This window comes from Bacillus sp. N6 (assembly GCF_052805735.1).
In genome coordinates, this window is record NZ_CM127843.1 from 4302333 (window position 1) to 4417675 (window position 115343).

The 115343-nt window shown below is 37.0% G+C and carries 112 protein-coding genes, 2 tRNA genes, 1 pseudogene and 3 other annotated features (2 of these 118 cut by a window edge); of the genes and pseudogenes, 18 read left to right on the forward strand and 97 right to left on the reverse strand.

The genetic code is table 11. The features are described from left to right. The 12 genes from aspS to ACUXVC_RS22220 all read right to left on the reverse strand — a co-directional run. On the reverse strand, window positions 1-1749 hold the 5' portion of the coding sequence (gene aspS, locus ACUXVC_RS22165; RefSeq protein WP_000840885.1) for an aspartate--tRNA ligase. The gene continues 27 nt to the left of window position 1, outside the view; only the first 1749 of its 1776 coding nucleotides appear in the window; it begins with the start codon at window positions 1747-1749; the stop codon falls past the left edge of the window. A gap of 12 nt (window positions 1750-1761) precedes the next feature. Next, window positions 1762-3033: a histidine--tRNA ligase gene (hisS, locus tag ACUXVC_RS22170; protein WP_071729599.1), complete on the reverse strand. Its 1272-nt coding sequence runs from the start codon at window positions 3031-3033 to the stop codon at window positions 1762-1764. 70 nt (window positions 3034-3103) lie between these two features. Continuing rightward, window positions 3104-3334 (reverse strand) — a binding site (T-box leader). A gap of 54 nt (window positions 3335-3388) precedes the next feature. Continuing rightward, a complete protein-coding gene (locus tag ACUXVC_RS22175) occupies window positions 3389-3565 on the reverse strand; it encodes a hypothetical protein (protein WP_001242605.1) in 177 nt (58 codons plus the stop codon). Between the two features lie 82 nt (window positions 3566-3647). Next, window positions 3648-3980, reverse strand: a complete 333-nt coding sequence (locus ACUXVC_RS22180; RefSeq protein WP_065485340.1) for a YrdB family protein — start codon at window positions 3978-3980, stop codon at window positions 3648-3650. Window positions 3981-4036: 56 nt separating this feature from the next. Next, entirely contained in the window at window positions 4037-4732 is a 696-nt protein-coding gene (locus ACUXVC_RS22185) for an alpha/beta fold hydrolase (RefSeq protein WP_065485342.1), read from the reverse strand. A 131-nt stretch (window positions 4733-4863) separates the two neighbouring features. Then, complete coding sequence (locus ACUXVC_RS22190; protein WP_098126816.1) at window positions 4864-5304, reverse strand: D-tyrosyl-tRNA(Tyr) deacylase; 441 nt, start codon at window positions 5302-5304, stop codon at window positions 4864-4866. 16 nt (window positions 5305-5320) lie between these two features. Further along, window positions 5321-7504, reverse strand: coding sequence for a GTP diphosphokinase (gene relA, locus ACUXVC_RS22195; RefSeq protein WP_001262795.1), 2184 nt, complete (start codon window positions 7502-7504; stop codon window positions 5321-5323). Between the two features lie 210 nt (window positions 7505-7714). Further along, window positions 7715-8227, reverse strand: a complete 513-nt coding sequence (locus ACUXVC_RS22200; RefSeq protein WP_000346215.1) for an adenine phosphoribosyltransferase — start codon at window positions 8225-8227, stop codon at window positions 7715-7717. A gap of 47 nt (window positions 8228-8274) precedes the next feature. Next, the gene (gene recJ, locus ACUXVC_RS22205) at window positions 8275-10614 is read right to left on the reverse strand and encodes a single-stranded-DNA-specific exonuclease RecJ (RefSeq protein WP_446025837.1); all 2340 of its coding nucleotides are present in this window, start codon (window positions 10612-10614) and stop codon (window positions 8275-8277) included. Between the two features lie 101 nt (window positions 10615-10715). Further along, window positions 10716-11609 (reverse strand): cation diffusion facilitator family transporter, encoded by an 894-nt coding sequence (locus ACUXVC_RS22210; RefSeq protein WP_000409746.1) that lies wholly within the window; start codon window positions 11607-11609, stop codon window positions 10716-10718. Between the two features lie 156 nt (window positions 11610-11765). After that, complete coding sequence (gene secDF, locus ACUXVC_RS22215; protein ID WP_053563616.1) at window positions 11766-14030, reverse strand: protein translocase subunit SecDF; 2265 nt, start codon at window positions 14028-14030, stop codon at window positions 11766-11768. Window positions 14031-14299: 269 nt separating this feature from the next. Then, on the reverse strand, window positions 14300-14584 hold the full coding sequence (locus tag ACUXVC_RS22220; protein ID WP_000886979.1) for a post-transcriptional regulator: 285 nt from the start codon (window positions 14582-14584) through the stop codon (window positions 14300-14302). A gap of 185 nt (window positions 14585-14769) precedes the next feature. Here ACUXVC_RS22220 and spoVB point away from each other — a divergent pair, with 185 nt between their 5' ends. Next, window positions 14770-16329 (forward strand): stage V sporulation protein B, encoded by a 1560-nt coding sequence (gene spoVB, locus ACUXVC_RS22225; protein WP_000198301.1) that lies wholly within the window; start codon window positions 14770-14772, stop codon window positions 16327-16329. Between the two features lie 80 nt (window positions 16330-16409). Here spoVB and ACUXVC_RS22230 read toward each other — a convergent pair whose 3' ends face one another. Then, a complete protein-coding gene (locus ACUXVC_RS22230; RefSeq protein WP_000454821.1) occupies window positions 16410-17057 on the reverse strand; it encodes a DUF421 domain-containing protein in 648 nt (215 codons plus the stop codon). 103 nt (window positions 17058-17160) lie between these two features. Between ACUXVC_RS22230 and ACUXVC_RS22235 the strand changes: the two genes are divergently transcribed. Then, window positions 17161-17544 carry a TIGR04086 family membrane protein gene (locus tag ACUXVC_RS22235; RefSeq protein WP_000349148.1) on the forward strand — a complete coding sequence of 128 codons (384 nt, stop codon included), beginning with the start codon at window positions 17161-17163 and terminating at the stop codon, window positions 17542-17544. Between the two features lie 36 nt (window positions 17545-17580). Here the strand turns inward: ACUXVC_RS22235 and yajC are convergent, their stop codons facing one another. Genes yajC through ruvA form a run of 6 tightly spaced genes read right to left on the reverse strand, consistent with a single transcriptional unit; the run spans window position 17581 to window position 21914 of the window. Further along, window positions 17581-17841, reverse strand: a complete 261-nt coding sequence (yajC, locus tag ACUXVC_RS22240; protein WP_000991115.1) for a preprotein translocase subunit YajC — start codon at window positions 17839-17841, stop codon at window positions 17581-17583. 27 nt (window positions 17842-17868) lie between these two features. Beyond that, window positions 17869-19008, reverse strand: a complete 1140-nt coding sequence (tgt, locus tag ACUXVC_RS22245) for a tRNA guanosine(34) transglycosylase Tgt (RefSeq protein ID WP_000125365.1) — start codon at window positions 19006-19008, stop codon at window positions 17869-17871. Window positions 19009-19020: 12 nt separating this feature from the next. Beyond that, window positions 19021-20073, reverse strand: coding sequence for a tRNA preQ1(34) S-adenosylmethionine ribosyltransferase-isomerase QueA (gene queA / locus ACUXVC_RS22250; RefSeq protein WP_000354014.1), 1053 nt, complete (start codon window positions 20071-20073; stop codon window positions 19021-19023). 19 nt (window positions 20074-20092) lie between these two features. Next, on the reverse strand, window positions 20093-20293 hold the full coding sequence (locus tag ACUXVC_RS22255; RefSeq protein ID WP_095690183.1) for a DUF2905 domain-containing protein: 201 nt from the start codon (window positions 20291-20293) through the stop codon (window positions 20093-20095). After that, window positions 20290-21291: a Holliday junction branch migration DNA helicase RuvB gene (ruvB, locus tag ACUXVC_RS22260; RefSeq protein ID WP_000344450.1), complete on the reverse strand. Its 1002-nt coding sequence runs from the start codon at window positions 21289-21291 to the stop codon at window positions 20290-20292. Before ruvB ends, ACUXVC_RS22255 begins: the two co-directional genes overlap by 4 nt. Window positions 21292-21296: 5 nt before the next feature. After that, window positions 21297-21914 carry a Holliday junction DNA helicase RuvA gene (ruvA, locus tag ACUXVC_RS22265; RefSeq protein WP_000464511.1) on the reverse strand — a complete coding sequence of 206 codons (618 nt, stop codon included), beginning with the start codon at window positions 21912-21914 and terminating at the stop codon, window positions 21297-21299. Window positions 21915-22102: 188 nt separating this feature from the next. Here ruvA and ACUXVC_RS22270 point away from each other — a divergent pair, with 188 nt between their 5' ends. Next, complete coding sequence (locus ACUXVC_RS22270; protein ID WP_000823606.1) at window positions 22103-23047, forward strand: iron-hydroxamate ABC transporter substrate-binding protein; 945 nt, start codon at window positions 22103-22105, stop codon at window positions 23045-23047. A gap of 14 nt (window positions 23048-23061) precedes the next feature. On the opposite strand, the gene ACUXVC_RS22275 is transcribed toward ACUXVC_RS22270, so the two are convergent. Then, window positions 23062-23592: a BofC C-terminal domain-containing protein gene (locus ACUXVC_RS22275; RefSeq protein WP_000871172.1), complete on the reverse strand. Its 531-nt coding sequence runs from the start codon at window positions 23590-23592 to the stop codon at window positions 23062-23064. Between the two features lie 430 nt (window positions 23593-24022). On the opposite strand from ACUXVC_RS22275, the gene ACUXVC_RS22280 reads away from it, so the two are divergent. Further along, on the forward strand, window positions 24023-24457 hold the full coding sequence (locus tag ACUXVC_RS22280; RefSeq protein WP_141240979.1) for a branched-chain amino acid ABC transporter substrate-binding protein: 435 nt from the start codon (window positions 24023-24025) through the stop codon (window positions 24455-24457). A gap of 33 nt (window positions 24458-24490) precedes the next feature. Here the strand turns inward: ACUXVC_RS22280 and ACUXVC_RS22285 are convergent, their stop codons facing one another. The 5 genes and pseudogenes from ACUXVC_RS22285 to nadB all read right to left on the reverse strand — a co-directional run bounded on the left by ACUXVC_RS22285 (window position 24491) and on the right by nadB (window position 30903). Then, entirely contained in the window at window positions 24491-25138 is a 648-nt protein-coding gene (locus ACUXVC_RS22285) for a YhcN/YlaJ family sporulation lipoprotein (protein WP_016080194.1), read from the reverse strand. Between the two features lie 1863 nt (window positions 25139-27001). Next, a pseudogene (gene safA / locus ACUXVC_RS22290) lies at window positions 27002-27158 on the reverse strand (SafA/ExsA family spore coat assembly protein); the annotation flags it as partial. A 225-nt stretch (window positions 27159-27383) separates the two neighbouring features. Next, window positions 27384-28490 carry a quinolinate synthase NadA gene (nadA, locus tag ACUXVC_RS22295; RefSeq protein WP_095690180.1) on the reverse strand — a complete coding sequence of 369 codons (1107 nt, stop codon included), beginning with the start codon at window positions 28488-28490 and terminating at the stop codon, window positions 27384-27386. A 30-nt stretch (window positions 28491-28520) separates the two neighbouring features. Further along, on the reverse strand, window positions 28521-29354 hold the full coding sequence (gene nadC, locus ACUXVC_RS22300) for a carboxylating nicotinate-nucleotide diphosphorylase (RefSeq protein ID WP_144465087.1): 834 nt from the start codon (window positions 29352-29354) through the stop codon (window positions 28521-28523). A 19-nt stretch (window positions 29355-29373) separates the two neighbouring features. Beyond that, on the reverse strand, window positions 29374-30903 hold the full coding sequence (gene nadB / locus ACUXVC_RS22305) for an L-aspartate oxidase (RefSeq protein WP_095690179.1): 1530 nt from the start codon (window positions 30901-30903) through the stop codon (window positions 29374-29376). A gap of 152 nt (window positions 30904-31055) precedes the next feature. Between nadB and ACUXVC_RS22310 the strand changes: the two genes are divergently transcribed. The 3 genes from ACUXVC_RS22310 (at window position 31056) to ACUXVC_RS22320 (ending at window position 33467) form a co-directional block, all read left to right on the forward strand. Further along, window positions 31056-32198 (forward strand): IscS subfamily cysteine desulfurase, encoded by a 1143-nt coding sequence (locus ACUXVC_RS22310; protein ID WP_053563611.1) that lies wholly within the window; start codon window positions 31056-31058, stop codon window positions 32196-32198. Further along, window positions 32198-32740: a transcription repressor NadR gene (locus tag ACUXVC_RS22315; protein WP_000812275.1), complete on the forward strand. Its 543-nt coding sequence runs from the start codon at window positions 32198-32200 to the stop codon at window positions 32738-32740. Before ACUXVC_RS22310 ends, ACUXVC_RS22315 begins: the two co-directional genes overlap by 1 nt. 79 nt (window positions 32741-32819) lie before the next feature. Beyond that, window positions 32820-33467, forward strand: a complete 648-nt coding sequence (locus tag ACUXVC_RS22320) for an MOSC domain-containing protein (protein WP_023523107.1) — start codon at window positions 32820-32822, stop codon at window positions 33465-33467. Window positions 33468-33627: 160 nt separating this feature from the next. Here the strand turns inward: ACUXVC_RS22320 and pheA are convergent, their stop codons facing one another. The 32 genes from pheA to hemA form a co-directional block, all read right to left on the reverse strand. Then, window positions 33628-34479, reverse strand: coding sequence for a prephenate dehydratase (gene pheA / locus ACUXVC_RS22325; protein WP_053563608.1), 852 nt, complete (start codon window positions 34477-34479; stop codon window positions 33628-33630). Between the two features lie 96 nt (window positions 34480-34575). Next, complete coding sequence (locus ACUXVC_RS22330; protein ID WP_072940472.1) at window positions 34576-36489, reverse strand: ABC transporter permease; 1914 nt, start codon at window positions 36487-36489, stop codon at window positions 34576-34578. Window positions 36490-36538: 49 nt separating this feature from the next. Further along, window positions 36539-38461 carry an ABC transporter permease gene (locus tag ACUXVC_RS22335; RefSeq protein WP_075718177.1) on the reverse strand — a complete coding sequence of 641 codons (1923 nt, stop codon included), beginning with the start codon at window positions 38459-38461 and terminating at the stop codon, window positions 36539-36541. Then, window positions 38436-39212, reverse strand: a complete 777-nt coding sequence (locus ACUXVC_RS22340) for an ABC transporter ATP-binding protein (protein WP_000114529.1) — start codon at window positions 39210-39212, stop codon at window positions 38436-38438. Before ACUXVC_RS22340 ends, ACUXVC_RS22335 begins: the two co-directional genes overlap by 26 nt. Before the next feature lie 93 nt (window positions 39213-39305). Next, window positions 39306-40388, reverse strand: a complete 1083-nt coding sequence (locus ACUXVC_RS22345; protein WP_000865403.1) for a HAMP domain-containing histidine kinase — start codon at window positions 40386-40388, stop codon at window positions 39306-39308. Next, entirely contained in the window at window positions 40378-41085 is a 708-nt protein-coding gene (locus ACUXVC_RS22350; protein WP_002082113.1) for a response regulator transcription factor, read from the reverse strand. Before ACUXVC_RS22350 ends, ACUXVC_RS22345 begins: the two co-directional genes overlap by 11 nt. A 140-nt stretch (window positions 41086-41225) precedes the next feature. Continuing rightward, window positions 41226-42512 carry a GTPase ObgE gene (gene obgE / locus ACUXVC_RS22355; RefSeq protein ID WP_000497127.1) on the reverse strand — a complete coding sequence of 429 codons (1287 nt, stop codon included), beginning with the start codon at window positions 42510-42512 and terminating at the stop codon, window positions 41226-41228. Beyond that, window positions 42512-43060 (reverse strand): sporulation initiation phosphotransferase B, encoded by a 549-nt coding sequence (locus ACUXVC_RS22360; protein WP_001003587.1) that lies wholly within the window; start codon window positions 43058-43060, stop codon window positions 42512-42514. Before ACUXVC_RS22360 ends, obgE begins: the two co-directional genes overlap by 1 nt. A 63-nt stretch (window positions 43061-43123) precedes the next feature. Continuing rightward, entirely contained in the window at window positions 43124-43414 is a 291-nt protein-coding gene (gene rpmA / locus ACUXVC_RS22365) for a 50S ribosomal protein L27 (RefSeq protein ID WP_000944957.1), read from the reverse strand. A 3-nt stretch (window positions 43415-43417) separates the two neighbouring features. Further along, complete coding sequence (locus ACUXVC_RS22370; RefSeq protein WP_001993153.1) at window positions 43418-43762, reverse strand: ribosomal-processing cysteine protease Prp; 345 nt, start codon at window positions 43760-43762, stop codon at window positions 43418-43420. Window positions 43763-43773: 11 nt separating this feature from the next. Then, window positions 43774-44082, reverse strand: coding sequence for a 50S ribosomal protein L21 (rplU, locus tag ACUXVC_RS22375; protein ID WP_000270907.1), 309 nt, complete (start codon window positions 44080-44082; stop codon window positions 43774-43776). Between the two features lie 14 nt (window positions 44083-44096). Next, window positions 44097-44174, reverse strand: a sequence feature (ribosomal protein L21 leader region). Between the two features lie 77 nt (window positions 44175-44251). Then, entirely contained in the window at window positions 44252-45640 is a 1389-nt protein-coding gene (locus ACUXVC_RS22380; protein WP_144465089.1) for an Rne/Rng family ribonuclease, read from the reverse strand. Between the two features lie 67 nt (window positions 45641-45707). Beyond that, window positions 45708-46568: a stage IV sporulation intramembrane metalloprotease SpoIVFB gene (gene spoIVFB / locus ACUXVC_RS22385; protein ID WP_000599064.1), complete on the reverse strand. Its 861-nt coding sequence runs from the start codon at window positions 46566-46568 to the stop codon at window positions 45708-45710. Continuing rightward, window positions 46561-47307 carry a stage IV sporulation protein SpoIVFA gene (spoIVFA, locus tag ACUXVC_RS22390; RefSeq protein WP_000797475.1) on the reverse strand — a complete coding sequence of 249 codons (747 nt, stop codon included), beginning with the start codon at window positions 47305-47307 and terminating at the stop codon, window positions 46561-46563. The genes spoIVFB and spoIVFA overlap by 8 nt, the downstream gene beginning before the upstream one ends. A 133-nt stretch (window positions 47308-47440) precedes the next feature. Beyond that, window positions 47441-48238 carry a septum site-determining protein MinD gene (minD, locus tag ACUXVC_RS22395; RefSeq protein ID WP_000503309.1) on the reverse strand — a complete coding sequence of 266 codons (798 nt, stop codon included), beginning with the start codon at window positions 48236-48238 and terminating at the stop codon, window positions 47441-47443. 2 nt (window positions 48239-48240) lie between these two features. Then, the gene (minC, locus tag ACUXVC_RS22400; protein WP_000391521.1) at window positions 48241-48927 is read right to left on the reverse strand and encodes a septum site-determining protein MinC; all 687 of its coding nucleotides are present in this window, start codon (window positions 48925-48927) and stop codon (window positions 48241-48243) included. A gap of 35 nt (window positions 48928-48962) precedes the next feature. Then, window positions 48963-49508 (reverse strand): rod shape-determining protein MreD, encoded by a 546-nt coding sequence (gene mreD / locus ACUXVC_RS22405; protein WP_000975765.1) that lies wholly within the window; start codon window positions 49506-49508, stop codon window positions 48963-48965. A 14-nt stretch (window positions 49509-49522) separates the two neighbouring features. Then, a complete protein-coding gene (gene mreC / locus ACUXVC_RS22410) occupies window positions 49523-50374 on the reverse strand; it encodes a rod shape-determining protein MreC (protein ID WP_001135487.1) in 852 nt (283 codons plus the stop codon). Between the two features lie 41 nt (window positions 50375-50415). Then, a complete protein-coding gene (mreB, locus tag ACUXVC_RS22415) occupies window positions 50416-51435 on the reverse strand; it encodes a cell shape-determining protein MreB (protein WP_000466736.1) in 1020 nt (339 codons plus the stop codon). A 157-nt stretch (window positions 51436-51592) separates the two neighbouring features. Continuing rightward, window positions 51593-52270, reverse strand: a complete 678-nt coding sequence (radC, locus tag ACUXVC_RS22420; protein WP_001013391.1) for a DNA repair protein RadC — start codon at window positions 52268-52270, stop codon at window positions 51593-51595. Window positions 52271-52316: 46 nt separating this feature from the next. Continuing rightward, window positions 52317-52892, reverse strand: coding sequence for a Maf family protein (locus ACUXVC_RS22425; RefSeq protein ID WP_029443367.1), 576 nt, complete (start codon window positions 52890-52892; stop codon window positions 52317-52319). A gap of 233 nt (window positions 52893-53125) precedes the next feature. Continuing rightward, window positions 53126-54076, reverse strand: coding sequence for a stage II sporulation protein B (locus ACUXVC_RS22430; protein ID WP_098976238.1), 951 nt, complete (start codon window positions 54074-54076; stop codon window positions 53126-53128). Window positions 54077-54240: 164 nt separating this feature from the next. Beyond that, window positions 54241-55542 (reverse strand): bifunctional folylpolyglutamate synthase/dihydrofolate synthase, encoded by a 1302-nt coding sequence (locus ACUXVC_RS22435; protein ID WP_000582037.1) that lies wholly within the window; start codon window positions 55540-55542, stop codon window positions 54241-54243. A 93-nt stretch (window positions 55543-55635) separates the two neighbouring features. Beyond that, complete coding sequence (locus ACUXVC_RS22440) at window positions 55636-58281, reverse strand: valine--tRNA ligase (protein ID WP_000072222.1); 2646 nt, start codon at window positions 58279-58281, stop codon at window positions 55636-55638. A 37-nt stretch (window positions 58282-58318) separates the two neighbouring features. Further along, window positions 58319-58550: a binding site (T-box leader), on the reverse strand. Window positions 58551-58714: 164 nt separating this feature from the next. Beyond that, window positions 58715-59740 carry a spore coat protein YsxE gene (gene ysxE, locus ACUXVC_RS22445; protein ID WP_095690175.1) on the reverse strand — a complete coding sequence of 342 codons (1026 nt, stop codon included), beginning with the start codon at window positions 59738-59740 and terminating at the stop codon, window positions 58715-58717. A 66-nt stretch (window positions 59741-59806) separates the two neighbouring features. Continuing rightward, window positions 59807-60817 (reverse strand): stage VI sporulation protein D, encoded by a 1011-nt coding sequence (gene spoVID, locus ACUXVC_RS22450; protein ID WP_003271973.1) that lies wholly within the window; start codon window positions 60815-60817, stop codon window positions 59807-59809. 80 nt (window positions 60818-60897) lie between these two features. Next, window positions 60898-62184 carry a glutamate-1-semialdehyde 2,1-aminomutase gene (gene hemL / locus ACUXVC_RS22455; protein WP_000712942.1) on the reverse strand — a complete coding sequence of 429 codons (1287 nt, stop codon included), beginning with the start codon at window positions 62182-62184 and terminating at the stop codon, window positions 60898-60900. Next, window positions 62184-63173, reverse strand: coding sequence for a porphobilinogen synthase (gene hemB / locus ACUXVC_RS22460; RefSeq protein WP_144465090.1), 990 nt, complete (start codon window positions 63171-63173; stop codon window positions 62184-62186). Before hemB ends, hemL begins: the two co-directional genes overlap by 1 nt. A 20-nt stretch (window positions 63174-63193) precedes the next feature. Further along, a complete protein-coding gene (gene hemD, locus ACUXVC_RS22465) occupies window positions 63194-63946 on the reverse strand; it encodes a uroporphyrinogen-III synthase (RefSeq protein WP_144465091.1) in 753 nt (250 codons plus the stop codon). 2 nt (window positions 63947-63948) lie between these two features. Continuing rightward, window positions 63949-64878 (reverse strand): hydroxymethylbilane synthase, encoded by a 930-nt coding sequence (gene hemC, locus ACUXVC_RS22470; protein WP_144465092.1) that lies wholly within the window; start codon window positions 64876-64878, stop codon window positions 63949-63951. Between the two features lie 15 nt (window positions 64879-64893). Continuing rightward, a complete protein-coding gene (locus tag ACUXVC_RS22475) occupies window positions 64894-65727 on the reverse strand; it encodes a cytochrome c biogenesis protein (RefSeq protein ID WP_000009005.1) in 834 nt (277 codons plus the stop codon). 17 nt (window positions 65728-65744) lie between these two features. Continuing rightward, on the reverse strand, window positions 65745-67079 hold the full coding sequence (gene hemA, locus ACUXVC_RS22480; RefSeq protein ID WP_000547865.1) for a glutamyl-tRNA reductase: 1335 nt from the start codon (window positions 67077-67079) through the stop codon (window positions 65745-65747). A 415-nt stretch (window positions 67080-67494) separates the two neighbouring features. Between hemA and ACUXVC_RS22485 the strand changes: the two genes are divergently transcribed. Beyond that, window positions 67495-67947 (forward strand): MarR family winged helix-turn-helix transcriptional regulator, encoded by a 453-nt coding sequence (locus tag ACUXVC_RS22485; RefSeq protein WP_016080166.1) that lies wholly within the window; start codon window positions 67495-67497, stop codon window positions 67945-67947. Window positions 67948-67949: 2 nt separating this feature from the next. Next, window positions 67950-68366: an organic hydroperoxide resistance protein gene (locus ACUXVC_RS22490; RefSeq protein ID WP_000359774.1), complete on the forward strand. Its 417-nt coding sequence runs from the start codon at window positions 67950-67952 to the stop codon at window positions 68364-68366. Between the two features lie 34 nt (window positions 68367-68400). Here ACUXVC_RS22490 and ysxC read toward each other — a convergent pair whose 3' ends face one another. The 7 genes from ysxC to ACUXVC_RS22525 all read right to left on the reverse strand — a co-directional run bounded on the left by ysxC (window position 68401) and on the right by ACUXVC_RS22525 (window position 77839). After that, window positions 68401-68997 carry a ribosome biogenesis GTP-binding protein YsxC gene (gene ysxC, locus ACUXVC_RS22495; RefSeq protein WP_000869118.1) on the reverse strand — a complete coding sequence of 199 codons (597 nt, stop codon included), beginning with the start codon at window positions 68995-68997 and terminating at the stop codon, window positions 68401-68403. Continuing rightward, window positions 68994-71324 carry an endopeptidase La gene (gene lon, locus ACUXVC_RS22500; protein ID WP_000097288.1) on the reverse strand — a complete coding sequence of 777 codons (2331 nt, stop codon included), beginning with the start codon at window positions 71322-71324 and terminating at the stop codon, window positions 68994-68996. The genes ysxC and lon overlap by 4 nt, the downstream gene beginning before the upstream one ends. A 182-nt stretch (window positions 71325-71506) precedes the next feature. After that, a complete protein-coding gene (gene lonB / locus ACUXVC_RS22505) occupies window positions 71507-73177 on the reverse strand; it encodes an ATP-dependent protease LonB (protein WP_000119173.1) in 1671 nt (556 codons plus the stop codon). A gap of 106 nt (window positions 73178-73283) precedes the next feature. Next, window positions 73284-74543: an ATP-dependent protease ATP-binding subunit ClpX gene (clpX, locus tag ACUXVC_RS22510; protein ID WP_000472289.1), complete on the reverse strand. Its 1260-nt coding sequence runs from the start codon at window positions 74541-74543 to the stop codon at window positions 73284-73286. Window positions 74544-74807: 264 nt separating this feature from the next. Continuing rightward, window positions 74808-76085 (reverse strand): trigger factor, encoded by a 1278-nt coding sequence (gene tig / locus ACUXVC_RS22515; protein WP_000105215.1) that lies wholly within the window; start codon window positions 76083-76085, stop codon window positions 74808-74810. A 309-nt stretch (window positions 76086-76394) separates the two neighbouring features. After that, window positions 76395-77393, reverse strand: a complete 999-nt coding sequence (locus tag ACUXVC_RS22520) for a hypothetical protein (RefSeq protein WP_000358255.1) — start codon at window positions 77391-77393, stop codon at window positions 76395-76397. A gap of 197 nt (window positions 77394-77590) precedes the next feature. Further along, a complete protein-coding gene (locus tag ACUXVC_RS22525; protein ID WP_001983650.1) occupies window positions 77591-77839 on the reverse strand; it encodes a hypothetical protein in 249 nt (82 codons plus the stop codon). A gap of 519 nt (window positions 77840-78358) precedes the next feature. On the opposite strand from ACUXVC_RS22525, the gene ACUXVC_RS22530 reads away from it, so the two are divergent. Further along, window positions 78359-78973, forward strand: coding sequence for a PH domain-containing protein (locus tag ACUXVC_RS22530; protein WP_000473868.1), 615 nt, complete (start codon window positions 78359-78361; stop codon window positions 78971-78973). A 94-nt stretch (window positions 78974-79067) separates the two neighbouring features. Here ACUXVC_RS22530 and ACUXVC_RS22535 read toward each other — a convergent pair whose 3' ends face one another. From ACUXVC_RS22535 to ACUXVC_RS22575, 9 genes are all read right to left on the reverse strand, one after another. After that, complete coding sequence (locus ACUXVC_RS22535) at window positions 79068-79268, reverse strand: cytoplasmic protein (protein ID WP_144465093.1); 201 nt, start codon at window positions 79266-79268, stop codon at window positions 79068-79070. A 409-nt stretch (window positions 79269-79677) separates the two neighbouring features. Beyond that, window positions 79678-79751, reverse strand: a tRNA-Arg gene (locus ACUXVC_RS22540). A 1-nt stretch (window position 79752) separates the two neighbouring features. Continuing rightward, window positions 79753-79826 (reverse strand) — tRNA-Gly (locus ACUXVC_RS22545). A 108-nt stretch (window positions 79827-79934) separates the two neighbouring features. Then, entirely contained in the window at window positions 79935-80438 is a 504-nt protein-coding gene (locus tag ACUXVC_RS22550; RefSeq protein WP_098127514.1) for a metallophosphoesterase, read from the reverse strand. A gap of 13 nt (window positions 80439-80451) precedes the next feature. Further along, window positions 80452-81063, reverse strand: a complete 612-nt coding sequence (locus ACUXVC_RS22555; RefSeq protein ID WP_141558552.1) for an XTP/dITP diphosphatase — start codon at window positions 81061-81063, stop codon at window positions 80452-80454. An 11-nt stretch (window positions 81064-81074) separates the two neighbouring features. Further along, entirely contained in the window at window positions 81075-81812 is a 738-nt protein-coding gene (rph, locus tag ACUXVC_RS22560) for a ribonuclease PH (RefSeq protein WP_001261762.1), read from the reverse strand. 131 nt (window positions 81813-81943) lie between these two features. Continuing rightward, complete coding sequence (gene gerM / locus ACUXVC_RS22565; protein ID WP_001126742.1) at window positions 81944-82993, reverse strand: spore germination protein GerM; 1050 nt, start codon at window positions 82991-82993, stop codon at window positions 81944-81946. Between the two features lie 182 nt (window positions 82994-83175). Continuing rightward, window positions 83176-83985, reverse strand: a complete 810-nt coding sequence (racE, locus tag ACUXVC_RS22570; RefSeq protein ID WP_095690173.1) for a glutamate racemase — start codon at window positions 83983-83985, stop codon at window positions 83176-83178. 213 nt (window positions 83986-84198) lie between these two features. Continuing rightward, window positions 84199-85524, reverse strand: a complete 1326-nt coding sequence (locus tag ACUXVC_RS22575; protein WP_095690172.1) for an MFS transporter — start codon at window positions 85522-85524, stop codon at window positions 84199-84201. 392 nt (window positions 85525-85916) lie between these two features. On the opposite strand from ACUXVC_RS22575, the gene ACUXVC_RS22580 reads away from it, so the two are divergent. Further along, a complete protein-coding gene (locus ACUXVC_RS22580) occupies window positions 85917-86600 on the forward strand; it encodes a type 1 glutamine amidotransferase domain-containing protein (protein WP_071729569.1) in 684 nt (227 codons plus the stop codon). Between the two features lie 48 nt (window positions 86601-86648). On the opposite strand, the gene ACUXVC_RS22585 is transcribed toward ACUXVC_RS22580, so the two are convergent. From ACUXVC_RS22585 to ACUXVC_RS22605, 5 genes are all read right to left on the reverse strand, one after another. Next, the gene (locus ACUXVC_RS22585; protein ID WP_016512276.1) at window positions 86649-87287 is read right to left on the reverse strand and encodes a TetR/AcrR family transcriptional regulator; all 639 of its coding nucleotides are present in this window, start codon (window positions 87285-87287) and stop codon (window positions 86649-86651) included. 227 nt (window positions 87288-87514) lie between these two features. Next, window positions 87515-88177, reverse strand: coding sequence for a type 1 glutamine amidotransferase domain-containing protein (locus ACUXVC_RS22590; protein ID WP_095690171.1), 663 nt, complete (start codon window positions 88175-88177; stop codon window positions 87515-87517). A 107-nt stretch (window positions 88178-88284) separates the two neighbouring features. Then, window positions 88285-88509 (reverse strand): spore germination transcription factor GerE, encoded by a 225-nt coding sequence (gerE, locus tag ACUXVC_RS22595; RefSeq protein WP_000659484.1) that lies wholly within the window; start codon window positions 88507-88509, stop codon window positions 88285-88287. A gap of 165 nt (window positions 88510-88674) precedes the next feature. Next, window positions 88675-89970 (reverse strand): purine/pyrimidine permease, encoded by a 1296-nt coding sequence (locus tag ACUXVC_RS22600; RefSeq protein WP_053563595.1) that lies wholly within the window; start codon window positions 89968-89970, stop codon window positions 88675-88677. Window positions 89971-90068: 98 nt separating this feature from the next. Continuing rightward, window positions 90069-91310 (reverse strand): amidohydrolase family protein, encoded by a 1242-nt coding sequence (locus tag ACUXVC_RS22605; protein ID WP_095690170.1) that lies wholly within the window; start codon window positions 91308-91310, stop codon window positions 90069-90071. A 180-nt stretch (window positions 91311-91490) separates the two neighbouring features. On the opposite strand from ACUXVC_RS22605, the gene ACUXVC_RS22610 reads away from it, so the two are divergent. Then, window positions 91491-91676: a PspC domain-containing protein gene (locus tag ACUXVC_RS22610; protein ID WP_000044337.1), complete on the forward strand. Its 186-nt coding sequence runs from the start codon at window positions 91491-91493 to the stop codon at window positions 91674-91676. Window positions 91677-91746: 70 nt separating this feature from the next. Here the strand turns inward: ACUXVC_RS22610 and ACUXVC_RS22615 are convergent, their stop codons facing one another. Then, window positions 91747-92319 carry a helix-turn-helix domain-containing protein gene (locus ACUXVC_RS22615; protein WP_000661921.1) on the reverse strand — a complete coding sequence of 191 codons (573 nt, stop codon included), beginning with the start codon at window positions 92317-92319 and terminating at the stop codon, window positions 91747-91749. 100 nt (window positions 92320-92419) lie between these two features. Between ACUXVC_RS22615 and ACUXVC_RS22620 the strand changes: the two genes are divergently transcribed. Both ACUXVC_RS22620 and ACUXVC_RS22625 read left to right on the forward strand, forming a co-directional pair. Then, complete coding sequence (locus ACUXVC_RS22620) at window positions 92420-93385, forward strand: DMT family transporter (protein WP_095690169.1); 966 nt, start codon at window positions 92420-92422, stop codon at window positions 93383-93385. 143 nt (window positions 93386-93528) lie between these two features. After that, window positions 93529-94194, forward strand: a complete 666-nt coding sequence (locus ACUXVC_RS22625; RefSeq protein WP_095690168.1) for an aquaporin — start codon at window positions 93529-93531, stop codon at window positions 94192-94194. Between the two features lie 59 nt (window positions 94195-94253). Here the strand turns inward: ACUXVC_RS22625 and ACUXVC_RS22630 are convergent, their stop codons facing one another. The 3 genes from ACUXVC_RS22630 to ACUXVC_RS22640 form a co-directional block, all read right to left on the reverse strand. Further along, a complete protein-coding gene (locus tag ACUXVC_RS22630) occupies window positions 94254-94685 on the reverse strand; it encodes an Rrf2 family transcriptional regulator (protein WP_000512998.1) in 432 nt (143 codons plus the stop codon). A 118-nt stretch (window positions 94686-94803) separates the two neighbouring features. After that, window positions 94804-96030 (reverse strand): ABC transporter permease, encoded by a 1227-nt coding sequence (locus ACUXVC_RS22635; protein WP_023523128.1) that lies wholly within the window; start codon window positions 96028-96030, stop codon window positions 94804-94806. 2 nt (window positions 96031-96032) lie between these two features. Next, window positions 96033-96917, reverse strand: coding sequence for an ABC transporter ATP-binding protein (locus ACUXVC_RS22640; RefSeq protein ID WP_000058130.1), 885 nt, complete (start codon window positions 96915-96917; stop codon window positions 96033-96035). A gap of 343 nt (window positions 96918-97260) precedes the next feature. On the opposite strand from ACUXVC_RS22640, the gene ACUXVC_RS22645 reads away from it, so the two are divergent. After that, window positions 97261-98088 carry a 5'-nucleotidase, lipoprotein e(P4) family gene (locus ACUXVC_RS22645; RefSeq protein ID WP_144465095.1) on the forward strand — a complete coding sequence of 276 codons (828 nt, stop codon included), beginning with the start codon at window positions 97261-97263 and terminating at the stop codon, window positions 98086-98088. Window positions 98089-98112: 24 nt separating this feature from the next. On the opposite strand, the gene motB is transcribed toward ACUXVC_RS22645, so the two are convergent. Both motB and motA read right to left on the reverse strand, forming a co-directional pair. After that, window positions 98113-98901 carry a flagellar motor protein MotB gene (gene motB, locus ACUXVC_RS22650; RefSeq protein WP_001256741.1) on the reverse strand — a complete coding sequence of 263 codons (789 nt, stop codon included), beginning with the start codon at window positions 98899-98901 and terminating at the stop codon, window positions 98113-98115. Beyond that, the gene (gene motA / locus ACUXVC_RS22655) at window positions 98891-99685 is read right to left on the reverse strand and encodes a flagellar motor stator protein MotA (protein WP_000344862.1); all 795 of its coding nucleotides are present in this window, start codon (window positions 99683-99685) and stop codon (window positions 98891-98893) included. Before motA ends, motB begins: the two co-directional genes overlap by 11 nt. Before the next feature lie 266 nt (window positions 99686-99951). Here motA and ACUXVC_RS22660 point away from each other — a divergent pair, with 266 nt between their 5' ends. Continuing rightward, window positions 99952-100731, forward strand: a complete 780-nt coding sequence (locus ACUXVC_RS22660) for a M15 family metallopeptidase (protein ID WP_144465096.1) — start codon at window positions 99952-99954, stop codon at window positions 100729-100731. A gap of 36 nt (window positions 100732-100767) precedes the next feature. Here the strand turns inward: ACUXVC_RS22660 and ACUXVC_RS22665 are convergent, their stop codons facing one another. From ACUXVC_RS22665 to sdhC, 4 genes are all read right to left on the reverse strand, one after another. Then, window positions 100768-101214 (reverse strand): acyl-CoA thioesterase, encoded by a 447-nt coding sequence (locus ACUXVC_RS22665; protein WP_144465097.1) that lies wholly within the window; start codon window positions 101212-101214, stop codon window positions 100768-100770. Window positions 101215-101304: 90 nt separating this feature from the next. Continuing rightward, the gene (gene sdhB / locus ACUXVC_RS22670; protein ID WP_001291830.1) at window positions 101305-102066 is read right to left on the reverse strand and encodes a succinate dehydrogenase iron-sulfur subunit; all 762 of its coding nucleotides are present in this window, start codon (window positions 102064-102066) and stop codon (window positions 101305-101307) included. After that, window positions 102059-103852 (reverse strand): succinate dehydrogenase flavoprotein subunit, encoded by a 1794-nt coding sequence (gene sdhA, locus ACUXVC_RS22675; protein ID WP_000676743.1) that lies wholly within the window; start codon window positions 103850-103852, stop codon window positions 102059-102061. The genes sdhB and sdhA overlap by 8 nt, the downstream gene beginning before the upstream one ends. Before the next feature lie 13 nt (window positions 103853-103865). Then, window positions 103866-104492, reverse strand: a complete 627-nt coding sequence (gene sdhC, locus ACUXVC_RS22680; RefSeq protein ID WP_000678354.1) for a succinate dehydrogenase cytochrome B558 — start codon at window positions 104490-104492, stop codon at window positions 103866-103868. Between the two features lie 299 nt (window positions 104493-104791). Here sdhC and ACUXVC_RS22685 point away from each other — a divergent pair, with 299 nt between their 5' ends. Next, a complete protein-coding gene (locus tag ACUXVC_RS22685) occupies window positions 104792-105241 on the forward strand; it encodes a YslB family protein (protein WP_000042214.1) in 450 nt (149 codons plus the stop codon). Between the two features lie 115 nt (window positions 105242-105356). Here ACUXVC_RS22685 and uvrC read toward each other — a convergent pair whose 3' ends face one another. The 8 genes from uvrC to ACUXVC_RS22725 form a co-directional block, all read right to left on the reverse strand. After that, window positions 105357-107141 (reverse strand): excinuclease ABC subunit C, encoded by a 1785-nt coding sequence (uvrC, locus tag ACUXVC_RS22690; RefSeq protein WP_000544300.1) that lies wholly within the window; start codon window positions 107139-107141, stop codon window positions 105357-105359. A gap of 149 nt (window positions 107142-107290) precedes the next feature. After that, on the reverse strand, window positions 107291-107605 hold the full coding sequence (trxA, locus tag ACUXVC_RS22695; RefSeq protein ID WP_001018944.1) for a thioredoxin: 315 nt from the start codon (window positions 107603-107605) through the stop codon (window positions 107291-107293). Window positions 107606-107816: 211 nt separating this feature from the next. After that, window positions 107817-108794 carry an electron transfer flavoprotein subunit alpha gene (etfA, locus tag ACUXVC_RS22700; protein ID WP_000101946.1) on the reverse strand — a complete coding sequence of 326 codons (978 nt, stop codon included), beginning with the start codon at window positions 108792-108794 and terminating at the stop codon, window positions 107817-107819. A 36-nt stretch (window positions 108795-108830) separates the two neighbouring features. After that, complete coding sequence (etfB, locus tag ACUXVC_RS22705) at window positions 108831-109604, reverse strand: electron transfer flavoprotein subunit beta (RefSeq protein ID WP_001029028.1); 774 nt, start codon at window positions 109602-109604, stop codon at window positions 108831-108833. 78 nt (window positions 109605-109682) lie between these two features. Next, complete coding sequence (locus tag ACUXVC_RS22710) at window positions 109683-110459, reverse strand: enoyl-CoA hydratase (RefSeq protein ID WP_000911291.1); 777 nt, start codon at window positions 110457-110459, stop codon at window positions 109683-109685. A gap of 11 nt (window positions 110460-110470) precedes the next feature. Further along, the gene (locus ACUXVC_RS22715) at window positions 110471-111058 is read right to left on the reverse strand and encodes a TetR/AcrR family transcriptional regulator (RefSeq protein WP_000742223.1); all 588 of its coding nucleotides are present in this window, start codon (window positions 111056-111058) and stop codon (window positions 110471-110473) included. Between the two features lie 106 nt (window positions 111059-111164). Next, window positions 111165-112850, reverse strand: coding sequence for a long-chain-fatty-acid--CoA ligase (locus ACUXVC_RS22720; protein WP_000414744.1), 1686 nt, complete (start codon window positions 112848-112850; stop codon window positions 111165-111167). A 189-nt stretch (window positions 112851-113039) separates the two neighbouring features. Next, the gene (locus ACUXVC_RS22725; protein ID WP_446025838.1) at window positions 113040-114500 is read right to left on the reverse strand and encodes a BclA C-terminal domain-containing protein; all 1461 of its coding nucleotides are present in this window, start codon (window positions 114498-114500) and stop codon (window positions 113040-113042) included. Between the two features lie 312 nt (window positions 114501-114812). Between ACUXVC_RS22725 and ACUXVC_RS22730 the strand changes: the two genes are divergently transcribed. After that, window positions 114813-115010: a hypothetical protein gene (locus ACUXVC_RS22730; protein ID WP_089171814.1), complete on the forward strand. Its 198-nt coding sequence runs from the start codon at window positions 114813-114815 to the stop codon at window positions 115008-115010. Between the two features lie 65 nt (window positions 115011-115075). Here ACUXVC_RS22730 and ACUXVC_RS22735 read toward each other — a convergent pair whose 3' ends face one another. Beyond that, window positions 115076-115343, reverse strand: partial view of a septation ring formation regulator EzrA gene (locus tag ACUXVC_RS22735; protein ID WP_144465100.1) — the end only. It continues 401 nt past the right edge of the window; only the last 268 of its 669 coding nucleotides appear in the window; the start codon falls outside the window, past its right edge — the gene reads right to left on this strand; its stop codon occupies window positions 115076-115078.

The window sequence follows — 115343 nt, forward strand, 5'->3', positions numbered from 1 at the left end:
TAAGTTTAACTCTTCAAGCTGTGCTTCTGCAACTGGGCTTGGAGCTTCTGTTAATAAGCAGCTTGCGCTTGCTGTTTTTGGGAATGCAATTGTATCACGAAGGTTCGTACGGCCTGCAAGTAACATAACAAGACGATCTAAACCTAATGCGATTCCGCCGTGTGGTGGTGTACCGTATTCGAATGCTTCTAATAAGAATCCGAATTGCTCTTGCGCTTCTTCTTGTGAGAATCCAAGTGCTTTGAACATTTTTTCTTGTACGTCACGCTCGTAAATACGAAGTGATCCACCACCAAGCTCATAACCGTTTAATACAAGGTCATATGCTTGTGCACGTGCTTTTTCTGGTGCTGTTTCTAGTAGCTCAACGTCTTCACGGAATGGCATTGTGAATGGGTGATGAGCTGCGAAATAACGATCTGCATCTTCATCGTACTCAAGAAGTGGCCAATCAGTTACCCATAGGAAGTTAAATTTACTTTCATCAATTAACTCAAGCTCTTTACCTAGACGTAAACGAAGTGCGCCTAAGCTATCTGCAACAACGCTCTTCTTATCTGCTACGAATAGTAATAAGTCGCCAGCAGTAGCTTCTAATGTACTCATTAACACGTTTGCATCTTCTTCACCGAAGAATTTCGCAATCGGTCCTTTTAAGCCGTCTTCTTCAACTTTAAGCCAAGCTAGACCTTTTGCACCGTATACTTTCACGAATTCAGTTAATGCATCGATGTCTTTACGAGAGTATTTACTTGCAGCACCTTTTGCATTAATTGCTTTTACTTGTCCGCCGCTTTCTACAGCACTTGTAAACACTTTAAAGCCACAACCTGCTGCAAACTCAGATAAGTCTGTTAGTTCCATTTCAAAGCGTGTATCTGGCTTATCAGAACCGTAGCGAGCCATTGCATCAGCATATTTCATACGAGGGAATGGTGCACTAACTTCTACACCTTTTGCATCCTTCATAACTTTCGTCATCATACGCTCCATCATTTCTAAAATCTCATCTTGTGTTAAGAATGAAGCTTCAATATCGATTTGCGTGAATTCTGGTTGACGATCTGCACGTAAATCTTCGTCACGGAAACAACGTGCTACTTGATAGTAACGCTCAAATCCGCCGACCATAAGAAGCTGTTTAAATAACTGTGGTGACTGTGGTAATGCATAGAATTCACCGTCATGTACACGACTTGGTACTAAATAGTCACGAGCTCCTTCTGGCGTACTTTTCGTTAAAATTGGTGTTTCTACTTCTAAGAACTCTTCTGTATCTAAGAAGTTACGAATTGTTTTTGTTACGTCGTGACGCATTTTGAATGTGTTGAACATTACAGGACGACGTAAGTCTAAATAACGATATTTTAAACGCACATCTTCTGATGCATCTGTATCATCAGCAATGATAATTGGTGTTGTTTTCGCTGCATTTAGTACATTTACTTTTGTTGCTTGTACTTCAATACGACCAGTTGCCATATTGTCATTAATTGCGCCTTCACCACGTTCAACAACTGTACCTTCTATGTGTAATACGTATTCGCTACGAATTGTTTCTGCTACTTCTAACGCTTCTTTTGATGTTTCTGGGTTAAATACAACTTGTACGATACCTGTACGGTCACGTAAATCGATAAAGATTAATCCACCTAAGTCACGGCGTTTTTGTACCCAACCTTTTAATTGAACTGTTTGTCCAACAGCTTCTACTGTTACTTTTCCACATGCATGTGTTCTTTCAGCCACTGTAAGTTCCCCCTATATTAATTTCTCTGCTACGTATGAAGCCAATACATCTAAAGCTACTTCTTCTTGTTCACCTGTTGCCATATCTTTTAAGTTAATGATGCCTTTATCTAGCTCATCTTCTCCTAATACAGCTACAAATTTCGCCTTTAGACGATCTGCTGATTTAAATTGTGCTTTCATTTTGCGATCTAAATAATCTTTTTCAACCGACAATCCAGCTTTACGAAGATCGAATGCCACTTTTGCAGCATGGTCTTTCGCTTTTTCACCAAGCGCTACAACGTAACAATCAATGCTATGTTCAAGTGGTAATTCAATGTTTTCAGCTTTTAGCGCCATAATTAAACGTTCAATACTCATTGCAAAACCGATACCTGGCATTTCTGGTCCACCGATTTCTTGTACAAGTCCGTTATAACGGCCACCACCGCTTAATGTAGTGATCGCACCGAAACCTTCTGCCTCACTCATAATTTCAAAAACAGTATGTTGATAGTAGTCTAAACCACGCACTAAGTTCGGATCTTTTTCAAATGGAACATCCATCATCGTTAATAGTTCTTGTACTTTGTCGTAGTATACTGCTGAATCTTCGTTTAAGTATTCTGTAATAGATGGAGCTGTTGCCATTAATTCATGGTTACGGTCCTTCTTACAGTCTAAAATTCGAAGTGGGTTCTTTTCTAAGCGAGATTGACAGTCAGAGCAGAATTCGCCGATACGTGGCTCAAAGTGTGCGATTAATGCATCACGGTGTGCTTGACGACTCGCTGCGTCACCTAAACTGTTTAATACAACTTTAATATTTTTTAAGCCCATGCCGCGGTAAAATTCAACAGCAAGTGCAATTACTTCTGCATCAATTGCAGGGTCATTACTGCCGATTGCTTCGATACCGAATTGTACGAATTGACGATAGCGACCTGCTTGTGGTCTTTCATAACGGAACATTTGACCGATATAGTATAATTTCGTTGGTTGTGTTGCATCACCAAACATTTTATTTTCAACGTAAGAACGTACAACAGGTGCAGTACCTTCTGGACGTAATGTTAAGCTACGCTCTCCACGATCTTGGAATGAGTACATTTCTTTTTGTACGATATCTGTCGTATCACCAACACCGCGTAAAAATAGCTCAGTGTGCTCAAAAATTGGTGTACGAATTTCTTTATAATTGTAACGACGGCAAATTTCGCGTGCTTGCCCTTCGATATACTGCCATAACTCAACAGTGCCTGGAAGAATATCTTGCGTTCCGCGTGGGATTTGAATAGACATATTCAGTTCCTCCTCAAATTGTTTTAATCTTAATAAAAATAAAAAAACTCCCGCCTCTACTGTTTAAAACAGTAGGGACGAGAGTATTATACCCGTGGTGCCACCCTAATTGAAGCACGTATGCTTCCACTTTTTTAATAACGCTTAAATATGCGTTCATCCCTACTAAGCATATATGCCGTTCAAGTTGAAACCTCTAGAGTGTCATTCAATCAGTCATCATGCAGAAATGTTTTCAGCCTAAGACATTCCTTCTCTTTCCATGTGTATCTCATTTACTCTTCTCTATCAACGGTTATATTCATATGTAAATATAAAATTACTATACGTTTGTTAAGTAGGATTGTCAAGTGCTCTAAGAACGTTCAATCTGCTTCTTTAAACGCTTTACATCTTGAAGAGAAATCCCAAACTCGGAAGCAAGCTCCATTGAAGTATTATTTTGCTCTTTTGAAATAAAATCATGAAAATTCACGTTAAACAGTTGATTTGCACCATTTGTAACAGAATGCCCTTTTTCATTCATACGCATACGTATATCCCTCACATTCAATATGGATGTTTTACTTTTTATTGTTCCATATTGATGAGAGAGTTATACATAACCGAAACTGCTATTGATTCCAAATAAACATTAGTATTCGATTTACAACAATAACAATAGCCAGTCCACTTGCGAGCATATGATGCTTCAAATGATATAACGCTGCAACACCTACTCCAAATACGATAATTTCTAATAATACATGTAATATACCTTGTACTTCCCATTCTGCATGTGGAGCTCCAAATAGCCCCCAAATGACAGCAATAACAATTGGAATAATAATAGCAAGTGTAATTTTTATAGCTGTTGTTGTTCCTACTCGATATCCCCAGTATCCAACAATCCCAAGAATACATAACTCTAACATAAAACGTAAAGCTATATTAAATTCTTGAAGCAATTAAACCTACCTCCTACTTTCGATTCCCCTTCTTTCAATAGGAAGTAAAGCATACATTAAACTACTTCTACACACTGATTCAATATACGGACCAACGCCTCTGGATTAGTTTCCATTACCCAATGACCACCAACTTCAATAGAAAAAACTTCCCATTTTCTATCTCTTGCTTTTTTTGCTGATTCTAAAAAGATAGACGTCATTGGCCAATGTTCTGGATTATCCTTTACTTCTACGTATATATGCGGTATACATCGCGCTTTAGAGTTTTTTATTTCAACCGATTGTGTAAAAGCCAACAATGACATCGCTGATTTTTTTTCATCTATTGTATTTCTAGGAAGAACACGCCATCCCTCCCCGTATACTTTTACTTCTTCTATAAAATTTGCGGACATTTCCGGCCCAGAAATATCCATAACAGAATCACCATTTTCCGGAAGCATTGCATCCACGTATACTAGCTCCTTAATAAACTCGGGAATCACTTCTGCCACTCCTGTAATTACCATCCCAGAATAGCTATGTCCTACTAAAATTACATCTTTTAGCCCCTCATATTTAATGGTATTAACAATGTCTTGAATAAATGTTTTCAATCCTATATTAGGTTGCATAAGATGCGTTCGTTCTCCAAGTCCAGTTAAGGTAGGAGTATATACACTATGACCATCTTTCCTTAAAAGTTCAGCTAGTCTTTTCCAAACATAGCCACCATCCCATGCTCCATGAACGAGTACAAATGTTTCCATAAACTTTACCTCCCATAATCCCCCGATTATATCGTTTATTTTCTTAACTATCATAACAACAATTAACAAAATATACCATTAAAAGACACAAAAGAAGAGAGAGGACTCATCCTCTCTCTTCTTAAGCAACACTATTTACTATCAACAATTAAGGTCACCGGACCATCATTGATTAAAGAAACGTCCATCATTGCTCCGAACTTCCCTGTTTCCACATGCAATCCTTGTTTGCGAACTTCTTCATTAAAGAAATCGTATAAACGCTCTGCGTAGTCAGGTTTCGCAGCATCCATAAAGTTTGGACGTCTTCCCTTGCGACAATCTCCGTATAATGTAAATTGCGAAATAGATAGAACTTGTCCTTCTACATCAAGTACAGAATGATTCATCTTTCCGCTCTCATCTTCAAAAATACGTAAGTTTGCAATTTTTTCCGCAATATAAGTTGCATCTTTTTCTGTATCTTCGTGCGTAATGCCAACTAGTAATGTTAAACCGAACGGAATTTGTCCTACGATCTCACCGTCTACTGTGACAGACGCTTTCTTTGATCGTTGTAAAACAACTCTCATCTTTCTACACTCCCTATTAATGCATCATGCGTCGTACTGCATAAATTTCTGGAACGCGTTTAATGCGTTCTACTACTTTTTTCAAGTGTTGTAAGTTACGAATCGAGATTGACATATTAATTGTTGCCATTTTATTACGGTCACTTCTACCAGAAACAGCTGAAATGTACGTTTTCGTCTCTGTAACAGCTTGCAGTACTTCATTTAATAAACCACGGCGATCGTAACCCGAAATTTCAATATCAACGTTATACTCAATTTCTTTTTCAGGGCTACCTTCCCACTCTACTTCTAATAAACGTTCTACAGCTTCTTCTGTATGAACGTTTACACAATCACGGCGGTGAATCGATACACCTCGGCCTTTCGTAATATATCCAACGATATCATCGCCTGGAACTGGGTTACAGCATTTCGATAAACGGATTAATAAATTATCAGCACCGCTTACCTTTACACCAGAATCCCATTTTCGAATTTTCATCGGTTTACGAACTTCTTTAACTTCAACAATTTCTTCTTCTTCGCGTTGTTTGCGGAACTTGTCCGTTAGTCGCGTAACAATTTGCGAAGCTGTAATTCCGCTATATCCAACTGCTGCAAACATATCTTCTTCATTTGCAAAGTTAAATTTCTCAGCGACGCGTTTTAAGTTATCAGGCGCTAATACTTCTTTCATCTCATACTCTAGACCACGTACTTCCTTTTCAACAAGTTCACGGCCTTTTTCAATATTTTCGTCTCTACGTTGTTTCTTAAAGAATTGACGAATTTTATTTTTCGCATGAGATGTTTGAGCAAGTTTTACCCAATCTTGACTTGGGCCATATGAATGTTTCGACGTTAAAATTTCAATGATGTCGCCTGTTTTTAATTTATAATCCAGCGTCACCATTTTCCCGTTTACTTTTGCACCAATTGTTTTATTCCCAATTTCCGAATGGACACGATACGCGAAATCAATCGGAACCGACCCAAGTGGTAATTCCATTACATCGCCTTTCGGTGTAAAGACGAATACCATGTCAGAAAATAAATCAATTTTTAATGACTCCATAAATTCTTCTGCATTAGAAGCTTCATTTTGCCATTCTAGTATTTGACGGAACCATGTGAGTTTCTTCTCTAATGTACCTGTTGTTTCTGCTGTTTTTCCTTCTTTGTACGCCCAGTGTGCCGCGATCCCGAATTCTGCAATTTCGTGCATTTCTTTCGTACGAATTTGCACTTCAAGTGGATCACCTTTTGGTCCAATTACAGTCGTATGAAGAGATTGATATAGATTTGCTTTTGGCATTGCAATATAATCTTTAAAACGACCTGGCATCGGCTTCCAGCACGTATGAATAATTCCAAGCACCGCATAACAATCTTTAATACTATTTACAACGACACGTACAGCTAATAAATCGTAAATTTCATTGAACTGCTTATTTTGCAGTGCCATTTTACGATAAATACTGTAAATATGTTTCGGTCTTCCAGAAATCTCAGGTTGAATTGCAACTTCTTTTAATTTCTCACGAATACCAGTCATTACTTCGTCTAAGTATTCTTCACGCTCTGCACGTTTACGCTTCATTAAATTTACAATACGATAATATTGCTGTGGATTTAAATAGCGAAGTGACGTATCCTCTAGCTCCCATTTAATAGTACTAATTCCGAGTCTATGTGCTAAAGGTGCAAAGATTTCTAACGTTTCATTCGCAATGCGACGCTGCTTCTCTTGAGGCAAATGTTTCAATGTACGCATGTTATGAAGACGATCAGCTAATTTAATTAAAATAACTCGAATGTCTTGAGCCATTGCAATAAACATTTTGCGATGGTTTTCGGCTTGTTGTTGTTCGTGAGATTTATATTTGATCTTCCCAAGCTTTGTAACACCATCAACAAGCATAGCAATTTCTTTGTTAAATTCCCGTTCAATATCTTCTAACGTAATCTCTGTATCTTCCACTACATCATGTAAGAAACCTGCTGATACCGTAGCTGGATCCATGTGTAAATCAACTAAAATACCTGCAACTTGAATCGGATGAATAATATACGGTTCACCCGATTTTCTATATTGTTCGCTATGCGCATCTCGTGCATATTCATAGGCACGTGCCACTAGCTCAATATCTTCATCCGCTAAATATTGACTTGCTTTCTCGAGTACCTGTTCAGCTGTTAGTACCTGCTCATTTGCCATCGAATCACCTTTTATTGAAAATTGACTTTATCTTTATTTAATAGAATAAATTATATTCTATCATTATAACCCAATGATTGTGAATTGTGAAAAGGAAAAGATTTTACTGACATTTCACCATGATTTTTTGTTCAATTATACAAAAGTACCCGCTCCTCTCCAAGAGATTCACGGGTACTTTTTATCACCGTAGTTTTACCTATATAGTGATTAGTATTTTTCTAATACTAATACATCGTAACCATCTAACATTTTACGACCATCTAAGTAAGTAAGCTCTACTAAGAATGCAATCCCTGCTACAACTCCGCCTAGCTCTTCAACTAACTTAATTGTCGCTTCGATTGTTCCACCTGTAGCTAATAGATCATCTGTAATTAATACGCGTTGACCTGGCTTAATTGCATCTTTATGGATTGTTAAAACATCTTTACCATATTCTTTACCGTAGTCAACTGTAATTACTTCACGTGGTAATTTTCCTAATTTACGAACTGGCGCAAATCCTACTTCTAACGCATAAGAAACTGGGCAACCGATAATGAAACCACGAGCTTCTGGTCCTACTACAACATCGATATCTCTTTCTTTTGCGTACTCAACGATTGCATCTGTTGCTGCTTTGTATGCTTTACCGTCATTCATTAAAGGTGTAATGTCTTTAAACACAATACCTTCTTTCGGATAATCCGGTACAATTGCGATATGTTGCTTGAAATCCATATTTCTGAATCCTCCTCAGATCTAAAAGGTTTGTAAATACAAATCCTTTACCCTAACTGTTCTACTTCTTTATGATTACGAATCGTTTCAAACCATGTATATAGTTGCTGATATGTGCTATAAACCAATTCTTTTTCTAATTGTAAGTGGTTCATTTTCTCACGATATGTGTTCGATTCAATTAAATCACGCTTTTGTTTTTTGTCTGCCATAAAAATGACGCCATCTTTTATTGTAACAAATTCTAACTCAAAAAACACCTGTGTCATGAAATTTACTGTATCTTTTGACCAGCCTTTATGGCGACATAGTTGTTCTCCATATTGTCTTAAAGAAAATGGTGTTTTTTGGCTTAAGAAAGAATAGTACCATTTAAAGTGTTCTCTCGTAGGAACTGTACTAAATAGATGGTTATTTTCTTGATAAAACAGCGTATAAATTCGCGCTGGGAATCCTACTTTAAATAACTCACGTAATTCATCTGTTCCGCTTGGCAAATCGAGTAACACGATGTATTGATCATCCAAATGCGTTACTTCTGACGCATGCATAAGCTTTTCTTTATAGTCCTCTAAAGAAAATTTATTCAATACCTCTTCAGAAAAATACACCATTGTTATTTTTTCTTTCGGAAGTTCTGCTAAATTTGCTTCTGCATTACGCATACTACGCCAATCAAATAATTGCCACGCCTCTATAGCAATATCTTGTACCATTAATTGTGGCTTCTTAAAATTGTTCCATTCATTGATGGATGCTTCTCCTATTACAGATACTTTTGCAACTGGAGAGATTTCTTTCGCATATGCACCAAAACCAAATCCAATTGTATCCAGTGTTGCTTGTCCATCACGAAGAGCCATTTTTAAATGAGAGCCATCTGATCCGATTGCGCGAATACTTTCTAACTCTGCATCTTTCACTGCAATACGTGGTTTCGGATTTCCAACACCAAATGGTGCTAACTTCTGCATATCTTCAATTGCCGCTAGTGTTACATCCTCTACTTTGCAAAAAACATCAACTGCTGTAATTGGAATAAAATCTTCTTCTGTTAAAATTGCATCTGCTTGTTCATTTAAGCGGCGACGTAATTCATCTACATCATTCATATGTAGCGTCATTCCCGCTGCCATCGGATGCCCTCCGAAGTGTGGCAATAACTCTCTACAATCTGATAAATTTGCAAACAAATCAAATCCTGCAATACTACGCGCTGAGCCTTTTGCTGTTTCTTTTATAGGATCAATGCATAATACAATAGTCGGACGATAAAAACGTTCAACTAATTTAGAAGCGACAATCCCAATTACACCCGGATTCCAACCTTCTTTTGCAAGTACTAACACTTTGTTTTCTTCTGGCGGGAAGTTATTTTCAACTTCAGCGATAGCCTCTTCTGTAATTTGCTTTACAATATCTTTTCGCAGTTTGTTCAGCTCATCAATTTCTTCGGCTAACTCTTTTGCTTCCTCAGGATCATCTGATAATAAAAGGTGTACAGCCGGCGTTGCATCTTCTAAACGCCCGACCGCATTAATACGCGGTGCAATTGAGAAGCCAATACTCTCTTCTGTAATTTCACTTTGCGAAACGTTAGCAACTTTAAACAATGCCTTTAAACCAATATTTTTCGTCATACGCATATGTTTTAAACCGCGTTTCACTAGCAACCTATTTTCACCATGAAGTGACACTAAATCGGCTACTGTACCGATTACTGCAATCTCTAATAAATGTTCTGGTACACGGCCTAATAGTGCATGCGCAACTTTAAACGCAACACCTACACCAGCTAAATAGTGAAACGGATATACACCGCCATCTAATTTCGGATGTATAATCGCAAGTGCTTCTGGCAATTCTGGCGGTGGCTCATGGTGATCTGTAATAATTAGATCTATTCCAAGCTCTTTCGCTACATTCGCTTCATGTACTGCTGCAATGCCAGTATCGACAGTAATAATCAGTGAGAACCCTGCGCTATGCGCCCAACGAAACGCTTCTTCGTTCGGCCCATACCCTTCTGTAAAACGATTTGGAATATAAAATTCTACTTCTGCACCTAATTCTTGAAGAGCAAGATATAACACAGTTGTACTACTTACTCCGTCTGCATCGTAATCACCAAATATTAATATTTGTTCTCCATTTTGAATCGCCTTATTTACACGTTCTACCGTTCTATCCATTCCTTCTAATAAAAATGGATCATGAAATTCTTGATTTTCTGTATTTAAAAAATCTAAAATCTTATCTTCTGTATCTAGTCCTCTACCGAGGAATAATGAAACGACAAGTGGCGATAACTGTAATTTACTTGCTAATTCACTCACTCGTTCGTCATTATATTTTTTTTCTTTCCAACGCGTCTTCGGTTGTAACACGAAATCACCCCTTAACCTGTTCATTATACAAGACAGATTAAGGGGTGACAATATAATGCAAACTACGATGCAATATCTATATACTAAAATGTTAATGATGTTTAATTTGGAGAATACGGATTTATATGTACGAATACATTTTGTACATTATCTTGTTTCATAAGTATTTCTTTCACATGTTTTCCAATACGGTGTCCTTCTTCTACAGTAATGTATGGATCTACAGACACTTTAATATCGACAATAACATAATGACCATGCTCCCGTGCATATAAAGAACCAATTTTTTTCACACCATCTACTTGAAGAACTGCTTCTCTAAGCGGAATAACATCCTCCTCATGAAGAACATGGTCAAGCGTTGCATGAATTGCTTCCGCTCCAATGCTCCATGCCATTTTTACAACAAGAAGCGAAACAACTAATCCTGCAATCGGATCAGCATATACAAGCCAGTCTATACCAAGCTTACCACCGAGTATAGCTGCACAAATACCGATTAAAGCTGCAATTGAAGAAAATACATCCGAACGGTGCTCATATGCATTTGCAATAATTGCATCACTATTTACCCTTTTCCCTAATCGGAATTTATATTGAAACATTCCTTCTTTCACGACGATTGAAAGAACAACAGCAAAAATCGTAATTCCTTTCGGCGGTTCTAGTTCTTGCGAAAAAGCTTTTATAGATGAAATCGCGATTTCAAGTCCCACAATAAATAATAATACCGCAACAATAATCGCTGAAATCGATTCCGCTTTACCATGACCATACGGATGATCTTCATCAGGTGGCTGCTTTGCCGCTCGCAATCCAAAAAGTACAGCTAGCGAACCAATTACATCTGATGCAGAATGCACCGCATCTGCTAGCAGTGCTTTACTGTTCCCAATATAACCAATTACCGCCTTTACAATTGCTAATATAATATTACCAACGATCCCGACAATAGCACCAAACTCGGCCTGTTTAAAACGTTCATCTTTTTCCATAATTAAAATCCCTTCTTTTCTTAACCTATCTTTTTATTTTAACAAAAACAGCGATAACACCACCACTTTCTTCCATCTTCTTCCCATCAAAAAGTTGCTATCTTATTGTATCCACAAACGAAAAAAGAGATGCCTCATAATAAGGCATCATCTTTTCTATACTTGCGGTTCAGATTCTACTTTCTCAACCTTCTTCTTGTTTTTCCCCTTTTTCAAACGACGGTTTTCAAGCATTAACCAAATTTGAGAGGCAACGAAAACAGAAGAGTACGTACCTACTATTAATCCAACAAGTAACGCAAACGAGAAGTTACGTAGTGACTCACTACCGAAGATAAGTAGTGCAATTACTGGGAGTAACACTGTTAATACGGTGTTAATCGAACGACCAAGCGTTTGGCGAATACTTGCATTTACAATTTCCTCTAGGTCTTTTATATCGCGCACTCGTTTTTTCTGTTTGTATAATTCACGGTTTCTATCAAATGTAACAATCGAGTCATTAATAGAATAACCGATGATTGTTAGTACTGCAGCGATAAACGTTAAGTCTACCTCTAATTGGAAAATACTAAACATAACAACCATAACGAATGCGTCATGTAATAATGCAAGTACTGCAGATAACGCATACGTAAATCGGAATCGAATACTTACGTATAAAATGATAACTGCAGAAGCAATCAGTACAGCGATAAATGCATTTCGTGCAATTTCTTTACCGATTGTCGGTGAAACTGTACTTATGTTTGGATCCGTACCATATTTATCATGGAAGAATGTTTTTGTTTTCGCAATTTCATCTTTTGATAAAACACCTAATGTACGAACTGCGAAACCTTTATTGTCATCCCCAGTCGGTACAATATTTTCTTCCTTCACATCAATGTTCAACTCTTTAAAATCTTTATGAACATCAGCTACAGTAAGTGCTTGTTTTGATTGCAAGTCCATACGTGTACCACTTGCAAAGTCAATACCAAGATTCAATTTGAAAATTGGCAGGATAATTGCACCTGCAATTACAACTACAATTGAGAAGATAAGGAATTTATGACCGATATTCACGAAGTTAATACGATCAAATTTCGTTGGTGGATGTACTACACCTTTTGTTAACGGAATAATATCCTTTTGTTTCACACCAAAATATCCTGGTTTTTTATCGAAGTAACGGCTCTTTACAAGTAAACCTAGTAAGAAACGAGTACCGAATACGTTCGTAATGAAACCGACTAAAATACTTACGATTAAACTTGTTGCAAACCCTTGTACTGAGCTTGTACCATATACAAATAACACACCTGCAGCTGCAAGAGTCGTAACGTTCGCATCTAAAATTGTTGCTAATGAACGATGGTTACCAGCTCGGAATGCTGACATCATGGACTTACCAATTTTCAGCTCTTCTTTCAGTCTCTCGTACGTAATAATATTCGCATCAACTGCGATACCTACCCCGAGCACTAATGCGGCAATACCTGGTAATGTCAGAACCGCATGCATCCAGTTAAAGACAAGTAATGTAACAAAAATGTATAGACCTAACATAATAACCGCTACAAGTCCTGGTAAACGGTAATACACAAGCATAAATAAGAAAATAAGAGCGATACCAATCGCACTAGCGAAAATTGTTTGGTCTAATGCTTGTTGACCAAATTTCGCTCCAACAGATGTTGAATACATTTCTTTTAAATCAACAGGCAGTGCACCTGCATTTAATAAAGATGAAAGTTGTTTCGCACTTTCAACTGTGAAGTTTCCACCTACGATAGATACTTCAGCTTGGTTAAATACTTGGTTTACTGTTGCTGCTGATAAGAACTTTGGATTCGGTTTTGCAGATTCTGCTTTATACGAATCTTTTCCTTCTTCAAAATCAAGCCAAATTACCATTAAATTCGTTGGTGGTGGCATTTTAGAAATTTTTTCAGTTACTTCACGGAATTTTTCAGCGCTTTTTAGTGTAAGACCTACGCTCGCACGGCCTTGCTCATCAAATGTTTGCTTCGCTCCGCCGCCTTTTAAATCCGTTCCATCCATAAGAAGGTTATCATCCACATCACGGAATGTTAATTTCGCTTGTGTTGATAACATTTCACGTGCTTTTTGCTGATCTTGTACACCAGCAAGCTGTACACGAATTCGATCTTGCCCTTCGATTTGAATGTTCGGCTCACTTACACCGAGAACATTGACACGATTTTCAAGAGCACCTACTGTACTTACAAGTACGTCTCGATCGATTTTATCACCTTTTTTGGCTGGTTTTACTTCATACAGAATTTCAAAACCACCGCGAAGGTCTAGTCCTAGACTAATTCCTTTTGCTATGTCTTTTCCTGCCGCACCAATTACTCCACCGATTAATAAGACGATGAGGAAAAAGGCGGCAATTCTCGTACCACGCTTTGCCATATGTACCCTCTTTCTGCTACTAACACTTTCAATAAATCTTTTACGATTCACTGCTATACGTGTGCATACGCCTAGTTAGTAGACTTCCTTTCTATAATTTTTGCTAGCTCATCACTAGCTGTATAGGTAAGCTTTTACACTCCCTACACTTTCATCATTTATTTTCCTCTTCACTACCTCCTTTATATATAATCTTAGACACAATTATTTCCTCTTTATCAATACATATCATTATACTGCAAAAGGAAGAACAAACCAATTGCAGTCGGTTATTTATTTTCGTACTCATCAAATGACCAAAGCGGTGCTTGGTAAGCTTCAACAGTTAAATATGTCATATATTCATTAGTACTTACTGTTAATACGTCATTAACTAATTCATACAATCTAACATCGCTGTCTATCTTCTTCCACTTTTTCACTTTGAGAAACTTCCAAATGTCATCATCTGTTACTCGGTCGTAACCGAACATTTGAAACTCTTCTACTTTACTTTCTAAAACGACTTGTAACTGTCCGCGGTATGATTCTACCAAAGCCTCTCTATCTAACATTTATAACATCTCCTTCTTATTTCAGCACGAAAAAGTCGCTTTAATCCCGCTCTAATGGACAGCAATAACTACTTTCAAGAGCACTATCATACTTCACTCTCTTAAATGCTTGTCATTCTTGTCTCGTACGTGCATATAAATTATTGTAAATCATTCCATTGATTTTGAGAAGGTAGGAGAAGAACATGACGAGACAAAGCTTTTTAAAAGGCGCATTTATTTTAATGATAGCCGGCTTTATTACAAAAATACTTGGCTTTATCAACCGCATAGTAATGGCACGTATTTTAGGAGAAGAAGGCGTTGGTCTTTATATGATGGCCGTTCCTACATTCATTTTAGCAATTACATTGACACAAATTGGTCTTCCTGTCGCAATCGCAAAGTTTGTAGCAGAAGCGGAAGCTGTAAACGATAAACAAAGAGTTAAAAAAATATTAACCGTATCACTAGCTGTTACATCCGTTATTAGTATCATTTTAACAATCGGAATTATGTTCCTCACGCCTATTTTAGCAAAAACATTATTAACCGACGAAAGAACGTACTATCCATTAATGGCCATTTTGCCCGTTGTCCCGGTTATTGCTGTTTCTTCTGTTTTGCGTGGTTACTTTCAAGGGAAACAAAACATGAAACCTAGCGCTTATGCGCAAGTTCTAGAACAAGTCGTCCGCATTACCATTATCGCTATATGCATCCAGTTATTTTTACCTTACGGCATAGAATACGCTGCAGCCGGTGCTATGTTATCAGCTGTTCTCGGTGAAGTTGCATCCTTATTATTTTTACTCACGTTATTTCAGCGAGAAAAACATTTATCAATACGCTCTGGATTTTTCACTACTGTAAAGGAAAGCAAAGGGACATTTTATTCTCTGATGGATATTGCCCTTCCAACTACAGGAAGTCGTTTGATCGGCTCCGTTTCATATTTTTTTGAACCTATTGTCGTTATGCAAAGCTTAGCAATCGCTGGTGTCGCTGCTTCTGTTGCAACCCAGCAATACGGTATATTAAACGGTTATGCATTCCCGCTTCTATCACTACCCGCCTTTATTACATACGCTCTTTCTACAGCGCTCGTCCCTTCTATTAGTGAAGCAATGGCAAAAAGACAACATAAATTAGTGGAGCACCGTTTACAACAAGCACTTCGAATTTCATTAATTACCGGCGGATGGTCTGTCGTTATATTATACGTATTCGCTTCTCCTGTTTTAACTCTTATGTATGGATCAGACAGCGCAACAGCATTCATTCAACTTCTTGCGCCTTGCTTTTTATTTCATTATTTCCAAAGTCCACTTACCTCTGTTTTGCAAGCTTTAAACTTAGCAAGGGCTGCAATGATGAATACATTTATTGGTGCCATCGTGAAATTAATCGTTATTTTTGTACTAGCATCAAGGCCAGAATTTCAAATGATGGGGGTTGCACTTGCTATCGCTGCAAATATTGTAACAGTAACATTTCTTCACTACGCTACTGTTTTAAAAAAGATTACATTTACCATTTACGCAAAAGACTATATTTTCGGCGGACTTGCCATCGGTATCGCAGGCGCCTTCGGTTTTTATCTCCATAAATATATTATTTTCTCTCATTCCCTTGGCATACAAACATTATGGGAAATCACTTTAACAACAATTGTTTATATCGTACTTCTCTTCACTTTCAAACTCATTCGAAAAGAAGAGTTAAGTCGTCTCCCTATCATTCGTAAACTTTCATTTTTGAAATAAGATGAAACTTTAATCAGTGGGGTAATCTCCACTGATTATTAGTTAAACCAATCATTCTTACTCTTTCAAAGGATAAATCTCTAATTTTCTTTTACATCAACAAAAAATTGTCCGTTTTGAAAACTACAGTATAAAATTTGTGTTACATCGTTATAACCTAAGTTTTTTAATTTCTCAATAAGCCATTCATCTGTATGCTCAATCATTTGTAAATGACTAGATTGAATTTCTCCATCAATAATAAGAGGAAGCGTAAACTGTAATGTATCTTGTTTATTTTTTTGTTTTTGAAAGACAGATAACTTCCCAGACGGTTCCAAAATAGCATATTCTACATCCCGAATATCTCCAACTCCTTGTTCCCTTAATTGCATCATTAAATCATCTATATTATACCGTTGCTTTCTCATCTTCTTTTCATCAATCTTCCCCGCGTTTACAAGAATAGCTGGCTCACCTTCTATTAAATGCCGAAAGCGTTGATACTTTAGGGAAATGACTGACAAAATAATTTGGATGCACATAAGAAAAGTCATCGGAACTAATTGATGCCAAAGTGATTTATCGGTATTTTCAATTGCCACTACGGCCATTTCTCCAAGCATAATAAATACGACTAAATCTAATACACTTAGCTCTCCTATCTCACGTTTACCCATAAGACGAAAAATAATTAAGATGATGATATATAAAAGCATTGTCCGTCCAATTATTGATATCCATTCCATTTCTACATCTCCTTTTTTACGTATAGACTCCCCTATAAAAAAGAAACTAGTCTAACTTGGGCAAAAGGAAAATATGCTTGTATTAAAAAGGGGGAATGCATAAATGGATGGAACGAAAAAATTATCAACTGCAATTGGCTTCGGTATTGTTACACTACTAATTCTTGCATCTATTACTAGTATGATTATGGCTCTTTTATTAAAGTTTACAAATATAAATGAAGGGACATTAACCGTTACTATTTTTATACTCGCTCTTTTATCTATGCTTATGTCTGGATTTACTGCCGGCAAAAAGGCTCAAGGAAAAGGTTGGCTAGTAGGTTTCACAACAGGGCTCACATTCACTATACTCGTCTTTCTAGTTAACTATTTAGGCTTTTCTCAAACCTTATCGAACTCACAATTACTTTATCAATTAGCATTAATGGGGGCGAGTACACTCGGTGGTATTTTCGGTGTAAATATGTCAAAGCAAAGTAACTAAAAAAGGCCCTGCACATTTCATGCAGGGCCTTCCACATTAGTTTTTCACAACTTCACGAATCGCATTGCGATCGAAAGTTAAGTGTGAACCACCAGATTTAATAACGATTTTCGTCTCATCTACTGATTCGATTGTACCGTGTAAACCACCGATTGTTACGATAGCATCACCTTTTGCTAACTCACTTTGCATTTGAGCAACTGCTTTTTGACGTTTTTGTTGCGGGCGAATTAATAAGAAATAGAAAATCGCAAACATCGCAACGATCATAACGATATTCATCATACCTGCATTCATCTTTTGTTCCTCCTTTTAAATTATGTATTAGAAGTTTTTAGCATTCGGTTTATTAAAGCCATACTGTTCAAAGAACTCTTCGCGGAAATCGCCAAGACGGTCTTCACGAATAGCTTGTCTCACCTGCTCCATTAAGTTTAACAGAAAATGAAGGTTGTGATAAGACGTTAAACGAATTCCGAACGTTTCATCACATTTCATTAAATGACGAATATACGCACGTGAGTAGTTTTTACATGTGTAGCAATCACAGTTTGGATCAAGCGGACCGAAGTCTCTTGCGAATTTCGCATTTTTTACAACGAGTCGACCTTCACTTGTCATACATGTACCATTTCGAGCGATACGAGTTGGAAGTACACAGTCAAACATATCAATACCACGAATTGCACCATCGATTAATGAGTCAGGAGAACCTACACCCATTAAGTAACGAGGCTTATTATCTGGAAGAAGTGGTGTTGTAAACTCAAGTACACGGTTCATAATATCTTTCGGTTCACCAACAGATAAACCACCTACAGCGTAACCAGGGAAGTCCATTGAAACAAGGTCTTTCGCACTTTGACGACGAAGCTCTTCGTACTCCCCGCCCTGTACAATACCGAATAAACCTTGATCTTGCGGACGTTCATGCGCTTTTAAGCAACGTTCTGCCCAGCGGCTCGTACGCTCTACAGATTTCTTCATATATTCAAAAGTAGCCGGGAATGGCGGACACTCATCAAATGCCATCATAATATCCGAACCTAATGCATTTTGGATTTCCATCGCTTTTTCTGGTGATAAGAATAATTTATCTCCATTTAAGTGATTACGGAAGTGAACGCCTTCCTCTTCAATACGACGGAAGTCACTTAAACTGAATACTTGGAAACCACCAGAGTCTGTTAAGATTGCACGATCCCAGTTCATAAATTTATGCAAGCCGCCTGCTTCACGAATAATTTCATGACCTGGACGTAGCCATAAATGATACGTATTACTTAAAATAATGCCAGAATCCATTGCTTTTAATTCTTCCGGTGACATTGTCTTAACTGTCGCAAGTGTACCAACTGGCATAAATGTTGGTGTATCAAATGAACCGTGCGGTGTATGCACACGACCTAAACGGGCACCCGTTTGTTTACATGTCTTAATAAATTCATAACGAATTGCTGTCATAACTTACTCCTTTTATTTGTTTCTCATTTTAGCGTGAGATGCAACGAACATTGCATCACCGAAGCTAAAGAAACGATATTTTTCTTTTACTGCTTCATTATAAGCATGAAGTACATTATCTCTATTTGCAAATGCACTTACAAGCATGATTAATGTTGATTTCGGCAAGTGGAAGTTTGTAATTAAACCATCAATTGCTTTAAATTCATATCCCGGATACATGAAAATATCTGTCCATCCAGAAGCGGCGCAAAGCTTACCGTCATGATCTGTTGCAATTGTTTCTAACGTACGAGTTGATGTCGTACCTACAGTAATAATACGTCCACCATTCTCTTTTACACGATTTAATAATGCCGCTGTCTCTTCAGACATATGGTAATATTCTGCGTGCATATGGTGTTCTTCAATCGTGTCTGCAGAAACTGGTCTAAATGTTCCAAGCCCTACGTGAAGTGTAATGAATGCCAACTGAACGCCTTTTTGCTTTAACTTCTCAAGTAACTCTTCTGTAAAGTGAAGTCCCGCAGTCGGCGCTGCTGCTGAACCGATTTCTTTCGCATATACTGTTTGATAGCGATCGCGATCTTCTAGCGTCTCTTTAATATATGGAGGAAGTGGCATTTCCCCAAGTTCATCTAAAATTTCATAGAAGATGCCGTCATATGAAAATTCAAGCTGACGTCCACCTTGATCTGCAGTTCCTGTGCAAGTTGCTTTTAATTTCCCTTCGCCAAAAGAGATAACAGTTCCTTCTTTTACACGTTTCGCTGGCTTTACAAGCGTTTCCCACTTATCGCCTTCTTCTTGTTTTAAAAGAAGTACTTCAATGTGCGCGCCTGTATCTTCTTTCACACCGTGCAAACGAGCAGGCATAACTTTCGTTTCATTTAAAACTAAGCAATCCCCCTCATGTAAGTAAGAAAGAATGTCCGTAAAATGTTTATGCTCAATATCACCTGTTTCACGGTCTAACACCATTAATCTTGATGTTTCACGATCTTCTAACGGGACTTGTGCAATAAGTTCTTCTGGTAAATGAAAATCAAACAGATTTATATCCATAGCTATATCCACCTATTTCTTATTTAAATCGATTTATTATATACATAATAAAAGATAGTACAATACTTAACACAATACATGTAATGATAGGAAAATAAAAGGTAACGTTTCCTTTTTTCACAAAAATATCGCCTGGAATCCTGCCAATGAACTTCCAAGCTAATCCAACAACGATGAGTAAGATTCCCGCTGTAATAAGCATTTTGGGCATCTCCATCATACTTTTGGCATCTCCATTCCGAAATGTTCATACGCAAGCGGCGTTACAATTCGGCCCCTTGGCGTTCGTTGTAAAAAGCCAATTTGTAATAAATACGGCTCATACACATCTTCAATCGTATGAGATTCTTCTCCAATTGTTGCTGAAACCGTTTCTAATCCAACTGGACCACCACGGAATTTCTCAATAATACCAAGCAGTAATTTATGATCAATATGATCTAGACCTAATTTATCTACTTGCAGTAGCTCTAATGCCATTTGCGTAATTTCCATCGTAACCGTTCCGTTACCACGAACTTGCGCGAAATCACGTACACGTCTTAAAAGACGATTCGCAATACGAGGTGTACCACGAGCACGTCTTGCAATTTCTAATGCAGCTAACGAATCGATTTCAACTTCAAACACTTCTGCTGTACGTTCAACAATCGCAGAAAGCTGATCTACTGTGTAGTACTCTAACCTTGAAAGTACACCGAAGCGGTCACGAAGCGGTGCCGATAATGCTCCGGCGCGTGTCGTTGCTCCAACTAATGTAAATGGCGGTAAATCTAGGCGTACAGAACGTGCTGAAGGCCCTTTTCCAATTACGATATCAAGGCAAAAGTCTTCCATCGCAGGATACAATACTTCTTCAATTGATCTATGCAAACGATGAATTTCATCAATAAATAATACATCCCCTGGCTGAAGCGCTGTTAATACAGCAGCTAAATCTCCTGGTCTTTCAATCGCGGGACCTGAAGTTGTTCTAACATTAACGCCCATCTCATTTGCAATAATATTCGCAAGCGTCGTTTTACCAAGACCTGGCGGTCCATATAAAAGCACGTGATCTAACGTTTCTTCACGCATTTTCGCTGCTTCAATAAATACTTCTAAATTATGTTTCGCTTTATCTTGGCCAATATACTGACGGAGCGTCTGTGGCCGTAATGAATATTCTAAATCCGCATCTTCATATGCAGATTCCCCTGAAAGGAGACGTTCGTCCATTATACTCACCTCTTACCATTTAGTAAAAGACTAAGTGCCTTTTTAATATACTGATCCGTCGTTAATGATTCTTTTAATAACTCTGGTACAACGCGAGAAACTTCGCGTTCTGCGTATCCAAGTGCGCGCAGAGCTTCCAGTGCCTCATCAAGCTCAGCTGATGAACCTTTCTTCTCATCAAAACGTTCTGTGTCTGAGAATAAATCCACAAATGCATCTGGTACGACATCTGCTAGTTTTCCTTTTAAATCTAAAATCATTTGGCGTGCTGTTTTCTTTCCGACGCCTGGGAATTTCACTAAAAACTTCTCATCTTCATGCTCAATCGCTTGAACGACCTGTCCTGTTTGACCAGAAGCTAAAATTGCAAGAGCGCCTTTTGGCCCAATGCCAGACACGCCTAACAACTTTGTAAATAATAAACGCTCTTCACGTGTTTTAAACCCGTAAAGTGCCATAATATCTTCTCTCACATAATGATATGTATAGACACGGATTTCTTGCTTACTTCTTTGAAATACATACGGATTCGGTGTGAAAATTTGATAACCAATTCCATTATGGTCAATTACGACATATTCCGGCCCTACATACTCCACGTAACCTGTAACATATTCAAACAAAATACGATCTCTCCCTCTTAAATCATGTATTCCATTTTAACATATTTAATGATAGAAAAGCGAGACTGCCCCAACAAATGTTCTCCACTTGAAACTTCTGTTATTTTCCATTGACAGAAAGGTTAAAGCACCTTAATATACAGAGGTCGATAATGATTATCAATACTAATTAAAGGGGTTACATCAGGATGAAACGTAAGCTATTTATTTTATTTACTATTATGCTTGTTGTTCTTTCTATCGTTGGCTGTTCTTCTCAAAAAGAAGAATCAAAAGCAAAAGAACAACCGAAAACAAAAGTTGTAAAACATGCTAAAGGTGAAGCTACAATTCCAGTAAATCCAAAGAGAATTGTTGACTTATCTGGATCAACAGAAGAACTATTACTTCTTGGACACAAACCTGTTGGTACAGCAAATACATATAAAGATAAAATCCAAAATCACTTAACAGACAAATTAGATGGAGTAAAAGCAGTTGGTTGGTACTGGGCACCTAAAGTTGATTTAGAAGCTGTTACTGCTTTAAAACCAGACTTAATTATTTTAAACAACCGTCAATTAAAAATTTATGATCAACTAGAAAAGGTTGCACCTACAGTTGTTCTAGAAACAAACTTAGAAGACTGGCGTGGTAAGTTTAAAGAAGTAGGTAAGCTATTTGACGAAGAGAAGAAAGCAGACAAATGGATTGCAGACTACGATAAGAAAGCAGACTCTTTATCTAAAAAAATTAAAGAGAAAACAAAAGATGAGAACTTTATGTTCGTTGCAGTTACACCACAAAACTTCCGTGTATATGGTAGCTTCGGATACGGTGACATCATCTTTAATGACTTAAAACTTCCAGCAACAAAAGGTACGGATTTAAAACAAACGATGGCGCAAGTATCACTAGAAGGTCTAGTTGCATTCCAGCCTGACCAAATGTTTATTGTAAACTTCGGCGGCGAAGCTGATAAAGTTTACGAAGACTACAAAAACAGTGCCGTTTGGAAAGACAATAAAGCAGTTAAAAATAATCACGTATATGAAGTATCAAATGAAGTCTTCAATACGAAAGCATTCAATCCAATCGGAAAAGATATGCTAATTGATGAAATCGCAAAAGAAATTTTAGCTAAAAACAAATAAGAAAAAAAAGCAGCTCACCATGAGCTGCTTTTTTTCTTATTTTGCACTGCGTATTGTTTCATTTTTTCAATCGTCTTTACAAAACCTTCTTTTGATTTAATCCGAATACCACGCTTCAATTTCGCACGCTCATAACTCTCAAGCTTTTTCATATCAATTTGAAAGAAAGAATGGATCGCATTATCACTTTTTGGCACACCTTTGAAAATTTGTAATATCCCTTCCTCTGAAACACCAAAATACCCGCTCGTTTTCAATAACGGAGAAATATCATCAACTTTCTTTTGTAATACGATTTGTACATCATCACGATCAACAAGTTGCCATTCTTTATATTGCTGTAAAAACTTTTCTAAATCCGCTACTTTTTCTGTAAGTATTTCCTCACTTACTTCTCCATCAACATACATACGCTCTAATAAAATTGTAACCTCAGGTTCTTTTTCCGTTACTTCTGGTACTGGCCCTTCCGCCTTCACATTCGTTTCATAAACGAAACAAAACATCATAACGAAAGCTTGCATCGCAATCAGTATCCATTTCATTTCCGTTCACCTCTTTTAGGCAAGATCATACTTTCATTAGTAGTTTTTCCGGAAATGGTGGTTTTATCCATATTACATTTCTTTCGAAAAATAAAAAATGCAGATAAGGGTTTACCTCATCTGCATGTATCATTTACTTTTATATAAAATGAAAGACGCCTGCAAAGCAGGCGTCTTGATGCGTTTACGGCGAGAGACCAGGCGACCACATTCGCGTGTTTAGCACTTAAGCATATCTCTCGTCTTACGTAAATTAGCTCATCGCTTTGTTAATATAACATTAATAAAGTATAAGTGCAACATGTTTATAAAAATATTTTATTCCCTCTTTTATCCAACTGAATAGTATGTAAATTATAAATTGATAAAAGTAATATATATGTTACAATTAATATAACAGCGAAATCATAATAAACAGGAGATGGATATTGTGAAAAAAATAAAGGATGAACGTCTCATTCTGAAAACATTAAAAAACATACGTATTGCCTTTCTTTTTCAATCGCTTGGTATAATTGGCATTTTAGGCTATATCGGATTCACTGAAGGAATGGATCAAATTACGAAATCTCCATTATGGCTATTATTTATTCTTACAAGTATCGTCCTTAGTTATTTACAGTTAAGTGTTTCAATCGATGTAGAAGAAAGTGAAAAGGAAATAAAATTAACTCCTTATTATAAACTTGTCTTCCGCTCCCTTATTGTAGGAATCGTTATGGCTATTATTTATATTATTTTCAGTCCAGAAAGACCACTGTTTGAAGCTATTTTAACAGGTAGTATTCTTTTCATATGCTTTTTAGTTTCTTACTCCGTTGGTTATTTTATTAAAAAACGTCGTTTACAAGACAACGATGAATAAAGAGGAAGGGCTACCCCTTCCTCTTTTGTTTTGCTATCGTACTGTACCAGTTAAACCGTAACGAATGTCTCGGAACATATTCACTATGTCACGATTAAAATCGTTTGTAACTGTACCGTTACGTAGACGAGTACTCATTGCATCGACACGAGTAAACATATCATTTCTTACAGAAACATATACGTTTCTGTTTCCAACTTCATTTGCAACAGCTTGACGAACTTCATTTGCAAGCGCTGTTTCATTCGATACTGGATTACGTGGTTTTACCGCAATCGCTACATCGTTTCCATATACAACTGTAGACACACGGTCTACGTTATTCATACGTTTCACACGATTTGTAATTCTTTCTGCTGTTTTACCATCATTGTTAATGTATGAATTGTTCATTGTAATATTACGTGTTGGATGTGGATTAGCAATTTGGCCATTATAATTTACATCGCGGTAATAATTATTATATCCTGTATCGTTACGACCATTTCTATATGTTACATAATCTGTATAACGATCATTACGCGTTACATTATCACGATACTGGTGTGTATCATTATAAGATGTACGCTCGTAATTGTAGTTACGTCCATCCATTGCATTGTTATCTTTTGGTGTACCACATGCAGCTAATGCACTGGTAACTAACAAAGAAGCAGCAATCACTTTTACTTTCGTATTCAATACAAAAACCCCCTCTGTTAGAATGAGCTTCTCTACTGAAAAGCTCCCTCTTATGATGAGTAACAGAGAAGGTTTTTACACTGTTAATATTTCACTGGGAATTTTCTAGCACCTCATAAAAAAACTGCATTTTCTTAATTAACACGCATGCAAAAAAGGCGGGAATACTCCCGCCTTTTTAAACTTCTTCTTCGTCCTCTTCTTCTGAAACGGGCTCTCCAAATACATTTGGTGGATCTGGTTGATAATACATCGTTCCTGGCTGTGGTGCATATGCAGACTGAGTTGGTTGATAATATAAAGGATTCGCATATTGCGGACCACCTGGTTGTGGACTATATAGTCTACTTTCTCCTCCGCATCCACAATCTTCCTCACCCTGCACAAGCGGCGGCATATTATTATCCATTGGCATCATATTTGGGTTTGGCATAGACGTATATTGCGGGCCAAACGGCGCTCCTTGCTGATATGGCATTTGATATGGATTTGGTTGTTGATAATACGGATTCGGCGGCATCATGGGCTGCTGATACGGCATTTGATAGGGCATCATATTCGGTGGTTGATTGTTATCCATCATTGGCATCATATTCGGCATTTGATTGTTATCCATTATCGGCATCATATTCGGCATTTGATTGTTATCCATCATTGGCATCATATTCGGTGGTTGGTTGTTATCCATAATTGGCATCATATTCGGCATTTGATTGTTATCCATTATCGGCATCATATTCGGCATTTGATTGTTATCCATCATTGGCATCATATTCGGTGGTTGGTTGTTATCCATAATTGGCATCATATTCGGCATTTGATTGTTATCCATCATTGGCATCATATTCGGCATTTGATTGTTATCCATCATTGGCATCATATTCGGCATTTGATTGTTATCCATTATCGGCATCATATTCGGTGGCTGGTTGTTATCCATAATTGGCATTTGAATATTTGGCATTTGAATATTTGGCGGTATGACTTGTGGAATAACTACATTTTCTTTCGATACATTTGGCGATACTATATTCCCTACGTTTTCTTTCTTCACTTGCGGCGATATTATATTCCCTACATTTTCTTTCTTCACTTGCGGTGACACTATATTCCCTACATTTTCTTTTTTCACTTGCGGTGACACTATATTCCCTACATTTTCTTTCTTCACTTGCGGCGATACTATATTCCCTACATTTTCTTTCTTCACTTGCGGCGATACTATATTTCCTACATTTTCTTTCTTCACTTGCGGCGATACTATATTTCCTACATTTTCTTTCTTCACTTGTGGCGATATTATATTCCCTACATTCTCTTTCTTCACTTGCGGCGATACTATATTATTTTTTTTCGTTTGCGGAGAAATGATATTGTTAGGTTTCATTTTACTAATTTGAGGAGCAATTAACTCGCTTCCTTTTTTTATTACATCTGAAATTTTATATTCTTTTTTCGGTTTTATTGGTGGTTGTGGCGGCTGTGGCAATACATTTACCGAAAACTTCGTGTTTTCTTTTTCCGCCGGTTTTTGTTTTTCTATCACAGGTGGTTTTTGAATAACAGACGGTTTTTCAACTGGTTTCTCTTTTTGAATTGGCTGTTCTTTTTGCACCTCTTTTTGCGGTTTCACCTGTACTTCTTTTTGCGGCTTTACTTGCATCTCCTTCTGCGGTTTTACTTGCACTTCTTTTTGTGTTTGTTGCATAGCTGGCTGCTGTGTAATTGGTGCTGATTGATACGTAACTTCTTCTTCATCTTCTATTCCAAGCGGAGTTGGTGTTGCTGCAAATTCTTTTTGCTGCACTTCTTTTACGTATTGCTTTGGAGGCGCTGAGCCTGCCCCAGCCTGTTGTTTCATGTGAACACTCTTGGATGGCACTTTAATTTTCATACCTGGCATGATTAAATCTGGATTACTAAGTTGTGTATTTGTTTTTTTCAACGTATCAAAATCCACTCCGTACTTTTTCGCAATTTTCCAAAGGGTATCCCCTTTTTGCACGATATGAATTTTCAAATTTTCCCCCTCCTGTATAACTTATCTATAAGTAACAAATCTCATGAAGTAACTCTTTCTAAATAACATTAACTTCTTTTCACTTTTATCACTTCTTCGATTTTCAATATCATTCGAAGTGGAATAAGCATAAAGAACCACAATGATTTCTTCAAAACAATGTATGCCCATTTTGTTCTTGTTATGATTATATGTATGAAAAAAAGCAACGGGAATACCGTTGCTTTACACACGCTCTAACATACGATTTAATGCAAGAACCGCTTCTGCCGTTACTTGTTTATCTACGCTAATAACGTTAATTTCTTCTCCTCTTTCTATCGTTTCAAGTACCCATAATAAGTGAGGCAAATCAATTCGGTTCATCGTTAAGCATGGACACATAAATGGATTAAGTGAAACAATTTCTTTATCTGGATGTTGCTGAATAATTCGGTTCACTAAATTCATTTCTGTACCAATCGCCCATTTGCTACCAGATGGCGCCGATTCAATCATATCAATAATATATTTCGTTGAGCCTGCATAATCTGAAGCAGCTACAACTTCATAGCAACATTCTGGATGTACAATAATATTCATATCAGGATGATTTTTTCGTACGCTCTCAATGTTCTTCACTGTAAAATTTTGATGAACAGAACAATGCCCTTTCCATAAAATCACTTGAATTTCTTCTATCTCCCCATCGTACTCTAATGAATCTGTGTGTGGGTCCCATACTGCCATTTTATCTAACGGGATACCTAAATCGTACGCTGTATTTCTCCCTAAATGTTGGTCTGGTAAAAAGACGAGACGCTCTTTTTGAGTAAACGCCCAAGATACCATTTGCTTTGCATTAGAAGAAGTTACTGTTGCTCCTCCGTTACGACCACAAAACGCTTTAATTGCAGCTGTAGAGTTCACATATGTTAACGGAATCATCGTATCTCCAAATAATTTCTTTAACTCTTTCCACGCTCTTTCTGTTTGTTCAATATCTGCCATATCCGCCATCGAACAACCTGCACGCATATCTGGTAAGATGACAACTTGATCATCTGTCGTTAACATATCTGCTGTTTCCGCCATAAAGTGCACCCCGCAAAACACAATATATTTTGCGTCTTTATTGCTCGCTGCAACTTGCGCAAGCTGAAGTGAATCCCCTGCTGCATCTGAAAATTGTACCACTTCATCTTTTTGATAATGATGCCCTGGAATGAATAACATTTTCCCCATCTTCTCTTTAATTTCACGAACACGCTTTTCCATATCTTCCGTTGACATCGTGTAATAACGCTCTGGTAACATCGTTTCAATTGGCTGTACTTGTTCTAAAATACTCATATACGTTTCTCCCCCTCTAAGCCACTTTCCTTACCCTTCAATATTGAAACTAATATCAAGTGCTTTCACTGAATGTGTTAACGCTCCAAGTGAAATATAATCTACCCCTGTTTTTCCGTATTTCGATAAATCTTCAATTGTGATGCCCCCTGAAGCTTCTGTAACGATAGCGCTTGGTACAATTTTCGAAAACTCCCGGATTTCATCTGGCGTACGATTATCGAACATAATAATATCCGCACCAGCAGCAACAGCCTCTCTCACCTGTTCCTCAGTTTCTGTTTCTACTTCTACTTTCACCATATGTCCTAACTTTTCTTTCACTGATGTAACAGCTTTTGTAATAGAACCAGCAAACACAATATGATTGTCTTTAATCATGACACCATCATATAAACCGAAGCGATGATTAAATCCACCACCACACACGACTGCATACTTATCAAACATACGTAGTCCTGGCATCGTTTTTCGCGTATCACAAATGCGAGTATGGCTACTATCTAAAGCAAGAACCGCTTTACGCGTCATCGTCGCTATTCCGCTCATACGCTGAATAACGTTTAATATAACGCGCTCTGCTGTTAATAACGATGCAATTGGCCCTTGCACAGTTGCAATGATTTCGCCTTTTTCTACAAAATCCCCATCTTTTTTATGAAGCTCTACTTCAATTCTCTCATCAATTAATTTAAATCCTGATTCAATTACTAAACGTCCTGCAAAGACCCCTGTATCCTTCGCAAGAAACGTTCCTTTCGAAAGTAAGTTATCTGGAAAAATAAGCTGAGATGTTACATCTCTTTCTCCTATATCTTCTAAAAAAAATCGATTTAATGCTTCTTTAACTTTTATCGTGTTCATAAAGCCCCTCTTCCCCTCATCACACAAGTTGTAGTTTTCTCTTTACTCGAACAATCTCTTTATTTCCTATATTTCTATCTGGATAATCACTTCGGTAATGCCCGCCAATACTTTCTTCTCTTTGCAGGGCTGAAACAACTATAAGCTCACAAACTGTTAACATATTAATAAGCGTTATCTCTTCATTCGTAAGAACATCATGTTGTAATATCATATTTCGAACACCATACTTACTAAGCCATCTCTTCGCATAAGATAAACTTTGCTCTGTTCGCACAATCCCAACATATTTCATCATGCATTTTTGTATTTCTTCTTTCGTCGGTAAATGATTCAGAACGATAAACTTTGCTTCTTTTTCGGCTAGCATGTTCACATTTTCTTTTGTCTCTCTAGATAAAATGTGCCTTCCGATTCTTCCTCCAAACACAAGACCTTCTAATAATGAATTACTCGCTAATCTATTTGCACCATGAACCCCATTACAAGCTACTTCCCCGACTGCGTATAGGTTCGGAATAGACGTCTCTCCATCACAGTTCGTTTTCACGCCACCCATGTGAAAATGAGTACCGGGCACGACTGGAATAAGGTTTTTATTTATATCGACTCCATTCGTTTTACATATCGATGACACGGTCGGAAAGCGTTGTTCAAAGTTTTGAATCATTTCGATGTTTAAGTACACTTTTTCACCCGCAAGTAGCTGTTCATGAATAGCCCTTGCGACTACATCACGAGGCGCTAAATCCTGTTCGGAATGTATATCCATCATAAAACGCTGCCCCTTGCCATTTATAAGGACAGCTCCTTCTCCGCGAACGGCTTCGGACACGAGGCCGGAACAACGCCCACCCGCGTATAACATCGTCGGATGAAATTGTATAAACTCTAAATCTACAAGCTCTCCGCCTGCACGGTACACCATTGCAAGTCCATCACCTGTAATTGTCTCATCATTAGAAGTAAAGGCGTATAAACCGCCAATACCGCCTGAAGCTAACACCGTATAATCTGCATTGTAACGTTTCAGTTCTCCTTTATTGTTGCGAGTTAAAGCCCCAACACATTTATCTTTTTCTATAATAAAATCAAGCACCATTTCCTGTTCCACTACCGTAACGTATGGAGCTACTTCTTGAATAAGATGCTCTAATAAATTCTTTCCTGTTGCATCGCCACCTGCATGTAAAATACGACGTTTTCGATGCGCTCCTTCTTTTCCAAGATGAGGACCTGTTTCATCTCCATCAAATTTCATTCCTCTTTCAATAAGGTTATTAATTTCTTTCGGTCCTTCCTCGACTAAATAACGGACCACTTCTTCATTGTTATAATGACACCCTGCTACTAACGTATCTTCAAAATGATCATTAGGATTGTCATATGTAGCTACCGCTGCGGCAATTCCACCTTGAGCTAAATGTGTATTATTATTACGTTTCGTCTCCTTTGTGATAATAATCACATTCTTTTCGTGACAAATCTCTTTTGCAACACGAAGTGCCGCAACGCCACTTCCAATAATTAAGACATCTGCACTTGGCATAATTGTTGCCTCCTACTTTACACTTTTCAACTGTCTTGACACCTATATTTACATAGTTTTAAAATAATGACAAGAGTTTTTTTATAATTCTTATTTTCACTACCATTTAAAAAGTAAAAGAAATGTAACTCTTACTAGAGAGAGGAACTTACATGATGATATATCTTGACTATGCAGCTACTACACCTATGAGCGAGGAAGCGTTACAAACATATATGAAAGCAGCTTCGCAATACTTCGGAAATGAACAAAGTTTACATGATATTGGAGGAACGGCTTCTTCTTTATTACAAGTTTGCCGAAAAACATTTGCGGAAATGATTGGAGGCAAAGAACAAGGAGTATTTTTCACAAGCGGTGGATCGGAATCGAACTATCTTGCGATTCAATCACTTCTAAATGCCCGAAATAAGAAGCATATTATTACGACACCTATGGAACATGCATCCATTCGAAGTTATTTTCAATCTCTAAAATCAAAAGGCTATACGATCACTGAAATTCCTGTTGATAAAAGCGGACTCATTTGTTTAGTAGATTTAGAGGCAGCTATTACAGAAGATACTGTGCTAGCAAGTATACAGCATGGAAACTCTGAAATCGGAACCGTTCAAAACATTACAAAAATCGGGGCACTTTTAAAAACATATAATGTTTTATTTCATACGGATTGTGTGCAAACGTTTGGTAAACTGCCTATCCATGTTTTTGAGATGGGGATTGATAGTCTTTCTGTTTCAGCACATAAAATATACGGACCAAAAGGTGTCGGCGCTTGCTACATAAATCCGCAATCTCGCTGGGAACAAGTATTTCCAGGAACTTCTCACGAAAAAGGATTTCGCCCAGGTACAGTAAATGTTCCCGGCATCGCATCTTTTTTAACAGCTGCTGAAAATATATTAAAAACTCAATGGGAAGAAAGTTTACGTTTTAAAGAGTTACGATCCTACTTTTTAGAGCAAATACAAACACTTCCGCTAGAAATTGAAGTAGAAGGTCATTCTACTTCTTGTTTACCACATATTGTTGGGGTTACAATAAAAGGAATAGAAGGTCAATATACTATGCTAGAATGTAATCGTCATGGTATTGCCATTTCCACCGGAAGTGCTTGCCAAGTCGGTAAACAAGAACCTTCGAAAACTATGCTTGCAATTGGAAAAACGTATGAAGAGGCCAAACAATATGTCCGCTTCTCTTTCGGACAACAAACAACGAAAGATCAAATTGATACTACTATTCATGCACTACACACAATTGGAAATCAATTTTATAGAGGTGTTAAATCATAATGAAACAAAATGAACAAAAAAAGATTTTAGGTGAAGAAAGACGACAGCTTATCCTCCAGTGGCTTCTTGCTGCAAATGAACCGTTATCGGGGAATGAACTATCGAAAAAGACGAACGTAAGTAGACAAGTTATCGTGCAAGATATTTCCTTGCTTAAAGCACGAAACGAACCAATTATTGCGACTGCTCAAGGTTATTTATATTTAAAGCCACAAGAGAAGCAACAAACTTTCGAACGCGTAATTGTATGCCAACATAAACCAGCAGAAGTACGTCAGGAACTTACAATGCTTGTTGACCATGGCGTTACGATTAAAGACGTAAAAGTTGAGCATCCTGTATACGGTGACTTAACAGCATCCATTATGGTAAGCAATCGCTTTGATGTAGAGCAATATTTACAAAAAATCGAAAACACAAATGCTTCCTATCTTTCACAACTAACAGATGGTATTCACTTACATACAATCGAGGCAGATTCTAAAGAAAAATTAGATGCTGCTTGTGAGGCACTGGATAAAGCAGGATTTCTCGTTTATTAATGTAAAGCACAGAGTTTTTATCATTCTCTGTGCTTTTTTAATGCTATAATATTGTAATCAATCGTAAAGGAGATCAAATATGGGAATTGAACTCGTTCACTTTAGCATTGGCAAACCGAAACAAATGAAATATGGCGAAGATAAAGAAATGATAACAGGTATATGTAAAGATCCTACAGAAGAGGCCTTTCTCTCAAAAGACGGATTTCGTGGTGATGACGTAGCGGATTTAAAACATCACGGGGGACCTGATCGTGCTGTTTGTGTGTACCCACACGAGCATTACGCACTATGGGAAGAGGAATTTCAAACTACGCTTCCCGCTTCCACATTTGGTGAAAACATTACCGTAACAAATATGTTAGAGCATGACGTATGCATCGGAGATACATATCAACTAGGCGAAGCAATCATTCAAGTAACGCAAGCTCGCGTACCTTGTAGCACAATTTCAAAACGTCTTGGCATCCCTGGCATTTTGCCGCGCATTGTAGCAACTGGATTTACTGGCTACCTATGCCGCGTTCTTCAAGAAGGTACTGTACGTAAAGATTCTAAAATTACATTACTAGAACGTCAACCCGGCAATGTTTCTGTTTTGTTCTCTAACGAAATTTATTTTCATAATAGAAAAGATAAAGATGGCATTGAAAAAATTCTTGCTGTTCCAGAACTAGCTGATATTTGGCGTGGTCAGTTAGAAGATCGTCTTGCGAAGTTAAAATAAAGTGAAACTTTAATCAGCCCTCACCAATCGGGCTGCCCGGCAAATAGCGGGATAAAGAATCCCACCTTTTGCAGGTGGGATTTTATTAATCTATCAAAAAATATACTAGGCAATGAAATGATATGGACGATTAGGCAAATACAAATATTCCATCTACATCTTACAACCAATAAGAAGAATAACTCCCCAGCACAGTAACAGAAAAACCGAGTGCTTCGAGTTCCATCGTTACGCCTGGCAATAATACGTCATCGTATGCTTTATCGACATCGATTAAGAAAAAGTAATTTCCAAGACCTGTTTTCATCGGACGCGATTCGATTTTTGATAAGTTTAATTTTCTCCATGCGAAAGCTGATAACACTTGATATAGGGCACCTGCATAATCTGCAGGTAACGTTATCATAAGCGTCGTTTTCTCTCCGCGGTTTTCTCCGTTATTCGGGAGTATTGCTTTCTTTTTCTTATGAAGTACTAGGAAACGTGTGTGATTATTTTTATGCGTATGAATACTACGTCTTACAATTGTTAATCCGTATTTTTCTGCAGCTGCTTCATTTGCAATAGCGGCAATTTTTTCTTCAGGATGTTCTTTCACATATTGCGCAGCGGCACTTGTGGATGTCATATCTCGAACAGTTACTCCTTTTAATTCTTCATTTAAAAACTTATGGCACTGTGCAATGGCATGCGGATGAGAATGCACCGCATATACTTCATCCCACACTTCTGCATACTGCGGATGTACAAGTAAATGCTGCTGAATTGGTACTGTAATTTCTCCTACAATAGCAAGCGGCTGCTCATGTACAAGATAATCAACCGTTATATTCACTGAACCTTCTATTGCATTTTCTAACGGTACGACTGCGAAGTCTACATTTTCATTTGCAGCTGCATCTATACAATCTGGAATCGTTCGATACGGTACATGATCTGCTTCCGGAAAAAAACGACTCACCGCCATATTTGTAAATGTTGCTTCTGGTCCTAAATATCCTACTCGAATCATCGTCTTTTCCCCTCTTTTTCGTTTTCTTACTGTTATACCATACTTTTTTATATTCTTCTATGTAAATTTCGAATATTAAAAAAAGACTAGCATTTGCTAGTCTAAATGTTTCTTATATTCTCTTTGAGCGAAGAAGAAATAAATGATACATGCTACGATATAAAACAGAATGAACAAACCTACTTTTTTTAATGATCCATCCATAAAAAAAGTATTATGAAACGTATATAACGCAACTGCACTATGCATACTCCCTACTATAATTGGCGCAAAAAATAGCATACATAATTGCCAACGAGAAATTTTCCATACTTCTTCCTTCGTCATTCCAAGTTTAGAGAGTGCACCATACTGCTTTCGGTCCGATGCAATATTATGGAACCATTTAAAATACACGATACTACATGAAGTAAGAAAGAATAATATACTAATAAACGAGCCCACAAATAGAGTAATATCGCCGCCTTCTTTCATACTTACATATAACTCCATATTACTTCGAAATGCATTATTATTATCTTGTTTCATATGTTTCCGTAAATCTTCGTTCAATTTCTTCGTCTTTTCGATATTTGATAATGTGTAGCCTCTATATATCATCTTTTCAGAATCAGGAACCTTATTTGCTATATTGTCAAAGTCTTCATCATTCATAACGAAGAACAGACCATTAATGTACGAAGGGTGATAGTTAAATTGAACCCCTTCTTTCTGACCGTTAAATACGAATTGATATGGTTGATTCATTACTTGCAATTGAATCTCTTTTTGATTATATACATTCGAATTATTGTATTTATTATAATAAACGAGTGTCACTGTACCTTTTTTAGGATGATATGTTTTCTGTTTTTGTTTCCTCGCTTCTTGGTTATAATCACTTTCTTTTATAAGCGGTGCTATTGTTGTTTCTCCTTTATTAGACTGAAAGGATGCATACACTCCAACAAAACTCATATATTGAAAATCATCATACCCATATTGATTCAGTAATTTTTCAACCGCACCTTCTTCAAAGACTTCATAAGTAGAAATACCTTTTTCTATGTACGAAAACGAGTGTACCCCTCCAGTTCGCCACATATCTTGCATGCTAGAAAAATACAAGAACACCGTACCTGTTGCCGTAACTACAAACGTCGTTGCCATAGACATCAGAAAGAAAAAGCGACCATTTTCCTTCATTCGATGTGACAATTGATTCACTATAAACAAATATGGATATGTATACATAATCTTTTTATTTCGCTTTATCATTTCTAACACTTGGGTAGCACCATGCGCGAAAGAAAAATACGTTCCCAAAAAGACAAGTATAGACACAGGGAAAAAGTATATTGCTATCGTAGCCATCGTCACTTGTAGCGCTAACGCATATCCTATCCCTAAACAAATAAAGCCGAATATACAAAGCCACTTTGATGTTTTCTTCTCTTTTTTATCTGTTCGAAATTCTTTCAATAACCGAATGATTTTTATATTCCATATACGTAAAGCACTTATAAAAGATAACAGAATAAAAACGACCATATATGTAATAAATGTTACACCAATCGCACTTACGTCAAATATAACAGGGAGTTCTTTCGGAAGCCCCAGTAACATACTAAACACCATGAAGAAGAGCTTTAAAAAGATCAAGCCCAGCCCTATACCGAAAATATTAGCAAAAATTCCAATTAATATTTGCTCGGTCATAATTACTCCTATTACGTTAGACTTCGTTGCTCCCATTAACATATATAACCCTAATTCTTTCTTACGTGCTTCTATGAAAATAGAAGTAGAGTACAAAATAAATATGACGAAAAAAGAAATAATTATAACATTACATATGATAAGTCCCCAGCGTACGTTTTGATACCACATCGTCTCTTGCATATACGGATGTACAATAACAGACATATATGCAAAAGATGCAAATATTGCAAAACAACTACTTAAGAAAAACACTTTATAATTACGCCAATTTCCTTTTATATTTTGCAGCGCTAGTTGCCGAATGTTCATCTATCGTCCTCCTGTAACTTACTACATAGGCAAAAAGCTAGAGGTTCCCCTAGCTTTTTACGTGTTTTAAATATCCTCTTTGCGCGATCATAAAGTAAATGGCAGAAGCTAAAATGTATGCTCCAATTACAAGCGCACCTGATTTCCACAAATTAATATAAAGCATTTTCCCTAACGTATGAAGAGCAAATCCACTATGAATGGAACCGATTAAAATTGGGATAAAGAAGATAACTCCCATTTGTCGAATCGCAATTTTGCGAATTTCTTTATCTGTCATACCGATTCTCTTTAACGATTTAAATTGAATACGATCTTGTTCTTTATCGTTAAACCATTTAAAGTATGTCATACTACAAGCGAAGAAGAAGAATAGTACCGCCACGAAGAAACCGATGAACATTGTAATCGCTCCACCTTCTCTTATATCCTTATACGCAAACACTGAATTTCTCAATTCTCCTTGCTTTTCTGGTGCAATTTCATTTTTCAAATCTAATACAAGATCTTCTGTACTTTTCCAATCCTCAATATAATAACCGTAATATTTCGTCTTTTCTTCATCTGGTACGAGTTTTGCATACTTCTCAAAATCTTGATCATTTACAACGAGATATTCACTATCATTAAAAACAGAAAATGAAGTTGGGCTATTTAACTGAACAGACTGCTTTTGTCCGTTAATTGTAAATTCATACGGTTTCGTACGGTCTATCTTCATCAGTTCATTTGCCATATCGACCATAACCATCGTTGCACTGCCTGGTGCATTATGAACTTCTGTAACTTGCTCTCTCTTTTGTTCACGCACTTCTGCATTATATTCTTTTTCTGAAATAATCGTCATCGGTACTTCATGTTCACTATTAAACAACGTTATTTTCTGTGTTGCCGGTAGTTTAACGTAGGTTACTTTTCGCGCATCTTCAAACCCGTGTCTCTTCACAAGCTGCTGTACCTTTTCTTCATTAATAAGGTTATGCGTATTTAACCCCTTTTCCTCATATGAAATAGCATGTGGAGTTTTGACTACCGTTTTATAACTCATATCCTCAAAATATACGTAAAGCGTGCCAACTGCCGAGGATACAACCGCCGTAATAATAGAAATTACAAATAGAAAACGAGCATTATCTTTCATTTTATAAATAAGGTTACTAAGGACGAACATATTTGGGTACGTATAAAAAGATTGTTTTCGTTTTTGCAATGCTTTTAATACGACTGTACTACCTTGTGTAAATAGTAAATACGTTCCGCCAATTGTCAGTCCTACCACCGGTAAAAAGAGGATGAGGAAATTCAGAAACGTTACTTGGAAGCTAAGTACATACGCAGCAATAATACATCCTATACCAACTACACATAACCATGTAAATGCAAACGGCTCTACTTTTTGCTTTCTTGCTTCTCTTAATAAATCAATAATTTGCAAGCGCCCGACTGTCCAAACACTAAACAATGATAGGATTAAAAATAGAATAAAGTATACACCAGCTGTAATAAGAATTGCTTTACTATTCCAAACGAGTGGAAGTGTCTTATCTATTTTCAATAATACGCTTAACGCTTGGAAAAATAATTTTGAACAAAGCATTCCAGCCCCAATACCAACTACAATTGCAATACTACCTAACATCAGTTGCTCTAATATAATCATTCGGCCGAGCTGCGATTTCGTTCCGCCAATTAATGTTAGTAGACCAAACTCTTTTTTTCTTGCTCGTAAAAACGTTGAATTTGCATATAAAATAAAGAGTGCCGAGAAGATGACCACAATATAATTCATCGATTCTAACCCTTTTGTGATCATCTTCCTCATACTAATATTACCGCTTACGACATCTGGATGATAAATAAAAGAAGCATACATGAAAAATACGACAATCGATAAACAACTACTTATAAGAAACGCTTTATAGTTACGCCAATTTCCTTTTACATTATTAAGCGCGAGCTGGCGAAAGTTCATGATACTCTCCTCCTAGCATCGCAAGTACGTCCAGAATTTCTTGGAAAAAGGCTTGTTTCGTTCTTCCTTTATGTATTTCCGAGAAAATTTCCCCATCGCGTATGAAAAGGATACGTTCACAATAACTAGCCGCTACTGGATCGTGCGTAACCATTGCAATCGTTACTTTCTTTTGCTCGTGTAAATCTTGCAGAGCGCCCATTAGCGATTTCGCTGACTTCGAGTCTAAGTTTCCAGTTGGCTCATCTGCTAAAATTAACGTCGGTTCATGAATGATTGCTCTCGCTGCTGCTGCACGTTGTTGTTGTCCCCCAGATACTTCGTATACTTTTTTATTTAAAATTTCTTCGATGTTTAAAAACTTCGCAATTTCCAGTACTTTCGCATCGATTTCATTTACAGATTTCTTCGCCATTACAAGCGGTAAAATAATATTTTCTTTAATCGATAACGTATCAAGTAAGTTAAAATCTTGGAAAATGAACCCTAAATGTGTACGGCGAAACTCCGCTAATTTTGCAGCACGCATTTGATTAATTTCTTCACCATTTACAAGCACATGACCTGAAGTTTGCTTATCAATTGTTGCTAATAAATTTAAAAGCGTCGTTTTTCCGCTTCCTGAAGGACCCATAATCCCTACAAATTCGCCTTCTTCTATTTTAAAATTTATATCGTTTAAAGCAGTCGTCGCTACTGAACCTTTTGATTGGTACACCTTCGTTAATCCTTTTACTTCAAGAACACTCATTTCTAATCCCCCTATGTGTTTTCTTCTTACATTTACTATAAGAAAAATAAGAAAAAGAAACGAGTGATTTCCCTTACAAAACATTTTGTTATCTTACAGTTTTGTCATTTTTCTCATTAATGTATGATACTCTTCATCTTTTGCAAATTGGAACGTGAATGTTGTTCCTTCTCCTTCAGCCGATTGAACATATATTCCATGATGTAAATTATCGCAAATTTCCTTCGTAATATATAAGCCCATCCCAGTCGCTTCTCTCGTTTTACGTCCATTTATTCCCGTAAAGAATGGATCAAATATGCGCTTTACGTCTTGCTCTGGAATACCAATTCCATTGTCCTTAATATGTAATAACACCTTTTGATTTTTCTCTTCAATTTGAAATTGAATTTCTTTTTTCTCTGCCGCTGAAATTTTTGTATACTTGATTGCGTTTACAACAATTTGACCTATAGCAATACTCAGCCATTTTCTATCAGATGCAACCATACAAGTATCTTCTTCAAACATCACTTTCGGAAATACAGACGATTGAATGAAGGATTTTCGATTTTCATTAATAATACCTCGCACGACATCTATAACATTTACTACTTCTACTTTATAATCCTTCGCAAACTGCTCTAGCCTTGCCATATGTAACGCTAAATCTAAACCATTTAGTATACGGTTATTTTCTTCACGAATACTTTCAACCGTTGCTCTTGCCTCACGATGCTCCTTGCCAAACTTCTGCAACAATAATTCAATAACAGATACTGGTGTTTTCATTTGGTGAATCCATTGGTTCATAAATATCATTTGCTGTTGCTCTTTCGCATGCTGTTTATGAACTTCATTCATATATTGCTGTCTTAATAACGTAAAAGATTCAACGACCATTTCTTGCTCTAATGTATAAGATTCATCAATAAGTAAAGAGTCATGTAATGTATTTCCGCCAGTAACATACTTTTTGATACTCTTTAAAAACACACTCCGTTTTCGGTAATCGTAAATGAGGTATACAGTAAACACAACTGTTCCTAATAAAAGTCCATATAACCACGTACTCCAATCAATGGATTTCTTTTCTAAAAGACTTTGCAACTGCAAAACAAGCCCAAATAAACAAAGGCTAACAATATAAGAAAGAATTAAAGAAAAGCGGTCCATGAGGTAATTTTTAACCTTCATGCCCTTCGCCCCACTCTGTAAGAAGCGCATAACCATATCCACGTTTCGTTACAATTGCATTTTTAATGCCTAGCTCTTCTAGTTTCTTCCTTACACGTTTTACATTTACGGTTAATGTATTATCATCCACAAATGCTACTTCATCCCATAGAGCTTCTAACAGTTCTTCACGCGTTACATATTGATTCACCTGTTTCATTAAACACTCTAATAAGTAAAACTCATTTTTTGTCAGTTCAGTTTGTTGTCCCTGCCACTCAACGATATGCTGGGACGGGAATAACAACAGTCCATTTACACCTAAACAATCACTCTCAGCAGCAGAGGCATACTCTCCATAGCCACGGCGAAGCGCACTCTTCACCTTTGCCATTACGATATCTAAATGGAATGGCTTCGTAATATAATCATCGCCGCCATTTTCAATCGCCATTACTTGATCCATTTCCCCTGTTCTTGCAGAAACAAAAATAATCGGCGCATTCGATACAGTACGAATTTGACGACACCAATAAAAACCGTCAAAGTACGGTAAATTAATATCAAGTAACACAAGATGAGGATTTATTTTTACAAACTCATCTTTTATATGACGTAAATCACTTGCTCTAAATGATTGATAGCCATACCTTTCTAAATGCTCCTCTAATATTCCCGCAATTTTCTCATCGTCTTCTACAATTAATATTTTATACATGTTCTTTTTCTCCCCATAAAAGAATTCTTCTACATTTACTCCTTTTTCCATTATAAATTGAAAATTTAATTAGTGGGGATTTTTTCCTATATAAATCCGATTTTTACGATATAAAAAAAGACTGCCGTATTTCGGCAGTCTTAATCGATAAATTCAAATTCATATTCAAGAATTTTTACAATATCTCCGTCTTTTGCACCACGTGCACGAAGCGCTTCATCAATACCCATTCCGCGCATTTGACGAGCGAAACGACGTATAGATTCATCACGTGAGAAGTCTGTCATCTTGAATGTTTTCTCGATATCGTAACCAGAGATAACAAACGTGCCATCACTTTCACGTGTAATTTCAAATTTAACACCTTCAGTATCAAATTTGTACATTACACTTGTATCAGACTCATCCGCAACTTCATGTATTGGGAATTCTGGTGTTGTTTCTATTAAGTTTGCTACTTCAAACAGTAAGTCACGAACACCTTGTCTTGTTACAGCTGAGATTGGGAAGATTTTTACTTCGTCTCCCACTTTCTCTTTAAATGCTTGTAAGTTTTCTTCTGCATCTGGCATATCCATTTTGTTTGCAACAACAACTTGTGGACGCTCAGTTAAGCGAAGATTGTATTCTTTCAATTCATTATTAATCGTTACGTAATCTTCATATGGATCACGGCCTTCTAAACCAGACATATCAATAACATGCACGATTACACGTGTACGCTCAATATGACGTAAGAATTGGTGTCCAAGTCCAACGCCAGCATGTGCGCCTTCAATTAGTCCTGGAAGGTCAGCCATAACGAAGCTGCGGTTATCACCAGTTTCAACAACACCAAGATTCGGAACGATTGTTGTGAAGTGATACTCTGCAATTTTCGGACGCGCTGATGATACAACAGATAATAATGTAGATTTACCTACACTTGGGAATCCAACAAGTCCAACGTCTGCTAGTACTTTAAGTTCTAGAATGACATCACGCTCTTGACCTGGTTCCCCGTTCTCAGCGATTTCTGGCGCTGGGTTCGTAGCTGTTGCAAAACGTGAGTTACCACGACCACCACGGCCACCTTTTGCAATTACAGCAGTTTGTCCATGCGTTACTAAATCGGCAAGAATTTGACCAGTTTTTTCATCTTTTACTACTGTTCCTGGCGGAACCTTTACAAGTAAATCTTCAGATTTACGCCCGTGCTGACCTTTACTCATTCCGTGCTGACCGCGATCAGCTTTGAAATGACGTTGGTAGCGGAAGTCCATTAATGTACGTAAGCCTTCCTCAACTACGAAAACAACATCTGCACCTTTACCGCCGTCACCACCTGCTGGGCCACCTTTAGGAACATACTTCTCACGACGATACGCAACCATACCGTTACCACCGTCGCCGCCTTTTACATATATCTTGACCTGATCTACAAACATTATTTCACCACACTTTTTTCAATTGGTTGTAATATAACTGAGACTTCTTCGTCTCGCACTGTATAAGAAATGGAATACCATTTATTGTTTTGGGTCGCAAGCCAATTCTGTAGTTCTTCTACACTCGTTAGCTTACCACGAAAATCAAAAAAGAAACGAGCATTCTCCGCGTCACATTCAATTGTGATACAAACATAATTTTCAACATATACGTCTAAACTATGCTGAAGCATTGAGAAAAATTGATTCGTCCATGTACATACAGTCTCATCTAAGTGAGATAAGTTATGTAATTTCCCTAATACTTCGTACTCCAATAAGCACGGCTGCTGTTTCCAATTATATGTTAAAATCCACTCTGAAAATAAAGGCATTGATAGCCCCATCAGATTGGATTCTTGTCTCGCTTCTTGGACAAAACGATCGATGAGACTATGAATTTCTTCCACTTTTCCAAGTGAAAGGTTTCCTTTCACCATCTGCATACGATTGAGCCAATCATGTCTTGAATGGCGCAATGCATCTATAATTGTCCATTTTTCATTCATTTAGATACCCCTTAATATAGAAAAACTCTAACCTGCACTCAGGTTAGAGTTTTCCGTGAGTTCTTATGCTTCTTGAGCAACAGGATATACGCTCACTTGTTTGCGGTCACGGCCAAGACGCTCAAAGCGTACTACGCCGTCAACTTTCGCGTATAAAGTGTCATCGCCACCACGACCAACGTTAACACCTGGATAAATTTTTGTACCGCGTTGACGGTAAAGAATTGAACCACCTGAAACCGTTTGACCATCTGCGCGTTTAGCACCAAGACGTTTTGACTGAGAGTCACGACCGTTCTTTGTACTACCTACACCTTTCTTAGATGCGAAAAACTGAAGATCTAATCTTAACATACGTTACACCTCCTGCACTTTTTCTATTAAACGGATATACTTTCCGTAATCAAGTTCGATCGTCTTAAGCGAAACAACCAATCCTTCTAAAAGTATCTGTGCTTTTTCTGCTGTATGAACGTCTAAATCATTAGGCAATTCATACGTTAAGAATCCGCCATCACTTCCGAGTTCAATAGTTGCCTGCACATTACAAAGTTCTTCCACTGCATTTATAGAACCAAACACAACCGCTGTAGTTCCAGCACAGACAAGGTCTTGTCCATGTGGCGCATAATCGGCATGTCCAGTCATTTTAAATGATTGGATACTTCCTAATTTCGTGCGACTTATCGTAATTTTAATCATGTTAACCAGAATTAAGCGTTGATAGCTTCAACAACTAGCTTAGTGTAAGGTTGACGATGACCTTGTTTCTTACGATTGTTCTTTTTCGCTTTGTATTTGAAAACGATGATTTTCTTAGCGCGACCTTGTTTTTCAACTTTCGCAGTAACTGTTGCACCTTCTACAACTGGGCTACCAACTTTAACGTTTTCGCCACCAACGAAAAGAACTTTGTCAAAAGTAACAGTTTCACCAGCTTCAACATCTAATTTTTCAATGTAGATTGCTTGACCAGCTTCAACTTTAATTTGTTTTCCACCTGTTTCGATAATTGCGTACATACTTGCACCTCCTCTTAATTACTAAGACTCGCCAAAAACGAGGTAGACATAAATGCCTTTAGGGAACCTGTCTTGTGCGGTTGTAGCATATAGCCGTTTAGGTGCTATAAACTATAACATAAAGATGTTACCATAATTCATTGAGTATTGTCAATGAATCTTCTACTAACTATTTTTTCCGTTCTACAATTTCTTTTTTACTTCCAAAACGGATAATAGCGTACTTTTCGATAATATCACCTTTGAAATAAATTTCAAATGGAATATTTTTTTGTAATTCTTTTTGCAAAAATTGTTTTTGCAGTTCTTTAGGCGCAGCGATTAATACTGCCTCATCCTCTATGTTGCCATATGTGATTAATTCTCTCTCTAGCTCATACGCAATTGTTTCATACGACATTACATAACCCGTCGCTTTGCAAGATACACACTCTTCTAGTAATACGTCACGTAAAGAATGTTTTTTACGTTTTCGTGTCATCTCCAAAATTCCTAACTCAGTAAATCCAAGTACTCTTGTATAAGTACGATCATCTTTCATAGCAGCTATGAGACATTCTCTTACCTTTTCTTTATCTTCTCTTTTTTTCATATTAATAAAATCAATTAATATCATACCACCAATATCACGAAGTCTTAATTGGCGTGCAATTTCTTCAGCTGCCATCTCATTTGTGCGAAGTACTGTATCTTGTAAATTTTGTTTTCCAGTAAACTTGCCCGTATTCACATCAATTACAGTCATCGTCTCCATTTGCTCTACAATTAAATAAGCACCATTTGGAAGCCACACAATTTTTTGGAGTGCTTTCTCAATTTCACGCTCTATTCCAAAATGGTTAAACATCGAAGACTTTTCATTATAAAAAGATACTTTTCCTTTTCCAACTTTGTCTTCTAACTCTTTTACTATACTTCTTGTATCTACAACTACTTTTTCAATTGTTTCAATTGGATTCTCTTGAAATACACGATCTAAAAAGGTCGCCGGTCGATGAAGTAATAACGGCGCCTTTCCTTGATCCTCTTTTCTTTTTAACTCTTCATACAACTGTTGTAACCCTTGCATTTCAGCTTGTATTTCTTCAATTTCCCCTTTTTCAGAAGCAGAGCGGAAAATGTAACCTCCCGTTCCTTCTACTTCAATTTCAAGTAACTGTTGTCTTCTTTTATTATTTTTTATTTTCCGAGAAACAGCTCGCATCTCATCAAACGGCATATAAACGACATATTTCCCGGTAAATTCTATATTCGCTGTCAATTTAGGCCCTTTCGTATCAATTGCCTCTTTCACAACCTGTACGAGTATCGCTTGCCCTTCATGTATACGATAAGAAGGTGGTACATCATCGTATGAAAGATACGCATGTTTTTCTAAACCTATATTTACAAAAGCTGCGTTCATTCCAGCAATTGTTCTTACGATACGTCCAACATAAATATGCCCAACAATCTCTTGCTCTTCATTACGTTTCCATAAAAACTCAACAATCTTTTTCTTCTCTTCAATTGCAACGCGCTTTTCCGAACCAGCGTAATTCACATATAACGTTTTCAAAATTATTTCCTCACTTTATAATCTTCTTTGCTTTTACAATAATAAAAGGTTAGTGCTATCGTCAACACTAACCGATTAATTCTTCAACTGATGAGGTTGTTCGTTTTTCAGTAAAATATGCATAGAGCAATTCATTTTCATCCAATGTGTAATGCTCTTTATATTTTCCACGGACGATAATAGAATGCTTATATCCTCTACGAAATTTTGTGAATATCTTATATAAATGATCTTCTGATTGCACTTCAATAGGTGCAATCTTTTCAATCCCTCTTTTATTTCCATAATAGCGTTCTAATAAAAAACGCATAAATGCATAGCGTCTTTGTTTCCACTCTTGATATAACGACACTGCCAAAAATATGAGTAGTACCCACATCATAATATTGTTACTATTCCAGAGCAACTGCCATCCTAATATTACACCAAAAAAAACACATGACAATTTCATCATCTTTTCATGTGCTTGTAAATAAGGAAAACGATATGATAGTATATTAAACAATACTTTCCCGCCATCTAACGGCCAAATAGGGAGTAAATTAAACGCTAAAATAATTATATTATTCCACATAAAGAAATAATATAAATCTGCATTCAACCAACCGGCTTCAAACAACATATAACCTACCAGCATCATCCAAACATGTTGAATCGGCCCTGCAATTACGACAACAAGTTCCTCTTTCAACGACTTATTACCATGTTCCTCAAGCTCGGCCACGCCACCAAACGGCAAAAGCTGAATTCTTTTTATACGCCAATTATAGTGTGCTGCTGCAATAGCATGCCCAAGTTCATGAATAAGAACGATACAAAATAACAGTAGTAACTCTTTAAAACGTGCAGTAAAAATACCAATGACAATAATAACCCAAAATAATGGATGCACGGAAATTTTCGTCAAAACGTCTCTATATTTAATCAAATGATATCACCTGGATCGGATCAATAAATTTTTCATTCTTTTTTATCGCGAAATAAAACTTTCCATTTTTATCATTTGTATCATTACTCACCGTTCCAATTTTTTGTTTCTTTGAAACGTAATCATATAATTTCACTGACATATCGTTTAAGTTTGCATACCATGACTCCGTACCATCTGCATGTTGAATTTGAACTGTATTTCCAAGTTCCTCTTTCTTACCCGCAAAAACAACTAATCCTTCATTCACTGACTCAACCGTTGCATTTGTAGCTGTTTGGACAAATACACCTTGGCCATTTTTTTGAAACCCTTGCATTACCTTTCCAGAAGCGGGAATTGCATAATCTTTTTGCTGAATACTTCCTTCTTTTTTCTCGTTTGGCGAATAGAATACGAGCGGTTTTCCAAATTGCTTTTCGTACCATTTCGCTACAGTAGCAAACTGAAATTCCTCTTTCATCACTTTTTCTGTAACAGCTTTAGCTCCATTGAATGAAGAAGGAGCATTCTTATATAAAATAGCAACCGAAAGAACTAATATTGCCGATAATAAAACTTTGAAGAAAAAGACTTCCTTTCGAAATAAAGGATGCATTTCCTTTTCTCCATCTTCAATAACTACTGTTTCGCTATCAAAATTCCCTCCGGTAAAATACTGTTCTTCCTCCATCCTTTCTTGCTCGGCCTTCCTTTTTGCAATCCGCTTTTTAATTTCTTCTACGCGTCTATTCTTCATACTGTCTCCTTTCTTTCGTTAAGCTAATTTCAATAGAAACAGTTGTATACAGTTTGTACATATGTATGAGCTAAGAAAGAAAGATATTCGTGTGAAGAAAAAAGAAAGCACCTCGCATATGTGCGAAGTGCTCTTAACGGATTCCAAAGAAGTTTTTCACCTTTGCAAATACCGATACCTTTTCTTGTTCAAATGCTTGTAATGGTACATTCTCACCTAACAAGCGTCTTGCAATATTACGATAAGCCAACGCTGCTTTTCCGCTTGGTTGCAACGCCACAGGTTCACCTGTATTTGTAGCTCGAATAACTTCATCGTCATCTTCGACAACACCAAGAAGCTCAATTGACAATGTACGTACAATTTCATCAACATCTAACATATCCTGTTCATGAAGCATATGACTACGTACACGGTTAATAACAAGTTTCGGTGGTTCAATATCCTCTTTTTCTAAAAGCCCAATAATACGATCCGCATCGCGCATTGAGGATACTTCTGGAGTCGTAACAACGATTGCTTTATCCGCACCAGCTACCGCATTTTTAAATCCCTGCTCAATCCCCGCAGGACAATCGATTAATATGTAATCATAATCTTGACGTAATACTTGTATTAATTCATCCATTTGTTCAGGTGTTACCGCTGATTTATCACTCGTTTGTGCTGCAGGTAATAAATAAAGATCATCAAAACGTTTGTCTTTAATAAGAGCCTGAGGTAAACGGCAACGCCCTTCAACGACATCAACAAGATCAAATACAATACGATTTTCCAGCCCCATTACTACGTCTAAATTTCGAAGACCGATATCTGTGTCAATTAAGCACACTTTCTTTCCAGATAACGCTAGGGCCGTACCAATGTTCGCAGATGTAGTAGTTTTACCTACTCCGCCTTTTCCAGATGTAATTACTATTGCCTCTCCCACAGCTATACAATTCCCCTTTCTAACTTTGTTAAATTAGGTCTAAGATGAGTGAGAAGTTGCAGGCGATCGACAACAATGTGATTGTTCTCATTAATATACGCACATTCTGCCGCCTCCGCTCCGTCTTCTTTCTCTTCCGGAGCCCGCATTGCCACATCACTAATTCGAAGTTGCATCGGGTTCATAACAGATGCAGCGATTACAGCATCTGAATCCCCATAATACCCAGCATGTGCAATTCCTCTTAATGATCCTACGACAAAAATATTCCCCCCAGCGATAACCGTTCCGCCTGGATTAACATCTCCAATTAACAACAAATTTCCTTTTACATGTAAAACTTGTCCAGAGCGAACAATTTTGGAAATAGGGACAATTTCTGTTTCTTCTTTCCAAGCTATTGCTTCTGCTTTAGTGATAACATCACTTTCAATTGAATCCACAACAAGATTCTTTTTATTACGAATTAACGTACGAATCTCTTCTTGTTGGACTTCTGTTAAATAACGATTTCCTACTTTCACATGCACTTCAATTAAAGAGCGCCCATCACCATCGTAGTAATGTGTAGAAAGTTTTTCGTCTAATTCCATCAATAATTCTGAGAATGAACAACAATCATCTAAATGAAGCGTTATCCCATCTTTTGTCCCTTTTATCGTTACATTTTGTTGCTTTTTTTCTTCCACTAAAGTTCACCCCACCGATTCAATTCGACATAAAATTAGAAAATCCTTTTTTCTTTTTCTTCCATCGCTTTTGAAAGACGCACTATATATCGTCTCAGTGGGAAACAAACTATCAATAAGAAAATAGCATTTAACAATAAAGTAGAAAGGAGACGATCTGTGAAAAAGACATGCGCTGGCATATGAGTACGTCCTAACAAAGTTAAGAATCCATACACATAATACTCTAGTGCTACAATGCTAGCTAATATGATAGAAACAACAATAAATAAATTCAATTGTAATACTTTCATCACACTATAAACTAAATAAGCTAAAATCGGATAAGCAAAAATATATATCCCGACAAGTTCTGTGTATACGGTATCAAATAAGAAGCCAAATAATAGTCCGTAATAAATCCCTTGGACCGGACTATAATACACTGTAATAAAACATAAGACGATTATAAAGAAATGCGGTGCTGCTATACTGTCTTTCCAAAACACATCCGTTGGAACAACAGTAGCAAACATATTTTCAAATAGAAACACAAAAAGGAGCAAAAGAGGAAGAGCTGCTCTTTTTAATATCTTCATCATCTCTTCTTCTCCTCCTATTCTAATGGCGCTGAAGGTGTTGCACGTTTAGCAACCGTAATATGCTCTACGTCATTTAAATCAGCGGCAGGTTTTACATAAGCTGTTTTTGTTAAGCCATATGCATCCGGCTGAACATCAACGATTTTTCCAATTACAAGACCTTTCGGGAAAATATCACCAAGTCCAGATGTTACAACTAGTTGATCTTTTTCTACCGGTGCATCAGAGCCAATCTTTGTGAAAAGAAGTAATTGTTTTTCTTTGTCATAACCTTCAATCAAACCAAAGATTTTCTCTTGCCCTTGTACAATAGCAGAAACGCGATTTGTTCGGCTCATAGAACTTAGTAATTCTACTGATGATGTAAACTGAGATACACTTTTCACTCTTCCAACTAACCCTTGTGAAGTTACTACAGCCATATCTTTTTTAATTCCTTGCTGTGCCCCTTTATCAATTCCAATTAAATCGTACCATTTATCTGGATTACGAGAAACAACAGTAGCTGGAATTTCAGTATACCCGCTATTTAACTCTTTTTTACCAGTTAGCTCTTGTAGCTTCTTGTTATCATCTTCTAGTTGTTTTACTTTCCCTGATAGACCTGCATAATTATCTAATTTTGCTTTTAATTCTTTATTCTCTTCATACGTGCGCTTTACATCTTCTACATTTTCGAAGAATCCAGCTACGTATTTCGCTGGCTTTTGGAATACACGTTCTACAACACCGACAGTGTCTTTAACAAACTGCTCTGGCCATGTTAAACTGTTCCGTTCTTTCAATGAGATTCCAATCAATGCCACGAGAAGAATAATACTAACCAACAAAACAATTAATCTTTTGTTTAAGAAAAACTGTGGCACGTTCACACCCTCTTAATTTCACTGATTTTTATTTTGCAATATTATCGAGCAGCAGTTTTGAAAAGATCGATATTGTCTAATGCTTTACCTGTTCCAATTGCTACGCAATCTAATGGATCTTCTGCAACAAGAACTGGCATTTTCGTTTCTTCACTAATTACTTTATCTAAATTACGTAGTAATGCCCCGCCGCCTGTTAATACGATACCGCGGTCCATAATATCAGCCGCTAATTCAGGTGGCGTTTTTTCTAACGTATTTTTAACTGATTCTACAATCGCATCTACTGTATCTTTTAATGCATCTGCAATTTCTTCTGGCTGAATTAGTACTGTTTTTGGTAAACCACTTACTAAATCACGACCGCGAATTTCCATAGGCTCGATACCTTCTGGCTCGCCTGCAGAACCAATTTCTAATTTTAATGCTTCAGCTGTTCTTTCACCAATCATTAAGTTATAGCTTTTCTTAATGTACTGAATGATTGAATCATCCATATCATCACCAGCAACACGAACTGACTGGCTTGTTACAATACCACCTAAAGAAATAATTGCAACTTCTGTTGTACCACCACCGATATCAACAACCATACTACCAGTTGGTTCCCAAACAGGTAAGTTTGCACCAATTGCTGCTGCAAATGGCTCTTCGATAGGATAAGCATCACGAGCACCCGCTTGACGAGTCGCATCGATTACTGCACGTCTTTCTACAGCTGTAATACCAGATGGTACACATACCATTACATACGGCTTACGTGAGAAGAAACCATTTGATTTTTGAGCTTGTTGAATGTAATATTTCATCATTGTTGCAGTTGTTTCATAGTCAGCAATTACACCGTCTTTCATCGGGCGAAGTGCCACAACGTTCCCTGGTGTACGACCAATCATTTGTTTTGCATCGCTACCTACAGCAACGATTTGTTTCGTATCAGTTTGTAACGCAACTACTGAAGGTTCACGTAAAACTACACCTTTTCCTTTTACATATACAAGCGTGTTCGCAGTTCCTAAGTCTATTCCAAGATCGCGAGTAAATCCACCAAATCCAAACATATTATTTATCTTCCTTTCTTGTTTTCACGGACTCATTTTTTCTTACTTTATATTATAAAAACAGTACGTTTTTTATATCTTTATCCTTTTTGTAGATAAATTTCTACAAAAAACTCATAAATCACATTATAAAACAAAATAAGTAAAAAGCATAGTCTTAAATATGACCTTTTTCCTTTAAACTCACGAATTTATGGTCACCTATTATAATATGATCAAGCACTTCAATTCCGATAATCTGACCGCATTCTACTAAGCGTTTTGTTACTTCAATATCTTCACGGCTCGGCGTGGGATCTCCTGAGGGATGGTTATGAAGACATATGATAGAGGCTGCTGCACGACGGAAGGCTTCTTTAAAAACTTCCCTTGGGTGTACAATTGACGTGTTTAAACTTCCAATAAAGATCGTTTGCCTATGTATAACTTGATTTTTTGTATTTAAATATAAACAAACAAAATGCTCTTGTTGTAAAAAGCGCATTTCTTCCATCATGTATTTCGCACAATCTTCTGGACTTCGAATACTATATCTATTTTGATATTCTAAACGTACCATTCTTCTGCCTAGCTCAAAGGCTGCCATAAGTTGCGATGCCTTTGAAATCCCAATCCCATGTATACTAATTAGCTCTTCTAATGTTGCATCTTTCAACATACGTAAGCCATCAAATTGGTGTAAAATTTTATCTGACAACTTTAAAACTGTTTCTTCTTTAGAACCTGTTCTGAGTAACACTGCAAGGAGCTCTCGATTTGATAAACTTCCAGCACCTTCTAACAATAAACGCTCCCGTGGTTGTTCTTCTCTTACAACATCACGAATACCGTTCATCTCTTCACCCCTTTATTTGTTCTCTCAAAGAAAACCCCATGCAATTTTACGCATGGGTTACATCAATATCAAATTGTTTTAATTCTCGAACGAGACGTGCAATTGGTAAGCCAACTACACTATAGTAGTCCCCTTGAATATGTTGAACGAAAATAGACCCTTTACCTTGAATCCCATAACTACCTGCTTTATCAAGAGGTTCTTTCGACGCGACGTATGTATCAATTTCCTCTTCTGTTAATTCCCAAAACGTAACTTCTGTACGCTCATAAAAAGTAACCGTTTTTTCTTTTGATATAATCGCAACACCTGTATACACTTCATGTGTTTTCCCAGATAGTAATTGTAACATCTCTTTCGCCTCATCCTCATTAGAAGGCTTACCAAGGATACGCGACTCATATGTAACAATTGTATCTGCACCTAACACAATGTGATCACTATTATTTTCTGCAACCGCTGATGCTTTTTGCAAGGCAAGCGACATTACAATATCAGAAGGCGATGAATATGCACCAATTGTTTCCTCTACTTCACTTACAACGATTTCAAATGGTACGCTAGCTAACTCAAGCAATTCCTTCCTCCGAGGTGACCCTGAAGCTAAAATTATTTTTTTCATATTTTCTCCTTCCTTTCTCACATGAAGCAGAACAATTTATATCAATCGTATCAAAGGAATAGTTTGCCCACAAATGAAAGAAATATTAATTTCTTTAACTAAAAATAACACTTCTTTATTGCATACGATTATATTCCTGTCATAGAGAAAGCACTTTGCTCTAAATTCAAAAGAAAAGAAAGAAGTACATGTACTTCTTTCTTACTCATTTTATTATCCTATCATTTCACTTTCTACGAAACAATTTTTTCATACGAGAGTAAGCCATCAATAATAACTTGATTTAATTTCGCCAAAGATTCCTTATCCATTTTCCCATCTTTTACTGTTTGTACAGCTACCGACGTATACATATACAGTTTCTTTGCTTCTTCTCGCTTCATACTTTTCCCTTCTTTTTCAATCGCTTTCCATTCTTTTTCAATCACTTCTATATCTTTTGCGCTGCTTTTCCCACCAACTTGTACGCTAGAAGCATATTTTGCTAAATGAGTATATAATGGCTGCACTTTTGTTAAAAATGTTCCTACTTCTTTATCATCTTTCAGCAATGCTTTATCTGTTATATCCCAGTTCTTTTTTAAAACGGAGACACCATCATTTTTATACTTAGTCATTAATTGATTTATAGCCTGTTCATCGCTAGCAATACCAACAACCATTGCATACTTATCCCCGCTCGGTCTCAAAGCACCAATGCCCCCATTGCCTTTCCATTCTTCAAGAGCTGCCTGTCCCTTTTCTTCAGAAGAATAAAGCCCCCCTTGAACAAAGAATAATTTCATCGGATCCAATGACGTTCCTGTCTGCGCCTTTTGTTTTTCTTCTTTCGGTGCTGGTGTTTGTTCTGCCGTTCCACCCACCTTTGATTCTCCATTTCCAGTCGGCCTTGAAGCAGTTACTTCACTTCCTCCTGTTGTTCCTTGTCCAGTAAGTAAATGAAGCATCCCCATTCCAAACGTCGTACCGATAATAATTGCGGTTGCAACGATTGCAATTAATGTATTACTCCACTTCTTTCGGTATTTTTCCACAGACACTGATTTCGCTTTTTGAAACGGAACAACATTTTTAGGTCGTTCACTTTCTACTACCATCCATTCAAATTCATCTTTCTTCTTTTCCTCATACTTCGCTTCTGTTCCATTCACTTTCACTGAGATCGTTCGTGATTGCTTGTCCATACACTCACACCTCACCTCTTATCGTTGTCCGCATCATATCATATTCATTTCACAAAAAAACGAGATATTTGTCAGAGGAATTCGCCAAATAACCCTATATATTTATCTTATATGTATGCATTTGACTTCATTTGTAGAACAAAAAACTAGATAGCAAAGACTATCTAGTTTTTCTCTCGAATATATTTTCGAACTTCAGAAATGAAATAAAGAGAACCTGTTATGATAAAAACATCATTTTCCCCTATCATTTCAACTTTTGTATCAATTGCCTCTTTCCAATTTTCAAAAACTAATTTTGATTCTTTTTGTGAATATGATGCAAGCTTGTCTGCAGAAATAGCACGATCAAAGGCGAATGTTGTAAAAATCATTTCATCTGCAATGGTTTCTAATCGGCCTACCATGTTATGCAATTGTTTATCACCAAGGGCAGTAAATAAAACTATTACATTTTTATCTTTGTAATGCGCTTCTACTGTTTTCACAAGGCTTTCGATACCTTCTGGATTATGAGCACCATCTATAATAATATCCGGGTTACTTTGTAGCTTTTCAAAGCGCCCAATCCAATACGCCTCCCGTAATCCCGTTCTTATTCCCTCTTCCTCAATTAAAAATGATAAATATGTTTTTACATACATTACTGCCATAAGTGCTAGCGCTGCATTTCCTACTTGATGAATACCTTTCATTGAGATTTGCAAATCTTCAAATGCGGTAAAAGGACAAGTAAAATCAAACTGTTCCCCATCTTCGTTAGACTGTTTATGTAACGCTGTAAAATGCTTGCCAAGTTCGTATAAGTTTGCATGGTTTTCCTTTGCAACATTTTGAATGACTTGCAAAGCTTCTTCATCTTTTACACCAGTAATTACCGGCACACCAGACTTAATAATCCCCGCCTTTTCATATGCAATTTCTCCTAGTGTATTCCCTAAAATATGCATATGATCGTGACCGATATTCGTAATAATCGTGAGAACAGGGTGTATAACATTGGTAGAATCAAAACGTCCACCGAGCCCTGTTTCAAATAAAACAACATCACAGAAATTGACTTTACCGAAATAGCAAATTGCCATAACAGTAATAATTTCAAACTCAGTCGCTTCCCCTAAATCCGTTTCATCTAGTTTTTCCACGACTGGTTTTACCATCTTTACGAGTTCAGTAATCTCTTCATCTGCAATTGGTGTTCCATTCACACTAATGCGTTCATTAAATGTTTCGATGTAAGGAGAGGTAAATGTTCCTACCTTATATTTCGCGCCTTCTAACATGTAACGCATATATGTTAACGTTGAACCTTTTCCATTTGTACCAGCAAGATGAATACATTTTATATGACGCTCTGGATTTCCGAGCTCTTCTAGCATCCAATTCATTCTTTCTAATCCTGGTTTAATACCAAATTTCAATCGGCTATGAATCCACCCTATCGCTTCTTCGTATGTATGTATCACGTATGCTTTTCCCCTTTCAAAAGACAACTTTCATAGTTCTATTATACGCAAAGAAAAGAGACTCACCAATACAGTGAGTCTCTAAAAATATTTTTACTTTTCAAGATCTGCTAGACGTTGACGAACTGCTTCGCGTTTTTCTAGGTAATCTTGCTCTTTCGCACGCTCTCCTTCAATAACCGCTGCAGGAGCTTTCGCTACGAAACCTTGGTTAGAAAGTTTCTTCTGTACACGTTCTACTTCTTTATCGAACTTCTCAAGTTCTTTCTCAAGACGAGCTCTCTCTTCATCAAGATTGATAAGATCAGCTAACGGTAAGAATAACTCTGCACCTGATACGATTGCAGTCATTGCTTTTTCTGGCGCTTGTAAGTCCGTTTGAATTGTTAATTCGCTTGGGTTACAGAAACGCTCAATGTAAGAGCTATTTTTCGTAAGTTGAGCAAGTACAGCCTCATCTTTTGCTTTAATTTGCATTTGAACTTTTTTGCTCATTGGCGTATTTACTTCTGCACGAATATTACGAACAGAGCGAATGATATCAACTAGAAGGTGCATTTCTGCCGCAGCTTCCGTATCTTGTAAATCTTCGCGAACTGTTGGCCACGCAGCTACTGTAATAGATTCGCCTTCATGCGGTAAATGTTGCCAAATTTTCTCTGTTACGAATGGCATGAATGGGTGTAATAGACGCATTGTTTGATCTAATACGTAAGCTAAAATAGAACGAGTCGTTTTCTTAGCTGCTTCATCTTCACCGTATAGTGGAAGTTTCGCCATTTCAATGTACCAGTCACAGAAATCATCCCAAATGAAGTTGTATAATGAACGACCAGCTTCACCGAACTCATATTTATCCATGTTACGTGTTACACTCTCGATTGTTTCGTTTAAGCGAGTTAAGATCCACTTATCTGCAACTGATTTTTCACCAGTTAAATCGATTTCTTCATACTTCATATCATCCATGTTCATTAATACGAAACGTGATGCGTTCCAAATTTTATTAATGAAGTTCCAAGTAGATTCTACTTTTTCCATGCTGAAACGTAAATCTTGACCTGGTGCACTTCCTGTTGATAAGAAATAGCGCATTGCATCTGCACCGTACTTCTCGATAACATCCATTGGGTCAATACCGTTACCAAGAGATTTACTCATCTTACGACCTTGCTCATCACGAACTAAACCGTGAATTAATACATCTTTAAATGGACGCTCGCCTGTAAACTCTAAACCTTGGAAAATCATACGAGATACCCAGAAGAAGATGATGTCATAACCCGTTACTAGTGCATCTGTTGAATAGTAACGTTTGAAGTCTGCTGAATCTTCATTTGGCCAACCAAGTGTTGAGAATGGCCATAGCGCTGAACTGAACCATGTATCAAGTACGTCGTTATCTTGATTCCAGTTTTCAATATCTGCTGGTGCTTCTGTACCTACGTATACTTCACCAGTTTCTTTATGGTACCAAGCTGGAATACGGTGTCCCCACCATAATTGACGAGAAATACACCAGTCATGAATATTTTCCATCCATCGTAAATATGTGTTTTCAAAACGCTCTGGTACGAACGTTACTTTTTCTTCTTCTTTTTGTTGAAGCGCTACTGCTTTTTCAGCAAGTGGAGCCATTTTTACGAACCATTGTGTTGATAAGTAAGGCTCAACAACTGCACCGCTACGCTCACTATGACCTACTGAATGCATATGTGGCTCGATTTCTACTAATACGCCAGCTTCTTGTAAGTCTTTCACTAATTCTTTACGGCATTCGAAACGATCCATACCGTTATATTTACCAGCTTTTTCGTTCATCGATCCATCTTCGTTCATTACTAAGATGCGTGGTAAGTCATGACGGTTACCTACTTCAAAGTCGTTCGGGTCATGAGCTGGTGTAATTTTTACAACGCCTGTTCCGAAGTCTTTTTCTACGTACTCATCAGCAATAATCGGAATCTCACGGCCTACGATTGGAAGTGTAACTGTTTTTCCGATTAAATGTTTGTAACGATCATCTTCTGGATGAACTGCTACCGCTGTATCACCAAGCATCGTTTCTGGACGAGTAGTAGCAAGGCGAATGTGACCTGAACCGTCTGTTAACGGATAGTTCATATGGTAGAATGCACCTTGAACTTCTTTATGAATTACTTCAATATCAGAAAGAGCTGTGCGTGTTGCTGGATCCCAGTTGATAATATATTCACCGCGGTAAATTAAGCCTTTTTCGTATAATTGAACGAATACTTTATTAACCGCATCAGATAAACCTTCGTCTAATGTGAAACGTTCGCGAGAATAGTCTAGTCCTAAACCAACTTTCCCCCATTGTTGACGAATGTGAGAAGCGTACTCTTCTTTCCACTCCCAAGCTTTTTCAAGGAATTTCTCACGGCCAAGATCGTAACGTGAAATACCTTCTTCACGAAGTTTTCCTTCTACTTTCGCTTGTGTTGCGATACCAGCATGGTCCATTCCTGGAAGCCATAGCACATCGTAACCTTGCATACGCTTCGTACGAGTTAAAATATCTTGAAGAGTTGTATCCCAAGCATGACCTAAGTGTAACTTACCAGTTACGTTCGGAGGTGGAATTACAATTGTATACGGTTGTTTCTTCTCGTCTCCTGTTGCTTCAAAATATTTGCCTTCAAGCCACCATTGATAAAGGCCTTCTTCAACGGACATATGATCATATTTAGTTGGTAAATTCTTTTCCGTGTTTGACATTATTTTCCCTCCTTAAAATAAAAAATGTCCCTCATCCAAAAAGGACGAGGGACATCGCGGTACCACCTTTATTTACAAACAAATTCATAATTTGCTTATACTCTTAATTTGATAACGGACAAATCCGTCTTTTCCTAATGAGAACTATTCTGTTCAGAAAAGATGCTCCAGGGCTACCTTCTAACATAACTATCTAGAGAATCTCCCAGCTACTGATTCTCCTCTCTGAAGACGTTTCATGTTATACTCTTCCCCTTCAAGGCATTTATATGATTGTTAATTATTATATACAATAGTGTAAAAAACGAAACCTTATTCGTCAAGATAAATTTAAAACTATGACTTTTCGGGTGAATATAAAGAAGACCCCACCTCAAAATTCAGCTGAAGCAAAGAAGTTAGGTTGGAGCCACCCGCTGATTAAAGTTTTACTTTACCCGTTCCCTTGCTGGGCAGCTTGTAATTGTGACAGGAAATATTCTATATTGCTAACGAGCCAATGCGATTGTTGCAAACTCTTTACTCCGCGCAGTTCATTTTCCTCGTTGCGATTATCTCTTCTTTTCTTATAAGACTGGATTTGCCGAATAAATTGCGATGGATACGTCATATACGCAAACATAAGTAGTTGCTCTTCTTTCGTAAAAGGGAAATTTTTTTGATACATTTGAAACCATTCAAACCGATCACTTCTTGCGATTGGATATGTGTTTAAAGACCGTGAATAAAAACCTACTATATCTTGCACAGGCGTTGCAAACTTCGATTTTTCCAAACTAATAAAATAGCCATTTCGCTCATAGTCAAATAAAAAATGATTAAGTGACACGTTACCATGCACAAAAGTAATACGTGTTTTCTCTTTTTCTTTCATCGCATCGTTCCACTCATTTAATTGCTTCGTTGCAAATTCACGCGCTCTCATTACATGATGATAGTACGTACAATATTGTAATTCAAACGGGGACATATACCATTTTGATTCAGATTCTACGAGAAACTCTTCTAACATCTCACCATCATTTTCCCAGCGATCGGATATAGTTGTATAATGTTTTTCTAAATCTTCTTCCGTATATGTTTCTTCCTTCACAGTTTTTTGATGCAACATTCCAAGTGTCTGAAACATTTTATGGTATTGATCATTATCCTCGCCGTTTCCTTCTGCACGTTCTAACCAAGGCATTAAATAATAATTATACGTCCCGTCACTTAAAATATAATTTCCATCCGTCGCGTGGTATATAGGTACATAATTTGAAAAACCTTTCTCCTTCAAATATTGAATATGATGCAGAAAATTATTCCGCTCTAACTTTCTGCCTTCTATTTTCTTGAGTGCATATGGACCTTGATTCGTATAAATTTTCATTACGCTTCCGTGCTCTTCCATATGCTGCGTATCCAATCTATATTGCCTCACGATAGGTTCATAGTGATTCCGTAATTCAATATCCATACGAATAACCCTTTCTATTCAAAACATAGCCTCTAAGAAAAGAAGCGAGTGAAAACACTCACTTCCTTATTTCGCCTTTACCCTTGAAACCGGAATATAAATAATTTGCCCCGTATTTAAAAATATATCTTCTGTTTGATTGACACGGCACACATTTTGCACAGACGTTTCATAACGTTCTGCAATAGATTCAATTGTATCCCCTTCTTGCACGAAATACATTCTTAACTTTGTAAATTCTTCTTCCGGTTCTTTCGTAAATAGTTTTGTTAAATAAAGCGCATTTTCATCTCGCTGTGAGTACTCTTCTTCTTGTTCTTCCTGCTTTTTCGCTTTTTCTTTCTTGAAATCTTTTCGCCCAAACAATTCAAATTGCGGCGTTGTTTCTTGCTCCTCTTCACGCTCCACAAATTCATGTTCCTCTATCTTCTCTTCTTCTAATTCCTGCTCTTTTCTTTCCTCTAATTGGAACGGTTCAAATGCGTAATCTTCCCACTCATCTGATTCCTTATATGCTGGTTCTTCTACATGCGGCGCCGGTCTATTTTCATCCTCTTGCGCTGAATCTTCTTCTAACTCGGCATACACCGTTTCTTCCTCTTCAGCTTCATCCTCGTTTCTCTCTTCATCACACAAACCGGTAATAGATATATCCGCTAATAATTGTAAGCAACCATTTTCCTTTAATTCATAATCAAATTCCTCAATTGATACATATAGCTCTTCAATTACTTTCACTCGATTTCTCGGAATTGATATTTCAAGCGGAAAGGAATGAACAAGTTCATTAACCCCATCTTCCCTTGTTTCTACATAATCAATTGACTTTGCTGGCGATAGTTCTCTTAATGAATACGCCGAATCATCTTTTCGTGCAACATACTCTCCCGTTAAATCTAATTGCCCTCTCACGATTACTTCATGATCAAGCTCTTCTATCTCAACGTCTGGATCTAACGAAATTGACAAAAGTTCATCGACTTCCTGTCCCTTTTGGAACCAAACAGATTCTTTTAATGAAAATCGTAACGAATGATCTGCAGCCACTTCTTTTCCCCCTCCCAAACTATATGTCATTACAGATTTATGTAGGGAAAGCTTACTTTATGAATAAAAAAAATCGCTCCCCTTATGGAGAGCGATTTTTCTCTAATACATTATTTTAATTTTGACATTGCAATTTCAGCTGCTGCAATCGTCGCCTCAATATCTGCGTCACTATGTGCTGTCGATAAGAATAAACCTTCGAATTGAGATGGCGGTAAGAATACACCTTGTTCTACCATTTCACGATAGTAAGCCGCAAAGAATTCTAAGTTTGAAGATTTTGCTGCATCGTAATTAATAACGGGCTCATCTGTAAAGAAAATACCAATCATAGAACCTGCACGGTTAATATGATGTGGAATGCCATGTTTTTCAGCTGCTTTACGTAATCCTGCTTCTAACATTTCAGCTTTACGCTCAAATTCTACATATGATTCTGGCGTTAACTGTACTAACGTTTCATAACCTGCTGCCATTGCAAGTGGATTACCTGATAAAGTACCTGCTTGGTAAATCGGTCCGCTTGGTGCAACTTGGCGCATAATTTCTGCTTTACCACCGTATGCTCCTACTGGTAAACCACCACCGATTACTTTACCTAAGCATGTTAAATCAGGTGTTACGCCATAATAACCTTGGCCACAATTATAAGCTACTCGGAACCCTGTCATTACTTCATCAAAAATAAGCAATGCACCGTTTTGTTCTGTTACTTCACGAAGACCTTCTAAAAATCCAGGCTGCGGAGGAACAACCCCCATATTTCCTGCTACTGGTTCTACAATTACACAAGCAATATCATCACCGAATTGTTCAAACGCGTATTTTACGCTTTCTAAATCGTTATAAGCTACTGTAATCGTATTTTTCGCTACACCTTCTGGTACACCAGGACTATCTGGTAAACCTAAAGTCGCCACACCAGAACCAGCTTTAATTAATAGCGAATCACCATGACCGTGGTAACAACCAATAAATTTCAAGATTTTATTACGACCTGTATAACCACGAGCTAAACGTAGTGCACTCATTGTTGCTTCCGTTCCAGAGTTAACCATACGCACAATCTCAATTGATGGCACGCGCTCAATAACAAGTTTTGCTAATTTATTTTCAATTTCTGTTGGTGCACCGAAGCTTGTACCTCTTTCAGCAACAGATTTTAACGCTTCTACAACACGATCATTTGCATGACCATGAATTAAAGGCCCCCATGATAATACGTAGTCGATGTATTCATTCCCATCAATATCATATACTTTAGAGCCTTTTCCACGCTCCATAAACAACGGATTCATCCCAACAGATTTAAAAGCACGAACCGGGCTATTTACGCCACCAGGCATTAAGTCTTGTGCCTCTTCAAACGCCGCAATCGATTTATCAAACTTTTTCATTATTTAGCGCCTCCTTCTTGTAACCATTTTGCTGCATCTTTCGCATGATACGTAATAATTAAGTCTGCTCCTGCACGTTTCATACTAATTAATTTTTCAAGAACAACTTCTTTTTCATTAATCCAGCCATTTTGCGCTGCCGCTTTAATCATCGAATATTCACCACTTACATTATAAGCGACAACTGGTAAATTAAAGTTATTTTTCACATCACGAACGATATCTAAGTAAGAAAGAGCTGGTTTTACGATTAAGAAATCTGCACCTTCCATTACATCTGATTCTGCTTCACGGAATGCTTCCATACGGTTTGCCGGATCCATTTGATATGTTTTACGGTCACCAAATTGCGGTGCACCGTGCGCGGCATCACGGAATGGTCCATAAAATGCTGATGAATATTTCACAGCGTACGACATAACTGGCACGTGTCCAAAACCATTTTCGTCTAATGCATGGCGAATTGCTGTTACGAAGCCGTCCATCATGTTTGATGGCGCAATAATGTCCGCTCCTGCTTTCGCTTGACTTACAGCTGTTTTCGCAAGAACTGCAAGAGACTCGTCATTTAAAATAATACCATCTTCAATTACACCGCAATGACCATGGCTTGTAAATTGACATAAACATGTGTCTGCGACTACTACTAGCTCAGGGAAATCACCTTTAATTTGCTGAATAGCACGTTGTACAATTCCATGATCACAATATGCTGATGATCCAACTTCATCCTTTTCAGCAGGTAAACCAAATACAATAACAGAACGAATACCTAAATCAACAACTTCTTGCATTTCAGCTTGCAATAAATCTAAAGAAATTTGATATACGCCTGGCATAGAAGGAACTTCCTTACGAACATTTTCACCTTCTAATACAAAAATAGGGTAAATAAAATCTTCCGTATGTAAAAACGTTTCACGCACAAGCGCACGCATGCCCCCGCTTTGTCTTAAACGACGATGACGATTAAATTGTAAAGAGTTCATAGATTTCTATCCCCATTCTTTCATTTTATAGATTCACAAACACATTGTAGTAATGCTTCTACAGTGTACTCTTTCGGCACAATAACAGACGGAAAATAACGACTTGCCTCTTTTTCCGTAATAGGTCCTATACAAGCAATTGTACATTTTTTTGTCCATTCTCTCCAGTTTGCACCCTCAAGTAAACGAACAAAACTAGTAACAGTTGAAGGACTCGTAAATGTAATAATGTCTACTGCTCCTAACTTCAACGCTGCTATAAGCTCTTGCTTTTTTTCTACATTCACTTTCGTACCGTATACGATCAACTCATCTAGAGAAACACCAATTTCACGCAGTTTAACTGGTATTACATCTCTTGCTAAATTGCCTTTTGGAAATAAAATACGTTCGTTTCCATTTAATTCTTTTTGAAACTCTTCGGCAAATGCTTCTGCAACAAATGAAGTCGGGACAAAATGAACTTGATAGCCTCTTTTTTCTAACTCTAATTTTGTTTTCACACCTACCGCAGCGATTTTGATGGTTAGTGGTAGTTTCTTTTTTAAACTATCTAGAAAAAAAGCTACACCATTTCTGCTCGTAAAAATAACCCAGTCGTATGAATGTAGCTGCTCTTCAATATGTTGAATTTGCCTATGAGACATACCTTCCATACGCAAAAGCGGAATTTCCAATGGAATTCCGCTCTTTTCTTTCACTGCTACACTCATTTGTTTCGCTTGATGCTGGGCACGTGTAATCAATACCGTTTTTCCAGCGAGAGCGTTCATATTTATTGTTGCTCCTTATTTGCAGCAAGAATGAGTTCTTTGGCGCCTTGTTTAATTAAACGGTCCGCGGCCTCTAATCCTACTTCTTCAGGATTAGTACCCACTACTGTCTCTTTTAATAAAACAGAGCCATCCATAGAGCCGACAAGAGCTGTTAATTCGATTGCATCGTTTTCTGTAAATGTTGCATATCCAGCGATTGGAACTTGGCATCCACCTTCAAGTTTATGAAGAAATACTCGCTCCGCTGCCACTGTTCTTTCTGTTATCGCATCATTAATATGCGCTAACAATTGCAATAAATCCTTATCATCCTCACGACATTCAATCGCTAATGCACCTTGTCCTACAGCAGGTACACATAACGTTTCATCTAAATGTTCTGTAATAACTTCATCATCCCAGCCCATTCTTTGTAATCCAGCTGTCGCTAAAATAATCGCATCGTAATTCTCTTCTTTTAATTTACGTAAACGTGTATCGATATTCCCGCGAATCCACTTCACTTGTAAATCTGGTCTCGCAGCGAGTAGCTGTGCACTACGTCTTAAACTACTCGTACCTAAAATAGCACCTTCCGCTAACTCTTTAAACGATGCTCCATTTTTTGAGATAAAAGCATCCCGAGGGTCAACACGCTTTGGTGTACAGCCAATCATTAAACCTTCTGGAAGTACGGCCGGCATATCTTTCATACTATGTACAGCCATGTCGATTTCTTTCGTAAGTAACGCATGCTCAATTTCTTTAACGAACAAGCCTTTTCCGCCTACTTTTGAAAGAGTAACATCTAAAATAACATCACCTTTTGTGACAATTTCTTTCACTTCAAATTCATATGGTAGACCTAGCGCTTTTAACTGATCAATAAACCAGTTTGTTTGCGTTAATGCTAGTTTACTCTTTCGTGACCCTACAATAATTTTGCGCATAATTCTCTCTCCTCATTATAAATACCAAAAGTGGAAATTGGATAAACTGCTTAATAGAAAAATGTTTACTAGCATTACGAGAAACGATCCGATATTCCACTGTACAATTTTCTTACCTTGCAACACATCTGCCGCTCGTAAATATAAACCTGTGCAATACACAAATAGAACGACAAAAGATCCGATTACTTTCGTATCATACCAATGGAAATTGTCCAATTTTGTATATCCCCATATACACCCCAATAAAATTGCTAGTAAGAAAAATGGAACAGAAAATAAATTTAATCCGTAAGACGTAGATTCAAGCTTCGGTAAATTCCCTAACCTTCTTAATCTCGCATTCCACTTTTTCTTTTTTAATAGGCGATATTGCAGTAAATACATAATAGAAAAAATAAACGATACCGTAAACGTTGCATAAGAAATAATCGCCATTCCAACATGCACGTATACAAGTTCTGAAACTAATTGCTCTGCAAGTACTGGCGACATCTTTCCGAGCGGTGTAAAAATAGAAAAAGCGCTTACGCCAAATGCAACAACATTTGTAAAGAAGACTAAAAAGTCAACGCGCATAAATCGATTTATGACTAACGACATCGTAATCAATAACCAAACATAAAAATAAATCCCTGATAATAAAGTTAAAATGGGATTCGTTTCTGAATCTGTCGCCCTAAGCAACATAAAAATAGACTGCAATACCCATACAATCGAAAGTAACCAAAAAGCAAATCGGTTCGCCTTTCGGTTACTTTGGAAATAATCTATAAAATATAAACTAATGCTACAAGCATATAAAATAATTGCAATATGATAAATAATACTGTTATTTAAAAAACTCATCCGATCATCCTTCCAAATTATAAAGATGGAACGGATGGTGTCCACACTCTTTTATGTTCTACTTCTTCCGCACGACTCTCTACTTCTTCCGTTTCTAAATCAAAAATCTTTGCAAATAACGCTAGTTTTTCGCTCGCTCCCTCTTCAGCAGCTATTTCTTTTGCTACTAAAATTGGGTCTTTTAATAATTGATTAATAATACTTTTCGTATGCTTACTAATAACTTTTTTCTCACGATCACTAAGGTTTGGTATTTTTCGCTCTAGGCTTACCATCGTTTCACTTTGGATTGCAAGTGCCTTATCACGAAGAGCTGCTATTAACGGAACAACACCAAGTGTACTTAACCACGTTTTAAATAGAACAATTTCCTCTTCAATCATAAATTGAATTTTCTCTGCTTCTTTCAAACGCTCAGCACGGTTTGCCTCCACTACTCCTTGCAGATCATCAATGTCATACAAGAAAGAACCTTCTAGCTCATCAATCGCTGGATCAATATCACGTGGCACTGCAATGTCAACCATAAACAAAGGACGACCAGAGCGCATTTTCTCCACCTTTGTCATCATCTCTTTCGTAATGACATACTCAGATGCACCAGTTGAACTAATTAAAATATCTGCTTCTAATAATGCACATTGTAATTCGCTTAATGATTTTGCATGTCCCATATATTTCTCAGCCATTACTTCTGCTTTCGAAAGCGTCCTATTCATAACTGTTACTTTACGAGCACCACTTCCATATAAGTTTTGTAGTGCAAGTTCGCCCATTTTACCAGCACCAAGAATAAGCACGTGACAATCCGTTAACTCGCCAAATATTTTCTTTCCAAGCTCAACAGCAGCATAACTAACAGACATCGCACTTTCACCAATTGTTGTTTCTGAGTGGGCACGTTTTGCTAATGTAATGACTTGCTTAAACAATTCATTAAAAATTGTGCCTGTTGCTTTAACTTGTTGTGCTTCTAAAAAGCTATCTTTTATTTGGCCTAAAATCTGTGTTTCTCCCACTACCATAGAATCTAAACCGCACGTTACGCGGAATAAATGGTCTATTGCACCATCTTGTTCAAAAATAGTTAAATATGGTGCGACTTCTTCTATTTCAAGCTGAAACCAATCAGCTAAAAATTTCTTAATATAATACCGTCCCGTGTGTAATTGATCGACAACAGCATAAATCTCAGTGCGATTACAAGTTGATACAATGACATTCTCTAACACGCTCTTTTGATTTTGTAATGTAGTCATCGCTCGCTCTAGCTCTGCTGCCTGAAATGTGAGTTTCTCACGAAATTCTACAGGGGCTGTTCGATAATTTACACTAACAACAAGAATATGCACGCAGCATGTCCCCCTTCACCCGTTTTATCACTTTATCTACTATCATAATACAACTTTCCTCTTATGAATCTGACAATCGTGTGAACAACCGATTATTTTTTAATTATTCTCCGTATGTAATAAAGGAGATTCAGCAAACTAATAAAAAAACTTCTACTTTATAATGATTATAAATTAATAACTCTATTTGTACGTTACCAAAAAAAGTCCTCATAATCAAGTGATGGAAACTATTCCATATAAATTATAACATCATCTTTCCTATCTTCTTTCATCATGAAGGAAAATATGTATGATTGTTCCAAAATGTAGCAAACACTTTCTCAATACAATGTATTTGACATTTTATTTCTTTTTCGTTATATTGATTTTACAAAATTAAATTGTGCACAACTTAATAAGAAGGGAGTTATGTATGACAGAGGACTCTTTGCATCTAGATAACCAACTTTGTTTTTCTATTTATGCCTGTTCTAGAGAGGTTACTCGTTTTTATCGACCTTATTTAGAAGAGATGGGTATTACGTATCCCCAGTACATTACTTTACTCGTACTATGGGAGCAAGATGGACTAACAGTAAAAGAAATTGGAGAACGTCTATTTTTAGATTCCGGTACGTTAACACCTATGTTAAAACGAATGGAATCATTAACACTTGTAAAACGTGTTCGTTCCAAAGAAGACGAGCGAAAAGTTTGTATTGAATTAACAGAACAAGGTAAAAATTTAAAGGAAAAGGCTTGTTCATTACCGACAACAATGGCTACAAACCTAGGAATTACAGAGCAAGAATATCGCTCTTTATTAATTCAACTAAATAAACTAATTGAAACAATGAAAACAATTAATGATGGAAAAGGGGAATAAATATGGATAAATTATATACTGCTTCAGTAACAGCAACAGGTGGAAGAAATGGGAAAGTAGTTTCAGATGATGGCATATTAAATCTTGATGTGAAAATGCCGAAAGCACTAGGTGGTGCAGGTGGAGAAGCAACAAATCCAGAACAACTATTTGCAGCTGGTTATGCAGCTTGTTTCGATAGTGCATTACAACTTGTCATTCGTACAAAACGTATGAAAGTAGAAAGTACAGAAGTAACCGCTCACGTTTCTATCGGAAAAGATACAGATGGTGGTTTTGGCCTATCTGCCGTGCTTGATGTACATGTCGCTGGCGTTTCACATAGCGAAGCACAAGAACTTGTAGAAGCGGCTCACGGTGTATGTCCTTACTCTAAAGCAACACGAGGTAATATTGAAGTTACATTAAACGTACGTTAACAGCTTATATAAAGAAAAAAACGCGCGACATTCGTCACGCGTTTTTTGTTTTTGTCATTTTATGAATTGCCTTCCACGCTTCTTCTTTTCCAAGTCCTGTTTCAGAAGAGAATAGAACGATTTCATCGCCAATTTCAACAGCAAGCGTTTCTTTTACAACTTTTAAATGCTTTTGCCATTTCCCTTTCGGGATTTTATCAGCTTTCGTCGCAATAATAATTGTTGGGATTTCATAATGCTTTAAGAAATCATACATCATCACGTCATCACTTGTCGGTTGGTGACGTAAATCAACTACTAATACAGCTGCGTCTAATTGCTTACGCGTTGTAAAGTACGTTTCAATCATTTTCCCCCATGCCGCGCGCTCCGATTTAGACACTTTCGCATATCCATAACCTGGAACGTCAACAAAATGCATCATCTCATTGATCAAGAAAAAGTTCAGCGTTTGCGTTTTTCCTGGTTTAGAAGAAATACGCACTAACTTTTTACGATTTAAAATTTTATTAATAAAGGAAGACTTCCCGACATTTGAACGACCTGCTAATGCAATTTCTGGTAAATCACTGTCTGGATATTGTTCTGGTTTAACAGCACTAATTACAATATCTGCTTTTGTTACTTTCATTGTTTCACTCCTACTAATGCGTGCTCCAATACTTCATCTAAATGAGATGCAAGCACAAACGTAAGGTTTTCTTTTACGCTCTCTGGAATATCATCTAAATCTTTCTCGTTTTCTGCTGGCAAAATAATTTTTGTTAAGCCTGCGCGGTGAGCACTTAATGTTTTTTCTTTTAAGCCACCAATTGGTAATACGCGACCACGAAGTGTAATTTCACCTGTCATACCTACTTCTTTACTTACAGGAATACCTGTTAGTGCAGAAATAAGTGCCGTTGCCATCGTAATACCTGCTGACGGTCCATCTTTCGGAACTGCTCCTTCTGGAACATGAATATGAATATCATTTTTCTCATGGAAATTCGGATCAATCTGAAGCTCTTCTGCACGAGAACGTATATAACTAAACGCAGCTTGTGCGGATTCTTTCATAACATCCCCAAGTTTCCCTGTTAAAATTAGTTTCCCTTTTCCTGGCGCTACAGAAACTTCAATTGCAAGTGTATCGCCGCCTGCTGCTGTGTAAGCTAGACCTGTTGCCATACCAACTTGGTCTGTTTTTTCAGCTTGCCCATAACGGAATATGTGTTTACCAAGTAAATCAACAATCTTTTTCTCTGTCACAACGATACGTTTACGTTCTGCTGTAACGATAATTTTCGCTACTTTACGGCAAACTTTTGCAATTTGGCGTTCTAGCGTACGAACACCAGCCTCACGTGTATAATAACGAATAATTTCAAGAAGCGCTTCATCACGTACTTGTAAATTACCTTTTCGTAAGCCATGCTCTTTTAATTGTTTCGGCAATAAATGCTCACGAGCAATGTGTACTTTTTCAAGTTCTGTATAGCCAGCAATCGAAATGATTTCCATACGGTCAAGTAACGGACCTGGAATACTTGAAAGTGTATTAGCAGTTGCTACAAACATAACTTTCGATAGATCATATGGTTCTTCAATGTAATGATCACTGAAGTTATGGTTTTGTTCTGGATCTAATACTTCAAGTAATGCTGCTGATGGATCTCCACGGAAATCGTTAGACATTTTATCAATCTCATCTAATAAGAAGACTGGATTAACTGTTTTCGCCTTTTTCATACCTTGAATAATGCGTCCTGGCATTGCTCCAACATATGTACGGCGGTGACCACGAATTTCAGATTCATCACGCACACCACCAAGAGATACACGGACAAAGTTACGATTCAATGATGTTGCAATTGAACGCGCTAACGAAGTTTTTCCGACCCCAGGAGGGCCTACTAAACAAAGGATAGGTCCTTTTAGTGAATTCGTTAACTTCTGTACAGCTAAATATTCAAGTACACGCTCTTTCACTTTTTCAAGACCGTAATGATCGTTATTTAAAATCTCTTCCGAATGAGCAAGATCAATTATATCTTCTGTTGCCTCTGTCCACGGAAGCGCTAATAACCAATCAATATAATTGCGAATAACACCACTCTCCGCAGAACTTGCTGGTAACTTTTCATAACGATCTAATTCTTTCAGCGCAGCCTTCATTGTTTCTTCAGGCATTCCTGACTGTTCAATTTTTTCACGAAGTTCTTCTACTTCTCCGCCCTTACCTTCTTTGTCGCCAAGTTCAGTTTGAATCGCCTTCATTTGCTCACGTAAGAAATATTCTTTTTGCGTGCGCTCCATTGAACGTTTCACTTGTTGCCCAATTTTCTTTTCTAGGCTAAGTAACTCTTGTTCATCTTGAATAATTGAAATAAGTGTATGTAATCGTTCTTTTACAGATACAATCTCTAGAATCTCTTGTTTCTGCTTCGTTTTAATCGGCAAGTGAGAAGCAATTAAATCAGCTAATCTCCCTGGTTCCTCTACATCAGCTACCGTTGCAAATGTTTCATTTGAAACTTTTTTCGAAACTTTAATATATTGTTCGAAATGCTCCAGTAACGTACGCATAAGAGCTTTCTCTTCTAAATCATCTTCTACTTCTTCAGTTACCGTTTTAATAGACACTTGTACTACATTTTCTTCTTCGATAAACTCTATTACTTCTGCTCTATGTAAACCTTCCACAAGGACACGAAGCGTACCGTTCGGCAATTTTAGCATTTGCTTTACTTTCGCCACTGTACCTACACTATATATGTCATCTTCTTTCGGATCATCGATATTCATTTCTTTTTGCATTGCTAAAAAGATGATATTTTCATCCATTGCCGCCTGCTCTAGTGCTTGTATCGATTTATCACGTCCTACATCAAGATGCAAAACCATCGTTGGATATACGAGAACGCCTCTTAATGGTAGGAGGGGCACGATTCTTTCGTTCGTATTCATACTAGACATAGCACCTCCATAATAAATTAAACTCCTGTTCAACTATTTTATATTACAATACACCTAGATGCAATTGCTGAGATTCCTCGCAATTGTAAATAGCTTGTTTTTCTACCTCACGAAAAGAAAAAAGACTCCGATTAAGCATACAAACTTAAACGAAGTCTGGCAAATTTTATTATTGTTTATTTTTACATAGATTGTGCATCTGTTTCGTCTACGTTAGTATGTACATCTAGCTCTCTATGCATATTTTCTTGCATAAACGTTAACTCAAATACTTCTTTTAATTTACGGACAGGAATAATTTCGATTCCCTTTATCGTATACAAAAATGGTTGCATATTTTCAGCAGGAATAATGACTTTCTTAGCTCCCGCTTTTTTCGCAGCTTTTATTTTTGCGTACACGCCACCAATAGGCTTTACTTCTCCGTGTATACTTATTTCACCTGTCATCGCTACTTCATTATTTACATATGTGCGATGCACCGCAGAATATACACCTGTTGCCATAGCGATTCCTGCAGAAGGTCCATCAATTGGGATACCACCTGGAAAATTAATATGTATATCGTATCCTTCTGGCAACACATCTAAAGAACGAAGTACTGTTAATACATTATCAACAGAGCCTTTTGCCATACTTTTACGGCGAATCGATTTCGTTTGACTACCAATACTTTCTTCTTCTACAATTCCGGTAACATTTACCGATCCTTTATCTTTCGCCGGAATTGCTGTTACTTCAATTTCTAATAACGCACCTGTATTTGGTCCGTATACAGCAAGACCATTTACAAGACCAATCCTTGGAATCGGATAAATGTGCTTTTCGTATTTCGGCGTAAGCTGACTTGAGTGAACAACCCACTCTATATCTTCATCTTTAATGAAAGAACGTTCTTCATTTATCGCCATACCAGCAGAAATTTGTACGAGATTAATCGCCTCTCGTCCATTTCTTGCATACATCCCAATCATTTCAATACCATTTTCACCTATTTGCATTTCCACTTTTTCCGCGGCGTTTTTCGCTACTTTTTGAATCTCTTCCGTATCTAATTCACGGAAAAATACTTCTAAGCAACGTGACCGAATAGCAGGAGGAATTTCCTCTGGCGAACGTGTCGTTGCTCCAACTAAGCGAAAATCTGCCGGTAAGCCTTTTTGGAAAATATCATGTATATATGTTGGGATCATCGTATTTTCTTCACTATAGTACGCACTTTCTAAAAATACTTTTCGATCTTCTAACACCTTTAACATTTTGTTCATTTGAATCGGATGGAGTTCGCCAATCTCATCAATAAACAAAATACCACCATGCGCATCTGTTACAGCACCTTTTTTCGGTTGCGGAATACCTGCTTGCCCCATCGCCCCAGCACCTTGATAAATCGGATCATGCACCGAACCAATTAAAGGGTCTGCGATACCACGTTCATCAAACCGAGCTGTCGTCGCATCAAGTTCAATAAATGTTGCATTCGTACGAAATGGAGATTTAGGATTTCGTTTCGCTTCTTCTAATACAAGACGTGCTGCCGCTGTTTTCCCAACACCTGGCGGGCCATATATGATTACATGTTGCGGATTCGGACCACAAAGAGCCGCTTTTAAGGACTTAATCCCGTCCTCTTGCCCTACAATATCTAAAAAGGTTGTAGGACGCACCTTTTCTGCTAGCGGCTCTGTTAAAGAAATCTCACGCATTTTACGAAGCTGTTCTAATTCTTTTTTCGATTCTCGATCAATTGAAACTTTTTGTGTTCGTTGATTTCGAAGTAAATGCCAGAAATATAATCCGACAATTACACCAAAAACAAGTTGAACAACTAAAAATATATTTGTCCAGCTCATTATTTATTTCCTCCCGCAATATTTTATCTCTTAGTATTTCCGCGGAGGAACGTAGCTAAACATAAAGAAAAACAGCAATTATAAAAATTGCTGTTTCCCTTTCGCATTATGCAGATGTTTTTGTATCAAGTACAGTACCGTCTTGTAACACCAATTTTGGCGGTTCATTATCAGCTACTGTTTCTTTTGTAAGAATACACTTCTCGATATCTTTACGAGATGGAAGTTCGAACATTACATCAAGCATTAAGCCTTCAATAATAGAACGAAGTCCACGAGCACCCGTTTTACGTTCAATTGCTTTTTTCGCAATTTCGATTAGTGCACCTTCTTCAAACTCTAACTCAACATCGTCAAGCTCCAATAGTTTTTGGAATTGCTTAACAAGTGCATTTTTCGGTTTCGTTAAAATATCAACAAGAGCATCTTCATCAAGTGGCTCTAGGTTCGCAATAACTGGAAGACGACCGATAAACTCTGGAATTAAACCAAATCTTAAAAGATCCTCTGGTAATACGTGAGATAAAACATGCTTCTCATTTACATCAGCATTTTTCTTCTCAGAACCAAATCCAATTACTTTCTCACCAAGGCGACGTTTAATAATCGGCTCAATGCCATCAAACGCTCCACCACAAATGAATAAGATGTTCGTTGTATCAATTTGAATAAACTCTTGGTGCGGATGCTTACGACCACCTTGAGGTGGAACGCTTGCTACAGTACCTTCTAAAATTTTCAGAAGTGCCTGCTGCACACCTTCACCAGATACATCACGTGTAATTGATGGATTTTCGGACTTACGTGCCACTTTATCAATCTCATCAATATAAATGATTCCTTTTTCCGCTTTCTCTACATCATAATCAGCTGCTTGAATTAATTTTAGTAAGATATTTTCTACATCTTCCCCAACATATCCAGCTTCTGTTAAAGATGTTGCGTCCGCGATTGCAAATGGAACATTTAGAATACGCGCTAACGTTTGTGCAAGTAATGTTTTACCACTACCTGTTGGCCCAATAAGTGCGATATTACTCTTCGCTAATTCTACATCATCAATTTTGCTGTTAGAATTAATGCGTTTGTAATGGTTATATACCGCTACCGCTAGTGCTTTTTTCGCGCTATCTTGCCCGATGACATACTCATCTAAGATTTCACGAATTTCTACCGGTTTCGGTACATCTTTGAATTCTACTTCTTCGTCCTTCGCAAGCTCCTCTTGTACAATTTCAGTACAAAGTTCGATACACTCGTCACAAATGTAAACACCTGGACCTGCCACTAACTTTCGAACTTGCGTTTGTGTTTTACCACAGAAAGAACATTTTAATTGCCCTTTTTCATCATTAAATTTAAACATATTTTCACACCCCTTACAAAGTGCTAACCTCTTGCCTTCGTATGTACACGATAAATGTATCGTATGTAAATACATATTATGTCACTACGTGGCGAGAAATACAAATAATATGACTAGTTATGTACAAATAAAAAAAATTTAAAACTTTTGAAATATGTATATTCGACTTGTAAAGGAACTTTTCCTTCTCCATCGAAAAGTTTTATAAATATATTTCTATATTTATAAAACAAGGCACGATTAAAATCGTGCCTTGTTATTTTATTATGCAGCGTTTTCTACTAAGAAGTCTACAGCTTTACGCACTTTAAGATCTTCAGCTAAAGCGTCTACGCTTCCAAGAGCTTGCTTGATAGCGTCTACTGGCATACCGTACATTTCAGCCATTTTTTCAACTTCTGCAGTTACTTCTTCTTCAGTAACTTCGATGTTTTCAGCTTCAATGATAGCTTCAAGAACAAGATTGATTCTTACACGTTTTTGTGCATCTTCTTTCATTTGCTCTTTTAATTTGTCAGCGTCAGTACCTGTGAATTGGTAGTAAAGCTCAAGGTTCATACCTTGTTGGCTTAAACGTTGTTCGAATTCACGAACCATACGATCTAACTCAGTGTTGATCATAGCTTCTGGAATTTCGATTTCAGCGTTAGCAGCAGCTAATTCTACTACTTCGTCACGTACTTTGTGCTCAGCTTCGTGCTTTTTGCCTTCTTCTAAGTTTGTGCGAAGTTTTGCTTTTAATTCATCAAGAGTTGCAACCGCTTCGTCTGCTTCTTTAGCGAACTCGTCGTTTAACTCAGGAAGTTCTTTTGTTTTGATTTCGTGAATTGTTACTTTGAATGTTGCTGGTTTGCCAGCTAATTCAGCAGCATGGTACTCTTCTGGGAATGATACTTCAACGTCTTTAGACTCACCAGATTTAAGACCGATTACTTGCTCTTCGAAACCTGGGATGAATGTACCAGAACCGATTGCTAGAGAGTAGTTTTCGCCTTTTCCGCCTTCAAATGCTTCGCCATCAACGAAACCTTCGAAGTCGATTACAGCTGTATCACCGTTTTCAACAGTTCCTTCTTCTTTAACAACTAGTTCAGCTTGACGCTCTTGTAAAGATTTTAATTCGTTCTCTACATCTTCGTCAGTTACAGTTGTTTCAACTTTTTCTACTGCTAAACCTTTGTACTCACCTAATTTAACTTCAGGTTTCACTGTAACTTTTGCAGTGAAGATAAGGTTAGCATTTTTTTCGAACTTCTCGATGTCGATTTCAGGATGATCAACTGGGAAGATACCAGCTTCTTCGATCGCTTCACCGTATGCTTTTGGTAAAATGATATCTAAAGCATCTTGGTATAAAGATTCAATACCAAAGCGTTGTTCGAATAATGGACGAGGCATTTTTCCTTTACGGAAACCTGGTACGTTAATTGTTTTTACTACTTTTTTGAACGCAGCGTCGATAGAGTTGTTTACTTCTTTAGCATCAACTTCGATTGTTAAAACGCCAACGTTACCTTCTAATTTTTCCCATTTTGTAGACATTTATTCTTTCCCTCCAACTATAATAATGTATGCACATACCTCTATAGATTAAAATCTTCATTATCTCTTTTTTGAAATAACAAATACACAAATAATCCTCTAGCAAAAGCTTTCAGATATAATGTTCCAATCTACTAATTGCCCAGAAGACAACTACGGTATATTTTGTTCGAGAATAATATGAAACATATTAAGTAAGAGAATTACACTTCTCTTCTCTTACAAACAGGCAGATTTCTGCCTTTTGCAACCCTTACATTATAACATAGAATATGCTCGTTTCAAGAACTGAACGATTCTTTTTCATAATTATACGGGCAAATATCCTTCTCTTTCAACACGTAATAACCATTGATAGGCAATATGAAACTCTTCCAATTCGATATTATATGCTGCCATAAGCTCTTCTTCATCTATAGCCAATCCGAAACGCTTTCTTCCAATTCTCTCTAAAACAGCTGACCAAATCTCTTCTTTATCCATTAATAGAGCGAATGGGAAAACGCTAATTTGCAACTCTTTCCAATATGTAACCATTGCTTCAAATATATCGGGATAATTTTGCTCTAATCGGCTTGATAATTTATGTATAATGTTATTGGATTGCTCCTCATTATGACCTGTAAATGCTGGAATTACCTTAATCGTATTTCCAAACTTTTCTACCTCTATTTCTTCTTCTACCTGACTTTCTATCATTTTATACAAAATAGAAGTTTTCAAATAGGGGTGCTGCTCTTCGTCTATTAAAAATTTCTTTAAAACAGGTAATGCAAGATCTAAGTCTTTTAACGAAAGTCGCTGAATCGCTCTTAGCTTCTGTCCAAAGTTTTCTCCAAAAATTTCATTAGTAAACTCATCCAATTCAAAATTTGAATCCACTAGCGATGCGTCTCCCTCATTTAGCATACCTTCTGCAAATAAAGCAAGCTGCGCTAATTTTTCCTTTTGATCAGGCATTATATCTTTCGTTTGTAAAACCTTTTCAACAGTTTCAATAACACCTTCATAATCATTTGTTTGAACTAAAATAGTTACGTACGTTTCAAGAATATCACCAAATAAGACAACTCCTGTTTTAAGCAACTGTTCACATTTGTCTTTCGCTTCTTCCATACGTTTTAATTCGAGTAAACAAATAACTGAAGCTAATTCCGTTTGTTCCGTTTCCGCATTATACTGACGTAATATTTCAAAGCAACGCAATGCATCTTCGAATTCCCGCTCTTTCAGCGCTAAAAAACCTTCATCAATATAGCGCTCTGATAGTTGTGGAAACAATACGACCGTATTTTCTTTTTTATCCATACGTCCGCCTCTTTTTCTTGATTTTAATTATGTTCAAAGTAAATATATCAAATGCGTAATGAGAACACAACATCCCTAAACTATTTGTTTGAAATATGAAAATATTTAATTTTTACATTCCAATACGAATAAATTTCTACTAAAAATTAAAATTATACAAATAAAAATCCCCAGCAACAAGCGCAGAGGATTCATCATTAATGGAAAGCTTTTATAATTGTGGGGTATATTACAAGGGTAATAATTTGGAGAACAATAATTGCCATAACAATCATGCTAAAATAGAAGATTGGTTTACTTCGCTTCATTAAAAACATAATAATAAGCATCGTACAAGCAAACAAACTTAAGAAGAACAAACTTGTTGTCGAACTAAGTATACCACTTGGGACAAAGAACAATAACACTACACTACAAGTACCTATAATTCCAAATAACCATTCCATTCATTCACTCATTCCCTTTCCCTCTCATGGCTGTTTTCTCTAAGCGATCAAATGTTTCACAACATCAACTACATACGTTAATTTCTCATACGCTACAAATCCAAAAGCAACCGTTAAGCCCGTTACAACTAATCCTTTCATCATTTCTGCCTCCTCGTTTTATCGTTGTTATCTTCATTATAAAAGATTAGCAATTTCTTACCATCGAACTACCTTACAGTTACCTTACAGAATTGTAAGATTCCAAAAAGAGATTGAAAAACACCTCATATCGCTTGAGGTGCTTTCACGGAATTTCTCTATAACCACTTGCAAAATTAACTTTTTTCTCTTGGTTATTTTTCGGCGAATCGACTCTTAAACTAATAGATTTACTAAATAATTTAGAATCAAAATAATTATTCGTTACTTTTCTTAACTTACCTTCAGATATTTTCGTATTACAAGAAAACAACGGGTGAAAATCGTGTTAATATATTTTTGTACAATTAAGAATTTAATTTACAAGGGGGATTATATATGTTTAAAAAAATGGCCGCAGATGTATTAGGACTAAGCGATGTAGGTTCTGTCATTACGCCGAAAGACTATGATAAGGTTGATGCTGATGATTATGTGATGCATGAAGATGGGGAGAAAATTTACTTTCTAATTAAATCCAAATCAGATGAATATTGCTTCACAAACAAAGGGTTAATTCACTTAGACGGTACAAGCGCAACAAGTAAAAAACGTACACTACGCCGCTTTAGTTATAGCAAATATCAAATTAAAAACGTAGCACTTGAAACTGCAGGAACGATTGATTTAGATGTAGAAATTAAGTTTCAAATGGGCGATGAACATTACTCAATTGATGTTCATAAAAAACATATTGAAGAATTAAAAGATTTATATAAGGCTTTACTTAAAATCGAAGAAATTTCATACGACAACGATATTACATTACAATATGCACATAAAAGTTTAGATATGGCATCTAATGCCTTTAGCCGCATTTCAAACGCACAAGTAAATTTAGCAGAGCAATTTAAAGAAATGAACGAGATTGCCTTTAACTGGCTTGTTGATACGAAGAAACAATATAATGTGAAAGATTATGGTTTTGTCTTTGACAAGTTTATTAACAACTAATTTAAAATACACAAAAAACCTTGTTATCAAAAGATAACAAGGTTTTTTTAGCGTCCTAGGAGAGATGAGAACTCCCGCTCCGGCCATTTCCGTACTATTTTATATATTTTGATCGCAGTCTTAATATATCTTCGCCCTCGCGAATGCCTGCCGATCCCTTCCTCACATTTTTTACAACAGTCCAATTCGGTTTAGTTTCATCACCGATGTTCTGTACTGTAAAATTGCCATCACCATATTTCCGGTGACCTTCTGCCAATTTCTCCGTTAAATCATTCTCATTTGATCTCGCCATCTTTGCGCCATCTCCCTTTTTTATACGACCTTCTTAAACCCTCTAACCAATCACAGGTCCAGTCAATTGGAGATTCTCGTTTTCCGCTTCTATTAATTGTAACACACTGCCGGGGATAAGTTCCGATAACTGCTGCTCAATCGTACTAGAATGGTAAAAGTTTTAGAACATTCTAAGTAAAAAATTAGGATAATACGGATATGGATTTGAGTTCCATCATAAGCCTATTGATTCTTTAAATTAAATAAGAGGAATAGGGCGCATAAATGGCGCTCTTTTCTTAATGTACTTCCATCCATAATAAATAATAATTATCATATATTGCGTTATATTTTACACTTCTTGCACATACATCAATTTATAGACAAACAAAAAACCTTGTTATCAAAAGATAACAAGGTTTTTTTAGCGTCCCAGGAGAGATTCGAACTCCCGACCGTACGCTTAGAAGGCGTATGCTCTATCCGGCTGAGCTACTGGGACATGGAGCGGGTGAAGAGAATCGAACTCTCGACCAGAGCTTGGAAGGCTCTTGTTTTACCACTAAACTACACCCGCATATGTTATTTTCTTTTCTTCGTTAGCGCCGTTGCCCTATCGACAATATTTATTATATGTATAACCACACATAAAGTCAACACCTTTTTTAAAAGAGGATAAATTTTCTTATCCTCTTTTAAAAACTGCTTGTTCAACTAGTTGTCCGTCTAACGTTTCAAAACGAACTTCCATTTGATTTTCATCCATTTCTAATAAAGCAAATGTCTTTTCTACACGCTGACGTGGTAATAAAATACTGCCTGGATTAATAAATAAAACGCCCTCGATTAATTCCGCACCTAATACGTGAGAATGTCCGAAGCATGCAACTTGCGCTCCCACTTCTTCAGCATGGTACGCTAGCGTTTGTAATGTCATTTTCACATTATGGCGATGTCCATGCACTACTAAGAAGCGAATTCCATCTACATCAGTTACAATTTCATCTTGAAAGTTAGCATAATCACAGTTTCCTTTTACAACATGGAAACCTTGCAGTTCTTCATGAGCAGGCGTTAGCTCTGAATCACCGCAATGAATCATGATATCTACTTTCTCTTCATATTTCTCTTTCAACTGCTGTAATTCCTTCACAGAGCTATGACTATCGCTTACGATTAAAGCTTTCATCATTCTCTCTCCCTTATTCTCCTAAAAACCATTCCGGGATTTTTTCTTCTAACTTACGAAGAGCACGGCCACGATGGCTAATAGCATTTTTTTCATCTGAACTTAATTCCGCCATTGCTTTTTTGTATTCTTCCACATAAAAAATCGGATCGTATCCAAAGCCATTTTCTCCGCGGCGTTGTTCTAAGATAAATCCTTCACATGTCCCATTTACAATGACAGGCTTTTTATCACCTTCAGGGAAAGCAACTGCTAATGCACAATAAAAACGAGCTTTACGCTTTTCAAAGTCAACGCCATTTAATTCTTGTAACACTTTATCGATATTTGCTTGGTCATTTTTCGGTTCACCAGCAAAACGCGCTGAATACACTCCTGGTTTTCCATTTAAAGCATCTACAATAAGACCCGAATCATCCGCAATTACGATAGAATTCAACTGTCTACTCAAACTATCCGCTTTTAAGATCGCATTTTCTTCAAATGTTTCACCAGTTTCTTCGACTTCTTCAATATGAGGAAAATCGTGTAATGATTTCACTTCTAAATCAAATCGCTCAAATAACTCAGCAAACTCACGTACTTTCCCCATATTTTTTGTCGCTACAACAACAACTTGTTTCATACTTTCCACCTCTACTCTATATGAGATACGATGTCACCTAAAGCTTCTTTTTGTATATCAATCAGTTGGAAAATGCCTTTTTCCGCAGCATCAAGTAGTTCATTTAACTGCGCTCTACTAAACGTCGCTTCTTCTCCAGTTCCTTGCACTTCAACAAATTGACCTTTTCCAGTCATAATTACGTTCATATCAACGTCTGCTTTAGAATCTTCTGCATAGTTTAAATCTAAAACAACACCTTGCTCTTCAACAATTCCTACTGACGTTGCTGCTAAATAATCTTTTACTGGAATTTTAGATACTTTTTCTGCTTGTAATAATTTCTCGAAAGCTAATACCATCGCTACATATGCACCTGTAATAGAAGCTGTTCTCGTTCCACCATCTGCTTGGATAACATCACAGTCAATCCAAACTGTTCTCTCGCCAAGCGCTTCTAAATCAACTACCGCACGTAATGCTCGTCCAATTAGACGTTGAATTTCCATTGTACGTCCTGTTACTTTCCCTTTGCTTGACTCCCTAATTGTACGTTGTTCTGTTGCACGCGGAATCATCGCGTATTCAGCTGTTACCCATCCTTTTCCTTCTCCACGCATAAACGGTGGTACACGCTCTTCAATTGTTGCTGAGCAAATCACCTTTGTATCCCCAACTTCAATTAATACAGATCCCTCTGGATGTTTTAAATAATTCGTGTGAATATGTATATGGCGTAATTCTGTTTTCTCTCTACCATCTACTCGCATAAAAATAACCTCCTCTTAATTACTACTCGTTAGTATAGCCAAATTTAAATGTATGATATGTATACAATAAAAGAAGGAGAACCCAAAAAGCAATTCTCCTTTCTTACTTAAGTATATCAAATTATTCAAGATTAAAAACTACCTGTATTCACGTTTTCTGGACGATCTACAGGTTTTATTAACTTTCCGCCCTTTTCATCTATAAGATTTGCTTTTCCATTCACTTCAATAGAAATATTTTTCACACCTTTCTTTTCTGTTAAAGATAAAACTAACGACTTCAATACGTAATTTGAGATCATATTTTTATCTGGGTTTACAAATATATTTTCATTAAAGTTTAATGTAAGATTTCCGTCTTGTAATTTCGGATTCGTAATAAGCTTAACGCCTGGATTAAAATCATTCAGGAGCGATTGATGAATCGGACCTTTTACAAGTTCATCTATAATTGCTGCATAATCATTTTCTTTTCCTTCCGCAACGCGGCGTGTGACTGGTACGTAGTATTGCTGTTTATTATTATTTTGCGCCATGAAATATAGTGTGACTGGTTTTGTATTCGTTACATCTGCTACTTGTTCATCATCGAAGTTAATACCATTTGCACGGCTCACTCCTTCACCAAGCGGTGTACCAGCAACCGGCATCTTCGCCAATTTCTCACCATTTATTTGGAACTGCACTTGTTTTATCTCTGCAAATTGCGTCAACGTCCACGCTATAGATTCAATGATTTGACGCTCTTCTTCTTTCGCATAGTTTTTCATTTCTTTAGAGAAATCAATAACTGCCGTCCCGTCCTTTTTCAAATCTAAAGTCATCGTTGTATTCGCCGGAATGACTGCACGAAACCCATTCGGTAATAAATTCGTTACCGGTCCATCTTTCACAAGGTATTCTAACGTTTGCTTCACAGTCTCATTTGCTTTCGGAGTAGGTATAGCTAACGTTTGTGGTACAACATAACCATTTTTATCAACAAGGTATAGTTCTCTATTTACCATTTGCCCTTGCTTATCTTTTTTAGCTACTTCTTTCTTCCCACCCTCTGTATACGTAACTTGTTTTGGCGGATCAATTTGTTCAGTTGCTTTCTCCTGATTTATAAAGCCACACCCTGTTAGTAAAACAGCGCTCACAGTAGCACCAACAACCCATTTAAAAGTGGATTTAGGCATGCCATTCCCCCCTAAAATCTAAGTTTGTACTATTATGTATACGAGCCGTTTCACATTTTAGAACAAGCTGTGCCTCTTATAAAGTGAAACTTTAATCATTGGAGGGTCTAACTGCCCAGCAAATAGCAAGATAAAACAAAAACTCCTGATTTCTCAGGAGCTCACTTATATAAATTCTACTATTATTCTTTTTCTAAATGAATATGCTTCACATTTTCAATCGGTTGACCGAACCATTTTGATGCAATTTCTTTAAACAAGCCTATTTTTCCTGTTGTTAAGAAGAGATGATCGCTTTGTTCTTCTCCTTCATTCAACATTTTACTATGATATAAGATTGTACTTACTTCACGTGCTGTTTCATCACCAGAACTAATTAGTTGCACTTTATCTCCCATTACTTGTTTAATAACAGGTCCTAAAATCGGATAATGTGTACACCCTAATATAAGTGTATCAATATCGGTACTTTTCAGCGGTTGCAGTGTTTCTCTTACAACTTCATACGCCATTTCACTTTCGAAATTCCCACTCTCTACAAGTTCAACGAAAGGTGGACAAGCTAAACTTTCTACCATAACACGGTTATTAATAGACTTTAACGCCTCTTCGTATGCACCACTTTTCACCGTTCCAATCGTTCCAATAATCCCAACGTGATACGTGTTTGTCACTTTTAAAGCTGTACGTGATCCTGGGTGAATAACTCCTACTACTGGAATTGGTAATTGTTTTTGCATCTCTTCTAATACAACTGCAGTTGCTGTATTACACGCAATAACTAACATTTTAATATTTAAATCTAGTAAATGCTCCGTCATTTCCCACGTAAATTGACGCACTTCTTCTCGAGAACGTGGACCATAAGGACAACGTGCTGTATCTCCTAAATATATGATACGCTCTTTCGGCAACTGACGAATTAATTCCTTCGCTACTGTTAAACCGCCAACTCCTGAATCGATAACACCGATTGCTCTATTCAACTTCATCACCCGTTTTCTCATTCATCATCTTTTATGTTTATCATTATATTTTACACACTTTAAGTTCGCTCACTTCAAATGCTTCTGTATGAAAATTTTCATTTGCCCATGTATAGACTAGGACCTTTTTTATTTTGCTCCTTTTTTTCATAATTTGCAAGATAGAAAAATAACCGACCTTCTATAAGAAAGTCGGTTTCTTCTATATAAAGTGCATATTCATTGATCCATCTTTTTTTGAAAAGAAGACATTCCCATTAATAAGACGAAATGAACAGAAATTAAAATGACGATCAAAATAAAATTCAATCGATAACTATTTGTAGATTCCATAATTTTGCTCGCTACAGCTGGTCCAAATGCCATACCGAAAAAGTTAATTAAATTATATAAACCAAGGCCGACTCCAACTTTAGCTGGATTTAATGTTTTCGGAATAAATGTGTTTAATGATACTTGAATTGCCGAATAACTCATAAATGTTAAAATAACCGCAAATAAAATAAAGAGTAAGTTCCCGTCTGGAATAATCCCTAAAATTAAAAAGCCAATGATCATAACTACAGACGCTACATACATCATCCTCACATTCCCAAACGCAGGAATAATCTTTCCGGTAATAAAACTAGATACAATACCAAAGAGAGATGCAACAAACAATACAATTCCAATAACGAACGGAGACAATCCGTGCCCTCTTCCTAACAGTAATGGTAATAATAATAAACTAGCACATAACGCCACATTAATGATAAATCCGACCGCTATTAAACGCAGGAATGGTTTATTTGTAAACAACTCAATATCAATAAACGGCGACTCTGCTCTCTTCATATGAGCCTTGAATAAAAATAGGAAAGCAACAGATAACACAAAAAACCAATTATTAATATTCACTCCTAATAAAACGGTCGTAATCAATACAAATAATAAAAATGCTCCAATGAAATCAAAGTGGAACACTTCATCGGTATGTTGCACCTCTTCTGGCATAAATTTTACGAGCAAGAAAATACCAACCATTGAAATAACCATAAATAAAAATAAATACGGCCACCCTAACGTATTTGTAATTGCCCCACCAACTAAAGGTCCAATACCAACCGCTAATGCAATAGAAGAACTAATCATTGCTAACGCACCCGGTTTTTTAGCTGGAGCAACTAATTTCGCCACCGCAATCATACTAAGCGCAATAAACGCTGCTCCTCCGCTCGCCTGCACTAACCTTGCGAAAATGATAATCTCATAAGATTGATTCACAAACCCAACAATAGAACCAGCTACAAATATGATAATAGAAATAATTAATAGCCTTTTTACACTGTAACGATCAGCCAGTTTTCCATATATCATCGAACCGATACCGACGACTAAAGAATACCCTACTACAACCCAACTTACTTTCGATTGACTAATTGATAAATCATTAGCAATATCCTCTAGCGCTACATTAAATAACACAGCGTTCATCGGTCCTAACAAAACAATAAAACATAATGTAAAAACAAACCATTTCGAATGGTTACTTATATCTTTCCCCATGTGTAACACTCTCCTGATTGCAATTTTAAAACTGTCAAACTATAGATAAAAAAATGAAGTTATTTAAATGTTGTATCACCACTAAACAACTTCATTAAATGTATAAATGGTGCTAATTTATCGCGCGATAAATTGAATTCGAAACGAAACACGTATGTTGTTCGATATTCATGGAACTATCATAGTTTCAACATTACAGTTTGTCAACGAAAAACATACAAAGTAAACTATTTTAGCCTTTTTGGTTTACTTTGTTCAAAAGTTATTATACACTAATTTCGAAGCTGATATAAGGAGGACTGGCATGATTATTCAAATTTGCATTTTTTAACTTAATAAAATGAAACGAATACAGAACTTTTATATAGAAGAGACATTATAGGAGGATTATGATGAAGAAAAAAATGTTAGTTGTATTAACAAGCGTAGAAAAATACCCAAATTTAAATAGGGCTACCGGACTTTGGCTCGGTGAAGCTGTACATTTCGTAAAAAAAGTAGAAGAAGCGGGTTACGAAGTTGATTACGTCAGTCCACAAGGCGGTTATACACCAATTGATCCACATAGTTTAGCAATGGCGGAGAGCATCGATTGGGAATGGTACCAAAAGAAAGAGTTTATGAATCGCCTCGGTTCTACAATGAAACCAAGTGAAGTGAATCCAGAAGACTACGCTGTTATTTATTACGCAGGTGGTCACGGGGTTATTTGGGACTTCCCAGAAAATAAAGAACTTCAAAATATTAGCCGCAATATTTATGAAAACGGCGGTATTGTTTCTTCCGTTTGTCATGGAGCAGCTGGTTTATTTCATATTACATTAAGTAATGGGGATCGTTTAATTAGCGGTAAGAAGGTAACAGGCTTTTCAAATGAAGAAGAAAAATTAGCTGAATTAGATCAATTCGTTCCATTTTTAACAGAAGATGAACTCATTAAAAATGGAGGACTTTACGAAAAAGCTGCACAGCCTTGGGAAGCTTTTGCTCTAGAAGATAATCGTGTTATCACTGGTCAAAACCCAGCTTCAGGTGGTTCAGTAGCCGAATTAGTATTAAAACAGTTGCAAAAATAATATGTACTAAAAAAGCAGATTTCCCTCTACTAAGGGAGATCTGCTTTTTTACGAAATCATTTGCAAAATAGCAATAACTTCTTTTTCAATTTCAGAATCATCAATTGCTTCTATATACTCTGGTTTAAAAAGTTGATACTTCTTTAATTGATAAAAATCAAATATCGCTTTCTTTAAAGTAATATCGTACTGAATACAAAAAGAATGATCTATAATACGTCGTAACATCACATCATCTTGTACCATAAATAATTGTGCATTCATTTTATTAAAATAACCTTGTTCCATACCCGCTTCAAAAAACATTTGCAAATTATGATTACGATTTTGTTGTGCAGCGACTAATTGATCTGACAAATGCGGATATGCTTCTTTCAAATCTTGCAAAAAAACATCCGAAATATATGTCACACATTTTAAAGAGTGGATAAACGTCTTTTGGAAACGTTCTGCAAAAGACATGCTTTCATCTTGATTGTCCGCATCACCTTCGAGTAGATAATTCATAAAATCCTCTACTACCGCCTCAATAATTTCATCTTTCGAAGAAAAACGTTTATATAAAGTAGCTTTACTAATATCCATATATTTCGCAATTTCATCTATTTTCAATTGGCTAAAACTCGTCTTTCTAATAACGGGCTTTATTTTATTAATATAAGTATTTGCACATGCGACTTTTCTCATTTAAAAGAGCCTCCCCTTTTGTCCATACAAAATAGTATAGCAAATTCACGAATGATTATAAATGAAGTTATTATACTCATTATGCTTTTTTAGTTTATTACATTTTCATATACTATACATAAAGAACTAGAATCCATTATCACCAACTGGACGGTTACAAGCCAATTTTGAGGGGGGAATTTTAGGATAAAAATACCCACTACCTTTGTTAGTAGCGGGTACTTTTTCTATAATTTATTTACAGCCCTTTTTATAGCCTTACCTATTTCCACGCTAGACTGTGGATTTTGCCCTGTAATTAAATGCCCATCTACTACCACATGCGGCGTAAAATTAGGCGCTACATAAAACAAAGCTCCTTCTTCTTTCAACTTACTTTCTAACAAAAACGGAACGCGCTTTTCTAAATGTACAGCTTTTTCTTCATCGTTTGTATAACCTGTTATACGCTTACCGGCAACAAAAAACGAGCCATCCTTATTTTTCACACCGACTAAGGAGCTTACTCCGTGACAAACAGCCGCTACAATCCGGTTATTCTTATACATATTCTCAATCAAATTTGCTACATATGGAGTACCTGGAAAATCTACAATCGCCCCGTGCCCACCACCAAATAAAACCGCATCATAATCCGAAAAATGAACATTTGAAATCGGCCTTGTATTTTGCAATAAAGAAGCTACGTGCTTGAATTCACGAGGTATACCATTCGGAATAGACACTCTATCTATAGGTACTCTCCCGCCTTTTATTGACACAATATCAACATCAAACTTAGCCTTTTTAAATAAATGATAAGGAGCTGCGAGCTCTTCAAGCCACAAACCAGTCGGGTGTCCATTCATATCATGAGCACTTGTTGAAACTAACAGTATCCTTTTCAACATATCCCCTCCTTATTACCTATTTATGTATGGAGTGTTCTTATCATTCATATAGCAAGTGAAGCAAACAAAAAAATAGCCGACTCTTTGTATAAAAGTCGGCTGCTTTCTTATAGTTCGAGCTCTCCCATACGAAGAAGCTCCACAACTGCTTGTGAACGTCCTTTAACCCCTAGCTTTTGCATTGCGTTTGAGATGTGGTTGCGAACTGTCTTTTCACTTATAAAAAGTTCACCTGCAATTTCCTTCGTTGTTTTATCTTGAACCAGTAATTCAAATACTTCTCTTTCTCTCTTTGTGAGTAAAGGTTTAGATTGATACGCTTTTTCCTTCAACTGGTATAACCCTCCTTGCTTAAGCCAGAGCTGTGTATGTGTAAGTTGGGTGTTTATTTAGTCAAGATATTGTATGAACGAAATGTGCAGGTGGTGAATGAAAATGGGCTTTATTTCCTATGTTATTTTAGACTTTTATACAGTGCGTACACTCTTTTTATCCACTTACTTTCCAACGCGCCATATTTGTTCTAGCAATATACTTACAACCGTACCTACAAATAAACCATTACCGAATATATATTGCATAACAGACGGCAAGGATTGGAGTGCTCCAGACGGTAAAAACATAACGCCGCTGCCAAATAATACTGCAACGCCTAAAATCGTTACATTCCTTTCACTCATCGGCACTTGTTTTATATTATTAAATCCAATTCCAATTAACTGTACGAACGAAGCCATTAAAACAGCCGATGCGACAGCAGATGGTAAAGATGCTAAGTAACGAATAATACTTGGAAAAAGAGACATTACGACTAGTAACGCACATGCCATTAAGAACGATCGTATATACTTTTGTTTTGTTAAACGTATAAACCCTGCCGTTGCTGGTAACGGAACGACACCTACAGTTGAAAATACAGAAGAGATGATATGTGAAATCCCCCCAACCCATGTTCCATCTTTCAACTGTTTTTGTTCAATAGTCGCTTTATGAATAGTTGCTTGATTAATTGCTATAATAGCTGCCACCGTATTCGAAACTAAAATACATACCATAACGAAACTTGATACAGCCATACCTGTATTCCATTTTGGAAGTCCCCAAGCAAATATATGTGGAAGTTGCACAAAATGAGTTACTTGAGATGGGATTGTCACTTTTCCTGCAATAAGAAAAATAATCCACCCACTAATTAATCCTATTAAAACTGCATAACTTTTGACAAAGCCTTTTCCGAAATTAGATAGTATAATAACGAACAAAAATATACTAAACGCGATCATTGCTGTAAATCCGTCGATTTGAGAAATAGTAGCTGTAATTCCTAACATTCCTTTTAAAAATACACCACTTAATTGTAAACATAATAAAAGTAAAAACGTCCCTGTCACAAGCGGCGTAAATAAAAATAAAATACGTCCTATAAAACCAGTTACTCCTAATCCTATTAAAATAACACCGGAGATTATCATTCCTAATTCTAAAATTTGCAGTGTACTATGTAATTGATCCTGTCCGGCCGTTGCGTAAGCAAGTACGGTAAATACACCAACCCAAGATCCAGCCGGCCCATCCGCAATTGGCAGTCTATGCCCAAGCCAGCCTTGTAAAAAAGAAGATATACCAACTACAAAAAACGTACGCTGCATTAAATAAAATATTTCTTCCGTCGTAAGATGAAATAATCCGCCAACGACAATTGGTAGTGCGATTGAATTTGCTAATAAAAATATAAACCATTGCAAAGTTCCCATAATATGATTTTGGTTATGTTGATTGTCCAAAATTTTCATCCCTTCTAGCTTTCCTATAAAAAATATATTGTAAGAATAAAAAAGAAGAGTTCTAGACTTACCATTAGAACCCCCCTCAAAATATTTAAACGATTCTTCTACACAAGATTATTTAATTCCACCTCATTTAAACTTCCAACAACAATATTTCCTTTATACACGACTAAACGTTTTTCTGTTTGACGCGCTACTGCTTCAGCAGCGCATGTCGCATTTGTCAAAACAAAACTCGCTTCATCCCCTACATTCGGCCATACTCGCTTCCCTTCATTATTTAACGTTTCTTTTCCTCCTGTAATAAAGCGAAGTGCTTTTCCTAAAGACCTTTCGTCACTCCACCCAAAACGCTCTGCTAATCGATTCGCCTTTTGAAGCATATCACCTGTTCCAAACGGTGACCAATGATCTGTAATACTATCATTTCCTAATGAAACCTTAACACCTTTTTTATCTAATAACGGAATTGGGATTACTTGTTTACCAATTGGTACCGTTGAAGTAATATCAATATTTACATTTGCGAGTCTTTCTGCCACTTCTTCAGCCTCTTTATCAGTAACACCACCAAGTCCAAGTGCATGACTAATTGTTACACGACCTTGCCATCCTGCTTCTTCTGTTAAACTTGCCAATCTCTTCATCGTAAATGTTCCAAGATTATTCGCATCATGCAAATGAATATCAACATCCGCATTAAATTCTACTGCGATATCCATAATTGTATGTAATGATTTTTCAATGTCATTATCCACTGTAGCTGGATCTACGCCTCCGACTAGATGAGCACCCATACGCATCGCATCTTTCACGAGTTGCACAGAATTACTGCGCAATAATCCATGTTGCGGAAACGCAACAATTCTACTAGACACTCGATTTTTATATGTTTCTAATGCCGCTAACGTCGCCTCCAAATTACCAAGCCCAATAATTTGATCAACATTACAATGCGTTCTAATATTCGTTGCACCATTTTGCAGTAGTAACTCTAGCATATTTTCCGCTCTATTTTGGGCAGTCGCTAATTGCTTTGGTAAAATTTTTTCTTCTTCATTAAAACGTGTAAAAATACTTTCTGCTGGCATACAAGCTTTCCAAGGACCACTATAATATGTCTTATCAATGTGAATATGCATCTCTTTGAAAGTGGGCAAAATTAATAAACGATTAGCATCAAGAATGAGTACCCCTTCCTCTTGAACAGTCCCTGCTATAATTTTTTTAATTCGTCCCTCTTCAATAAGTAAACTACATAACTCTGTTTCTGTTTTTGAAATTCTCCCCTCTTCATATGTATACCCCGATTCAAGCGTTACATTAGTCAACCAATATACCGTCATCTCTATTTCCCCACCCTTTATTAAAAGTTACCTCTTACTATAATTTTAATATCAACTGAAAATTAAGACAATTAATATGACTGTTCCCTAAAAAAATGTCATACAACCTCATAGTCTCCTCATAGATTTCCATATAGAATAGAAGTATAGAGTTTGCTATAAAAAGGAGTGTATTGGAAGATGTCAAAAAGATTATGTAAATCCGAAACTGATAAAATGCTATTTGGTATATGCGGTGGTTTAGGAGAATATTTTGATATTAGCTCTACTCTCATTCGCATACTTTGGGTCATTGCAGTTTTATGTTTTGGGACGGGGTTTTTAGTTTATTTTATTTGTTTATTACTTATGCCACGCTCTTACTAATAACATTCTTTCATATATTTGAGCATAGTGTATACAAAATCCCCTATAGATTTTTCTATAGGGGATTTTTTCATGAAGAATATTTCATCGTTAAATGTAATACCGCCACTTCTTCTTCTTCATTTTTATAAATATGCTTCTTATTCGCTTCAAATTGAATGGAATCAAACTCATTTAATTCATATACATCATTCTCCACTTGAATAGACACTTTCCCTTTCATTACCGTTACAAGCTCAATCGCACCTTCATGATGAGCTTCTGGTTCATATATACTATTTGATCGTAAACAAGCACGGTGCATTTCCATCCCTGTTTCTTTCGTATAACGGAACATCGTTTCTAAATGCCATGCTTGTCCTACATCTACTGCAAATCCTTCTCCACAGCGCGCAACGGCTACTGGTTCTCCAAAAACCATTAATCTAGATAAAGGAATTGATAACCCTTTCGTTATTTTCCAAATGACAGCTAGCGTCGGATTTGTTTCCCCTCTTTCGATCTTTCCTAATGTTAATTTACTAACTCCTGTTTTATGAGCTAATTCTTCTAAACTTAATTTCTGTTCATTTCGAATTTGTCTCAATAACTGTCCAACTTGTTGAATGACTTCTTTCGTTTGCATATCTTCATTTTCTTTCATATATAAAACCACCTCAAAGTATAAAATAGTTTACTTTTATTAAATTAAAGTATATCATACTATACATAATTATTTATTTTCGAAAGGAGTGCTATACTTCATGCGCGCAATTTTATTAGGTCTTTTATCATCGGCCTTTTTTTCTGCAACCTTTATTATTAATAGAGCAATGAATGTATCTGGAACGAGCTGGGCTTGGACAGCTTCCTTCCGTTTTTTATTTGCTCTCCCTATTTTATTCCTTATCGTTTTATTTCGCAAAAACTTTAGGGGATTATGGAAAGAGTTAAAAAAATATCCATTAGCGTGGATCGGATGGGGTTCTGTTGCCGGTATTGGTTTTTATTCTTTATTAAGTTTCGCAGCTGTCTTTTCTCCAGCTTGGCTCGTTGCTGGAACTTGGCAAGTTACGATTTTAGCTGGTTTACTACTATCACCACTATTTTTTGTGAAAATAGAAACAAAATCAGGTACGAAACTTGTACGTGGAAAAATTCCACTTCGTAGCTTATATGTTGCTTTATTTATTTTACTTGGTGTAATTTGTATGCAAGCAACTGCCGCAGGCCATATTACAATGACTCAGTTCATTTCAGGTTTTTTACCTGTCGTATTAGCCGCTTTCTTATATCCGTTCGGTAACCGAAAAATGATGGAGCTTGTTGGCGGACGCCTTGATACGTTCCAACGTGTATTAGGAATGGCAATTGGAAGTCTTCCTATAACAATTTTGCTTGGTGTATACGGATTTTCTACTACGGGTATTCCAACATCTAGCCAAATGCTTCAAGGATTTTTGTTAGCATTATGTTCCGGCGTTATTGCAACGATGACATTTTTCTTTGCTACTGACTTAGCAAAAGATAACCTGGCTTTACTTGGAGCTGTTGAAGCAACACAAGCTGGAACAATGGTCTTTACCGTACTTGGAGAAATTGTTTTCTTGAATGGTTCGTTTCCTGGCGGGCTTTCCCTACTTGGAATGATTATTATTATGTTAGGAATGGTTGCAAATAGTATTTTAAACCGATCTATTCCAGCCGTTAAACAGAAAAAATCAGCATAAAAAAAGAGTATGGTTCTATAGAGATGAACCATACTCTTTTTTATTGTCCCCCTATTTTGCCTTATCAGAATAGTATTTCATTGGCTGTTTATACTAAAACGTATGTTATAATACGTTTCATGCGCATTAATAGGAGGTAAATTATGTTAAAAAAAGCAATCGCTGAATTTATTGGTACCTTTGTACTTGTATTATTCGGAACTGGAGTAGCTGTCACTGGCGGCGGAATCGAAGGAATTGGAACATTAGGAATCGCTATGGCTTTCGGCTTATCTATTGTAGCTATGGCATATAGCATCGGAACAATTTCTGGATGTCACATTAACCCAGCAGTATCAGTAGCTATGTTCATCAACAAACGCATGAACGCTATGGAACTTTGTTATTATGTATTAGCTCAAATTTTAGGTGGTTTATTAGGAACTGCAACGTTAGTAACAATTTTAAAATCTGCTAAAACACCTTTAGATAATTTAGGACAAAATGGTTTCGGAACTCTTAGTTTATCTGGAGCATTTTTAGTTGAGTTCATTTTAACTTTCGTATTTATTTTAGTTATCGTCGCTGTAACAGGTAAAAAAGGAAGTTCTTCTTTAGCTGGACTAGTAATTGGTTTCACATTAGTTTTAATCCACTTATTAGGAATTCCGTTAACTGGAACATCTGTTAACCCAGCTCGTAGTATCGCACCAGCTTTATTTGTTGGTGGAGAAGCACTTTCTCAACTATGGGTATTCATCGTAGCACCAATTCTTGGTGGTATCTTCGCAGCTATCGTAGGTAAATTCATTTTAAATACTGAAAAATAGAATTTTCAATATTTCTGAATAAAAAAAAGCGAGCCCTCATTATGAGGAAGCTCGCTTTTTTATTCTTTCATTTTAGACTTTAAATTTGTAACTAATTGATCTACCGTTACATTTGCAAGCACGTTTTCCATCGCTTCTTGCGCTTGCATTAAAATAATTTCTAATACTGATTGAATATTAGCTCCTACTGGACATTCAATGTTGGGATTTTCATGGAAGGAAAATAGCTGTCCTTCTTCTACAACTTCCACTGCTTTATATACATCAAGTAATGTAATTTCTTCTAAATCTCGAGCAAGTGTCGTACCACCTTTACCAGCTTGTACATCAACAAGTCCTGCTCTCTTCAACATTCCTGTAATGCGACGAATCACAACTGGATTTGTATTCACACTACCGGCAATCCATTCAGAGGTACAGCGAGAGTTTCGATCTATCGCAAGTAATGTCAGCATATGAACACCTACTGTAAAACGACTACTAATCCCCATCTGCACACCCTCCTTTTTATTCATTCTATTAAAAGACGACTCTTATTATTATATACTATTTTTAATTTATACATAAAGAAAAAGCATGATTTCAATAGGAAATCATGCTTTTCTCTCATTATTGACGCTTTATAAATTTCGCTAAATCTTTAAATTTCACTTTATCTGAGTAATTCATTACGCCATTTACGTAAATGCGGCTTGTAACAGCATTTAATATCGCAATTGTCGCCAATAAGACTGCTAATGTTATCGTAATTTCTAGCATACCTGCTTCACCAGCTACAATACGTGAGAAGGTAACCATCGGTGTAAAAAATGGAACGTAAGAACTTACAACAACGATAGTACTATTCGGATCACTTAATGATTTAATACTAATGAAGAATGCAGCCATAATTAAAATCATTATCGGGAAAGATACAGCTTGTAAATCCTCCGTCTTAGACACGACAGCTCCAGCAGCAGCATACATCATTGCATAAAGTAAATATCCCGTAATGAAATAAACAAGAAACATGCTTACAACCTTTGCATCTAATTTCGTAAAGTCAATTGGAATACCCAATAGTGAGGCACTTTCTAAATCGACCCAACCTAACAAATATGGAATAAGATAACCACACGCCAATATGACAAGTTGCAATAAAGCCGTTGAAACAACCGCTAAAATTTTCGCATACATCATCGTAAGAGGTTTCACTTTCGGAAGCATTACTTCCATTACACGTGACGCCTTCTCAGATGCAATATTCATTGCGATTGTATTTCCGAACGCTACAATAAACATATATAAAGCAAATGTAAAGAAATAGGCAATTCCGAAAGAAGATGTACGATCTTTTATCGCTTCTTGCTTTACTTGAATTTCTGTTTGTAATTGCTGTGCAATTTCTGGTGAAACATTATTTTTGGCAATTGTCACCATCGTATATTGTTGCTTTAAATATCCTGCCATAATTGCAGAAGTTGCTTGGCTTGGAAATCCATTATACATATATGTAATCGATGGAGCCCCACCCTTTTCCGTCACATGGAATAGACCATCTAAATCGCCTTCTTCTACTTGCTTATGCAGTTTATCAAAATCATCCTTTGAACCAAGTGTTATTTTTGCTGATGGCAATAGCTTATTTAGCTCATCTTTTTGTACTTTATATGTGGAACTCTCTACTACAACTGCAATTTTATCTTTATCCTTATTTTTATCATCGCCTGAAGTAAAATGATTAAATGCAAAAATCCCAAACACAACTAAAAATAAAATGGCACTCGTAATTAATGATTTTTTAGATAAAAATGCTTCCCTAAAATAAAATGAAAATACGTGAGAAAATTTACGCATCGTTATTTCGCCCTCTCTACAAAGATTTCATTTAACGTCGGCTCTAACATTTTGAATTGTCGTAAGCTAACACCTTGCTCTTGCAACTGTTGCAAAATCTTGAGAGCTTCCGCATCGTCTTGTACTTTCACATAAAGAAGGCCTTGTTGTTTTTCATACGATACATGTATAGCCTCTAATCCCTTTTCATTCTCTACTGTATCTTCAATCGTTAAATTACGGAAACCGTATTCTTTCTTAATATCACTTAGCTGTCCTTTTACGACTGCTTCACCTTTTTTCAAAATACATACATGTTGGCAAAAAGCCTCTACTTGTTCCATACGATGACTTGATAAAATAATCGTCTTTCCGCTCTGTACTTGTTCTTCAATAATACTAGCTAACATCCCGGCGTTAACTGGATCAAGGCCGCTGAATGGTTCATCTAAAATGAGAAGTTCCGGATTATGAAGAAGAGCAGCAATTAATTGGATTTTTTGCTGATTCCCTTTTGAAAGCTCTCCAGCCGTTTTAAATTTATATTCTGGTATCGCTAAACGCTCTAACCAATGATCAATAGCTTGATCTACTTCTTTCTTCGACATTCCTTCTAATCTACCAAAATATCGCAACTGATCTATTACTCTACTTTTTGTATATAAACCTCTTTCTTCTGGTAAATACCCAATTGTTACGCCACTATCCCCAAATGCTTTTCCATCCCACGTAATCGTACCTTCATTAGGCGTTAATAATCCGAGAAGCATTTTGATTGTTGTTGTTTTCCCTGCACCATTTCGTCCAAGTAATCCTAGTACTTCACCTTTTGGTAACGAAATTTGCAAACCGTTAACTGCTTTTGATTCCCCAAATTGTTTCGTTAAGTTTTGAATTTGTAAACTCAAAGTATAAAGCCTCCCCTTTAGTATCATTCGTACTCTCTTTCAAAGACTATGTTTATTCAAGAAAAAATATAGCACTACACTTCATCCTCTTATATGTAAACACCGTCATTAATCCATCATTTGTTCTATTTAGTTAAAATTGTAAATAATAAAACTCTTTTTGTCAATTATAATTGTCATTACGACAATAAAACTTGTCAAAATAACTATTATTATTTTGCTCATCTTTCTAATATAGGACATACTACTATATATACAAAAGACAATATGCAAATGTTCATATAAAAATATTATATTTTAATATATAATATAAAATGATTTTCTAACATCAAGGAGGGTACATATGAAGATGAAGAGGGGCATTACCACTCTATTATCTGTAGCGGTTCTATCTACATCACTTGTAGCATGTTCAGGAACACCAGAGAAAACAGTGGCGAAAGAAGAGAAAGTAAAATTAACAGAACAGCAATTAATGGCTAATTTATGGTATCAAACAGCTGGCGAAACGAAAGCACTTTACTACCAAGGGTACAATATCGGTCAATTAAAGCTTGATGCAGTTCTTGCAAAAGGGACAGAGAAAAAACCTGCTATCGTACTTGATTTAGACGAAACTGTTTTAGATAACAGTCCTCATCAAGCAATGAGCGTAAAAACAGGCAAAGGCTATCCTTACAAATGGGATGATTGGATTAATAAAGCTGAGGCTGAAGCCCTTCCAGGCGCAATTGATTTCTTAAAATATACAGAGTCTAAAGGTGTAGATATTTACTACATCTCAAATCGTAAAACGAACCAATTAGATGCAACAATTAAAAATCTTGAGCGTGTAGGTGCTCCTCAAGCAACGAAAGAACATATATTACTACAAGATCCGAAAGAAAAAGGAAAAGAAAAACGCCGTGAACTCGTTTCTCAAACCCATGATATTGTCTTATTCTTCGGTGATAACTTATCTGATTTCACAGGTTTTGATGGAAAATCTGTAAAAGATCGTAACCAAACAGTAGAAGATTCAAAAGCACAATTTGGTGAGAAATTCATTATTTTCCCGAATCCAATGTATGGCGATTGGGAAGGCGCTTTATATGATTATGATTTCAAAAAATCAGATGCAGAAAAAGATAAAATCCGTCGCGACAACTTAAAATCATTTGAAGTAAAATAAAGAGGATGGCATTCGCCATCCTCTTTATTTTACTTTCTCTGTTAAAGGCAAGATAAACACTTCCACACGTCTATTCTTTGCCTTTCCTTCTTGTGTATCGTTTGGAGCAATTGAACGGTATTCTCCGTATCCAATCGCGCTAAATTTTTCTGGTTGTAATTCTTTATTTTGCAGTAATACTTGCATAAAATTAACTGCCCGCTGCGTACTTAACTCCCAATTCGACGCAAACTGCGCATTGGCAATAGGGACATTATCCGTATGACCCGATACTGTAATTTCACGAGGTGACGCTGAAACAAGTAAGCTAGACATCTCTTTCGCAATCCCTAAAGATTCTAATTTCACATCTGCTTTCCCCGAATCAAACAGTATATTTTCTAATATTGTCACCATTAATCCCTTTTCAGTTAATTTAGTTTGAAAAGAAGAGGATAATTGTTTTTCATTAATATATTGATCAATCTTTTTTTGTAATGCTTTCAATTCATCCATCTCTTTTTTTTCTTTAGCTCTAGCTTCTTCTTGTTTTTTTGCTTGTTCTGCCTCAAGGCTACTTGCTGATAATTCTTTTTCCTCATTTGGCTTTTGATCACTTAAAAATTCTTTGTTACCTGTTCCCCCAGCTAATTCACTTCGAAAAGCAACTGCCATCTGTTTAAACTTCGCAGCATCTATACTACTCATTGCGAATAAAACGATAAACAATGCAAATAACAACGTTAACATATCAGAATATGGAATTAACCACGTTTCATCGATATGCTCATCATGTTTTTTCTTTTTGCCTCTTCTATTTTTCTTACTCCGCATTTTTTTCTGCTCCTTTTTCTAGCTTTTTACGCTCAGTTGCAGAAAGTGCACCTAAAATGCGGTTCTTCATAATAAACGGATATGTACCTTCTTGTAACATTAATAAACAATCAATGATTAAACGTTTTTTCTCAATTTCAGCTGAAGATTTTTGCTTTAACTTATTTGCAAATGGATGCCATAATACATAACCTGAAAAAATACCAAAAATCGTTGCAATAAACGCACCCGAAATAGCATGACCTAACTTTTCAATATCAGTTAAGTTACCAAGCGCAGCTACAAGACCGATAACAGCACCTAAAACTCCTAATGTCGGTGCATACGTACCAGCTTGTGAAAAAATAGCAGCTCCCTTTGCATGTCTTTCTTCAATTGCCTCTAATTCAGATTCCAAAATCTGCTCTAAATCTTCTGCGGATACGCCATCAATCACAAATTTCATACCGCGCAAAAGAAATTCATCTTGAATTTTGTCTAATTGTTGCTCTAAAGACAAAATACCGTATTTTCTACTTTCAGATGTCCAATGAACAAATAATTCTAGCAACTGTTCATAACTTAAATCCTTTTTATTTGAACCAAAAAGAACTTTAAATAGTTTTGGAACCCTTTTTAGTTGATTCATCGGAAATGCAATACATACTGCAGCAAATGTACCGATAAAAATAATTAATGCTGCGGCAGGATTTAATAAGGCTGTTACGTCAGCGCCCTTGACGACCATCCCTACTACCACTGCTAAAAATCCTAAAACAAGTCCAATAATTGTTGCAAAATCCATTCCCATTCACTCCTAGTCTATACAAGAAGTTCTTTATTCTCGATAATCGCTACATCTTCTTATGTATATATATTACATAAAAAATGCAATTCATGAAAGATAAGAAATGAATTATATAAAAAAATACTACAAATTCACACATTTTCTGACATTTTCTTTGCATTTCTATTACGTTATGACTCTTATATTCCTTTTCCAACAAACTAGACTTATAATAAAAAAACGATACACATTTTATTAAGAAGGGACTGTGATTACAAGGCATTATGAAAAAGATAATAATTATTTCTGCCACTACTATTGTAATCGGTATCACATCTTTCACTTACTTTGGTTCTAAATCACCACTACATAATGAAGCGAAAGCTGTCGAAAGTCAAAAACATACTAACCACCCAAAAGAAGAGATTCCTGCTTTTCCAAAAGCTGATCATAATGCAAAGAAAATAGACAATGACTTTTCAGTTGTAACAAATCCAAAATCTAATCTTGTCTTAATTAATAAACATCGAAAACTACCAGATGGATACATTCCTGAAGACTTAACGAGACCAAACGTACCATTTGCTAGTCCAAAAGATAAAGAAAAAACATTGCTACGCAAAGATGCTGCGGAGGCACTTGAAAACATGTTCAAAGCTGCGAAAAAAGAAGGGCTTGATCTTACAGCTGTATCTGGTTATCGTTCATACAAACGCCAAAAATCGTTGCATGATACATACGTTAGGCGTCAAGGAAAAGCTGAGGCTAATTCAGTAAGCGCAATTCCTGGTACGAGTGAACACCAAACGGGTTTAGCAATGGATATTAGTTCAAAAACAGCTAAATTTCAATTAGAGCCTATTTTCGGGGAGACAGCAGAAGGAAAATGGGTCGCGGAACACGCTCATGAATTCGGCTTTGTCATTCGTTACTTAGAAGATAAAACAGATACAACAGAATATGCATATGAACCATGGCACTTACGCTACGTTGGTAATCCATACGCTACATACCTATATAAACATCACTTAACATTAGAAGAAGCGATGGAAGGCAAAAAATAAGAGAGCAAATTGCTCTCTTATTTTTCTTTCACTCTATCATTGTAGTAATTTCTTCTTCCATTCTTCAGGCCATGGTTCGCCTCTTCCTGTTTTTTTCGACGCTTGAACCATCATTCCACGACCTACTAAACAAACCTCTCCTTCTGCATTCTTCACCATATAATGTAGATCTAAAGAAGAGTTCCCAACCGATCCTGCCTTTACATACACCTTCAACTGTTCATCAAAATATATTTGCTTAATAAAATTACATTGTAAATCCGCAACAACGATCATCGTTTCTGATGATGCATGTGTCCACTCTTGCATAAATCCAAGTTCTTTAAACAACGCGATACGAGCTTCTTCAAAATAAGTAAAAGCAACGACATTATTTACATGTCCAAACATATCTACTTCACCAAAACGAACCTTTACAGGATTGTAAAATGAAAAACCACTTTCCCATTTCTCGAAGTCTTCAATATAAGAAAGTCTCTTCAACGCTATCTCCCCTTCCTACCAAAAAAAACAGAATAAACTGAAAAATACAGTTATAAATATTGCCCCTTCAAGATGAAGAGGCAATATTTATTAATAGTTATTATCGCTACCAAAGAAATCTTTGAACGATTGAATTGTTGTATCACGGTTTAATGCCGCAATTGAAGTTGTTAAAGGAATACCCTTCGGACATGATTGCACACAGTTTTGAGAGTTACCACAGTTTGCTAGTCCTCCATCTCCCATAATTGCACGTAAGCGATCTGCTTTATGCATTTCACCCGTTGGATGTGAGTTGAATAAACGAGCTTGTGATAACGGCGCTGGTCCAATAAAGTCAGACTTACTGTTTACGTTTGGACATGATTCTAAGCAAACACCACATGTCATACATTTTGAAAGCTCATAAGCCCATTGACGCTTTTTCTCAGGCATTCTTGGTCCTGGACCTAAGTCATACGTACCATCAATTGGAATCCAAGCTTTAACGCGTTTTAGAGCATTAAACATGCGACTGCGGTCAACTTGTAAATCACGTACAACTGGGAATGTCTTCATCGGCTTTAAGCGAATTGGCTGTTCTAATTGGTCAATAAGAGCCGTACATGATTGACGTGGCTTTCCGTTAATAACCATCGAACATGCACCGCATACTTCCTCTAAGCAGTTCATATCCCATGCGATCGGAGTTGTTTGGTTTCCTTTTGAATCAACAGGATTACGACGAATTTCCATAAGCGCCGAAATAATATTCATATTAGGACGATATGGAATTTCAAACTCTTGGTCAAACTCTTGTGCATCTGGTCCATCTTGTCTCGTAATGATGAGGCGGATTGTTTTCTCAGACATGTTGTTTATCCCCCTTCTCTTCACCCTTAGCAGCTACATCATGTTTTGAAGAATAATCACGTTTACGTGGTTTAATTAATGAAACATCAACGTCTTCGTAATGGAATGCTGGTGCATTTCCTTCTCCTTCAAATTTTGCCATAGTAGTTTTTAAGAAGTTTGCATCATCACGATTTGGGAATTCAGGTTTGTAATGCGCCCCGCGGCTCTCATTACGGTTATATGCGCCAATTGTAATAACACGTGCTAACTCAAACATATTTGCAAGTTGACGTGTAAATGAAGCACCTTGGTTACTCCATCTCGCTGTATCGTTAATGTTAATACGTTTGTAACGATCCATTAACTCTTCAATTTTCGCATCTGTTTCTAATAACTTTTTATTTTCACGAACTACTGTAACGTTATCTGTCATCCATTCTCCAAGCTCTTTATGAAGAACATATGCATTTTCATTACCATCCATCGTTAAAATATTGTTAAATTTCTCTGTTTCGATTAATTCATTTTGCTCATATACAGTAGATGAAACAGCATCTGATGATTTAGAAAGACCTTTCATATATTCAATTGCGTTTGGCCCTGCTACCATACCACCGTAAATTGCTGATAATAGTGAGTTTGCACCAAGGCGGTTACCACCGTGCATAGAATAATCACACTCACCTGCTGCAAATAAACCTGGAATACTCGTCATTTGCTTATAGTCAACCCATAGTCCACCCATTGAATAGTGAACAGCTGGGAAGATTTTCATTGGTAGTTTACGAGGATCATCCCCTGTAAATTTCTCATAGATTTCAATAATTCCACCAAGTTTAATATCTAGTTCTTTCGGATCTTTATGAGAAAGATCTAAGTACACCATGTTTTCACCGTTAATACCTAGTTTTTGCTCTACGCAAACATCAAAGATTTCACGCGTTGCGATATCACGAGGTACAAGGTTTCCGTAAGCCGGATATTTTTCTTCTAAGAAGTACCATGGTTTACCATCTTTATATGTCCAAACACGTCCACCTTCACCACGTGCAGATTCACTCATAAGACGTAATTTATCGTCTCCAGGAATTGCCGTTGGGTGAATTTGAATGAACTCACCATTTGCATAATATGCACCTTGTTGATATACAGCAGAAGCTGCTGTACCTGTATTAATAATGGAGTTTGTTGATTTTCCGAAAATGATACCAGGGCCCCCTGTTGCCATAATCACGGCATCAGCTCCGAAACTTTTAATCTCCATAGTTTGTAAGTCTTGTGCAACGATTCCTCGGCACACACCTTCATCATCAACAACAGCTCGTAAGAAATCCCAGCCTTCATATTTCGTTACAAGTCCTGCTACTTCGTGACGACGTACTTGCTCATCTAATGCGTAAAGTAATTGCTGTCCAGTTGTTGCACCAGCAAATGCTGTACGGTGATGTTGCGTTCCACCAAATCGACGGAAATCAAGAAGTCCTTCTTCCGTACGGTTGAACATAACACCCATACGGTCCATTAAATGAATGATACCAGGTGCTGCTTCACACATTGCTTTAACTGGTGGTTGGTTCGCTAAGAAGTCCCCACCATAAATTGTATCGTCAAAGTGGATCCATGGAGAATCCCCTTCACCTTTCGTATTTACGGCACCGTTAATTCCGCCCTGAGCACATACAGAATGTGAACGTTTTACTGGTACTAAAGAAAACAGTTCAACATTTACTCCTGCTTCTGCCGCTTTAATCGTTGCCATTAAGCCAGCCAAGCCACCGCCGACTACTATAAGTTTCCCTTTCATGCTCTCCCACTCCTTACTGATTTGCTAGCTGTGGATCGATGAACGCTAATAATGCACTCACACCTACATAAGATAGACCTAAGAAAATAGCTAATGTTACATAAGTAGAGATTCTTTGTGAACGTGGAGATACTGTAATTCCCCAGCTGATGCAGAATGTCCATAGTCCATTTGCAAAGTGGAAAATTGTTGAAACAACACCAACTAAGTAGAATGCAAACATAGCTGGATTGTTTAAAATATCTGCCATCATATCATAGTTTACCTCTTTACCTAACATTGCTTGAATACGAGTTTCCCAGACGTGCCAAGAAATGAAAATCAGCGTAACGATACCTGAAATTCTTTGGAAAACGAACATCCAGTTACGGAAATAACCGTAAGAAACCGCATTGTTCTTAGCTGTAAATGCAATATATAAGCCATATATAGCATGGTACAGTATCGGTAAAAAGATGATGAAAATTTCTAGCGCATACCGGAATGGAAGGAGCTCCATAAAGCCTGCAGCTTTGTTAAAAGCCTCTGCTCCTCTTGTTGCAAAGTTGTTTACAATTAGATGTTGCGTCAAAAAGACACCAACCGGGATGACCCCCATTAATGAGTGCCACTTACGAAACGTATACTCGCGGCCTTTCATGTCCCCATTACCCCCTTGAATGTTTGACTGCTGTTTTCAGATTAATTTATAACAATAATGTTTTTTCACTATTGGCATAAGAAAAACTGAAAAAATTATTCGAAATATTTCAGCATAATTTGATAACAAGTTCATTTTACCCCTATTTTTGTCGAAGCGTCAAGAAAACGTATACATAATTTGCATATAATTTGGCAATTCTTTTTTTCTTCTTAGATATTCAGATTTCCCTAAAGAAAAATCTGTTTTTATAAATGAAAAATGTTATATAATAATCCCTATAGAAAGAGGGGAATATTGTGAGTAAAAATACAATCGATATAACATCTTTAGAAGATGTTTCATTGAACGCCTTCGCTTATGAATTGCTACGTGAAGAATTACTACCTGATTTAATCGGCAACGATTTAGATGGTATTTTATACTGGTCTGGTAGAAACCTTGCAAGAAAATATCCGCTAGAAACAATTGAAGAAGTCATTCAGTTCTTTGAAAAAGCTGGCTGGGGCACTTTAAGCATTATTGAACATAAGCGTCGTGAAATGCAGTTCCAACTTAAAGGCACACTCATTGCAGAACGTCAAAAACAAAAACGACATTCTTCTTATCAACTAGAAGCTGGATTCATCGCTGAACAAATTCAAAAGCAACGGAACGTCGTTGCAGAGTCATACGAAGAAAAGAAAAAACGTTCTGACTCTATTACATTTCTTGTAAAATGGGATATAAAAGATCTCATTGAAGTGTAAGCATTACCTACAGTCAACTAGACATATCAGTTTAGTTGACTTTTTTGTATTTTCATTCAGATGCATTTATTTTAAATCTTCAGAAATTATACCAAAAAACAGAAGACGTTGTAAACTACAACGTCTTCTTATCTGTTAAATACGTATAAATCGTCTCCGCGACATTTTTCGGCATACCCGCTTCGACAAATTCCTCTATAGAAGCTTCTTTCATCTTCTTTAATGAACCAAAATGTTTTAACAATACCTTTTTCCGTTTATCACCTATTCCTGGAATGTCATCCAATGCTGATTGAATGACAGATTTCCCATGTAATTGACGATGGAATGTAATCGCAAATCGATGCACCTCATCTTGAATACGCTGCAATAAATAAAATTCTTGGCTATTTCTCTCAAGCATCACAGGTTCCGGTGGGTCCCCAATAATTAAATGGGAGGTTTTATGTTTATCATCTTTCACAAGACCTGCCATCGGAATATATAATCCGAGCTCATTCTCTAGAATATCACTTGCAGCCGCTAGATGGCCTTTTCCTCCATCAATAATAATCAAATCAGGTAAAGGTGAATTTTCTTTAAGGGCCCTTGTATAACGGCGCCTCACAACTTCTCTCATAGACTCATAATCGTCTGGTCCTTGAACCGTTTTAATTTTATATTTTCGATACTCTTTCTTCGCCGGTTTCCCATCGATAAAAGCAATCATTGCAGAAACAGGATTTGTTCCTTGAATATTTGAGTTATCAAACGCTTCAATACGATACGGCGTTTCAATCCCAAGCTGCTTCCCTAAATGATCTACTGCTTTAATCGTTCGTTCTTCATCACGTTCAATTAAGTAAAACTTCTCTTCAAGAGCAATTTTCGCGTTTTTATTTGCTAATTCTACAAGGTCTTTTTTCTTACCACGTTTCGGCTGTGTCGCTTCTACTTCTAAAAAGCGCTCTACTAATTCCGAGTCTATACTTCCTGGAACGACAATTTCCTTAGGCTTAAAATGACTACTGTTTTCATAAAATTGGCCGATAAACGTTAAAAAGCCCTCTTCTGGTTCATCGTAAATTGGAAACATAGAAACATCACGTTCAATTAGCTTTCCTTTTCGAACGAAGAAAACTTGAACACACATCCATCCTTTATCCACTGCATATCCAAACACATCACGATCGACTAAGTCACTCATAATCATCTTTTGTTTTTCCATAATCGCATCAATATGAGCAATTTGATCACGCAACTCTTTTGCACGTTCAAACTCTAGTTTCTCTGAGGCCTCATACATTTTTACTTCTAATTCTGAACGAACTTCTTTATGTCCACCATTTAAAAACTTAATAATTTCATCTACAATTTCTTTATTTTGTTCTTCCGTCACTTCTTTCACACACGGCGCTAAGCATTGACCCATATGATAATACAAACAAACTTTATCTGGCATATTCGTACATTTCCGCAGTGGATACATACGATCTAGCAATTTTTTCGTTTCATGAGCAGATTGTGCATTTGGATAAGGACCAAAATACTTTCCTTTATCCTTTTTTACATTTCGAGTAATGAGTAAGCGCGGTTGCTTCTCCGCCGTAATTTTAATAAAAGGATATGTTTTATCATCTTTTAATTGAATATTATATTTCGGATCATATTTTTTAATTAGATTTAACTCTAAAATAAGTGCTTCTAAATTCGAAGAGGTTACAATATATTCAAAATCAACAATTTCTCCTACAAGCCGCAGTGTTTTCCCATCATGTGAACCAGTAAAGTACGAGCGCACACGATTTTTAAGCACTTTTGCCTTTCCAACATATATAACCGTTCCTTGCTTATCTTTCATCAAATAACAACCAGGTTGATCTGGTAAAATAGCCAACTTCTCTTTCAAATGTTCGTGCACTCGTCTCCCTCCATTTCTACATACTTAGCATTTTTATTTTCCCTTGAAAACATACTATGCTCAAACACCCAACATACGTTCTTTTATTGTAACGGAAAGACTGTAAAAAAGAAAATAAAAAAAGCTACCAACTGGTAGCTTTTTTTATTTTAGAAATGTTTAGAAACTAATTCTACTAACGCTTCTTTCGGTTTGTAACCTAACGTTTGATCAACTACTTTACCGTCTTTTAATACGAAAAGAGCTGGAATGCTCATTACTTCGAATTGACGAGCAGTTTCTTGGTTCTCATCAACATCTACTTTTACTACTTTTACTTTTTCGCCTAGTTCTGCATCGATCTCCTCTAATACAGGAGCGATCATTTTACAAGGTCCACACCAAGGTGCCCAGAAATCTAATAATACAACACCTTCGCTAGTTTCAGCTGCGAAGCTTTGGTCATTTGCGTTTACAATTGCCATTTTATTTCCTCCTTCAAGTATATTCTACCAAGAGTATATCATTAACTTATATACGTGGCGAATAATATGTATCGTTATGTATTGTAACAAAAAAATGTTCCTTTATACTATATAAAAATATGGATTAAATACTAAAAAGATGAGAGACAGGGGATCTCTCACCTTTTTCTATATATAGGGGTACTTCACTTGGAACTCAAGGGTACTTAAATCATGAATGTACTTTTAACTTTTTAAACTCTTCTGTTAAAAGAGGTACAACTTCGAACAAGTCACCAACAATACCGTAGTCAGCTACTTTGAAGATACTTGCTTCTGGATCTTTATTAATCGCAACGATTATTTTTGAGTTAGACATACCTGCTAAATGCTGAATCGCACCAGAAATACCACATGCAATGTATAAGTCTGGCGTAACAACTTTACCAGTTTGACCAATTTGTAATGAGTACTCACAGTATTCAGCGTCACAAGCACCACGAGATGCCCCAACAGCGCCGCCTAGTACGTCAGCTAACTCTTTTAATGGTTTAAATCCTTCTTCACTCTTCACACCGCGTCCGCCAGCGATAATAACTTTCGCTTCAGAAAGATCCACACCTTCTGCTGTTTTACGGACAACATCTTGAATAATTGTACGTAAATCTTTCACATCAACTGTAATAGAAGATACGTCACCGCTGCGAGACTCATCTTTTTCCAGAGTTGCAATGTTATTTGGACGCACTGTCGCAAATAAGATGCCGTCTGTTACAATCTTCTTCTCGAATGCTTTACCAGAGTAAATTGGACGAGTGAAGATAACATTTCCACCTTCAACCTCTAAAGCAGTTACGTCAGAAACTAAACCAGCTTCAAGCTTCGCTGCTAATTTTGGTGATAAATCTTTACCAAGTGCCGTATGTCCAAAGACAATACCTTCTGGATTTTCTTCAGCATGTACAGCTAAAAACGCTTGTGCATAACCATCAGATGTATATGATTTTAATTTATCATTTTCAACTGTCACAACGCGATCTGCACCGTAATGAATCAATTCATTTGCAAAAGAGGCAACGCTGTCTCCAATTAGAAGACCTACTACTTCACCGCCTTCTGCAATTGTTTTTGCTGCTGCTACCGCTTCAAACGAAACGTTACGTAGCGATCCATCACGAACTTCACCCATTACTAATACTTTACGAGCCATAGATTTTCCCTCCTGCATATATAATTTCGTATTTTATTAGATTACTTTCGCTTCTGTATGGAGCAACGATACAAGTTCTTTTACTTGATCTTGCAGCTCGCCTTGTAACACTTTTCCTGCATCTTTCTTAGGAGGCAAATAGATTTCAATTGTTTTTGTCTTTGCTTCCACATCATCTTCTTCTAAATCTAAATCATCTAATTCTAATTCTTCTAGTGGCTTTTTCTTCGCTTTCATAATACCTGGAAGCGATGGGTAACGAGGTTCATTTAAACCTTGCTGTGCTGTTACTAAAACTGGTAATGAAGTTGCAATCACTTCTGTATCACCTTCAACATCACGCTCAATCTTCACATTTGTACCGTCAATTTCAAGTTTTGTAATTGTCGTTACATATGGAATATTTAACGCTTCAGCTACGCGTGGCCCTACTTGTCCAGATGCACCATCAATTGCAACGTTTCCGCCTAAAATTAAATCTGCATCTTTATCTTTTAAATACTCAGCAAGTACTTTTGCTGTCGTGAACTGGTCACCATTTTCTACATCATCTTCAATATTAATTAATACCGCTTTATCACAGCCCATTGCTAATGCAGTACGAAGTTCTTTCTCACTATCTTCGCCACCGACTGTTACAACTGTAACTTCTCCACCTTGTGCGTCTCTTACTTGAATTGCTTCTTCAATTGCATATTCATCGTAAGGGTTGATGATGAATTCCGCTTCGCCATCGTAAATTGCACCGTTTTTAATTACGATTTTTTCTTCTGTATCAAATGTTCGTTTCATGAGTACGTAGATGTTCATTCCATTTACCCCCTTGTTTTTCAGAAAGATTCTATCAATTTTAATTTTCTGTTAATTTATATTAAAAAAATAATTGAACTACCTGCCACTAAATGAAGGTTTACGCTTTTCTAAAAATGCGGCTACACCTTCTCTTCCATCTTCACTCGTAAATACTTCACCAAAAATTTGTGATTCACGTTGTACACCTTCATAGTAATGAGACGATTTTGTCGTTTGCAATAACTCTAGTACAGCACGAGTTGTTGCTGGACTTTTTCCAGCAATTTGTTTTGCAACTTTAAGCGTATCATCTAAAAATGATTCTTCAGAGAACAATCCGTTAACAAGTCCCCACTTTAATGCTTCTGCACCAGTAATTGGTGTACTTGTTAACATCATTTCACAAGCTTTCGCTTTCCCAACATAACGTGGTAAGCGCTGTGTACCTGCAAAGCCAGGAATTAATCCAAGTGTTAATTCAGGTAAACCAAGTTTTGCACTTTCAGTTGCAAAGCGCATGTGGCAAGACATAGCAAACTCAAGGCCGCCGCCCAGTGCCGCTCCATGAATTGCCGCAATAACTGGTTTTGAACATTTTTCAACACGCTCAAACGTAACTTGTCCAAGCTGTGCTAATTCTGTTGCTTGCTTCGCTTCAGTAACAGATGTAAATTCTTTAATATCTGCTCCTGCTGAGAAGAAACGTCCTTCACCGTGAATAACAACAACACGAATGTTATCATCCTTTTCCACTTGATCAATTAATTCAGTAACGTCATGCATAACTTGTGAAGACATCGCATTCGCTGGTGCGTGATTTAACGTCGCCACCGCGATATGATCTTCAACTCTTACAGATAGGAATTTCAACATGATCCCTCCCATTATTGACGATAACCACAAGCTGCAATAAGTAGCCCGTGTACCGTTTTTGAAAGTGCGACCAGATCATACTTATGATCGCTCATTACCCAATTGGTCACAACTTCATCTACTGTTCCAAAAATCATTTGTCTTGCCACGCGAACATTTAAATCTGCTTGAAATTCACCTTGTTTTATACCAGTCTCTAAAATCTCATCCATAACTTGTAAGTAGCCTTTTAATACTTCATTTATTTTAAGGCGCAAGTCTTGATTGGACTGCCTTAGCTCTAATTGCGTAACGATAGCAAGCGGATCATTTTGCGACAACAGCAAGAAGTGCGTTTCTACCAACATGAATAACTTCGATACAGCGCTTTCAATTCCTGCTGTTTTTTGACGAATTGTTTCGACAAATTCTCCCATCTTCTCTTGGAATAAGGATATTAATATATCTTCTTTATTTTTAAAATATAAATAAATCGTGCCATCAGCTACCCCAGCTTGCTTTGCGATTTTAGAAACTTGCGCTTGGTGGTACCCATTCTCCGCAATCACAATGACTGCCGCATCAATAATTTGATTGTATTTCGGTCTATTTTTCTTCACTTTACTGTCCCCTTCAAGAAGATGACTGAATGAATAGTCATTCATATTCTTATAATACTGACTATTTAGAAAAGTGTCAATCCTATTTTTTCAAAAAGAAAGGGCCTTAGCCCGTTTGCTCATCCTCATTCTTTCTCTTCTCTTCATCTATTAGAACACGGCGCAAAATTTTCCCTACTGTCGTTTTCGGCAATTCATCTCTAAACTCATATACTTTCGGAACTTTATAAGCCGCTAAATATTTACGTGCAAACTGATTTAATTCTTCCTCAGAGCATTCCGTACCTTCTTTTAACACAACAAATGCTTTAACTGTCTCTCCTCGGTACGGATCTGGAACTCCAATTGTCACTACTTCTTGCACTTTTTCATGCTCATATAATACTTCTTCAACTTCACGAGGATACACATTAAATCCACTCGCGACAATCATATCTTTCTTGCGATCTTTTACATAGAAGAATCCATCTTCATCCATGTAGCCAACATCACCTGTATGGAGCCAGCCATCTTGCAATACAGCCGCTGTTTCCTCTGGCTTATTCCAATATCCTTTCATAATTTGAGGGCCTTTCACTACAATTTCACCTATTTCTCCTGGCGGTAATGCCTCACCAGTTTCAAGCGACATAATGATTGCTTCTGTATCTGGCCACGGAACTCCGATGCTACCTGGCACTCGCTTTTCCCATAAAAAATTACTATGTGTAACCGGAGAGGATTCTGTTAAACCATATCCCTCTACTAGTTTACCACCTGTAACTTTTTCGAACTTTTCCTGTACTTCTACTGGCAGTGGTGCTGATCCACTAATACAAGCACGAATAGAAGAAATATCGTATTCTTTTAAAAGCGGACTATTTAAAAGAGCGATATAAATAGTTGGTGCCCCTGGAAACAATGTCACTTTATGCTTCTTAATCGCTTCAAAAACCATTTTCATATCAAACTTTGGAATAAGGACCATTTTGTATCCTTGCATAATACTTAAATTCATAACAGCTGTCATACCATAAACATGGAAAAATGGAAGAACCCCAAGAACAACTTCTTCTCCTTCTTTGCAATTATATAACCATTGAACTCCCATTAACGTGTTAGAGACGAGGTTTTTATGCGTTAACATAACTCCTTTCGGAAATCCGGTTGTTCCTCCTGTGTACTGTAAAAGAGCTAGATCATTTTCAGGATCACAAGGCACCTCAACATTCGTATTCACTTCTTTTTCTACTGAATTCCAAAGATGAATCGTTTCACTCTCTGATACTTTCACAACTAAATTCGACTGTTTTTTCTGCACAAATGGATACAATAGATTTTTAGGGAATGGTAAAAAGTCTGCAATACGAGTTACGATAATATGCTCAATTTTTGTAGCAGATTGAACATTCGTTACTCTTGGAAACACTAAATCGAGACAAAGAATTACTTTTGCTCCCGAGTCATGGAGCTGATATTCTAATTCCCTTTCTGTATACAGTGGATTGGTTTGTACTACGATACCTCCCGCAAGTAATGTACCGTAATAACCAATTACAGCTTGCGGACAATTCGGCAACATAATAGCAACTCGATCACCCTTTTCCACACCGAGCTTTTGAAGATAATTTGCAAACCGCTTCACCTTATCATGGAAGTCCGAAAACGTAATATCCTTCCCTAAAAAGTGAAGCGCTTTCTTTTCTGGGTAGCGAGAAGCCATCTGTTCTACATATCTATGAAGCGGCTGAATATCATAAGAAATCGTACTCGGAATTTCCTCTGGATAACTTTTCAACCATGGTTTTTCCACCTTCATTCCCCCTTCAAATACATAAAAAATAAATGAATGTTCATTCATGATGGTTATTTTCATTATATTACAGTCACCATAGCGTTACAATCATAATATTCTGACTTTTGTATAACTATGCTTTACTTCATTAACTTCTTATTATATGTAGAAACTCTCTTAATCTTAAAAGAGTAAGAGAGTTTGTCATTAACTTAATCTTATAATTGTTAATACCGCTCCTGGGGTAGTTGTTGATAATGTCGCAACAGCTAACAAACCAAATAATTGCAAGCTAATAGCATCTCCTGCTGCAAGAGTTGTAATAATTGTTGCACTAAATGATGTGGTTGCTACCGCAGGAGCATTGATCGTCCCAGCAAGTGCCCCTCCATTAATTGTAATCCGTGAACTGACTAATAATGAAGCCGTTATATTAATTGTATATGAAATATAATAATTACCAGCATTTGCAACCGTAAATACTGTGTTTCCACCAGAAACAGTAATTCCTGGACCGATGTTTTGATTATTTGGAAGCGGGACATTCGTTCCACCAAGAACTACCGATATCGCTGTTCCCGACGTATTATTTGCAAATGCATATGTCGCCGTGATACTTGTACCTGTAGCCCCGGTTGCCCCCGTTGAGCCTGTTGCTCCTGTCAGACCTGTTGAACCCGTCGTTCCCGTTGGACCTGTTGAGCCTGTTGCTCCCGTTGGGCCTGTCACTCCTGTTGGACCCGTTGCTCCTGTTATTCCTGTCGCTCCCGTTGGACCTGTTGAACCCGTCGCTCCCGTTGGACCTGTTGGGCCTGTTGCTCCCGTTGGACCTGTTGAACCCGTCGCTCCCGTCGGACCTGTTGAACCTGTTGCTCCCGTTGGACCCGTTGCTCCTGTTATTCCTGTCGCTCCCGTTGGACCTGTTGAACCCGTTGCTCCCGTCGGACCTGTTGAGCCCGTTATTCCTGTCGCTCCCGTTGGACCTGTTGAGCCTGTCGCTCCTGTTGGGCCTGTTGAGCCTGTCGCTCCCGTTGAGCCCGTCGGACCTGTTGAACCTGTCGCTCCTGTTGAACCTGTCGCTCCTGTTGAACCTGTCGCTCCTGTTGCTCCCGTCGCCCCCGTTGGACCTGTTGAACCTGTTATTCCTGTTGCTCCCGTCGGACCTGTTGAACCCGTTGATCCTGTTGAACCCGTTGAGCCCGTCGGACCTGTTGAACCCGTTGATCCTGTTGAACCCGTTGCTCCCGTCGGACCTGTTGAGCCCGTCGGACCTGTTGCTCCCGTCGCCCCCGTTGGACCTGTTGAACCCGTTGATCCTGTTGAACCCGTTGAGCCCGTCGGACCTGTTGAACCCGTTGATCCTGTTGAACCCGTTGCTCCCGTCGGACCTGTTGAGCCTGTTGAACCTGTCGCTCCCGTTGGACCTGTTGAACCTGTCGCTCCCGTTGAACCTGTTGCTCCCGTTGAACCTGTTGCTCCCGTCGCTCCCGTTGGGCCTGTTGCTCCCGTCGGACCTGTTGAGCCTGTTGAACCTGTCGCTCCCGTCGGACCTGTTGGACCAAGCTTAGGAACTGTCCCATCACAACTAAAACAACACGAATCAACATGTACACCATTTCGATTATTACAACTACAATATCCATTTGTATTATTGAGCCATGAAGACATGTTGATCCCTTCCTTCAAATTCAATCTTATAAGTACAAGTAAGAAATTAAAAAACATTTATCAAATTAGACCGAAAGCTCTATTCAGTGGAGATAAATATAGATTTATCCCATACATTCTAATAATTATTACATGCGATACTATCTCCTTTTGCTTGTACTTTCGCCTCTCTGGTTAAATGAAATTCCTTTTCTAAATTCTTCATACACATATGGATTTTAATCTTACATAAAAACATCCGTATAATTCGTTATTTTTCATCAAAATTTTAAAAATATAATTACGAATAAAAAACTTATTTTGGGACAGAAGATGAAGAAAATTCTTAGTATTTTCATGGTTGTTCTTCGATTCCCTGTTGAATGTGGACAGCAAAAAGAGGAGAAAATGGTAACTACGACAGACGATAAAAAGCAAGCTATAACAATTAAACATACTGAATGGGAAATAAAATTAAATAAACCAGCGAAAAAGTTGCTGTACTTGGAGCGCCTTATTTCTTATGGTTGATAAGGAAGAGTAGGAAGAAAGTTAATTAAAAGACGGCTTCATATATGTGAAGCCGTCTTTTCCTATTATGGCATAAAATTAACATAGGCTTTGTACATAATATATATAACAAGTGAATACATGATTATATTGAACACACTTCGTTTTAAAGTTAACTTTCTCTTTAATTTCCTATCTTGTAATCTCAATTCTATTCCATTCGCTATTTTCAACCTACCTACTATTTGAAATAACTCTCTGTAATCATCAGCATTTCCCAATAATACGTATTCGTTATCATTTTTATACTTTATATGCAGAAACTCACTTCCACCTTTACGGTCTAATATTGTT

What these genes read in the sequence shown, in the direction of transcription:
- hisS (WP_071729599.1), bottom strand. Translation starts at nt 3,033, where the DNA reads ATGTCTATTCAAATCCCACGCGGAACGCAAGATATTCTTCCAGGCACT.
- ACUXVC_RS22175 (WP_001242605.1), bottom strand. Translation starts at nt 3,565, where the DNA reads ATGCGTATGAATGAAAAAGGGCATTCTGTTACAAATGGTGCAAATCAA.
- ACUXVC_RS22185 (WP_065485342.1), bottom strand. Translation starts at nt 4,732, where the DNA reads ATGGAAACATTTGTACTCGTTCATGGAGCATGGGATGGTGGCTATGTT.
- ACUXVC_RS22190 (WP_098126816.1), bottom strand. Translation starts at nt 5,304, where the DNA reads ATGAGAGTTGTTTTACAACGATCAAAGAAAGCGTCTGTCACAGTAGAC.
- relA (WP_001262795.1), bottom strand. Translation starts at nt 7,504, where the DNA reads ATGGCAAATGAGCAGGTACTAACAGCTGAACAGGTACTCGAGAAAGCA.
- ACUXVC_RS22200 (WP_000346215.1), bottom strand. Translation starts at nt 8,227, where the DNA reads ATGGATTTCAAGCAACATATCGCAATTGTACCGGATTATCCGAAAGAA.
- ACUXVC_RS22210 (WP_000409746.1), bottom strand. Translation starts at nt 11,609, where the DNA reads ATGGAAAAAGATGAACGTTTTAAACAGGCCGAGTTTGGTGCTATTGTC.
- secDF (WP_053563616.1), bottom strand. Translation starts at nt 14,030, where the DNA reads ATGGCAAAGCGTGGTACGAGAATTGCCGCCTTTTTCCTCATCGTCTTA.
- ACUXVC_RS22220 (WP_000886979.1), bottom strand. Translation starts at nt 14,584, where the DNA reads ATGTTAGATAGAGAGGCTTTGGTAGAATCATACCGCGGACAGTTACAA.
- spoVB (WP_000198301.1), top strand. Translation starts at nt 14,770, where the DNA reads ATGACGAGACAAAGCTTTTTAAAAGGCGCATTTATTTTAATGATAGCC.
- ACUXVC_RS22230 (WP_000454821.1), bottom strand. Translation starts at nt 17,057, where the DNA reads ATGGAATGGATATCAATAATTGGACGGACAATGCTTTTATATATCATC.
- ACUXVC_RS22235 (WP_000349148.1), top strand. Translation starts at nt 17,161, where the DNA reads ATGGATGGAACGAAAAAATTATCAACTGCAATTGGCTTCGGTATTGTT.
- yajC (WP_000991115.1), bottom strand. Translation starts at nt 17,841, where the DNA reads ATGAATGCAGGTATGATGAATATCGTTATGATCGTTGCGATGTTTGCG.
- tgt (WP_000125365.1), bottom strand. Translation starts at nt 19,008, where the DNA reads ATGACAGCAATTCGTTATGAATTTATTAAGACATGTAAACAAACGGGT.
- queA (WP_000354014.1), bottom strand. Translation starts at nt 20,073, where the DNA reads ATGGATATAAATCTGTTTGATTTTCATTTACCAGAAGAACTTATTGCA.
- ACUXVC_RS22255 (WP_095690183.1), bottom strand. Translation starts at nt 20,293, where the DNA reads ATGATGGAGATGCCCAAAATGCTTATTACAGCGGGAATCTTACTCATC.
- ruvB (WP_000344450.1), bottom strand. Translation starts at nt 21,291, where the DNA reads ATGGACGAACGTCTCCTTTCAGGGGAATCTGCATATGAAGATGCGGAT.
- ACUXVC_RS22270 (WP_000823606.1), top strand. Translation starts at nt 22,103, where the DNA reads ATGAAACGTAAGCTATTTATTTTATTTACTATTATGCTTGTTGTTCTT.
- ACUXVC_RS22275 (WP_000871172.1), bottom strand. Translation starts at nt 23,592, where the DNA reads ATGAAATGGATACTGATTGCGATGCAAGCTTTCGTTATGATGTTTTGT.
- nadA (WP_095690180.1), bottom strand. Translation starts at nt 28,490, where the DNA reads ATGAGTATTTTAGAACAAGTACAGCCAATTGAAACGATGTTACCAGAG.
- nadC (WP_144465087.1), bottom strand. Translation starts at nt 29,354, where the DNA reads ATGAACACGATAAAAGTTAAAGAAGCATTAAATCGATTTTTTTTAGAA.
- nadB (WP_095690179.1), bottom strand. Translation starts at nt 30,903, where the DNA reads ATGCCAAGTGCAGATGTCTTAATTATTGGAAGTGGCGTTGCGGCACTT.
- ACUXVC_RS22310 (WP_053563611.1), top strand. Translation starts at nt 31,056, where the DNA reads ATGATGATATATCTTGACTATGCAGCTACTACACCTATGAGCGAGGAA.
- ACUXVC_RS22315 (WP_000812275.1), top strand. Translation starts at nt 32,198, where the DNA reads ATGAAACAAAATGAACAAAAAAAGATTTTAGGTGAAGAAAGACGACAG.
- ACUXVC_RS22320 (WP_023523107.1), top strand. Translation starts at nt 32,820, where the DNA reads ATGGGAATTGAACTCGTTCACTTTAGCATTGGCAAACCGAAACAAATG.
- pheA (WP_053563608.1), bottom strand. Translation starts at nt 34,479, where the DNA reads ATGATTCGAGTAGGATATTTAGGACCAGAAGCAACATTTACAAATATG.
- ACUXVC_RS22330 (WP_072940472.1), bottom strand. Translation starts at nt 36,489, where the DNA reads ATGAACATTCGGCAACTAGCGCTGCAAAATATAAAAGGAAATTGGCGT.
- ACUXVC_RS22335 (WP_075718177.1), bottom strand. Translation starts at nt 38,461, where the DNA reads ATGAACTTTCGCCAGCTCGCGCTTAATAATGTAAAAGGAAATTGGCGT.
- ACUXVC_RS22340 (WP_000114529.1), bottom strand. Translation starts at nt 39,212, where the DNA reads ATGAGTGTTCTTGAAGTAAAAGGATTAACGAAGGTGTACCAATCAAAA.
- ACUXVC_RS22345 (WP_000865403.1), bottom strand. Translation starts at nt 40,388, where the DNA reads ATGAAGGTTAAAAATTACCTCATGGACCGCTTTTCTTTAATTCTTTCT.
- ACUXVC_RS22350 (WP_002082113.1), bottom strand. Translation starts at nt 41,085, where the DNA reads ATGTATAAAATATTAATTGTAGAAGACGATGAGAAAATTGCGGGAATA.
- obgE (WP_000497127.1), bottom strand. Translation starts at nt 42,512, where the DNA reads ATGTTTGTAGATCAGGTCAAGATATATGTAAAAGGCGGCGACGGTGGT.
- ACUXVC_RS22360 (WP_001003587.1), bottom strand. Translation starts at nt 43,060, where the DNA reads ATGAATGAAAAATGGACAATTATAGATGCATTGCGCCATTCAAGACAT.
- rpmA (WP_000944957.1), bottom strand. Translation starts at nt 43,414, where the DNA reads ATGTTAAGATTAGATCTTCAGTTTTTCGCATCTAAGAAAGGTGTAGGT.
- ACUXVC_RS22370 (WP_001993153.1), bottom strand. Translation starts at nt 43,762, where the DNA reads ATGATTAAAATTACGATAAGTCGCACGAAATTAGGAAGTATCCAATCA.
- rplU (WP_000270907.1), bottom strand. Translation starts at nt 44,082, where the DNA reads ATGTACGCAATTATCGAAACAGGTGGAAAACAAATTAAAGTTGAAGCT.
- spoIVFA (WP_000797475.1), bottom strand. Translation starts at nt 47,307, where the DNA reads ATGAAGAATAGACGCGTAGAAGAAATTAAAAAGCGGATTGCAAAAAGG.
- mreD (WP_000975765.1), bottom strand. Translation starts at nt 49,508, where the DNA reads ATGATGAAGATATTAAAAAGAGCAGCTCTTCCTCTTTTGCTCCTTTTT.
- mreB (WP_000466736.1), bottom strand. Translation starts at nt 51,435, where the DNA reads ATGTTTGGATTTGGTGGATTTACTCGCGATCTTGGAATAGACTTAGGA.
- radC (WP_001013391.1), bottom strand. Translation starts at nt 52,270, where the DNA reads ATGAACGGTATTCGTGATGTTGTAAGAGAAGAACAACCACGGGAGCGT.
- ACUXVC_RS22425 (WP_029443367.1), bottom strand. Translation starts at nt 52,892, where the DNA reads ATGAAAAAAATAATTTTAGCTTCAGGGTCACCTCGGAGGAAGGAATTG.
- ACUXVC_RS22430 (WP_098976238.1), bottom strand. Translation starts at nt 54,076, where the DNA reads ATGGACAAGCAATCACGAACGATCTCAGTGAAAGTGAATGGAACAGAA.
- ACUXVC_RS22440 (WP_000072222.1), bottom strand. Translation starts at nt 58,281, where the DNA reads ATGTCAAACACGGAAAAGAATTTACCAACTAAATATGATCATATGTCC.
- ysxE (WP_095690175.1), bottom strand. Translation starts at nt 59,740, where the DNA reads ATGGATATTGAATTACGGAATCACTATGAACCTATCGTGAGGCAATAT.
- spoVID (WP_003271973.1), bottom strand. Translation starts at nt 60,817, where the DNA reads ATGACATATAGTTTGGGAGGGGGAAAAGAAGTGGCTGCAGATCATTCG.
- hemL (WP_000712942.1), bottom strand. Translation starts at nt 62,184, where the DNA reads ATGAAAAAGTTTGATAAATCGATTGCGGCGTTTGAAGAGGCACAAGAC.
- hemB (WP_144465090.1), bottom strand. Translation starts at nt 63,173, where the DNA reads ATGAACTCTTTACAATTTAATCGTCATCGTCGTTTAAGACAAAGCGGG.
- hemD (WP_144465091.1), bottom strand. Translation starts at nt 63,946, where the DNA reads ATGAACGCTCTCGCTGGAAAAACGGTATTGATTACACGTGCCCAGCAT.
- hemC (WP_144465092.1), bottom strand. Translation starts at nt 64,878, where the DNA reads ATGCGCAAAATTATTGTAGGGTCACGAAAGAGTAAACTAGCATTAACG.
- ACUXVC_RS22475 (WP_000009005.1), bottom strand. Translation starts at nt 65,727, where the DNA reads ATGAGTTTTTTAAATAACAGTATTATTTATCATATTGCAATTATTTTA.
- ACUXVC_RS22485 (WP_016080166.1), top strand. Translation starts at nt 67,495, where the DNA reads ATGACAGAGGACTCTTTGCATCTAGATAACCAACTTTGTTTTTCTATT.
- ACUXVC_RS22490 (WP_000359774.1), top strand. Translation starts at nt 67,950, where the DNA reads ATGGATAAATTATATACTGCTTCAGTAACAGCAACAGGTGGAAGAAAT.
- ysxC (WP_000869118.1), bottom strand. Translation starts at nt 68,997, where the DNA reads ATGAAAGTAACAAAAGCAGATATTGTAATTAGTGCTGTTAAACCAGAA.
- lon (WP_000097288.1), bottom strand. Translation starts at nt 71,324, where the DNA reads ATGTCTAGTATGAATACGAACGAAAGAATCGTGCCCCTCCTACCATTA.
- lonB (WP_000119173.1), bottom strand. Translation starts at nt 73,177, where the DNA reads ATGAGCTGGACAAATATATTTTTAGTTGTTCAACTTGTTTTTGGTGTA.
- clpX (WP_000472289.1), bottom strand. Translation starts at nt 74,543, where the DNA reads ATGTTTAAATTTAATGATGAAAAAGGGCAATTAAAATGTTCTTTCTGT.
- tig (WP_000105215.1), bottom strand. Translation starts at nt 76,085, where the DNA reads ATGTCTACAAAATGGGAAAAATTAGAAGGTAACGTTGGCGTTTTAACA.
- ACUXVC_RS22520 (WP_000358255.1), bottom strand. Translation starts at nt 77,393, where the DNA reads ATGGATAAAAAAGAAAATACGGTCGTATTGTTTCCACAACTATCAGAG.
- ACUXVC_RS22525 (WP_001983650.1), bottom strand. Translation starts at nt 77,839, where the DNA reads ATGGAATGGTTATTTGGAATTATAGGTACTTGTAGTGTAGTGTTATTG.
- ACUXVC_RS22530 (WP_000473868.1), top strand. Translation starts at nt 78,359, where the DNA reads ATGTTTAAAAAAATGGCCGCAGATGTATTAGGACTAAGCGATGTAGGT.
- ACUXVC_RS22535 (WP_144465093.1), bottom strand. Translation starts at nt 79,268, where the DNA reads ATGGCGAGATCAAATGAGAATGATTTAACGGAGAAATTGGCAGAAGGT.
- ACUXVC_RS22550 (WP_098127514.1), bottom strand. Translation starts at nt 80,438, where the DNA reads ATGAAAGCTTTAATCGTAAGCGATAGTCATAGCTCTGTGAAGGAATTA.
- ACUXVC_RS22555 (WP_141558552.1), bottom strand. Translation starts at nt 81,063, where the DNA reads ATGAAACAAGTTGTTGTTGTAGCGACAAAAAATATGGGGAAAGTACGT.
- rph (WP_001261762.1), bottom strand. Translation starts at nt 81,812, where the DNA reads ATGCGAGTAGATGGTAGAGAGAAAACAGAATTACGCCATATACATATT.
- gerM (WP_001126742.1), bottom strand. Translation starts at nt 82,993, where the DNA reads ATGCCTAAATCCACTTTTAAATGGGTTGTTGGTGCTACTGTGAGCGCT.
- racE (WP_095690173.1), bottom strand. Translation starts at nt 83,985, where the DNA reads ATGAAGTTGAATAGAGCAATCGGTGTTATCGATTCAGGAGTTGGCGGT.
- ACUXVC_RS22575 (WP_095690172.1), bottom strand. Translation starts at nt 85,524, where the DNA reads ATGGGGAAAGATATAAGTAACCATTCGAAATGGTTTGTTTTTACATTA.
- ACUXVC_RS22580 (WP_071729569.1), top strand. Translation starts at nt 85,917, where the DNA reads ATGAAGAAAAAAATGTTAGTTGTATTAACAAGCGTAGAAAAATACCCA.
- ACUXVC_RS22585 (WP_016512276.1), bottom strand. Translation starts at nt 87,287, where the DNA reads ATGAGAAAAGTCGCATGTGCAAATACTTATATTAATAAAATAAAGCCC.
- ACUXVC_RS22590 (WP_095690171.1), bottom strand. Translation starts at nt 88,177, where the DNA reads ATGTTGAAAAGGATACTGTTAGTTTCAACAAGTGCTCATGATATGAAT.
- ACUXVC_RS22600 (WP_053563595.1), bottom strand. Translation starts at nt 89,970, where the DNA reads ATGAAAATTTTGGACAATCAACATAACCAAAATCATATTATGGGAACT.
- ACUXVC_RS22605 (WP_095690170.1), bottom strand. Translation starts at nt 91,310, where the DNA reads ATGACGGTATATTGGTTGACTAATGTAACGCTTGAATCGGGGTATACA.
- ACUXVC_RS22610 (WP_000044337.1), top strand. Translation starts at nt 91,491, where the DNA reads ATGTCAAAAAGATTATGTAAATCCGAAACTGATAAAATGCTATTTGGT.
- ACUXVC_RS22615 (WP_000661921.1), bottom strand. Translation starts at nt 92,319, where the DNA reads ATGAAAGAAAATGAAGATATGCAAACGAAAGAAGTCATTCAACAAGTT.
- ACUXVC_RS22620 (WP_095690169.1), top strand. Translation starts at nt 92,420, where the DNA reads ATGCGCGCAATTTTATTAGGTCTTTTATCATCGGCCTTTTTTTCTGCA.
- ACUXVC_RS22625 (WP_095690168.1), top strand. Translation starts at nt 93,529, where the DNA reads ATGTTAAAAAAAGCAATCGCTGAATTTATTGGTACCTTTGTACTTGTA.
- ACUXVC_RS22630 (WP_000512998.1), bottom strand. Translation starts at nt 94,685, where the DNA reads ATGGGGATTAGTAGTCGTTTTACAGTAGGTGTTCATATGCTGACATTA.
- ACUXVC_RS22635 (WP_023523128.1), bottom strand. Translation starts at nt 96,030, where the DNA reads ATGCGTAAATTTTCTCACGTATTTTCATTTTATTTTAGGGAAGCATTT.
- ACUXVC_RS22645 (WP_144465095.1), top strand. Translation starts at nt 97,261, where the DNA reads ATGAAGATGAAGAGGGGCATTACCACTCTATTATCTGTAGCGGTTCTA.
- motB (WP_001256741.1), bottom strand. Translation starts at nt 98,901, where the DNA reads ATGCGGAGTAAGAAAAATAGAAGAGGCAAAAAGAAAAAACATGATGAG.
- motA (WP_000344862.1), bottom strand. Translation starts at nt 99,685, where the DNA reads ATGGATTTTGCAACAATTATTGGACTTGTTTTAGGATTTTTAGCAGTG.
- ACUXVC_RS22660 (WP_144465096.1), top strand. Translation starts at nt 99,952, where the DNA reads ATGAAAAAGATAATAATTATTTCTGCCACTACTATTGTAATCGGTATC.
- sdhB (WP_001291830.1), bottom strand. Translation starts at nt 102,066, where the DNA reads ATGTCTGAGAAAACAATCCGCCTCATCATTACGAGACAAGATGGACCA.
- sdhA (WP_000676743.1), bottom strand. Translation starts at nt 103,852, where the DNA reads ATGAAAGGGAAACTTATAGTAGTCGGCGGTGGCTTGGCTGGCTTAATG.
- sdhC (WP_000678354.1), bottom strand. Translation starts at nt 104,492, where the DNA reads ATGAAAGGCCGCGAGTATACGTTTCGTAAGTGGCACTCATTAATGGGG.
- trxA (WP_001018944.1), bottom strand. Translation starts at nt 107,605, where the DNA reads ATGGCAATTGTAAACGCAAATGACCAAAGCTTCGCAGCTGAAACTAGC.
- etfA (WP_000101946.1), bottom strand. Translation starts at nt 108,794, where the DNA reads ATGGCTCGTAAAGTATTAGTAATGGGTGAAGTTCGTGATGGATCGCTA.
- etfB (WP_001029028.1), bottom strand. Translation starts at nt 109,604, where the DNA reads ATGAACATCTACGTACTCATGAAACGAACATTTGATACAGAAGAAAAA.
- ACUXVC_RS22710 (WP_000911291.1), bottom strand. Translation starts at nt 110,459, where the DNA reads ATGTTGAAATTCCTATCTGTAAGAGTTGAAGATCATATCGCGGTGGCG.
- ACUXVC_RS22725 (WP_446025838.1), bottom strand. Translation starts at nt 114,500, where the DNA reads ATGTCTTCATGGCTCAATAATACAAATGGATATTGTAGTTGTAATAAT.
- ACUXVC_RS22730 (WP_089171814.1), top strand. Translation starts at nt 114,813, where the DNA reads ATGAAGAAAATTCTTAGTATTTTCATGGTTGTTCTTCGATTCCCTGTT.